The 115,343-nt window shown below is 68.6% G+C and carries 99 protein-coding genes and 1 pseudogene (2 of these 100 running past the window's edge); 48 read left to right on the top strand and 52 right to left on the bottom strand.

All coding sequences use genetic code 11. From position 1 onward, the window contains the following. Both IPN02_18465 and IPN02_18460 read left to right on the top strand, forming a co-directional pair. Positions 1 to 1,100, top strand: partial view of an SCO family protein gene (locus IPN02_18465; GenBank protein ID MBK9298771.1) — the 3' portion only. It extends 43 nt beyond the left edge of the window; the window shows 1,100 of its 1,143 coding nt (coding positions 44-1,143); its start codon lies off the left edge, out of view; it ends in the stop codon at positions 1,098 to 1,100. Positions 1,101 to 1,152: 52 nt separating this feature from the next. Beyond that, the gene (locus IPN02_18460; protein MBK9298770.1) at positions 1,153 to 2,193 is read left to right on the top strand and encodes a cytochrome c oxidase assembly protein; all 1,041 of its coding nucleotides are present in this window, start codon (positions 1,153 to 1,155) and stop codon (positions 2,191 to 2,193) included. A gap of 26 nt (positions 2,194 to 2,219) precedes the next feature. On the opposite strand, the gene IPN02_18455 is transcribed toward IPN02_18460, so the two are convergent. Together IPN02_18455 and IPN02_18450 are read right to left on the bottom strand one after the other, a co-directional pair. After that, positions 2,220 to 3,494: a potassium channel protein gene (locus tag IPN02_18455; protein MBK9298769.1), complete on the bottom strand. Its 1,275-nt coding sequence runs from the start codon at positions 3,492 to 3,494 to the stop codon at positions 2,220 to 2,222. A gap of 15 nt (positions 3,495 to 3,509) precedes the next feature. Next, positions 3,510 to 4,103: a phosphatase PAP2 family protein gene (locus IPN02_18450; GenBank protein MBK9298768.1), complete on the bottom strand. Its 594-nt coding sequence runs from the start codon at positions 4,101 to 4,103 to the stop codon at positions 3,510 to 3,512. 96 nt (positions 4,104 to 4,199) lie between these two features. Here IPN02_18450 and IPN02_18445 point away from each other — a divergent pair, with 96 nt between their 5' ends. Together IPN02_18445 and IPN02_18440 are read left to right on the top strand one after the other, a co-directional pair. Further along, entirely contained in the window at positions 4,200 to 5,525 is a 1,326-nt protein-coding gene (locus IPN02_18445) for a DUF2254 domain-containing protein (GenBank protein MBK9298767.1), read from the top strand. A gap of 93 nt (positions 5,526 to 5,618) precedes the next feature. Continuing rightward, positions 5,619 to 8,303, top strand: a complete 2,685-nt coding sequence (locus tag IPN02_18440; GenBank protein ID MBK9298766.1) for an MMPL family transporter — start codon at positions 5,619 to 5,621, stop codon at positions 8,301 to 8,303. Between the two features lie 77 nt (positions 8,304 to 8,380). Here IPN02_18440 and IPN02_18435 read toward each other — a convergent pair whose 3' ends face one another. After that, entirely contained in the window at positions 8,381 to 8,770 is a 390-nt protein-coding gene (locus IPN02_18435; protein ID MBK9298765.1) for an MmcQ/YjbR family DNA-binding protein, read from the bottom strand. A 31-nt stretch (positions 8,771 to 8,801) separates the two neighbouring features. Here IPN02_18435 and IPN02_18430 point away from each other — a divergent pair, with 31 nt between their 5' ends. The 4 genes from IPN02_18430 to IPN02_18415 all read left to right on the top strand — a co-directional run bounded on the left by IPN02_18430 (position 8,802) and on the right by IPN02_18415 (position 13,483). After that, positions 8,802 to 9,524, top strand: coding sequence for a DUF998 domain-containing protein (locus IPN02_18430; protein ID MBK9298764.1), 723 nt, complete (start codon positions 8,802 to 8,804; stop codon positions 9,522 to 9,524). A 107-nt stretch (positions 9,525 to 9,631) separates the two neighbouring features. Further along, positions 9,632 to 10,576 carry a hypothetical protein gene (locus IPN02_18425; GenBank protein MBK9298763.1) on the top strand — a complete coding sequence of 315 codons (945 nt, stop codon included), beginning with the start codon at positions 9,632 to 9,634 and terminating at the stop codon, positions 10,574 to 10,576. Between the two features lie 97 nt (positions 10,577 to 10,673). Continuing rightward, on the top strand, positions 10,674 to 12,794 hold the full coding sequence (locus tag IPN02_18420) for a sensor histidine kinase (GenBank protein ID MBK9298762.1): 2,121 nt from the start codon (positions 10,674 to 10,676) through the stop codon (positions 12,792 to 12,794). Beyond that, positions 12,791 to 13,483 carry a response regulator transcription factor gene (locus IPN02_18415; protein MBK9298761.1) on the top strand — a complete coding sequence of 231 codons (693 nt, stop codon included), beginning with the start codon at positions 12,791 to 12,793 and terminating at the stop codon, positions 13,481 to 13,483. Before IPN02_18420 ends, IPN02_18415 begins: the two co-directional genes overlap by 4 nt. Before the next feature lie 157 nt (positions 13,484 to 13,640). Here the strand turns inward: IPN02_18415 and IPN02_18410 are convergent, their stop codons facing one another. From IPN02_18410 to IPN02_18395, 4 genes are all read right to left on the bottom strand, one after another. After that, entirely contained in the window at positions 13,641 to 14,375 is a 735-nt protein-coding gene (locus IPN02_18410; GenBank protein ID MBK9298760.1) for an AIM24 family protein, read from the bottom strand. A 152-nt stretch (positions 14,376 to 14,527) separates the two neighbouring features. After that, on the bottom strand, positions 14,528 to 15,598 hold the full coding sequence (locus tag IPN02_18405; protein ID MBK9298759.1) for an acyl-CoA desaturase: 1,071 nt from the start codon (positions 15,596 to 15,598) through the stop codon (positions 14,528 to 14,530). 268 nt (positions 15,599 to 15,866) lie between these two features. Next, entirely contained in the window at positions 15,867 to 19,484 is a 3,618-nt protein-coding gene (locus tag IPN02_18400) for an error-prone DNA polymerase (protein MBK9298758.1), read from the bottom strand. A gap of 105 nt (positions 19,485 to 19,589) precedes the next feature. Then, a complete protein-coding gene (locus IPN02_18395) occupies positions 19,590 to 20,576 on the bottom strand; it encodes a potassium channel protein (GenBank protein MBK9298757.1) in 987 nt (328 codons plus the stop codon). A 170-nt stretch (positions 20,577 to 20,746) separates the two neighbouring features. Here IPN02_18395 and IPN02_18390 point away from each other — a divergent pair, with 170 nt between their 5' ends. The 7 genes from IPN02_18390 (at position 20,747) to IPN02_18360 (ending at position 26,516) form a co-directional block, all read left to right on the top strand. Continuing rightward, entirely contained in the window at positions 20,747 to 22,102 is a 1,356-nt protein-coding gene (locus IPN02_18390) for a TrkH family potassium uptake protein (GenBank protein MBK9298756.1), read from the top strand. A gap of 79 nt (positions 22,103 to 22,181) precedes the next feature. After that, the gene (locus IPN02_18385) at positions 22,182 to 22,820 is read left to right on the top strand and encodes a TrkA family potassium uptake protein (GenBank protein MBK9298755.1); all 639 of its coding nucleotides are present in this window, start codon (positions 22,182 to 22,184) and stop codon (positions 22,818 to 22,820) included. Between the two features lie 54 nt (positions 22,821 to 22,874). Further along, positions 22,875 to 23,609, top strand: coding sequence for a PIG-L family deacetylase (locus IPN02_18380; protein MBK9298754.1), 735 nt, complete (start codon positions 22,875 to 22,877; stop codon positions 23,607 to 23,609). 12 nt (positions 23,610 to 23,621) lie between these two features. Then, on the top strand, positions 23,622 to 24,056 hold the full coding sequence (locus IPN02_18375; GenBank protein ID MBK9298753.1) for a VOC family protein: 435 nt from the start codon (positions 23,622 to 23,624) through the stop codon (positions 24,054 to 24,056). Positions 24,057 to 24,108: 52 nt separating this feature from the next. Then, positions 24,109 to 24,363 carry a GlsB/YeaQ/YmgE family stress response membrane protein gene (locus IPN02_18370; GenBank protein MBK9298752.1) on the top strand — a complete coding sequence of 85 codons (255 nt, stop codon included), beginning with the start codon at positions 24,109 to 24,111 and terminating at the stop codon, positions 24,361 to 24,363. Next, positions 24,360 to 24,764, top strand: a complete 405-nt coding sequence (locus IPN02_18365) for a globin (protein MBK9298751.1) — start codon at positions 24,360 to 24,362, stop codon at positions 24,762 to 24,764. The genes IPN02_18370 and IPN02_18365 overlap by 4 nt, the downstream gene beginning before the upstream one ends. 75 nt (positions 24,765 to 24,839) lie before the next feature. Next, a complete protein-coding gene (locus IPN02_18360; GenBank protein ID MBK9298750.1) occupies positions 24,840 to 26,516 on the top strand; it encodes an AarF/ABC1/UbiB kinase family protein in 1,677 nt (558 codons plus the stop codon). A 165-nt stretch (positions 26,517 to 26,681) separates the two neighbouring features. On the opposite strand, the gene IPN02_18355 is transcribed toward IPN02_18360, so the two are convergent. Together IPN02_18355 and IPN02_18350 are read right to left on the bottom strand one after the other, a co-directional pair. Continuing rightward, a complete protein-coding gene (locus tag IPN02_18355) occupies positions 26,682 to 27,902 on the bottom strand; it encodes an amidohydrolase (GenBank protein MBK9298749.1) in 1,221 nt (406 codons plus the stop codon). 37 nt (positions 27,903 to 27,939) lie between these two features. After that, complete coding sequence (locus IPN02_18350; GenBank protein ID MBK9298748.1) at positions 27,940 to 29,073, bottom strand: glutamate--cysteine ligase; 1,134 nt, start codon at positions 29,071 to 29,073, stop codon at positions 27,940 to 27,942. Positions 29,074 to 29,374: 301 nt separating this feature from the next. Between IPN02_18350 and rarD the strand changes: the two genes are divergently transcribed. Both rarD and IPN02_18340 read left to right on the top strand, forming a co-directional pair. Then, entirely contained in the window at positions 29,375 to 30,322 is a 948-nt protein-coding gene (gene rarD, locus IPN02_18345) for an EamA family transporter RarD (protein ID MBK9298747.1), read from the top strand. After that, entirely contained in the window at positions 30,306 to 32,183 is a 1,878-nt protein-coding gene (locus IPN02_18340) for a M3 family oligoendopeptidase (GenBank protein ID MBK9298746.1), read from the top strand. The genes rarD and IPN02_18340 overlap by 17 nt, the downstream gene beginning before the upstream one ends. A 34-nt stretch (positions 32,184 to 32,217) precedes the next feature. Here the strand turns inward: IPN02_18340 and IPN02_18335 are convergent, their stop codons facing one another. From IPN02_18335 to IPN02_18315, 5 genes are all read right to left on the bottom strand, one after another. Next, positions 32,218 to 32,649 carry a M23 family metallopeptidase gene (locus tag IPN02_18335; protein ID MBK9298745.1) on the bottom strand — a complete coding sequence of 144 codons (432 nt, stop codon included), beginning with the start codon at positions 32,647 to 32,649 and terminating at the stop codon, positions 32,218 to 32,220. A 284-nt stretch (positions 32,650 to 32,933) separates the two neighbouring features. Beyond that, positions 32,934 to 34,331, bottom strand: coding sequence for a HAMP domain-containing histidine kinase (locus tag IPN02_18330; GenBank protein MBK9298744.1), 1,398 nt, complete (start codon positions 34,329 to 34,331; stop codon positions 32,934 to 32,936). 2 nt (positions 34,332 to 34,333) lie between these two features. Next, on the bottom strand, positions 34,334 to 35,056 hold the full coding sequence (locus IPN02_18325) for a response regulator transcription factor (protein MBK9298743.1): 723 nt from the start codon (positions 35,054 to 35,056) through the stop codon (positions 34,334 to 34,336). A 45-nt stretch (positions 35,057 to 35,101) separates the two neighbouring features. Continuing rightward, positions 35,102 to 36,853 carry a DNA polymerase Y family protein gene (locus IPN02_18320; protein ID MBK9298742.1) on the bottom strand — a complete coding sequence of 584 codons (1,752 nt, stop codon included), beginning with the start codon at positions 36,851 to 36,853 and terminating at the stop codon, positions 35,102 to 35,104. Between the two features lie 158 nt (positions 36,854 to 37,011). Further along, a complete protein-coding gene (locus IPN02_18315; protein ID MBK9298741.1) occupies positions 37,012 to 37,872 on the bottom strand; it encodes a hypothetical protein in 861 nt (286 codons plus the stop codon). A 105-nt stretch (positions 37,873 to 37,977) separates the two neighbouring features. On the opposite strand from IPN02_18315, the gene IPN02_18310 reads away from it, so the two are divergent. Further along, positions 37,978 to 39,096 carry an isopenicillin N synthase family oxygenase gene (locus IPN02_18310; protein MBK9298740.1) on the top strand — a complete coding sequence of 373 codons (1,119 nt, stop codon included), beginning with the start codon at positions 37,978 to 37,980 and terminating at the stop codon, positions 39,094 to 39,096. A 30-nt stretch (positions 39,097 to 39,126) separates the two neighbouring features. Here the strand turns inward: IPN02_18310 and IPN02_18305 are convergent, their stop codons facing one another. Beyond that, on the bottom strand, positions 39,127 to 39,957 hold the full coding sequence (locus IPN02_18305; protein ID MBK9298739.1) for an EamA family transporter: 831 nt from the start codon (positions 39,955 to 39,957) through the stop codon (positions 39,127 to 39,129). Between the two features lie 221 nt (positions 39,958 to 40,178). Here IPN02_18305 and IPN02_18300 point away from each other — a divergent pair, with 221 nt between their 5' ends. After that, positions 40,179 to 41,108 carry a flippase-like domain-containing protein gene (locus IPN02_18300; protein MBK9298738.1) on the top strand — a complete coding sequence of 310 codons (930 nt, stop codon included), beginning with the start codon at positions 40,179 to 40,181 and terminating at the stop codon, positions 41,106 to 41,108. A gap of 110 nt (positions 41,109 to 41,218) precedes the next feature. Here the strand turns inward: IPN02_18300 and IPN02_18295 are convergent, their stop codons facing one another. Next, positions 41,219 to 41,809: a class I SAM-dependent methyltransferase gene (locus tag IPN02_18295; protein MBK9298737.1), complete on the bottom strand. Its 591-nt coding sequence runs from the start codon at positions 41,807 to 41,809 to the stop codon at positions 41,219 to 41,221. 237 nt (positions 41,810 to 42,046) lie between these two features. On the opposite strand from IPN02_18295, the gene IPN02_18290 reads away from it, so the two are divergent. Then, complete coding sequence (locus tag IPN02_18290) at positions 42,047 to 42,976, top strand: DUF559 domain-containing protein (GenBank protein ID MBK9298736.1); 930 nt, start codon at positions 42,047 to 42,049, stop codon at positions 42,974 to 42,976. Positions 42,977 to 43,059: 83 nt separating this feature from the next. On the opposite strand, the gene IPN02_18285 is transcribed toward IPN02_18290, so the two are convergent. The 6 genes from IPN02_18285 to IPN02_18260 form a co-directional block, all read right to left on the bottom strand. Further along, entirely contained in the window at positions 43,060 to 45,024 is a 1,965-nt protein-coding gene (locus tag IPN02_18285; GenBank protein ID MBK9298735.1) for a hypothetical protein, read from the bottom strand. 106 nt (positions 45,025 to 45,130) lie between these two features. After that, a complete protein-coding gene (gene smc / locus IPN02_18280; GenBank protein MBK9298734.1) occupies positions 45,131 to 48,604 on the bottom strand; it encodes a chromosome segregation protein SMC in 3,474 nt (1,157 codons plus the stop codon). A gap of 6 nt (positions 48,605 to 48,610) precedes the next feature. Next, positions 48,611 to 49,477 carry a hypothetical protein gene (locus tag IPN02_18275; protein ID MBK9298733.1) on the bottom strand — a complete coding sequence of 289 codons (867 nt, stop codon included), beginning with the start codon at positions 49,475 to 49,477 and terminating at the stop codon, positions 48,611 to 48,613. A 149-nt stretch (positions 49,478 to 49,626) separates the two neighbouring features. After that, positions 49,627 to 50,286, bottom strand: coding sequence for a ribonuclease III (gene rnc, locus IPN02_18270; protein MBK9298732.1), 660 nt, complete (start codon positions 50,284 to 50,286; stop codon positions 49,627 to 49,629). Positions 50,287 to 50,363: 77 nt separating this feature from the next. Next, entirely contained in the window at positions 50,364 to 50,639 is a 276-nt protein-coding gene (locus IPN02_18265; protein MBK9298731.1) for an acyl carrier protein, read from the bottom strand. Between the two features lie 125 nt (positions 50,640 to 50,764). Further along, the gene (locus IPN02_18260) at positions 50,765 to 51,598 is read right to left on the bottom strand and encodes a crotonase/enoyl-CoA hydratase family protein (protein MBK9298730.1); all 834 of its coding nucleotides are present in this window, start codon (positions 51,596 to 51,598) and stop codon (positions 50,765 to 50,767) included. A gap of 180 nt (positions 51,599 to 51,778) precedes the next feature. Here IPN02_18260 and IPN02_18255 point away from each other — a divergent pair, with 180 nt between their 5' ends. Further along, positions 51,779 to 54,271, top strand: a complete 2,493-nt coding sequence (locus IPN02_18255) for a hypothetical protein (protein ID MBK9298729.1) — start codon at positions 51,779 to 51,781, stop codon at positions 54,269 to 54,271. A 375-nt stretch (positions 54,272 to 54,646) separates the two neighbouring features. Here IPN02_18255 and rpmF read toward each other — a convergent pair whose 3' ends face one another. From rpmF to IPN02_18225, 6 genes are all read right to left on the bottom strand, one after another. Beyond that, on the bottom strand, positions 54,647 to 54,826 hold the full coding sequence (gene rpmF / locus IPN02_18250; GenBank protein ID MBK9298728.1) for a 50S ribosomal protein L32: 180 nt from the start codon (positions 54,824 to 54,826) through the stop codon (positions 54,647 to 54,649). Between the two features lie 116 nt (positions 54,827 to 54,942). Then, positions 54,943 to 55,476: a DUF177 domain-containing protein gene (locus IPN02_18245; protein MBK9298727.1), complete on the bottom strand. Its 534-nt coding sequence runs from the start codon at positions 55,474 to 55,476 to the stop codon at positions 54,943 to 54,945. Beyond that, complete coding sequence (locus tag IPN02_18240; GenBank protein MBK9298726.1) at positions 55,460 to 56,185, bottom strand: hypothetical protein; 726 nt, start codon at positions 56,183 to 56,185, stop codon at positions 55,460 to 55,462. Before IPN02_18240 ends, IPN02_18245 begins: the two co-directional genes overlap by 17 nt. Continuing rightward, positions 56,182 to 56,682, bottom strand: coding sequence for a pantetheine-phosphate adenylyltransferase (coaD, locus tag IPN02_18235; protein ID MBK9298725.1), 501 nt, complete (start codon positions 56,680 to 56,682; stop codon positions 56,182 to 56,184). The genes IPN02_18240 and coaD overlap by 4 nt, the downstream gene beginning before the upstream one ends. A 79-nt stretch (positions 56,683 to 56,761) precedes the next feature. After that, positions 56,762 to 57,301, bottom strand: a complete 540-nt coding sequence (gene rsmD / locus IPN02_18230; GenBank protein ID MBK9298724.1) for a 16S rRNA (guanine(966)-N(2))-methyltransferase RsmD — start codon at positions 57,299 to 57,301, stop codon at positions 56,762 to 56,764. Then, the gene (locus IPN02_18225; GenBank protein MBK9298723.1) at positions 57,298 to 58,326 is read right to left on the bottom strand and encodes a 50S ribosomal protein L11 methyltransferase; all 1,029 of its coding nucleotides are present in this window, start codon (positions 58,324 to 58,326) and stop codon (positions 57,298 to 57,300) included. Before IPN02_18225 ends, rsmD begins: the two co-directional genes overlap by 4 nt. 246 nt (positions 58,327 to 58,572) lie before the next feature. On the opposite strand from IPN02_18225, the gene IPN02_18220 reads away from it, so the two are divergent. The 6 genes from IPN02_18220 (at position 58,573) to IPN02_18195 (ending at position 62,328) form a co-directional block, all read left to right on the top strand. Next, positions 58,573 to 58,920 (top strand): hypothetical protein, encoded by a 348-nt coding sequence (locus tag IPN02_18220; protein MBK9298722.1) that lies wholly within the window; start codon positions 58,573 to 58,575, stop codon positions 58,918 to 58,920. Further along, positions 58,917 to 60,002 carry a two pore domain potassium channel family protein gene (locus IPN02_18215; GenBank protein MBK9298721.1) on the top strand — a complete coding sequence of 362 codons (1,086 nt, stop codon included), beginning with the start codon at positions 58,917 to 58,919 and terminating at the stop codon, positions 60,000 to 60,002. The genes IPN02_18220 and IPN02_18215 overlap by 4 nt, the downstream gene beginning before the upstream one ends. 25 nt (positions 60,003 to 60,027) lie before the next feature. Continuing rightward, positions 60,028 to 60,483 carry a hypothetical protein gene (locus IPN02_18210; GenBank protein ID MBK9298720.1) on the top strand — a complete coding sequence of 152 codons (456 nt, stop codon included), beginning with the start codon at positions 60,028 to 60,030 and terminating at the stop codon, positions 60,481 to 60,483. A 96-nt stretch (positions 60,484 to 60,579) separates the two neighbouring features. Continuing rightward, on the top strand, positions 60,580 to 61,629 hold the full coding sequence (gene selD, locus IPN02_18205; GenBank protein ID MBK9298719.1) for a selenide, water dikinase SelD: 1,050 nt from the start codon (positions 60,580 to 60,582) through the stop codon (positions 61,627 to 61,629). 31 nt (positions 61,630 to 61,660) lie between these two features. Then, positions 61,661 to 61,936 (top strand): type II toxin-antitoxin system Phd/YefM family antitoxin, encoded by a 276-nt coding sequence (locus IPN02_18200; protein ID MBK9298718.1) that lies wholly within the window; start codon positions 61,661 to 61,663, stop codon positions 61,934 to 61,936. Beyond that, positions 61,933 to 62,328: a type II toxin-antitoxin system VapC family toxin gene (locus tag IPN02_18195; protein ID MBK9298717.1), complete on the top strand. Its 396-nt coding sequence runs from the start codon at positions 61,933 to 61,935 to the stop codon at positions 62,326 to 62,328. Before IPN02_18200 ends, IPN02_18195 begins: the two co-directional genes overlap by 4 nt. Before the next feature lie 363 nt (positions 62,329 to 62,691). On the opposite strand, the gene IPN02_18190 is transcribed toward IPN02_18195, so the two are convergent. Then, on the bottom strand, positions 62,692 to 63,081 hold the full coding sequence (locus IPN02_18190) for an NERD domain-containing protein (GenBank protein ID MBK9298716.1): 390 nt from the start codon (positions 63,079 to 63,081) through the stop codon (positions 62,692 to 62,694). Between the two features lie 317 nt (positions 63,082 to 63,398). Between IPN02_18190 and IPN02_18185 the strand changes: the two genes are divergently transcribed. After that, positions 63,399 to 63,983 carry a superoxide dismutase gene (locus IPN02_18185; protein ID MBK9298715.1) on the top strand — a complete coding sequence of 195 codons (585 nt, stop codon included), beginning with the start codon at positions 63,399 to 63,401 and terminating at the stop codon, positions 63,981 to 63,983. Between the two features lie 125 nt (positions 63,984 to 64,108). On the opposite strand, the gene IPN02_18180 is transcribed toward IPN02_18185, so the two are convergent. After that, positions 64,109 to 65,725: an alpha-hydroxy-acid oxidizing protein gene (locus IPN02_18180; GenBank protein ID MBK9298714.1), complete on the bottom strand. Its 1,617-nt coding sequence runs from the start codon at positions 65,723 to 65,725 to the stop codon at positions 64,109 to 64,111. Positions 65,726 to 65,853: 128 nt separating this feature from the next. After that, positions 65,854 to 68,115, bottom strand: coding sequence for an ATP-dependent DNA helicase RecG (recG, locus tag IPN02_18175; protein MBK9298713.1), 2,262 nt, complete (start codon positions 68,113 to 68,115; stop codon positions 65,854 to 65,856). Between the two features lie 52 nt (positions 68,116 to 68,167). On the opposite strand from recG, the gene IPN02_18170 reads away from it, so the two are divergent. From IPN02_18170 to IPN02_18150, 5 genes are all read left to right on the top strand, one after another. Further along, on the top strand, positions 68,168 to 68,386 hold the full coding sequence (locus IPN02_18170; GenBank protein MBK9298712.1) for a 50S ribosomal protein L28: 219 nt from the start codon (positions 68,168 to 68,170) through the stop codon (positions 68,384 to 68,386). Between the two features lie 152 nt (positions 68,387 to 68,538). Further along, positions 68,539 to 68,853, top strand: a complete 315-nt coding sequence (locus IPN02_18165) for a hypothetical protein (protein ID MBK9298711.1) — start codon at positions 68,539 to 68,541, stop codon at positions 68,851 to 68,853. Next, positions 68,853 to 70,658 carry a phosphoenolpyruvate carboxykinase (GTP) gene (locus tag IPN02_18160; protein MBK9298710.1) on the top strand — a complete coding sequence of 602 codons (1,806 nt, stop codon included), beginning with the start codon at positions 68,853 to 68,855 and terminating at the stop codon, positions 70,656 to 70,658. Before IPN02_18165 ends, IPN02_18160 begins: the two co-directional genes overlap by 1 nt. 197 nt (positions 70,659 to 70,855) lie before the next feature. Beyond that, entirely contained in the window at positions 70,856 to 71,575 is a 720-nt protein-coding gene (locus IPN02_18155; protein MBK9298709.1) for a hypothetical protein, read from the top strand. Between the two features lie 169 nt (positions 71,576 to 71,744). Further along, the gene (locus IPN02_18150) at positions 71,745 to 72,203 is read left to right on the top strand and encodes an Hsp20/alpha crystallin family protein (protein ID MBK9298708.1); all 459 of its coding nucleotides are present in this window, start codon (positions 71,745 to 71,747) and stop codon (positions 72,201 to 72,203) included. A gap of 32 nt (positions 72,204 to 72,235) precedes the next feature. Here the strand turns inward: IPN02_18150 and IPN02_18145 are convergent, their stop codons facing one another. From IPN02_18145 to IPN02_18120, 6 genes are all read right to left on the bottom strand, one after another. Continuing rightward, entirely contained in the window at positions 72,236 to 73,276 is a 1,041-nt protein-coding gene (locus IPN02_18145) for a TIGR00730 family Rossman fold protein (protein MBK9298707.1), read from the bottom strand. Positions 73,277 to 73,315: 39 nt separating this feature from the next. Next, positions 73,316 to 73,675, bottom strand: a complete 360-nt coding sequence (locus tag IPN02_18140) for a hypothetical protein (GenBank protein MBK9298706.1) — start codon at positions 73,673 to 73,675, stop codon at positions 73,316 to 73,318. After that, complete coding sequence (locus IPN02_18135) at positions 73,672 to 74,472, bottom strand: PIG-L family deacetylase (protein ID MBK9298705.1); 801 nt, start codon at positions 74,470 to 74,472, stop codon at positions 73,672 to 73,674. The genes IPN02_18140 and IPN02_18135 overlap by 4 nt, the downstream gene beginning before the upstream one ends. Before the next feature lie 129 nt (positions 74,473 to 74,601). Further along, positions 74,602 to 75,750 carry a CoA transferase gene (locus IPN02_18130; protein ID MBK9298704.1) on the bottom strand — a complete coding sequence of 383 codons (1,149 nt, stop codon included), beginning with the start codon at positions 75,748 to 75,750 and terminating at the stop codon, positions 74,602 to 74,604. A gap of 32 nt (positions 75,751 to 75,782) precedes the next feature. Further along, positions 75,783 to 77,012 carry a cation:proton antiporter gene (locus tag IPN02_18125; GenBank protein MBK9298703.1) on the bottom strand — a complete coding sequence of 410 codons (1,230 nt, stop codon included), beginning with the start codon at positions 77,010 to 77,012 and terminating at the stop codon, positions 75,783 to 75,785. A 7-nt stretch (positions 77,013 to 77,019) separates the two neighbouring features. Further along, a complete protein-coding gene (locus IPN02_18120; GenBank protein MBK9298702.1) occupies positions 77,020 to 77,502 on the bottom strand; it encodes a cation:proton antiporter regulatory subunit in 483 nt (160 codons plus the stop codon). A 70-nt stretch (positions 77,503 to 77,572) separates the two neighbouring features. On the opposite strand from IPN02_18120, the gene IPN02_18115 reads away from it, so the two are divergent. The 4 genes from IPN02_18115 to IPN02_18100 all read left to right on the top strand — a co-directional run bounded on the left by IPN02_18115 (position 77,573) and on the right by IPN02_18100 (position 84,693). Then, on the top strand, positions 77,573 to 78,208 hold the full coding sequence (locus tag IPN02_18115) for a rhomboid family intramembrane serine protease (GenBank protein MBK9298701.1): 636 nt from the start codon (positions 77,573 to 77,575) through the stop codon (positions 78,206 to 78,208). A gap of 69 nt (positions 78,209 to 78,277) precedes the next feature. Then, positions 78,278 to 79,687, top strand: coding sequence for a wax ester/triacylglycerol synthase family O-acyltransferase (locus IPN02_18110; protein MBK9298700.1), 1,410 nt, complete (start codon positions 78,278 to 78,280; stop codon positions 79,685 to 79,687). A 14-nt stretch (positions 79,688 to 79,701) separates the two neighbouring features. Further along, positions 79,702 to 82,650, top strand: a complete 2,949-nt coding sequence (locus IPN02_18105; GenBank protein MBK9298699.1) for an AMP-binding protein — start codon at positions 79,702 to 79,704, stop codon at positions 82,648 to 82,650. 135 nt (positions 82,651 to 82,785) lie between these two features. Further along, positions 82,786 to 84,693 (top strand): hypothetical protein, encoded by a 1,908-nt coding sequence (locus IPN02_18100; GenBank protein MBK9298698.1) that lies wholly within the window; start codon positions 82,786 to 82,788, stop codon positions 84,691 to 84,693. Between the two features lie 24 nt (positions 84,694 to 84,717). Here the strand turns inward: IPN02_18100 and IPN02_18095 are convergent, their stop codons facing one another. The 3 genes from IPN02_18095 to IPN02_18085 form a co-directional block, all read right to left on the bottom strand. After that, the gene (locus IPN02_18095; GenBank protein ID MBK9298697.1) at positions 84,718 to 85,071 is read right to left on the bottom strand and encodes a hypothetical protein; all 354 of its coding nucleotides are present in this window, start codon (positions 85,069 to 85,071) and stop codon (positions 84,718 to 84,720) included. Positions 85,072 to 85,250: 179 nt separating this feature from the next. After that, positions 85,251 to 85,772: a hypothetical protein gene (locus IPN02_18090; GenBank protein MBK9298696.1), complete on the bottom strand. Its 522-nt coding sequence runs from the start codon at positions 85,770 to 85,772 to the stop codon at positions 85,251 to 85,253. 258 nt (positions 85,773 to 86,030) lie between these two features. Further along, entirely contained in the window at positions 86,031 to 86,390 is a 360-nt protein-coding gene (locus tag IPN02_18085; protein MBK9298695.1) for a hypothetical protein, read from the bottom strand. A gap of 7 nt (positions 86,391 to 86,397) precedes the next feature. On the opposite strand from IPN02_18085, the gene IPN02_18080 reads away from it, so the two are divergent. Next, a complete protein-coding gene (locus tag IPN02_18080) occupies positions 86,398 to 86,634 on the top strand; it encodes a hypothetical protein (protein ID MBK9298694.1) in 237 nt (78 codons plus the stop codon). Positions 86,635 to 86,643: 9 nt separating this feature from the next. Here IPN02_18080 and IPN02_18075 read toward each other — a convergent pair whose 3' ends face one another. From IPN02_18075 to IPN02_18065, 3 genes are read right to left on the bottom strand one after another with little or no spacing between them, the layout of a single operon-like run. Then, positions 86,644 to 88,323 carry a hypothetical protein gene (locus tag IPN02_18075; GenBank protein ID MBK9298693.1) on the bottom strand — a complete coding sequence of 560 codons (1,680 nt, stop codon included), beginning with the start codon at positions 88,321 to 88,323 and terminating at the stop codon, positions 86,644 to 86,646. After that, positions 88,320 to 89,708, bottom strand: a complete 1,389-nt coding sequence (locus IPN02_18070; GenBank protein MBK9298692.1) for an aspartate aminotransferase family protein — start codon at positions 89,706 to 89,708, stop codon at positions 88,320 to 88,322. Before IPN02_18070 ends, IPN02_18075 begins: the two co-directional genes overlap by 4 nt. Before the next feature lie 29 nt (positions 89,709 to 89,737). Then, the gene (locus IPN02_18065) at positions 89,738 to 90,871 is read right to left on the bottom strand and encodes a Gfo/Idh/MocA family oxidoreductase (GenBank protein MBK9298691.1); all 1,134 of its coding nucleotides are present in this window, start codon (positions 90,869 to 90,871) and stop codon (positions 89,738 to 89,740) included. A 21-nt stretch (positions 90,872 to 90,892) separates the two neighbouring features. Between IPN02_18065 and IPN02_18060 the strand changes: the two genes are divergently transcribed. After that, on the top strand, positions 90,893 to 92,038 hold the full coding sequence (locus IPN02_18060) for a galactokinase (GenBank protein ID MBK9298690.1): 1,146 nt from the start codon (positions 90,893 to 90,895) through the stop codon (positions 92,036 to 92,038). A 10-nt stretch (positions 92,039 to 92,048) separates the two neighbouring features. Continuing rightward, positions 92,049 to 92,363, top strand: coding sequence for a hypothetical protein (locus tag IPN02_18055; GenBank protein ID MBK9298689.1), 315 nt, complete (start codon positions 92,049 to 92,051; stop codon positions 92,361 to 92,363). 89 nt (positions 92,364 to 92,452) lie between these two features. On the opposite strand, the gene IPN02_18050 is transcribed toward IPN02_18055, so the two are convergent. Beyond that, positions 92,453 to 93,100: a PH domain-containing protein gene (locus tag IPN02_18050; protein MBK9298688.1), complete on the bottom strand. Its 648-nt coding sequence runs from the start codon at positions 93,098 to 93,100 to the stop codon at positions 92,453 to 92,455. A 122-nt stretch (positions 93,101 to 93,222) separates the two neighbouring features. Between IPN02_18050 and IPN02_18045 the strand changes: the two genes are divergently transcribed. Further along, entirely contained in the window at positions 93,223 to 95,433 is a 2,211-nt protein-coding gene (locus tag IPN02_18045; GenBank protein MBK9298687.1) for an ATP-dependent DNA helicase UvrD2, read from the top strand. Between the two features lie 65 nt (positions 95,434 to 95,498). Here IPN02_18045 and IPN02_18040 read toward each other — a convergent pair whose 3' ends face one another. Beyond that, the gene (locus IPN02_18040) at positions 95,499 to 96,281 is read right to left on the bottom strand and encodes a PaaI family thioesterase (protein ID MBK9298686.1); all 783 of its coding nucleotides are present in this window, start codon (positions 96,279 to 96,281) and stop codon (positions 95,499 to 95,501) included. Positions 96,282 to 96,434: 153 nt separating this feature from the next. After that, positions 96,435 to 97,226, bottom strand: a complete 792-nt coding sequence (gene xth, locus IPN02_18035; protein MBK9298685.1) for an exodeoxyribonuclease III — start codon at positions 97,224 to 97,226, stop codon at positions 96,435 to 96,437. A 152-nt stretch (positions 97,227 to 97,378) separates the two neighbouring features. On the opposite strand from xth, the pseudogene IPN02_18030 reads away from it, so the two are divergent. Continuing rightward, positions 97,379 to 101,257: pseudogene (locus IPN02_18030) on the top strand (multifunctional oxoglutarate decarboxylase/oxoglutarate dehydrogenase thiamine pyrophosphate-binding subunit/dihydrolipoyllysine-residue succinyltransferase subunit). Here the strand turns inward: IPN02_18030 and IPN02_18025 are convergent. Next, entirely contained in the window at positions 101,258 to 101,902 is a 645-nt protein-coding gene (locus IPN02_18025) for an HAD-IA family hydrolase (GenBank protein ID MBK9298684.1), read from the bottom strand. Positions 101,903 to 102,002: 100 nt separating this feature from the next. Between IPN02_18025 and IPN02_18020 the strand changes: the two genes are divergently transcribed. The 3 genes from IPN02_18020 to IPN02_18010 all read left to right on the top strand — a co-directional run bounded on the left by IPN02_18020 (position 102,003) and on the right by IPN02_18010 (position 106,145). After that, positions 102,003 to 103,646 carry a hypothetical protein gene (locus IPN02_18020; GenBank protein ID MBK9298683.1) on the top strand — a complete coding sequence of 548 codons (1,644 nt, stop codon included), beginning with the start codon at positions 102,003 to 102,005 and terminating at the stop codon, positions 103,644 to 103,646. Between the two features lie 139 nt (positions 103,647 to 103,785). Continuing rightward, positions 103,786 to 105,489, top strand: a complete 1,704-nt coding sequence (gene ettA, locus IPN02_18015; protein ID MBK9298682.1) for an energy-dependent translational throttle protein EttA — start codon at positions 103,786 to 103,788, stop codon at positions 105,487 to 105,489. Between the two features lie 197 nt (positions 105,490 to 105,686). Further along, positions 105,687 to 106,145: a CBS domain-containing protein gene (locus tag IPN02_18010; GenBank protein MBK9298681.1), complete on the top strand. Its 459-nt coding sequence runs from the start codon at positions 105,687 to 105,689 to the stop codon at positions 106,143 to 106,145. Positions 106,146 to 106,155: 10 nt separating this feature from the next. Here the strand turns inward: IPN02_18010 and IPN02_18005 are convergent, their stop codons facing one another. Next, on the bottom strand, positions 106,156 to 107,163 hold the full coding sequence (locus IPN02_18005) for a zinc-dependent alcohol dehydrogenase family protein (GenBank protein MBK9298680.1): 1,008 nt from the start codon (positions 107,161 to 107,163) through the stop codon (positions 106,156 to 106,158). A 267-nt stretch (positions 107,164 to 107,430) separates the two neighbouring features. Here IPN02_18005 and IPN02_18000 point away from each other — a divergent pair, with 267 nt between their 5' ends. Together IPN02_18000 and ppsA are read left to right on the top strand one after the other, a co-directional pair. Beyond that, the gene (locus tag IPN02_18000; GenBank protein MBK9298679.1) at positions 107,431 to 107,952 is read left to right on the top strand and encodes a hypothetical protein; all 522 of its coding nucleotides are present in this window, start codon (positions 107,431 to 107,433) and stop codon (positions 107,950 to 107,952) included. A gap of 173 nt (positions 107,953 to 108,125) precedes the next feature. Further along, positions 108,126 to 110,513, top strand: coding sequence for a phosphoenolpyruvate synthase (gene ppsA, locus IPN02_17995; protein MBK9298678.1), 2,388 nt, complete (start codon positions 108,126 to 108,128; stop codon positions 110,511 to 110,513). Between the two features lie 623 nt (positions 110,514 to 111,136). Here the strand turns inward: ppsA and cysC are convergent. Genes cysC through cysD form a run of 3 tightly spaced genes read right to left on the bottom strand, consistent with a single transcriptional unit; the run spans position 111,137 to position 113,935 of the window. Then, positions 111,137 to 111,760: an adenylyl-sulfate kinase gene (cysC, locus tag IPN02_17990; GenBank protein ID MBK9298677.1), complete on the bottom strand. Its 624-nt coding sequence runs from the start codon at positions 111,758 to 111,760 to the stop codon at positions 111,137 to 111,139. A gap of 7 nt (positions 111,761 to 111,767) precedes the next feature. Beyond that, positions 111,768 to 113,030: a sulfate adenylyltransferase subunit CysN gene (gene cysN / locus IPN02_17985; protein MBK9298676.1), complete on the bottom strand. Its 1,263-nt coding sequence runs from the start codon at positions 113,028 to 113,030 to the stop codon at positions 111,768 to 111,770. Continuing rightward, positions 113,030 to 113,935, bottom strand: a complete 906-nt coding sequence (cysD, locus tag IPN02_17980) for a sulfate adenylyltransferase subunit CysD (protein ID MBK9298675.1) — start codon at positions 113,933 to 113,935, stop codon at positions 113,030 to 113,032. The genes cysN and cysD overlap by 1 nt, the downstream gene beginning before the upstream one ends. A 127-nt stretch (positions 113,936 to 114,062) precedes the next feature. On the opposite strand from cysD, the gene trxA reads away from it, so the two are divergent. Then, positions 114,063 to 114,506: a thioredoxin gene (gene trxA / locus IPN02_17975; GenBank protein ID MBK9298674.1), complete on the top strand. Its 444-nt coding sequence runs from the start codon at positions 114,063 to 114,065 to the stop codon at positions 114,504 to 114,506. 73 nt (positions 114,507 to 114,579) lie between these two features. Here trxA and IPN02_17970 read toward each other — a convergent pair whose 3' ends face one another. Then, on the bottom strand, positions 114,580 to 115,343 hold the 3' portion of the coding sequence (locus tag IPN02_17970; protein MBK9298673.1) for a universal stress protein. 100 nt of this gene lie beyond the right edge of the window; only the last 764 of its 864 coding nucleotides appear in the window; the start codon falls outside the window, past its right edge; the stop codon is at positions 114,580 to 114,582.

Here is a 115,343-nt window from a genome sequence, read left to right as displayed (position 1 = left end):
CCGGGCGGCAACGGGTCGTCGTGATCCTGGCGATCGCCGGGCTGCTTCTGGCGGCCGGCTGCGGCTCCGGCGACGAGGTGGCCGCCGGGAACGAACCCGACAGCAAGTACTCCGGGGTCGTGCTCGGCGAGCCGACCAACCGTCCGCAGTTCACCCTGACCGACCTCGACGGCAACCCGTTCGACTTCTACGAGCAGACCGACGGCAAGCTGACCTTCCTGTTCTTCGGCTACACCAACTGCCCGGATGTGTGCCCGGTCCACATGGCCCAGCTGTCGGAAATCCTCGCCCGGCCCGGCATGCCCAGCGCCAAAGTGGTCTTCGTCACCGCCGACCCCACCCGCGACACCCCGAAGGTGATGGAGAAGTTCCTCGGCAACTTCGACCCCGAGTTCATCGGGCTGACCGGCACCGAGGAAGAGATTCGAGCGGCCGAGAAGGCCGCCGGGATTCCCCCAGCCCAGTTCGACACCGAGGACGGCAAACCCGACCCCGACGGTGACTACACCGTGTCTCACGCCGGCCAGGTGTTGGCCTTCGCCCCGGACAACCGGGGCTACACCGTGTACCCGTTCGGCACCCGCACCAGCCAGTACTCCGACGACATCCCCCTTCTGGCGGCGATCAAACCCGTCACCGGGTCGAACCCCGATGGCGGCTCGGCCTCAACCGGCGAGGCCGGTGCCACCTCGACCACCGAGCCGACGACGCAGTGGGGCGGCGCCACCTTGGGCGACCTGACGATCAGCGACGCCCGGGCCCCGGAGCCAACCGGCCCCAACGGCGCGCTGTACTTCACGGTCACCAACGAGGGCGCAGCCGACCGGCTGCTCGGGGCGACGACCCAATCGTCGCCGGACGTGCAGCTTCACGAAACGGTTGAGGATGGCGGCGCCACCTCGATGAAGGAGCTCCCCGACGGCGTGGAGGTGCCCGCCGAGGGCACGGTCCGCCTCGAGCCGGGCGGCACCCATGCGATGTTGATGGACGTCAAGAGGGTGGAGAGCGGCAGCATGATGCCGGTCACCCTCACCTTCGAGAAGGCCGGCGAGCTCAACGTGCTGGTGCCGGTGGTCCCGGTGACCGAGGCGACGCGATGATCGCTCAGCCGACCTGGCGGTCGCCGAGGCGCAGGCCGATTGGTGGCGCGCGATGAGTTGGTGGTGTGCGGCGAGCACCAAGCCATGGACGTGGGCGCCCACCATCTACATCGGTGTCTGGCTGACGATGGTGGCGATTCTCGCCTGGTACTTCGTGGTTGCCCACCGGGCCGCTGCCGCCGGCCGCTACACGACCGCCCGCCGCCAGAAGGTGCTCTTCGTCGCCGGCGTGCTCGTGCTGTGGGCGGCGAGCGACTGGCCGCTGGGCGCTCTGGGCGCCGGCTACCTGGCCTCGGCGCACATGACCCAGTTCGTCCTCTACAGCGTGGTCGCCACACCGCTGATCATGCTGGGCCTCCCCGAGCCGATGTTTGCTGCGATGCTCGCCAAGCTCCGGCTCACCTCGGTCTTCCGGATTCTCGCCTTACCGCTCGTCGCCGCCCTGGTCTTCAACATCACGATGGTGGCCACCCACGCCCCGCCCACCACCGACCTGTTGCGATCCAGCCAGATCGGATCGTTCGTCATGGACATCCTCTGGATCGTCGCCGCCGTCGTGCTGTGGCTGCCCGTGATCAGCCCGGTGAGGTCGCTGCGCATGCGCTCCTACCCCGGGATGATGGGGTACCTGTTCCTCGCTGTCGGCATCGTGGTGATCGTGCCGTCGGCGGCGCTGCTCATCTCGGCCGAACCGATCTACCGCACCTACGAGCTGGCACCGCGGGTAATCACCAAGTGGTCGGCGGTCGAGGACCAGCAGTTTGCCGGCGTCATCATGAAGCTGGGCGCCACCCCGATCGTGTGGGCCACCATCCTGGCCCTGTTCATCCGCTGGACCAACGAGTCCGGGCTGTCGAACAAGTTCGGCCCCAAGTACCGGGGTCGCCTGGTGCACGACGACGGCAGCGTCGAGCCGGAATGGGTCGACGGGCCTTCGTACACCAGCGCCGGTGCACCGCTCGGGGAGCCGGCACTGAGCGGCGCCCGCCCCGGAGACGCCCGACCGGACCGTTCCCCCCTCAACCCGGCCCCGGCCGGGCAACAGCAGTCCGAGCCGAGCTCCGAACCGTTGCCGCCCGAGCGGCTCAACTGAGCAGTCACTTCAACTGAGCGGCCGCCTCAACTGGGTGGCCACCGCTGCGACGCTGAGCCCTGCCCGGCCGGCGTCGCACCCAGCGGCACGAGCCGGTAGCCCACGTCGGCGTCCTCATCGTGACGCATACGCCAACCGGCCAGCTCGGCCAGGCGGCCACGCCCCTCGTCGGGTCCGGTGGCGATCAGCTCGTCGCCGGCAAACAGGCGGACGAAGCCGCGGGGACGGTACAAATAACGGCCGCCCCGCCGGATGGCGAGCACGGAGAACCCCGGTTCGATGTCCAACTGCAACTCGAGCAGCGTGGCCCCGTCGGTGGCCGAGCCGACGGCGATCGGCATGCGCACGACCACCTCGTCGGCGTCGCCGAGCGCGATGGCCACCACCGGATGAAAGTCGATCTCCTCGCGGACGAGCCAGGTCATCTGGTTGGCCTGCTGACCCAGGTCGTCGGACGCCTGGGACAACGCCAGCAGCCCCCGCAGCAGCGAGGGGTCGACACGGTTGGCCCCGGCGCGCAACACCCACAGCTGCAGGTGATCCTTCATCTCCTCCAGGCGCTCGGACAGGTGCAACACCTCGAACGCCAACCCGGCGTCGCGTAGCGCCAACGCCGAGTACGCCAGGCCGACCGCGGCTTCCGAGATGTTCTTCATCTCGACCAGTACGTCGACCGCCCGGTCGAGCTCGCTCAGCGCTCCGGACGCAGCCGGCTCAGGTGGGTCCCAGGTCGGCGCCGACGCCAGCTCATGCAACCGCACCAGGCCGGCGGGCGAGCCGCGCAGAAACAGCACGTCGCCGGGCAACAGGATCTGGTCGCCGCCGATGTCGGTGATCCAGGATCGGTCCCGGCGGATCGCCATCACCCGCATGCCGGTGGCCACCGGCAACTCGAGCGCCGCCAGCGGGCGCCGGGCCATGTGGGAGTTGTCGCGCACCCACACGCGGTGCGACACCTCCTCGGCGTTGGACAGGTCGGCGATCAGCTCGGGGGGGATACCCAGCCGGTGGGTGACGATGCGGGTGATGTCGATCGCAGCGTTGGCGATGCCCTCGATCGCCGAGATCACCTGGAGCACCGAGGCCATCGATTCGGCCTCGGTCGGGCGACGACAGGCGAGGATGCACACCTCACGCATCGACTGCACGAGCTCGTTCATGTGCTGCTCGAGGTGGGCCACCTCGTCGGCCATGCCGGGATCGTTGAAAAACACCGCGGCGTAGGCGAGGTCGATCATCAGCTCGGAGTTGTCCTTGGCCTCGGCCAGCATGGCGCGGAGGCTTCGCGGGCGATCGTCCATAGGCGTCGTGTCAGACTAGTGCTGAGCGGCCGGTGCCGGTTGGGCCCGACCCAGTTCCTTGGCGACGAGGTACTCGTCGACACGCCTGGTCGCCGACCGGCCGACCAGACCGAACGCCACCCCCACCGCAGCACCGGCGACGACATCGGACAGGTGATGGACGCCGAGGATCACCCGACTGGTGGTGACGGTGACCGCCACACCCAACAGCGGGGCCCACTCGCCACCTCGGCCGAGGAAGGTGGCGGCGGCAAACGACGACGCCGCGTGACCGGACGGGAAGCTGGTGGTGCGGAAGTCCCGACCCGAGCGCGCCTGTGCCACCGGGCGTGGCCGACGCACCAGACCCTTGAGCCCGACGTTGACCGCCGCAGACTCCAGTCCGAGGGTGGCGGCCAGGCCGCCTGCCGTCACCCACGCGCTGCCGGGCTCGATGCGCTGGTCGATCGCCAGCCGCAACGCTCCCCAGCCAAACCAGATCGCGGCCCCCTCGCCGGCCCACGATGCGTACGTGGCGGCGAGATCGACCGCCGGCCGCAACCGCCATGGCGCCACCGTGCGCTCACCGAAGCGGTCCACCGAATCGAGCATGTTCGTCACGACCCTCATCCACCCAGCTTGACCGCTGCACCGCCGTTGCCGGCAACCATCGGCCAATGCCAGCTGAGCTGCGGGCGCGCTAGGGACCGCTGACAGACTGGGCCGATGGCGGTGTCGACCAGGAACACGAAGCGCTACCTGTGGATCGGATCGGTCCGCGAGGTGCTGAGCAACAGCCTGTGGTTCGTGCCGTTGTTGCTCATCGTCGGCTACGGCATTCTCGCTCAAGCGATCGTCGCGTTCGACGGGGCCCTTGAGAACTGGGTGCCCTATTCGTTCACCGGCGGGGCGACGAGCGCACAGGACCTGCTGTCGACGATCGCTGCGGCGATCCTGTCGATGAGCACGCTGGTGCTGTCGGTCACCATCGTTGCCTTGCAGCTGGCGTCCCAGCAGTTCTCGCCCCGGGTGATGCGCACGTTCTTCCGCGATCGGGGCACCAAGGTGGCGATCGGCATGCTGTTGGGGACCTTCGTCTACAGCATCCTGGTGCTTCGAGCGGTCGTTCCCCGCTCCGACTCGCTCGACCAGTTTGTGCCCAGCGTGGCCATCTCTGTGGGCTTTGCACTCACCCTGGTGTCGCTCGGCGTGTTCATCTTCTACGTCAACCACGTCGCTCATGCCATCCGCGTGGTTCACATCATCGAGTCGGTGGCGATCGAGACCCGGGCGACCATCGGTCACCTGATCGGTGCCGGCACCGTGCCCGACCCGGCCACCCTGCCGGGCGGTCCACCCGACGTCGTTCTCGGCAACCCGCAGCGCCCTGGCATGGTCACCGGCATCGACAACGCCGGGCTGGTGGCGTTGGCCCGCCAGCACCGCTGCTGCATCGGCGTCGTTCCCTACGTCGGCGATTTCGTGCCCTTTGGTGCCCCGTTGGCCCGGGTTTGGTTCGATCCCGGCCATGAGGACGCCCCGAGTGCCGAGCAGGTCCGGGACCACATCGCCCTCAGCCGCGAGCGCACGATGGGCCAGGACGTCGCCTTCGGGTTTCGTCAGCTGGTCGACATCGCCGAGAAGGCGCTGTCGCCCGGCATCAACGATCCGACCACGGCGGTGCAGGCGCTCGACCAGATTCACGACCTGCTGCGGCGCTTGGCGGTGGCCGAGTACCCGACCGGGTATTACGTCGACGAGCCGGGGGCGCTGCGCGCCATGCGGCCGACGCATCGCTGGGAGGACTACCTCGACCTGGGCCTCACCGAGATCCGCCAGTACGGCGCCGGATCGGTCCAGGTCCAGCGCCGCCTCAGCGCCGTGCTGGCCGATCTCTCGCTCGCCACCGCCGATGCACCGCTCCGGGCGGTGCCTGTCGACGAGCACCGCAAGCTGCTCGACCGTTCGATCATCGCCGGTCTCGCCGATCCCCACGACCGGGCGCTTGCGCTCATCCCCGACGAGCAGGGCCTGGGCGGAGGACCACACTGAGCGCCGCTCGGCACGTCTTCGCGACGCAACTCGTCGTGTCCCGGGTCACACTGCTAGCGTTCGCTGCTGACACGCACGGAGGGACCGCAGCACATGAAAAAACGCATGGACAGGGCATGGCGCTGGCTGGCCGTCAACATGGGCAAGCACGCCCGCTACGTGTCGATCGTCGGGCTGGTGATCACGATCATCATGGGCTTCGGGTTGACCAACCTGGACTTCGCCACCGATCAGGACGCCTACCTGAACAAGAACGAGCAGGTCTACAAGGACAACGTCGAGTACCAGGACCTCTTCGGGGGCCAGGCGATGCTGGGCGCGATCCGCATCGAGGAGGGCACCACGCTGGAGGAGTTCCTCTCCCCCAAGAACCTCAAGATCTTCCAGGAGATCGAGAAGACGCTCGTCGCCAACGACAGCATCGAAGCCGTCGCCACGCCGTACAACACGATGGTGTTGTCGGACACGCTGATCCAGAAGGCAGCGCCAACCGAGGCACAGGTGAAGCAGCTGGCCGACGGCGAGATCACGGCGGCCAACCTTCCCACCCAGGCACTCCCTACTACGTCGATCGCAGGTGTATCGCTCGACACGGCGACTGCGGCAGCGAAGGCCGACGGCGACACGGACGAGGCTGAAGCGCGCGACAAGGACTTCGGGGAAACTGCTACCCGATTGCTCGCCATCCCCGAGGCCGACCGCACCCTCGACAACATCGAGTGGCGAAAGTTCCTGCTCTACGACAACACCGGCGCGGTCCGCGAGTCGCTGCTGCCCTTCTTCCCCAACCCCCAGACCACCCAGATCGTCACCCGTCTCAAGGGCAACATGTCGATCGAGCTCGAGGGCGACGCAGCCGTCTTCACCACCAACACGATCGACAAGGCGGCCGAGAACCTCGACCCCGCCGCCGAGGTCACCGTCATCGGCGCGCCGATCCTGCTGAAGGACATCAACGACTACCTCCGCGGCGGCATCCTCAAGCTGGGCGCCATCGCCGTCGTGGCGATGATCCTCATCCTGCTGCTCCTCTTCGACGTCCGCTGGCGCCTGTTGCCGCTAGGGGTGATCCTCATCGGCGTCACCTGGGCCTTCGGCCTGGCCGGTTACCTGGGCATCCCGCTGTCGCTGGTGACCATCTCGGGCCTCCCGGTCATGTTGGGCATCGGCATCGACTACGCCATCCAGATGCACAGCCGCATCGAGGAGGAGGTGCTCCTCGACCGGGAGGACCATCCGATTCAGGAGGCGGCGGTCAACCTGGGCCCGGCCCTGTTGGTCGTCACCTTCGACGCCATCTTCGCCTTCCTGGCCCTGCGCTTTGCCAAGGTGCCGATGATCCGCGACTTCGGCCTGTTGCTCGCCATCGGCATCGCCGTGATCTGCGTGGTGTCGATCATCGCCCCGTTGGCTGCCCTCGGCATCCGCGAGTACAAGTCGCCCACCAGCTCGGACAAGGACTACTCCGAGGGATGGCTGGGACGTTTCGTCGTCAAGATCGGCAGCCTGCCCTCCAAGCTGGCCGTCCCGTTTGCGATCGGCGCCTTGCTGATCTTCGTCGGTGGGCTCTTGGTGGAGTCGAGCCTGCAGATCCAGGGCGACCCGATCGACTGGGTCAACCAGAGTTCGCCGACGATCAAGAAGATCGACACGATCAAAGAGCAGACCAAGAGTTCCACCGAGCTGGGCATCTACGTCGCCTCCGACAACGTGTTCGATCAGGAGACGGTCGATTTCGTGCACAACTTCGCCTACCAGCAACGGCGTGAGCGCACCTTCGACGTCGATGGCAAGGAGAAGCCGGCGCTGCTGACCGCCTCGAGCATCGTCACCACGATGAGCGGCATCATCAACGTGCCCGGGGCCACCCCCAAGGGTGACATCCCACGGGGTCCCACAGCCGAAGCGGTTCAGGCCGCTTGGCAGGTGGCCCCGCCAAGCCTGCAGAAGTTCACCGCCACACCGCCCGAAGCATCGGACGGCACCTCCAAGAACATGAACCTGATCTTTCGGGTGGGGTACTCGTCGCTCAACGACGGCGAGGCCGTGGTCAAAGACGTGCGGGCCGACGTCCGGAGCGACTCACCCGAGGGCATCAAGGCGGTCCCCTCCGGGCTGGCCGTTGTCGGCGTCGGCCTGCTGGAGAACATCCAGTCCAACCGGATCCTGTTGACCTACATGTCCATCGCCTTCGTCGGCATCTTCCTCGCCGTGCGTCTGCGAAGCGTCGTGCGGTCGGTTCTGTCGCTGGTGCCGGTGATGATCGCCACCGGCATGGCCTCGCTGGTCGCCTTCGCCCTCGGGCTGGAGCTGTCGCCGATGACCGCCGTCGGCGGCCCGCTGATCGTGGCGATCTGTACCGAGTTCACATCGCTGATGCTGTTGCGCTTCGTCGAGGAACGAAAGCGGCACATGGCGCCACAGGAGGCGGCCGACACCGCCGCAGCTCGCACCGGGCGCGCCTTCATCGTCTCCGGGCTCACCGGGGTGGCGGGCGTGGCGGTGATCGCCACGTCGCCGTTGCCACTGCTGCGTGACTTCGGTGCCATCGTCGCACTCAACGTCGTCATCGCATTGGCCGCGGCACTCGTCATCCTGCCACCCATGCTGGTCTGGGCCGACCAGGAGGGCCGCGAGTGGGTCAGCCGCCATCTGGTCAGCGAGGAGGACCTGGCGGTCAGCCGAGGCGGCGGTGGCCGGCATCGCGTCAAGGACACCGGCTCGGTCGATGGTCCCAAGGCGGGCGACGGCGCCACCGACGCTCCCGCCCGAACGTAGGCCCGACAGGCGCCATCCGGTCCCCCATGGAGCTTGAGAGCGTCACCCCGGCGTCGTCCGAGGTGACGTTCTCGCTTTTAGGCGTCGAGTTCGGCCACCAGCTTCTTGGGCGCCACGGTTCGGTAGGCCTCGACGAGCACCCCGGCCACCTCGTCCCAATCGGGGTCGCGGTCGAGGCGCATGCCCAGCCAGCCGCGGTGCCCCACATAGGCGGGAACGTAGAACCGGTCGGGCTGGGTCTCCACCAGTTCGGCCTGGACACCCCGGGGTGCCGGGCACCAGATGCCCAGTTCGCCGTCGCCGTGATGGTCGTCATGAAACATCGCCAGCGTCTTCTTCTGGCGGATGAAGAACGACGGTGCACTGTGGCTGAGACGCTCGCTCACCTCCGGGAGACCGAGGCAGATGTTCCGCACCCCCGCCAGCGCCCGTTCCACCTGCTGCTCGTTGAATCCGTCGTCGCTCATAAGGATCAGTGTCGCGTGATCAACTGGCGCCGTGAAGAAGCCGCCACCCCCCAGTGCCCCTCCACCCGGCGAAAACCCTCGAACCGGGGAGCCGAAACGACTATCACACGGTTGTCCCCACTCCCCGGTTGCGGGCTTTCGGTCCGACCGCCTTGCCGCTCCCGACGACGGGCGGTGGCGACGGCTCGCCCTTGGCGGGATCCTTGGCCCCGCAGCGTTCATCGGAGCCTGGGTCGTCGGCAGCGCCGTGGCGGTCGACTACTCGCCGATCACCGACGCCATCAGCCGCCTGGCCGCCGTCGGCGCCGACACCCGTGTGCTGATGAGCGCCGGGTTTCTCGGGTTTTCGACCGCGTCGATCCCCGCCGCCGGCGCCGTGCGACGGGCGATCCCCGGCAGCGCCTGGGTCGGTGTGGTGGGCACCGGCCTGGCCACCGCCGCCGTCGCCGCCCTCCCGCTCGACCGCAACCCGGTGATCGACGCCGCCCACGCGCTGGCCGCCGGCGCCGGCTACGCCCTGTTCGTCTATGCCGCCGCCGCAGCGGCCAAGCCCCTGTGGGAAGCGGGTCGACGTTCGCTGGCCACCATCTCGATGTGCGTGGCCGTGCTCGCCTCGGCCGCCTTGGTGGCAACGCCGTTCGTCGAGGCCAGCGGCCTCCTGCAGCGCATCGGCCTCACCAGCCTCGATGTGTGGCTGGCGACCATATCGGCGCTGGTGCTGAGCGGGCGGCTGGCCATCGATCCCATCGGTTGATCGGGAAGTCCCGGGACAAACGTCCCGACCGTTCGGGACAGCGGGCCGATGTCCCCGGGACAGCTCGCCGGTCACGATGCTCCTGACATCATTAAAAGGAGGCTTCGATGAACCAGCCCACTTCCACCACGCCCCGACGGCGTCTCCGGCGAGGTTCGGCGATCGCGGCCAGCTTCGCAACGGTCCTCGCATTGGCCGGGTGTTCCTCCAGCTCAAAGTCCGACGAGTCCAAGGACACGACCGCCACAACGGCGGCCAGCGCTGACTCTGGGGGCGCCCCGATCGACAACGCACTGACGATTACGACGCCCGACATGGAATATGACGTGTCCGGGTCGCTGCGCCCCGGCGTCGGGGCAATCACCATGGACAACACCGACGACGTCACTCACATGTTGGCTTTTGCGCAGGTGAAAGACGGCGTCACCACCGACCAGGTCACGGCGGCGCTCGACAAGAGTGAAGAGGAGGCCGGCAAGCTGTTCGTCGACTCCGGCCCCGAAGGTCCGGCCCCGCTCGGCACCCCGGCGCTCGTCGGCCCCGGACAACGCTCGACCGTCACTGCACTCGACCTCAAGCCCGGCACCTACGCCATGATTTGTTTCCTCACCGACGACCAAGGGGAGCCGCACTGGAAGATGGGCATGGTCAAGGAGGTCGAGATCAGCGGCGACACGGCGACCGAGAAGCCTGAGAGCGATGGGACGATCACCCTGAACGACGACGCCATCACCATGCCGGACGACTTCAACGGCAGCGGCACCTTCCTGGTGACCAACACCGGCAAGAATCCCCACGCATTCTCCGTGGCCAAGCTGGACGCGGGCACCAGCCTCGCCACCTTCGCCGGCGCCGTCGGCCAGACGGAGCAGGCGGGCAAGTCGATCGACGTCGATGGTGGCGTGTTGGCCGGCGGGGTCGACGCACTCCTCCCCGGGCAGTCCGCCTACCTCACGCTCGATCTCGAGCCTGGGCATTACGGCTACATCTCACCCGAGGACATGAACAGTCCCGAACTGCCCCCGCAGCACGGTGAGTTCGACGTCGGCTGATCCGGGCTGCCCCGGAACGACGGCCGGGCCGATCCAGGAGATCGGCCTGAGCCGTCCGCGTCGAGCGAAACTCGGCGCGATGCGTCATGCTGAAGTCGTGGGTCCCGACAGCCGGCACCTGGCGTTGCATCGTGAGTGGCTTGGTGCCGGCGCGGTGGTCACGATTGCCTTGGCCGTCAGCGCACTGGTGCTCCTGCGCATCGCCAACCAGGGTCGGCCGGTGGACACCTGGTGGTTAGGAAGCGCGATCATCGCCGTCGGGCTTGGCGCCGTCGGGCTGATCCTCACCGCCAAGGTGCCATCCAACATCATCGGGTGGCTGTTCCTGGCCGGTGGACTGAGCGAGGCGGTAATGGGCCTCGGACGGGAATGGGCGGTCTACGTCGAACTCGGCGGACATCACCTGCCCGGCGCATCGTTGGCCGGGTGGCTGGGTACCTGGCCGTTGGTTCCGGCGATGGTGACGTTCCCGCTGATCCTGTTGTTCTTCCCTGACGGCGCCCTGCCCAGCCCGAGGTGGCGGCCGGTACTGTGGTTGACGCTCATAAGCGCTGGCGGCGGGATCATCCAGGCGGCGACCAGCTACGGGCCCTACACCACCGACATGCCCGGGCTCACCAACCCGATCGGCATCCACTGGGCCGGTCTGGACGTGCTGGGAAGGGCTTCCCAGGCCGGCTACGCAGCCGCCGTCCTGCTGGCCATCGCGTCGCTGGCCGCTCGCCGACGAGGCGCCGATCCCGTGACGAGGCAGCAACTCAAGTGGGTCTCAGCAGCGGGGGTTCTGCTCGCCGTCGAGTTGCTCCTCGAGGTCATCCCCGGGCACGGCCCGCTCGGCTTCACCACCTGGACCGGGCCGCTGACCGTGGTGCTGTTCCTCGGGTCGATCGTGATCGCCGTCCTCCGCTACCGGCTGTGGGACCTGGACCTGCTGATCAGGTGGTCGGTGGTCTACGGCACGCTGACCCTCGTCGTGGCGCTCGCCTACCTGGCTGTGGTCGTCGCCACCGGGGCCATAACCAACCGCCAGGTGTCCTTGGGCCCATCGTTGCTGGCCGCATCGCTCGCCGTGGCGGTCGTGGCGTTGCTTCGAGATCGAGTCCATCATTGGGTGGAGCGGGCCCTGTACGGCGACCGTCAGGACCCGTACCGAGCGCTGACCACCCTGGGTGAGCGGCTGGACGCACCCGGCTCCAGCGATGATGTGCTCACCGAAGTGGTCGACGCGATCGCCCAGTCGTTGCGCCTGAGCTACGTCGCCGTGATCGTGCCGATCGAGGGGTTGGTCGCCGACATCGGCACCCCCGGTGCCCACGTTTACCGGATCCCGCTGGTGTTTCGAACCCACGAGGTGGGTCAGCTGGCCGTCAGTCCGCGAGCCGGTTCTCGCCTCAGCGCATCGCAACGGGGGGTGCTGGCCGACCTGGCCCGTCCGGTGGCCGCCGTGCTTCAGGCGGTGGCGGCCGGACGGGCGCTCGAATCGTCGCGCCTGGACTTGATGACGGCGCGCGAGGCGGAGCGTCGGCGCGTTCGTCGGGATCTCCACGATGGGTTGGGTCCGGCGCTGGCAGCAACACGCATGAAGCTCGACGGTGCGCTGTTGCTGATCGACCGGAATCCGGAGCGGGCCAAGGCGATACTGACCAAGCTGGCTGACGAGGTGGCCGGCACCGTCGACGACGTCAGGCGTCTGGTCGACGATCTTCAGCCGTCCGTGCTGGCTGAGATCGGGCTGGTGGCCGCAGTGACCGAACAGGCACGCGCTTTCACCGGCCCGGTGGAGTCGGGCGGTGCGCTCACAGTCGAGGTGCAGGCTCCCGCCCACCTCCACGGACTCGCCCCCGGTGTCGAGCTCGCCGCCTACCGAATCGCGTGCGAGGCCTTGGCAAACGTGGCCCGTCACGCCCATGCCAGCCGCTGTCGGGTCACGCTGGGCGGCGGCGATGACCTGCGGTTGCGGGTGGACGACAACGGGGTCGGCATCGGCTCCGATGCTCGCGTCGGGCTGGGCACGATTTCGATGGAGGAGCGGGCGGCCGAGCTGGGAGGCACCTGTCGCATCGGCGCCTCGCCGCTGGGAGGAACTCAGGTGGCGGTGAGCATTCCGAGCCGCCCCGTCCCAGCGCATGGGTCCAACCCGACACCGCCACCTCAGGCGACAACATCAACTCCCTCGAGCGCTCCCCAGCCTCGACTCGACGAAGCCACGAACCGATGAGCGAACAACCGATGAGCCCCGAACCTGTGACCGCTGAACCGCTGGACCGAGATGTGATTCGGGTGCTGATCGCCGATGATCACCCGATGTTCCGAGATGGCCTCCGCGTGGTGTTGTCCACCGAGCCCACCCTGGAGGTGGTGGGCGAGGCCGCAGATGGACCAGAGGTGGTTGAGCTCGCCGAGAAGCTTCAGCCCGATGTCATCGTGATGGACCTCAACCTTCCGTCGCTGAACGGTATCGAGGCCACCCGTCAGGTGGTCGCAGCCAACCCGCACATCGCCGTGCTGGTGCTCACCATGTTCGATGACGACGACAGCGTCTTCTCCGCCCTGCGCGCCGGAGCGCGGGGCTACCTCCTCAAGGGCGCCGGCCACGAGGACGTCGTGGCAGCCATCCGGGCGGTCGTCGCCGGCGCAGCCATCTTCGGTCCAGCGATCGCGCGCAGGATTCAGCGCTATTTCACCGTCCCCCAACGGGTCGCTCCGTTTCCACAGCTGACCGACCGCGAGCGTGAGGTGCTGGAACTCGTCGCCCGGGGCCAAAGCAACCCGGACATCGCCCAGACCCTCTACATCTCCGAGAAGACGGTCCGCAACCACGTGTCGAACCTGTTCACCAAGCTTCAGGTGGCCGATCGGGCCCACGCGATCGTGCGCGCCCGGTCGGCAGGGCTCGGCGGGGCCTGAACTCTCGAGCCGGTACCGAAGCCCTCGAACCGGCCCGAAAACTCGAAGTGGGGAGTGCAAACGACCGCCTGGCGGTCGTTTGCACTCCCCACTTCGGACGTTTTCGTCCGCGTTGCTCCGGGCTGGTTGCCCCGGGCTGGTCGTAGGCTGGGTACCGCTAGCCGCCCAGACCCCCGAGGAAGCCTCCGCCGCCGCCGCCGCTGCCTCCGGCCGCCGCCGGACCACCGAGTGCACCCTCGGACGGCTGGACGAGCACGAACCCTTGGCCGGCGAAGGCCATCTGGAACGTCTCCCCGGTGCCGCCCCGCAGCATCGATTTCATGCCGCCGGTGTCGGTCTTGATGTTCATCTGCACCCCGGCACTCCACAGCACGACCGCCTGAGCATCACCGAAGGTGGCCTGCTGGGTGACGTCGAGCATCACCGGCGGGCCGTCGGTGGTGACCGCGACGTATCCGGTGCCCCGCAGCACCACGTTGTAGAGCCCACCGGCCTGCATGCCTGCCATGCCGCTGCCGACCCGCTGGATGTCCCACTCGATCGAGTCCGAGAAGGCCAACACGTTGCGTCCGTTGACCGACACCATGTCGTTCTCGAGGTACATGATGATGATGTCGGTGGCCTGGTCGGCGATGAACACCTCACCCGAGCCCGTGACCTTCATCACGTTGACGCCCTCGCCGGTGACCGCCTTCTTGAGCATCTTCGTCATGCCGCCGGAGCCGGTGTTCTCGAAGCGGGCGTCGCCCTGGTAGGCGACCATCGAGCCCATGCGGGCGTTGACCGGGCCGTAGGCCAGGTTGATCTTGAGCAGCTTCTTGTTCTGGTGGACGAACTGGTCGGTCGCCTCCGCCTCGGAGAATGTGGTCAGTTCGTTGCAGTGGATAGGCATAGGTGTTCCCCCTCGTCGCGGTGCCTCTAGACCGTACCGAACGCACCGCCCATGTCCACGCGTTTCTGCGCCGCTTCCTTCGATTCCCGTTGCCGCCGGGGGCCCCGGCGCCGTCGGCACACGTAAGACGGCATACGTCCGACCGTCGAGCGCTACTCCGACGCGACGAGAGATTCGGGCCGGCGGGTCAGCTTCGCCACCTCGTCGGCCCGGGCCATCGTGGTGTCGACCATCGACTCCAACCCCTCGCGAGCGGCGCTGTCACGATCGACGATCACCTCTCGGCCGTCGGTTAACAGGTGGGTGGCGTTCTCCTGCGATGCGGCGACGACCCCGGCAGCCTTGACCAGATGGTGACGGAACATGCCGACGTCGAAGGCACCGTCGCGCACCCGGGCGTTCTCCATCGCCTTGGCGTTGGGAACCTTCACCGAGTGCACCACCCCCACCAGGCTCAGCGCCCGCAGCACGTAGTAGCTGACGTCGTACTCCCACCAGTAGAAGCCCTGCCGGGCCGAGGCCGGGTAGTGATGGTGGTTGTTGTGCCAGCCCTCGCCCATCGTCAGGGCGGCGATGATCGCCGAGTTGCGGCTGGTGTCGTTGGTGACGAAGCGACGACGCCCCATGACGTGGGCCAGCGAGTTGACCAGAAACGTGGCGTGCCACAACAGGACGGTCGAGACGAAGAAGCCGAGCACCAGGCCCGACCAGCCGCCGACGAGGACGCAGAACACGGCCAGGGTGAGCGGACCGATCCAGTCCTTCTCGTTGATGAAGCGGATCTCCGGGTATTTGGCAAAGTCGGAGATCACCTCGGTCGGCGTCGGCGAGGACTTCTCCGAGAGAATCCAGCCCATGTGGCTCCACCAGAAGCCCTTGATCGGCGAGTGCAGGTCACGGTCGGTGTCGGAGAAGCGGTGGTGCAGCCGATGGTTGCCCGCCCACCACAGCGGGCCCTTCTGCATCGCCATCGAGCCACCGAAGGCCAAGATGAACTGAAACACCCTCCCGGTTTTGTAACTGCGGTGGGCGAAATAGCGGTGGTAGCCGGCGGTGATGAAGAACATGCGCACCGTGTAGGTGCCGATCGCCAGGACGACGGCGGTGGTGCTGATGCCAGTGAAGATCAGGGCCAGCGGCGTCAGGTGGACGAGAAAGAACGGGATGGACGATCTCACCTGGACGCGCTCGTCAGGAAGTCGGCCATGGGTGGCGATGGTCACGGGGGCCTCGGCAGGTTGGGGCGGGTTCGCCGGAGCACTACGGCGGGACAGCGCAGGAGCGGGGGATTGCTGAACAGAGCGGTGGTTGCTGAACAGGTGAGGATACCACCAGCATCAGGCGATTTGCGTTGGACAGCCGTCACATAACGGCGGAACACCAATGTTCCCATGCCGTCTTCGATCAGCGCCGTCACCACTTCATGGATGGTGGTGCCGTTTGGGTGCACGATCGTTCGCCGAAACCCGGGCCGTCCGAAGCTTGCGCCGTTCATCGAAAGTCACGAGACCTCAGCCCGCCGCGGCTGCCGCTGCCGCCGCGCCGCTGAGGCCCTCGGCCTGCGTCCGCTCCGACGGGCACCGGCAGGGGGTCGAAGCGTTCGGCGGCCACCGCCACCACGTCGTCAACCGTGCGCTCCAGACGGCCGGTCACCACCAGGGCAGGTGCGTCGCGGGCCAGGCGCCGGTACCGCACCCAGCAGCCCGGCGAGCACACGACGTTGACCAGCCCGGTTTCGTCCTCCAGGTTCAAAAAGATCGTCCCGCCGGCGGTCTGGGGCCGCTGGCGATGGGTGACGATGCCACCGACCGACACCTTGGTGCCGTCCGGCGACGACAACAGCGCCTGAGCGGTCGAGATGCCGAGAGCGTCGAGGCGGTGGCGGACAAACCGGGTGGGGTGCCCATCGGCCGACACGCCGGTGGCCCACAGGTCGGCCTGTGCCTCCTCCCACTCGGCCATGCCCGGCAACCGAGGCGCCTCGGCGCCGGTGACGATGCCCTCCAACCGGTCGGGCGAGCCCTGGGCGGCCGCCCCCACCGACCACAGCGCCGCCCGCCGCCCCAACGGTTGTCCGCTGCGATGGGGATCGGCGAAGCCCCCGAGCGCTCCCGCGGTGGCCAGCGCTTCGAGCTGTTGGCGGCTCAGCCCCGCCCGGCGGGCCAGGTCCTCCACCGAGGCGTAGGGCCGTTCGGCGACCACTTGAGCGGCGGCATCCTCACCCAGGTGGCGCACGCTGGCCAGCCCCAACCGCACCCGGGGCTGGGGCCGATCGCGGTTCCAGCGGTAGCGACGATCGGGCGGCGGCGCCCCACCCCCGTCGACCAAACCGGTCCCGGCGGCGCCGTCGATGTCGGGACCGATGTCGGGACCGATGTCGATGTCAATGTCGATGTCAGGGACATGGGGGATCAACCGGCTGCCGGAGGTGCCCCCTGGCCACCACAGCGTGCTCATGACCCCCGAGGTGGCCACGTCGGGGGCATCGACCTCCACCCGGTGGCGCCGGGCGTCCTGCACCAGCGAGTGGGGCGACCAGAAGCCCATCGGCTGGGCATCGAGCAGCCCGGCCAGAAACGCCGCCGGTTCGTGGTACTTCAACCAGGCGGAGGCGTACACCAGGTAGGCAAAGCTCACCGAGTGGCTCTCGGGGAAGCCGTAGTTGGAGAAGGCGGCCAGCTTCGACCACAGCTCCTCACGGGTGGCTTCGTCCAGCCCGTTGGCGGCGGTGCCCTCATCGAAGCGGCGGGCCAGGACGGCCATGGCCTTGGCCGACCGCTTGGACGCCATCGCCTGGCGCAACTGGTCGGCCTCGGTCGGGGTGAAGCCGGCCACGTCGATCGCCAGCTGCATCAGCTGCTCCTGAAACAGCGGCACGCCCAGGGTCTTCTTCAGTGCCGGCTCGCACAGCGGGTGCAGGTAGGTCACCGGCTCCTCCCCCCGGCGGCGTCGCAGGTAGGGGTGCACCGAGCCGCCCTGGATCGGGCCGGGCCGGATCAGCGCCACCTCGACGACCAGGTCGAAGAAGCAGCGGGGCTGCAGCCGGGGCAGGGTGGCCATCTGGGCCCGGGACTCCACCTGGAACACCCCGACCGAGTCGCCCTGGCACAACATGTCATAGACGTCGTCGTCCTGGGGCAGGGCCGCCAGGTCGATCGTCTCGCCCCGGGTGGCCGTGATGTGGTCGACCGTGGCGTGCAGGGCGGTCAGCATGCCCAGCCCCAGAAGGTCGAACTTCACCAGCCCGGCCGCCGCGCAGTCGTCCTTGTCCCACTGCAGCACCGAGCGGTTCTCCATGCGGCCCCACTCGGTGGGGCACACCTCGACCACCGGCCGGTCGCACATCACCATGCCGCCCGAGTGGATGCCCAGGTGCCGGGGCGCGCCCTGCAGCTGCCCGGCCAGGTCGATGACCGCGTCCGGGGCGCTGATGCCCTCGGGACGACCCTCCCCCGGCTTGGGCAACGGCCCCCACCGGCCCAGCTCCTTGGCCCAGGCGTCCTGTTGGCCCACCGAGTAGCCCAGCGCCTTGGCCGCGTCGCGCAGCGCCGAGCGGCCACGGTAGGTGATCACGTTGGCCACCTGGGCGGCGTGGCTGCGGCCGTGGCGCTCGTAGACGTACTGGATCACCTCCTCCCGGCGACCCGACTCGATGTCGAGGTCGATGTCGGGCGGCCCGTCGCGCTCGGGCGACAGGAAGCGCTCGAACAGCAGCCCCAGGCGCACGGCGTCGGCCTTGGTGACCCCGAGGGCGAAGCAGGCCGCCGAGTTGGCCGCCGAGCCCCGGCCCTGGCAGTAGATGTCGTTGCGGCGACAGAACGCGACGATGTCCCACACGACGAGGAAGTAGCCGGGAAACCCCAGCTGCTCGATCACCCCCAGCTCGTGGTCGATCTGGGCCCAGGCCCCCGGCGCGGTCTCGGCCCGGCGTGTGCCGTAGCGCACGACGGCACCGTCCTCGACCAGGCTTCGCAGGTAGGCCATCTCGCTGACCGGGGTGCCGTCGGGGCCGGGCGGGCACGGGTACGGCGGCAGCGACGGTGCGACCAACGACAAGTCGAACGCGCACTCCCGGCCCAGCGCCGACGCGGCCTGCACCACCCCGGGATAGCGGGCGAAGCGGGCGAGCTGCTCGGCCCCCGAGCGCAGGTGGGCGCCACCGTTGGCGGGCAGAAAGCCGTCGCTGTGATCCAGGCTGGAGCGGGCGCGGATCGCCGCCATCGCCCCGGCCAGGCGGCGGGCGGCCGGGGTGGCGTAGTGGACGTTGTTGGTCGCCAACGGCCGCACCCCCGCCGAGGCGGCCAGGCGCACCAGGGCATCGTTGCGGGCCGAGTCAAGCGGGTCGCCGTGATCCCACAGCTCGGCGAACACCGAGTCGGACCCGAACGCCGCTGTGAGCGCCCGCAGCTCCCGGGCGGCCGCCCGCGGCCCGTCGGCGACCAGCGCCGCCGGCACGGTGCCCTTACGGCACCCGGTGAGGGCGGCCCAGTGCCCGCGGGCCCGTCCGGCCGCCTCGGCCAACTCGGCAAAGCTCAGCCGTGGCCGGCCCTTCTCCCCCGCCATCTGGGCGGTCGACAGCAGCGTGCCCAGCCGGGCGTATCCCTCGGGGTCGCGTGCCAGGATCACCAGGTGGCGGGCCGCCGGGTCGTGGCTGGTGCCCTCACCGGCGCGCGGTTCGGCCGCCCCGATCGACACCTCGGCGCCGAACACGGTGGGCAGCCCGGCCTCCCGGGCCGCCTCGGCGAAGCGCACCACGCCGTAGAAGCCGTTGTGGTCGGTCAGCGCCAGCGCGTCCAACTCGAGCGCCACCGCCTCGTCGACCAGCTCCTCCGGCGAGGATGCCCCGTCGAGAAAGCTGAAGTGCGAGTGGGCGTGCAGCTCGGCATATGCGGTACCGGGGCGGCGCCTGCCAGCGCCCCCCGGACGCGGGCGACCCCGGACTCCCCCACGTTGACGAGGCTCGTGATCGTCGCCTCGCGTCGCTGGTTTGTCCGGGTCGACACCGGGTGGGGAGGGACCCCGTTGCGTGGCGCGGCCGGGCGATCCAGAGACCGCCGAAAGCTGGGCTTCCAGCTCCGACCACGACTTCGCCGGGTTTCTCCATCCCACGGAGCCACCTTATCGAACGCCTGTTCGTTTTCAAGCGGCGAAGGTCGCCACCGGCCGTCACGCCCCAAGCTGCATCAGACCGCTGCGCCCGCGGGCCGCCGCCGATCAGGGCGCTACGAAGACGATGAGGGACTGCAGCTCCTCCTGGGTGCCGATGGCGATGATCACCTCGCCCTTGGAGATCACCTCGTCGGGCGAGGGGTTGGTCTCGAAGCTGCCGTCGCGGCGACGCAACGCCAGCACCAACGCGCCGGTTTCGTCGCGCAGGTGGGTGTCGCGCAGCGTCTTGCCGACGAGCGGCGACCCCTCAACCACCGCCACCTCCTCCAAGCGAAATTCGAGCGACTTTTCGTGCATGACGACGTCGACGAACTCGGCCACGTGGGGGTGTAGCACGAAGGCCGCCATGCGCACGCCGCCGATGCTCTGCGGGTTGACCACCCGATCAGCGCCGGCCCGCATCAGCTTCTCGCCGCTGTCCCGGCTGCGGGCGCGGCTCACGATGAACAGGTCGGGGTTGAGCGACCGGGCGCTGAGGGTGATGAAGGAATTTTCGGCGTCGCCATCGACCGCCGCCACCAACGCCGCAGCGCGGTCGATGCCGGCCTTGCGCAGCACCTCGTCGGTCGTGGCGTCGCCGATCACCACGCGATGCTCGACACCGTTCACCTTGTCGGGGTCGATCTCGACGATCACCAGTTCCTGTTTGGTCTCGGCGATCTCCTCGGCGATGGCATGGCCGACAAGGCCCCAACCGCACACGATCACGTGGCCGCTCACCGAAGCGATCGACTGGTTCATACGTCGTCTCCCTAGCAACTCGTTGACTCGGCCTTCGATGACACCCTCGACGATCACGCTGAAGGCGTACAGCGCTGAGGAGACCCCCACCAGGATCAGCACGACGGTAAAGGCGACACCCAGCCGCGACAGCGGCTCCACCTCGCCGAAGCCCACCGTCGACACCGTCATGACCGTCATATACACCGCGTCGAGCGGGCTGAAGCCCAGGAACAGGTAGCCGACGATGCCGAACGCCAACACGCCGAACAGGGCGATCATCGCTCCCGCCAGACGCCGCCCTTGCCCCATCGCCCGACACACTACGGGCGGATCCGCTCCGGTACGCGAAGTGTGCCGCTCTCGCGTCGTGAGGAGCGCGAGAGCGGCACACTTCGCGGTGCTCCCACTTGGTCAGCATGCGTTTGCGCCGTTCGCACCCGGCACCTCTCGGCCGGGCCGACAGCCTCTACGCTGTTGGGGTGGCCGACCGATCGTTGCTCTGGGACGGCCCGCTGAGGCGTTGGCACCCCACACAGGTGGTCGTCGTCGGGTTCATCGCCGTCATCCTCACCGGCGCAGCCTTGTTGCACCTGCCGATAGCCACAGACGGGGTCGAACACAGCTTCCTCGATCGGCTCTTTACCGCAACCTCGGCGGGCACCGTTACCGGCCTTCAGGTGGTCGACACCGCCACCGGCTGGACCCATTTCGGGCAGGCCGTGATCATGGTGCTCGCCCAGATCGGCGGGTTCGGGCTGATGGCGTTCTCGTCGGTGGTCGCCGTCGCACTGGCCGGCAAGCTGGAACTGCGCCACCGCCTGGCCACCCAGGCCGAGGTGAACCTCGCCGGCGGAGCCGACTTCAAGGCGGTGATCCTCGGGGTGTTCCGCTGGTCGATGGGCATCGAGGCGACGGTGGCGGTGGCGCTGTTCGGCGGCTTCGTCATCATCCACGGCGAGCCGCTGGGACGGGCGGCATGGCTGGGGCTGTTCCATGCGGTCACCTCGTTCAACAACGCCGGGTTCGCCCTGTTCAGTGACAACCTGGCCGGCTTCGTCGACGATCCGTGGACCTCCGGGGTGATCGCCACGTCGATCGTGCTCGGCGGCATCGGCTTCCCGGTGTTGATGGAGCTGCGTCGCCTCTACCGCCGCCCCCGACGCTGGTCGCTGCACACCAAGATCACCCTCGTCGCCACAGCGCTGCTCATCGCCGGCGGAGCGCTGGCCGTGCTCGTCATCGAGTGGTCCAACCCGAACACCCTCGGGCCGATGGGCATCGCCGACAAGGCGATCGCCGGTCTCTTCCAGGGCATTACCCCCCGCACCGCCGGATTCAACACGATCGACTACGGCGCCATGCGCGAGTCGTCGATCGTGGTCACCATCGTGTTGATGTTCATCGGCGGGGGCAGTGCCTCCACCGCAAGCGGCATCAAGGTGACCACCTTCGCCGTCCTGGCGTGGGTGATCTGGGCCGAGCTGCGCGGTGACCGTGAGGTCGACTCGTTCCGTCGGCGCATCCCCGCGTTCGCCCAGCGCCAGGCGATCACCGTGGCGCTCAGCGGGGTGGCGCTCGTCACCGTCTCTACGATGGCGCTGGTGACCTTCGACCGCATTCCCCTCGGCGACGGCCTGTTCGAGGCCACCAGCGCGTTCGGCACCGTCGGGTTGACCACCGGGATCACCCCCACCCTGAGCGCTGGCTCCCGGGTGGTGCTGATCGTCATGATGTTCGTCGGGCGCGTCGGGCCCGCCACCCTGGGCGCCGCCCTGGTGTTGCGGGAACACACCCGCCGCTACCGCTATCCCGAGGAGCGACCCCTCATTGGCTGAGACCGTCCCGTCCCATCCCACGTCCCCCGCCTTCGCCGGCCCATCCAGAAGCGCCGAGCGCCTGCGCCGCAGCGACACGGTGCTGGTCATCGGCCTGGGCCGGTTTGGATCGGCACTCGCCACCTCGCTCGAGGACATGGGCCACGACGTGCTCGGCGTCGACCTCGACCCCGGGTTGGTCGCCGACCATGCCAGCGAGCTCAGCCAGGTGATGGAGGCGGACACCACCCGGCTGGACACGCTGCGCCAGATCGGCGCCGAGGACGTTGGCGCAGCCGTCGTGGCGATCGGCACCGACATCGAGGCCTCGATCCTGACCACCGCCGCTCTCGTCGACCTCGGGGTCACGCCGATCTGGGCCAAGGCGCTCACCGAACCGCACGCCCGCATCCTCGAGCGGATCGGCGCCAGCGAGGTGGTGTTCCCCGAGCGCGACATGGGCGTGCGGGTGGCACACCAGGTGACCGGGCGCATGATCGACTGGTTCCAGCTCGACGACGGCTTTGCGCTGGTCGAGACGAGGGCGCCGGCGTCCATGATCGGCAAGACGTTGCAGGAGAGCCAGGCCCGGCGCCTCTTCGGCGTCACCGTCGTCAGCATCAAGCCGGTGGGTTCCGCCTTCACCTACGCCACCGCCGACACGGTGATCGGCAGGGGCGACGTGCTGCTGGTCGCCGCCGACACGAAGGCGGCCGAGGAGTTCACCAAGCAACGGTGACCATCGTCTGACATGCTCGCTCCCAGAGACGACCGGCCCGACGAGGAGGCACACATGGCGACCGACGACACCGAGAACGGTCCGCAGCTTGACCCTTTGCCCGAGGACTGGGACCGGGCGCTGGCCATCGTGGCCCACCCCGACGACATGGAATACGGCGCCGCCGCGGCCGTCGCCCGCTGGACCGCAGCGGGCAAGACGGTCGCCTACGTGCTCGTCACCAAGGGCGAGGCCGGCATCTCCACGATGGCACCCGAGGAGTGCGCTCCGCTTCGGATGGAGGAGCAGCGCCGCAGCTGCGCCGCCGTCGGCGTGACCGACCTGTCGTTCCTCGACCATCCCGATGGCCTGGTCGAGGCCAACCTGGAGCTGCGGGCCGACCTTGCCGAAGCGATCCGGGCCCATCGGCCCGAGGTGATCCTGTCGATCAACTTCCGGGAGAGCTTTGGGCTACCCGGCTGGAACCACGCCGACCACCGCCACGTCGGGGTGGCCGTGCTCGACGCGGTGCGCGACGCCGCCAACCCGTGGCTGTTCGGCGATCGGGGCCGGCCATGGGAGGGTGTGCGCTTCGCTGCATTCGGCGGCTCACCCCAGGCCACCCACTGGGTCGACACCACCGCCACCCATGCCGCCGGCATGGCCTCGCTGGCCGAACATCGCGCCTACCTCGAGCACGTCGACGAGGCCCCCGGCGCTACCGAGGACTGGCTGACCCAGCGGGCCGTCGATCAGGGCGCCCTCTTCGGCGTCGGCCACGCCACCGTGTTCGAATTGGTGCCCCTCTAGGCTGGGCCGTCAATGACCACCACCTTGGGCCAGATCAACCTGTTCGTCGCCGACATGACCGCCACGGTGGCGTTCTACCGACTTCTCGAGCTCGATGTGGCCGACCCGTACGACTGGCCGGAGGGCTCCGGCGCGCAACACGTCGACGTGCACTTCGGGGGCGACTTCTACATCGCCTTCGACAACCACGCAATGGCCCGGATCTGGAACCCGCAGTTCGACCCGGACCGCGGCGGCGGCAACGCCGTCATCGGCCTCATGGTCGCCGGGCGGGCCGACGTCGACCGCCTGTACGACAGGGCCCGGGCGGCCGGGTACGAGGTTGGGGTGGCGCCCTACGACGCGTTCTTCGGGTCCCGCTACGCCATCGTCTTCGACCCGGACGGCAACCAGGTGGGCATCAAGTCGCCCATCGAGGCCGACCGGAAATACGTCCCAGAGCTCTGAGGGTCGCCTGCGGTGATGCCGCGGCCGACGCCCGCGTGGCACATTGGGGGCCATGGGACTTCTCAGTTGGATCATCTTCGGCCTGATCGCCGGTGCCATCGCCAGGCTGCTCGTGCCCTCGGGGAGGGGCGGACGCGACCTGGGTTGCATCGGCACGGTGTTGCTGGGCGTGATCGGCTCGCTGATCGGCGGAACGGTGGCCAGCCTCATCGACGGCGAAGGCATCGACTTTGCCGCCAGCGGGCTGATCGGCTCGGTGCTGGGTGCGTGCGGACTGCTCGTCCTCGTCCGGGTGCTCAGCCGATGAGCCTCGACATCGGGTCGGGCGCCCCTCCCGCACCGCTCTACGAGCGGGTCGGAGGTCACGACTTCTTCGAGCGGCTGGTCGACGAGTTTTACGACCGGGTCGAGGCGGACGCAGAGCTGCTGTCGCACTACCCCGACGTCGACGACCTTCAGGGCGCCCGCGACCGGCTGCGCATGTTTCTCGAGCAGTTCTGGGGCGGGCCCACCACCTACGCCGAGCAGCGCGGCCACCCCCGCCTGCGCATGCGCCATGCGCCGTACCGGATCGACGTCACGGCCCGCAACCAGTGGCTGGCCGCAATGGCCGGCGCCATCGACGTGCTCGAGGTGGCCGAGCCCGAGCGCGGCGAGCTGATCGCCTACTTCGCGTCGGCCGCCGACCACCTGGTCAACGCCCGCTAAGCCGTTGCTGGAGGGCACCCGGGCGCCACTGCGAACGATGGTTTGAGCCACGACCTCCGTCGGTACGATCTCGACATGCCCCACCCAGCCCCCGAGCACGCCGCCGGCCGGTCCAGCTCGCCCGTCGCCCCGACCCCGAGCGATGCATCAGCCCTCAGCGATGCCTCCACGTCGCACGATGACGCAGGCCCAAGCGACACCGATGCTGCGATGATCGACACGATCATCCCGTCGACGCCCAGGTCGGCCGCACGCGCCGTCACCGCCGACGAGTTGGCGGCCGCCGATGCGGTGGCCCTTGAGACGCCCTACCTGTTCGGCCGACGGCAGCCGGACACCACCCGGGCCGAGCGGGGCCGCCGCGCGGTGACGATGAGCGCGGTGGTCGCCCACCGCTTCGGGCCGGTCATGACCCACAGCATGCGCCACCGGCGTCTCAGCACCGACGACTGGGTGCCGGCGCTCCGCAGGACGTTCGAGGATCTGGGCACAACGTTCCTCAAGTTCGGCCAGCTGGTCGGCTCGGCGCCCGGCATTTTCGGCGACGACGTGGCCGACGAGTTCCGCAGCTGCCTCGACACCGGACCGCCGGTGCCCTTCGACGAGGTGAAGCGCCTCATCGAGGACGAACTGGGTCGCTCCTTGGAGGACGCCTACGCCCACTTCGACCCCAACCCGATCGGCCGGGCCTCGATCGCCGTCGTTCACCGGGCAACCACTCACGACGGGGCCGAGGTGGCGGTCAAGGTGCTGCGGCCCGACGTTGAGCGGCGGGTCGCCGTCGACCTCGACCTGTTGCAGCCGCTGCTCGCCAAGGTGGTCGAGGCCACCGGCGAACAGGCCGCCGTGTCGATGCTCCAGCAGTTCGACGGGTTTCGTCAGCAGCTGGGCGAGGAGCTCGACCTGCGCAACGAGGCCCGGGCCATGGTCCACTTCTACCGCCTGCTCGGCCTGGTCGACCTGCCCAAGGTGACCGTGCCCGAGGTGTACCCGGAGCTGTCCAACCGGGGCGTGCTCACGATGGAGTTCATCGAGGGCGTGCCGGTGGACGACCTGGCGACGATCGACGGCTACGGCGCCGACGCGCCGATCGTCGTCCAGCAGGTGGTGCAGGCCTTCCTTTTGACCGCCCTTCGCTGGGGCACCTTTCACGGCGATGTGCACGCCGGCAACCTGTTGTTCCGCCCCGACGGCCGCATCGGGGTGATCGACTGGGGCATCGTCGGCCGGCTGGACGCCGACACCCACCTGTTGTTCAGGAGGATGATCGAGGCTGCGCTGGGCGACGACACCGCCTGGGCCGACATCGCGGCGATCTTCATGCGCCACTACGGCGAAGCGATCGAGGCCGCCCTCAACCTGGACGACGACGGGCTGATCGCGTTCATCAAGATGATGATCCAGCCGGTGCTGACCGCCCCGTTCGGTCAGGTCAGCCTGGCCGACATGATGCTGGCGCCCCAGCGGGCGGTTGCGGCCGCATCGGGGATCGATGCCGACGACACGTCGCCATTGACCAGGCTTCGACGCCTCAACGAACAGCGCAAGGCTCGCAAGCTGGTCGTCACCCAGGGTGCGGTGGCGACCGACTTCGACCGGGCGACCTTCCTGTTGTCCAAGCAGCTGATGTATTTCGAGCGCTACGGCAAGATGTACATGAGCGACGTGTCCCTGTTTGAGGATCGTGAGTTCTTTACCGCTGCCCTCGCCGCCGACCCCGCCGTCCGTGGCCACGGCCAACCGGTCGAGTAGGCGAGGGCGCTCCGGCTCCCCCCCGCCCCCCGGCCCCCCCCCGTGGTCCGCGGCACCCCCCCCACCACCTAGCTGTCTCCCGCGGCCCCCCCCCGCCCCCCCCCCCCCCCCCCACACCGAGCTCCGCCTGCCCCGCGCCTTGGTCCCGGCCTGCCGTCAATCTCCTCAGGCGAGACGGTCGCGCTCGGCCAGCGCAGCGGTCACGAGCAGCCGCACCCCGATCTCGATCGAGCGCTCGTCGACGTCGAAGCCGCTCGAGTGGATGTCGGGGCGGGGCACCCCGCTGGCCGGATCGAACGTGCCCAAACGGGCATAGGACGCCGGCACCTGCCGGGCATACCAGGCGAACGAGTCGCCGCCCCTGCTGTGCTCGGCCCGGACGGTGCACGCCTCTCCAACAACCGCATGGGCGGCAAGCTCGAGCGAGTCGGTCGGCCCGAGCGCGTTGATCGACGGCGGAACGCCGGTGCGGTAGGCGACCTCGAAGGTTGCCCCGGTGGGCTCGACCACGTCGCGTATCGCCTGTTCGACCAACCCGGCCGCCTTCTCCCAGCAATCGACGTCGGGGGTACGCACGGTTGCCGTCGCGGTCGCCTGAGTCGGGATGACGTTCGGCGCATCGCCACCATGGGTCGACCCGAACACGACCGACAGCTCGGCGGGTGCCGCCAGCTTGGCCACCCGCTCGGGCACCTCGGTGAGCACCCGGCCGAGCACGGCGAGCAGGTTGACGGTCAATTCGGGCCTGGCGGTGTGACCGCCTGGCCCCGAGATGGTGATGCGGGCCATGTCGGCCGCCGAGGTGATGGCGCCGGCTCGCAGGGCCACCTGGCCGATGTCGATCTTCGGGTCGCAGTGAACGCCGAGCATCGAGCCCACACCTCGCAGCGCTCCGGAGTCGATCACCTCCAGCGCCCCGCCGGGCAAGGCCTCCTCGGCCGGTTCGAAGACGAACCGGAAGCGACCGGGCTCGCCCTGGTCTACCGCTTGGGCCAGCGCCAGCGCCGCCCCGAGCACGACCGTGGTGTGGACGTCGTGACCGCAGGCATGGGCGATGCCCGGCCGGGTCGAGCGGTAGGCCACATCCTTGTCGTCCTCCATCGCCAGCGCGTCGAGGTCGGCACGCAGGGCGACGATCGGCTGGTCGCCCTCGCCGGCGACGAAAGGCGATGGGGCGCCGGTACCCAGGTCGCAGGCCAGGCCGGTGCTGTCGGGCAACGGGGCGGGCCTCAACCCGGCCACCGCCAGGCGATCGATCACCGCTGCGGTGGTCTCCAGCTCGGCCCACGACACCTCCGGATGGGCGTGCAGCCGGCGCCGGAAGGCGATCAGCTCGTCGCGATGGGCATCGAGAAAGTGCTCGAGCCAGGGATACACCGGTCCCATCAGGGGCTCGCCCGGCAAAGCTGGGGCCACACCGGCCTCAGACGAGCGGGGCATCGGTCGACAGTTCCTTCTGGAGGGCGGTGGTCACATCGACCAGGCTGCCCCCTGCGGCGACGATCCGTCGCTGTCGTTCGGCCGAGTTGCCGGTGCGCACCAGGTCGCGCAGCGTCAACAGCTCATCGGCGCATCCCAGCCGGGCCGCCGTGTCGCCGAGCAGGTCGACCAGCTCGTCGACCAGGTCCCTGGCGGGTCGGCGGTTGCCGCGGTCGTCAACGATCAGCTCGGTATCGAGGCCGTAGCGGGCGGCCAGCCATTTGTTCTGGCGCACGACCCACTCGCGCACGCCCGGCAGCGGCTCGCCGCGATCGATCTGGCCGTCCATCCACGCCACCAGGCACTGGGCAAGGGCGGCCACGCCGGTGATCTCGGTCATCGTCGGCATGCCGTCGCACATGCGCAGCTCCACCGTGCCGAAATCGGGGTGGGGGCGGATGTCCCACCACACCTCGCGCACCGACTCGATCGCCTCGGCCCGGATCAGCGCATCGAGAAACTCCTCGAATTCGCTCCACGAGTGCAGCTGCGGCGGCAGCCCGGCGGTGGGCAACCCCTCAAAGATTTTGGTTCGGGCCGACGCCAGGCCGGTGTCCTGACCGTCCCAGTAGGGCGAGGACGCCGACAGCGCAAGAAACAGCGGCAAAAACGTGGTCAGCGAGTTGACCGTGGCGATGCACTTCTCCCCCGAGCGGACCCCGACGTGGAAGTGGATGCCGTTGATCGCCAGGCGCCTCACCGGCCACTGCATGTCGTCAACCAGCTGGTGGTAGCGCTCCGACGGGCTGATCTGCAGCTCGCGGTACGAGCTGAACGGATGGGTGCCCGAGCACAACAGCCCCACCCCACGCTGAAAGGCCGCGCCGCGCAGCTCGTCGATGCCGGCCTCGAGATCGCTGCGGGCCCCGGCAACCGTGTCGCACACGCCGGTGATCACCTCGACGGTCGACTCGAACAGCTCGTGCTTCAGCGCCGGATGCTCGGCGCCGTCAGCGCTGATGTCGGCCAGCGTGTCGGTGGCCGCCGACGTCAGGGCGCGGGTCTCCCGATCGACCAGGCTCAGCTCCACCTCCACCCCGAGCGAGGCGGTTGGCGACGATCGGAACTCGATCGTCATCGGATGATCCGAGCTGCACGCGCGGTGTTCATCGACCCATCGTAGGGGCACCGACCACCGGTCGAGGTGAAGGGCGGCTCATCGTCGTTCCGACCGGCTGCGCACAGCCGTCGCTCGCTGCGCCCGGTGGCCCCCCGCAGTCGATGCCGTTCGAAGCGACGGGTAGCGTACGCGCGTGGTGAGCGATCGGGAGGCCGTGCAACCGGGTGAGGGGACCGATCCACAATCGGGCCCCGCCATCGCTGACCACGAAGCCGCCCAATACCGCATCGGGGTGATCGGCGGCGTCGGCGCCTACACGATGTGGGGTCTGTTCCCGCTGTTCTTCCACCTGCTGGAGCCCACCTCCCCGCTGGAGATCATCGGTCACCGCGTCATCTGGACGGCGGTGTTGATGGTCGGCGTGCTGTCGCTCGGCGCCGGCTGGACGTGGGCTCGCCCGTTGCTGGCCGATCGCCGCCGGACGTGGTCGGTGGTCGCAGCCGGGTTTCTGCTGTCGGCCAACTGGCTGATCTACGTGTGGGCGGTGACCAACGACCGGGTGATCGACGCCTCGCTGGGCTACTTCATCAACCCGCTGGTCACCGTGTTGCTGGGGGTGGTGATCCTGGGCGAACACCTGCGCCGCCTTCAGTGGGCCGCGGTGGCGGCGGGCGCGGTCTCGGTGCTCGTGCTCGTGCTGGGGTACGGGGCGGTGCCGTGGGTCAGCCTGGGGCTGGCCGCCAGCTTCGGCACCTACGGACTGCTCAAGAAGCAGGTGGGCCTCGGACCGGTCGAGGCGCTGACCGCCGAGACCTTCGCCGTGGCGCCCGTGGCGCTGGTCGGCATGGGCTGGGCACTGCTGGCCGGCGAGCTGGACTTCCCCGGCGCCCCGGTGTCGATGAAGCTGTTGCTGCTCGCCGCCGGTGCGGTGACCGCCGCCCCGCTGCTGGCCTTCGGCGTGGCGACGATGCGGATCCCGCTGTCGGTCATCGGGCTGTTGCAGTACCTCACCCCGGTGATCCAGTTCATCCTCGGCGTGTTCGTGTTTCACGAGGATGTGCCCCCGGCGCGGCTGGTGGGCTTCGTCTGCGTCTGGGTGGCGCTCGCGCTGCTCAGCGCCGACGGGCTCCGCCAGGGGCGCCGTCAGGCGGGCGTCCGCAAGGCCGCCCGCCAGGCCGTTGCCCGTGCCGACGCAAGCGGCGCGGTCGCGGCCCTCCCGCTGGTCGCCGACGCCGGTAGCGTGGGCGGGGATGACACCACCACCTGAGAGCACTGCGACCGACACCACCGACGCTGCTACCACCGGCGATCCGGCCGCCGCCGATCCCAAGGCCGCCGACCTCACCGCAGCGAACGTTGCCTGGCAGCTCGATGGCCTGCTCGACGGGTCGTCGACCGATGAGCTGATGGATCGGGCAGCGACCCTGGCCGACGAGATCGCCGAAGCCCGCGGCACGATCGATACGCTGGATGCCGCAGGGATGGCGGCGCTCATGGGCACGATCGGCGAGCTGCACGACCTGCTGGGCCGGGCCGGCTCCTACGTCGGCCTGCGCCTGGCCGAGAACTCCCTCGACCCCGAGCGCGGCGCAGCGATGGCCAAGCTGTCCGAGGCCGCCACCGAACTGTCGACCAAGCTGGTGTTCTTCGACCTGGAGTGGGCGGCGGTGCCCGACGAGCGCGCTGAGGCGCTGCTCGCCGACCCGGCCCTCGACTTCTGCGCCCACCACCTGCGCACCTTGCGCCGCTACCGGAACCACCTGCTGAGCGAGGCCGAGGAGCAGGTGCTGACCGAGACGTCGGTGTCCGGCGCACCCGCCTGGGTGCGGCTCTTCGACGAGCAGACCTCGGCGATCGAGGTGGCCATGCCCGAGTCGGCCCCCGGCGGGGATCGCGCGGCGTCGCTCGAGGAGGGGTTGTCGCTGCTGCAGCACCCCGACCGCCGGGTGCGCGCAGATGCGGCCGGGTCGGTCTCGACCGCCCTGCAGCCCGGCCTTCGCACCCGGGCCTACATCTACAACACCCTGCTGCTCGACAAGTCGGTGCAGGACCGCCTGCGCTCGTACCCGAGCTGGTTGTCGAGCCGCAACCTGGCCAACGAGGCCTCCGACGAGTCGGTGCACGCGTTGATCGATGCGGTCGTCGCCCGCTACGACCTGCCCCAGCGCTGGTACCGGTTGAAGGCGCAGGTGCTCGGCGTCGAGCGGCTGGCCGACTACGACCGTTCGGCCAGCGTGGCCGACGCCGACCGACAGGTGGGCTGGGCGGAGGCCTCGTCGCTGGTCGTCGACGCGTACGACAGCTTCTCGCCCGAGCTGGCCGACATCGTGCGCGAGTTCATCGACGGCAACTGGATCGACGCCCCGGTACGCCCCGGCAAACGCCCGGGCGCCTTTTGCGCCTACACGGTGCCGGGCCATCATCCCTACCTGCTGCTGAACTGGACCGGCTCGGACCGCGACGTGCTGACGCTTGCCCACGAGCTCGGACATGGAATCCATGCCTATCTGGCCCGCCCGCAGGGCATCTTCGGCCAGGACACGCCGCTGACGATGGCCGAAACCGCCTCGGTGTTCGGCGAAGCGGTCACCAACCAGGCCCTGCTCGCCCAGCTGGACGACCCCGGCGAACGCTTCGCCCTGCTCGCCTCCACGCTGGAGGACTCGATCGCCACCGTGTTTCGCCAGGTGGCGATGAGCCGCTTCGAGTCGGCCTGCCACGCCCATCGTCGTGACGTCGGCGAGCTGTCCGTCAAGGATTTCGGCGACCACTGGGCGGCCTCCCAAACCGAGATGCTCGGCGACTCGATCGAGCTCACCGACGGCTATCGCGACTGGTGGAGCTACGTGCCCCACTTCATCGCCACCCCGGGCTACGTCTACGCCTACGCGTTCGGTCAGCTGCTGGCGCTCTCGGTGTATGCCCGATACCAGAGCGAGGGCGAGGGCTTCGTGCCCAGCTACCTCAACATGTTGGCCGCCGGCGGGTCGACGAGCCCTGAGGCGTTGGCGGCGATGGTCGACTGCGACCTGACCGACCCAGGGTTCTGGGATGCCGGCCTCGACATCGTCGCCGGTCAGCTCGATGCCGCCGAGGCCGCAGCGCGGGCGGCGGGCCGCCTGTCCTAGCCGGACACCCGATTGCGACCGGGTCGCCCGAGGGCTAGCGCCAGCCCTTGGGCGGGCTGACCACCACCCCGGTTCGGCCCTCGGCGTTGCGGAGTCGGGGGTACGGGTTGATCGCCGCAGCTGCGGGTCCGGTGGGATGCAGCTCGAAGTGCAGGTGCGGATACGCCTCGTGGGCGTTGCCGGTGCTGCCCACCGTGCCCACCTGCTTGCCCGCCCAGACCCGCGTGCCCGCCTTGATGCCGGACGCATAAGCGTTCAGGTGGCAATACAGGTAGTAGTTGCCGTCGTCGCCGGCGAGCCCCAATGAATAGCCGCAGCTGGCGGAGGATTTAACGCTGGTGATCCGGCCCGACTCGACGGCGACCACCCGCTGACCCCGCTTGGCCATGACGTCGATGCCCTGGTGACGCCGCGTGCCGCCGCCTCGCGAAGCGCCGAAGTCGTTCCCGTATTGAACCGGTCCCACCACCGGAAAGCGATCGAGCTGACCGGCGCCGACGCTGCTCCCGCCCGGAGAGCTTGGGGCGACCACGCAACCCGTTGCGCCAAGTGCCGCCATCGCGACGAATCCAGCGGCGATCGACCGCAGTCGGGGGGAGAGCTTCATGGGGGTCGACGAACGACGGCTATGGACACCCGTCCACACACGGAACCGATCGTTACCTCATCGTCATAATTTTCATTATAAAGACACTCGACCGCAACACAACTGCTGAAGCGTCACAGCTCCCCGGAACAGGTGCCTCAGCCTCAGTGATCGTCGGTGGCGACGACCGGCAGGGTGACCACAAAGCGGGCCCCACCGAGCTCACTGTCGTCCAGCTCCAGCGTGCCGCCATGGCGGGCAACGATCCGGCTCGCCAGCGGCAGGCCCAACCCCGCCCCACCATGGTCGCGGCTTCGGGCCTCCTCCATGCGGCCGAACCGCTCGAAGACGAGGTCGCGTTGGTCCGGGGGAACGCCGGGTCCGTCGTCCTCGACGACCATGCGGGCCCGTTCGCCGTCGCTCGACACCGACACCCGAACCACCTCCGATGCATGGCGGCCGGCGTTCTCCACCAGGTTGCGCACCACGCTGGCCAGCTGGCCGGCGTCGCCATGCACCCGCGCGGCGCTCAGCCCGGAGAGGTCCAACCGACGACCCTTCAGGTGATCGAGTTGCTCGAGCACGAGCTCGTCGAGATCGACCTCGGTGTCCGGCACCGGCCCGAAGGCCCCCTCCTCCAGGCGGGCGAGGGTAAACAGGTCGCTCACCAGCCGATCGAGCCGCTCACCCTGGGCCAGGACGGTGGCACCGACCGAGTTCCAGTCGGCGGTGGCGGGGTAGGCCAGCGCAGTTTCGACCTGGGCCCGGATGGCCGCCACCGGGCTGCGCAGTTCGTGGCCGGCGTCGGACACGAACTGTCGCTCGCGCCGCGAGCTGGCCTCCAACCGATCCAGCATCGCATTCATCGTCCGAGCCAGGTGCGCTACCTCGTCGTCGGTGGGCGGCACGGGTACCCGCTCGTCGAGGGTGCGCGACGTGATCTCCGCCACCCGCCGACGCAGCGCCGCCACCGGTTCCAGGCTGCGGCCGGTCATCACCCACGACCCCATCCCCACAGCGAGGACAAACGTCGGCACGACAACCCACAGCGCCGTGCGCACCACCGCCACGCTTCGGTTGACGTCGCTCAGGCTGGTCGCCACCTGAACGGTGAGCTTGCCCCGCTCGACGATCACCTTGTCGGACGACACGAGGTACTCGTCCGAGTCGACATCACCGGGAAGCAGCCTGCCCAGGATGGGGTAGTCCACCGGTGGCTCGTCGCCGTCGGTCGCCACCAGCCCTGCCGGGGTCGCGGGCTCGTAGGCGACCGCCGCCAGGGTGTCGCTGGGAACGGCGCCCAGCTCGAGACGGGTCACCGTCGGAAGTGGACCGAAGTCGTTGGCCTGCTCGATCTTGTCGATCATGGCGTTCGGGTTCTTCTTGATCGGGGTGTAGGTCGCCTCGAGCGCGGCGCTGTTTCGCACCTCGACCTGGTTGACCAACGCCTGCCGCAGCCAGGCCATCGTCAGCCACGACAGCGTCAGCAGCGCCACCGCCGAGGCGACGGTGACCGCAAAGGTCAGCCGTCCCCGCACCGACAGCCGCGACCACCAGGCCACCGCTAGGCCCCGGCGGTATCGCTGTCGGCGTCGGGCTTGGTGCCCCGATCGGCCGGAGCCTCGCCGAGCACATAGCCCGAGCCCCGGACCGTGCGCAGGTCTTCCCGGCCGAAGGGGCGGTCGATCTTGCGTCGGAGGTACCCGACGTACACCTCGACCACGTTGGGGTCGCCGGCGAAATCCTGGCCCCACACCTGCTCGAGTAGTTCCCGCTTGGAGACCGTTTCGCCGGCACGACGCATCAGCACCTCCAACAACCCGTACTCGCGGGGCGAGAGCGCGATATCGGTCCCGTCGCGCCGCACCTTGCGGCCGACCGGGTCCAGCTCAAGCCCACCGACCATCACCGGGGCCAAGGCACCCTCGGAGACCCGGCGGGTCAGGGCCCGCAGGCGAGCGATCAGCACGACGTAGCTGAACGGCTTGCGAAGGAAGTCGTCCGCCCCGGTATCGAGTGCCTCCGCCTCGTCGTACTCCCCCTCCTTGGCCGTCAGCATGAGGATCGGCGTCCACACGCCCGCCTCCCGAAGCGACCGGCACACCTGGAAGCCGTTCATACCCGGGAGAAGAATGTCCAACACGATGGCGTCATAGGTCGCCGAGCGGGCCCGCTCGTAGCCGTCCTTGCCGTCGTGAGTGACGTCGACGTCGAAGCCCTCCTCCCTCAATCCCCGGGCAACCGCTGCCGCCAGCTCGACTTCGTCCTCGACCACCAGTATTCGCACCACACCATTGTGACGTGCGGGGGCCTCGAAGTTGCTAGTTGGATCTCAGTCGTAGGTTGCCTCGATGCCCCAGCCCCCGGCTTCGAGGGCGTAGAGGCGGGCCACGCCGTCGGCGGTCACCGCCTGGATGCGCGCCCGACGACGGCCCTCGGTGGCATCCCACCACCGCTCGTCGACGGGCCATGGCCCCGCCCAGGCCGTGATCGCCACCCGCGCCCCACCCACATCGACCGCCTGGGGCGGCGCGCTCAGCCCACCCCGGCCGCTCACCCCGACCAGCCGACCCTCGGCGTCGATCAGCTGGGTCGGCAGCGGCGGATCGTGGATCACCGCCGGCGCGGGCGCCGGCAGCCGGCCCGGCCATGGATGAGCCCGCCCGGCGGTAGCCGCCGAGGGACCCGTCGCACCGCCACCGACGGGTGAGCGCGCTCCGCCACCGCCTCCGCCAGAGCGGACTCCGCCACCGGCGGGTGCGTTCCCACCGTCGAGGCGGGTGTCGTAGGGAACGAGCACCACGCCCTCCCCTGGCGCCCGGCCCCCCGCCGCCTCCAACACGAGCACGGCGTCGGCGCCGAGCAACCCCTCGACCCGGGCGAGTGCACGCCGCGCCCGCTCGGCGGCGGAGTCGCGCCCACCCCAAAACCCCAGCTGCCGACCCGTGGCCGCCACCACGCGGTCGGGCACCAGCTCGAGGCGCACCACGCCGCCTTGGAGGCGTTCGGCCAGCGGCACCCGGTGGGCCGGGCTCCCGCCGGCCCCGCGCCCCGACAGCCACCCCTCAAGCTGCCAGCGCAACCGTTGGGCCACCCCGGTGGCGCTGAGCACCCCCTCGTGGCGCCAGCAGCGCTCGATGCGTTCGCCATGCTCGGTCTCGGCGATCACCACCACCGACTCACAGGCCAGACCCCGGCGGGTGAGCGCACTGTGGAACTCCTCGGCCAGCCCCCGAACGACGAACGCCGCCGCGTCCACCCGGTCGGCGGGCGGATCGAGCTCGCGGATCGCACGGAGATCCGCCGGCGGGGCCACCGCTTCGGTCGGCACATCGTCGTCGCCCCAGGCCAGTCGCCAGGCATCGAGGCCGGCGGCCCCGAAGCGCCCCGCCACGTCGGCCGGGTCGAGGGCGGCGAAGGCCCCCAGGGTGCGCAGGCCCAGGCGCTCGAGCAGGTCGACCAACTCCTCCCGGCGAGCGTCATCCGCCCGCAGTTGAGCGACCGGCAGATCGGCCAGAAACGCCGGGGTGGCGCCGGCACGGACGATCAGCGGACCATCGACGGCACGACGGGCCGCCGTACGGGCGGCGAACGCCCCCTCGGCCACGCCCACCCTGATCTCCGGGCCGTCATCGAACGCGCCGTTCCCAGCCGCAGCCGCTGCGCTTCCCTCAGGATCGGCAGGCTCCCCCACGGTCGCCGTCAGGGCGAGGTCGAGCACCCGGGCGACCAGCGCCTCGTCGCCGCCGAGGTGCCGCGCCGGCGGACCGGCGGGAAACGACGCCCGGCCCGGGCGGTGCAGCTCCACCCGGGGGGTCACCGCATCAAGCGCCCGAACCACCGGCTCGAAGGCCCGGGCCTCGCGGGCCGGATCGCGGTCCAGCAATCGCACCTCGGGGCACCGGGTCTGGGCTTCTCGACGACGGAGCCCGACCGCCACCCCGTCGCGACGCGCCGCCCGGTTGGCCGCCACCACCCGGTTGCCCGACAGCACCACCGCCGGCTGGTCGTGCGGCACGCCCCAGGCCACCACCGGCCAGTCGGGGCACCACAGGGCGAGCACCCGCTCCGGCCCGGTCCTCACCGGTCACCCATCGGCCGGCGGTCTCGGTTCATGCCAACATGCGCCCACGCCGGACCGCCACGCACCCCGCACACACCCGCGCAGACCCACCACGCACCCCGCGCCTGCGTTCGTCCGATACGGCACACGCCGCCCGGGGTCGCACGCCATCGGCCACGTCACATGCCACCCGTACCGGTGGGACGCAACGGCACCACCTCGGCGGATCGGCCCGGTCGATCGGCATCGAACTCGCCCGCCTCGACGCGGCGGACCCGTCCCTGGTCGTCGGGCAGCCACAGCACCCCCCGTCCACCCGCCGACGCCCGCCGACGCCCGCCGACGGCCACCTCGATCAGCCGTCCGTCGAGGTGGCCCCATCCCTGGCCCAGCCCGCCCCAGCGAAGCGCCCGTGCCTGCAATGACAGCTCGGCGTCTGCCCATCGGTCGTCCAGCGAGGCGTTGGGTCGCCGCGCTCGACCGGCGCCCGGGCGTGCGAAGCCGGGCTGTACCCGGACCAGGACGCTGCCCCGTTCCCGGGCCCTGGCCCGCAACCGCCGGACGGCCGTGGGCGACAACCCCACCTCGGGGCCGACGAGCACCACATCGGCGGCGTCGACCACGGCCGCCATCACCTCGGTGACCATCACCCCGGTGGCAGGCGATCGGTCACCCACCCGCACCACAACCGACCGCTCGGCGACCACCCCCAGCGCCAAGGCCATCTCCCAGTTGAACTCGTCCATACCCACCGCCACCACCCACGACCCCGCCTTGCTGGCCTCGACCGCCAACAGGGCGGCCAGCGACACGGCACCGCAGGGCCCGCCGACCGAAACGGTCGACCCGCGCGCCACCCCGCCGCCGGGCAGCAGTTCGGCCAAAGCGGCCACCACCGGCAGCTTCTGTTGGGACGCCAAGCTGACCGGAGCCAAGCTGGCCGACAGCTGACGCACCCGGGCGCGCCGCTCGGTCGGGTCGTCGATCCGGGTTGCCAACGCCGGGAGCGACAGGTTGTGAGGTGATACGGCTGCGGACATCACCCCAGCATCGAACACTCGTTCGATGCTGTCAATGTCCGCAGTCAACCCGCACCACGCCGAGCAACGCTGCACCAGACTGCCGCTGTGGACGAACCCCCGCTGATCGACCTCTCGCCGCTGCTCGACGACCAGGCGCTCCCAATCGACGACCGGACAGCCGGACACCGCTCGCCCGTCCGGCAAGGCGCCCCGACCACCTCCCAGCTCCGGGTCGCCGAGGCGCTGGACGTGGCCTGTCGCACCCAGGGGTTCTTTCGTGTCACCGGTCACGGCATCGACCCGGCCCTGTTCGCCGATCTGGACCGACTGGCCCGCCGGTTCTTCGCCCAGAGCGACCAAACCAAGGCCGAGATCGCCATGGCCATGGCAGGGCCCGCTTGGAGGGGCTGGTTTCCCGTCGGTGCCGAGCTGACCTCGGGACGGCCCGACCATAAGGAGGGGATCTACTTCGGCACCGAACTACCCAACGACGATCCCCGGGTGCGGGCGGGCACCCCGCTGCATGGCCCCAACCTGTTCCCCGACGAGCCGGCCGGGCTGGGCACCGCCGTATTGGCTTACCTCGACGCCGCCACCCGGGTGGGCCACGCCATCATGTCCGGCCTGGCCATCGCCTTGGGGTTGCCGCGCGGCTGGTTCGCCGATGATTTGACCGCCGACCCCACCGTGCTGTTTCGGATCTTTCACTACCCACCCGAGGTGGAGGCACCCGAGGGCGGCCCACACCTCACCACCCCGCGTGCGCCCGCCTGGGGCGTGGCCGAACATACCGATTACGGCCTACTGACCCTGCTCGCCCAGGACGATCGGGGCGGCCTGGAGGTTCGGGTGGACGGCCGCTGGCTGCCGGTTCCCGCCGAACCCAGCGTCCTGGTGTGCAACCTGGGCGACATGCTCGAAGCGCTCACCGCCGGGCGTTACCGCTCTACCCCCCACCGGGTGCGCAACACAAGCGGCGCAGGGCGGCTGTCGTTCCCACTGTTCTTCGACCCCGGCTGGGACGCCCGGGTGCGGCCGCTGCCCCTCGACAGCTTGACGGCACCGTCAGACCCCAGCGACCCGCACCGTCCGACGGTCAGTTCCGACTCGGTCGCAACCCCCTCGATACAGCAACGGTGGGACCGGACCGACCCCGCGGCCTGGACCGGCACCTACGGCGAGTACCTCACCGCCAAGGTGTCCCGGGTGTTTCCCGAACTGTTCGCGTCGCTCGAGGGTTGAGCGGAGCGGGCGAGACCCGCGTCGGACCGCTCAGGACCCGGCGAGGATCAAGAGTGCACCGACGATGGCGGCTGCGACGGCGGCGGCATGCTTGGGCGTCACCGACTCACCGAGAAACACCGAACCACCGAGGACGCCGAAGGCCGTCGACGTCTCGCGCAGCCCAGACACCAGGCCGAGCGGGCTGGTGCGGGACGCGATCAGCACCAGCAGATACGCCGTGACCCCCGCGCAGCCGGCCATGCCCAGGCGCCACGGCTGGGCCCGCATCGTGTCGACCATCGACCGGCGACCCCTCACCCGCAGCACCACCACGCTCAACAGCGCCGTCTGCAGCACGAACAGTGCGGCGATGTAGCGCAGTGCATCGTCGCCGGCACGAACCCCGGCGCCGTCGCTCAGGGTGTAGGAGGCGATGAACAGGCCGGTGAACACGGCCCAGCGATACCCGGCCAGGCTGCCCCGCCGCATCATCGACATCAGCCCCCCGGACACGAGCGCCACGCCGACGATGCCCAGCGGCGAGATGGCGTCACCCAGCAGGGTCACCCCGCCGATGGTGACCAGCAGTGGGGCGGTGCCCCGGGCCACCGGGTAGGCGACCGCCAGGTCGGTGAGCTCGTAGGCCCGCGACAGCGCCAGGACGTAGCCGACGTGGATGCCCACCGACAGCGCCAGCCACCCGAGCGCCTCGGCCGGCGGCGGACCCAGCACGACCAACACGGGCAGGCTGACCAGGCCGCCGACTCCCATGATGGCCCAGGCGGCCAGCAACCGGTCATCGCTGTCCTTCATCGCAAGGTTCCAGGCGGCGTGCAACATGGCGGCAACCAGCACCATGACGAATGTGGCGACGCTCACGAGCGCCAACCCGTGCGGCGCTCGAACATCAGGCGGCGGTTGCCGCCGACCAGGGCGTTGATCGGTCGCTGACGCCTGGGCACGGTCGACAGGCTTGCCCTCTTCGGTACGGGGTCGCAACACCGGCGAGCGACGACGCCCAGTTTGCCAGTGGTGTCCAGCCGGTGTCGGTGCCCCAGATTGTGGTGCCCACGGCTGCTGGCGGTACCACCCTGGTGGGCGTGCCCACCCCCAGGCTCCGGCGTTTACCCCGCTGGTCGATGCCGGTCCTCGGCGCTGCGATCGCAGCCCTGGCGATCGCCTTCGTCGTGCGATCGCTCGGGCAAGACTGGGACCGGATCTCCGAGGCGTTCTCCGACATGGCGATCGTGCCCGCTGTGCTTGCGCTGGTCATCGCCGTCGCAGCGATGAGTGCGATCGGCGCCTTGTGGGGCGTTGTGCTGACCGAACGGGGTGCGCCCACACCGCCAAGCACCGCCCTGCGCTGGTACTTCGTCGGCGAGCTGGGCAAGTACATCCCGGGCGGAATCTGGCCGGTCCTGGGCCGCAGCGAGTTGGCCCGCCGCTCCGGCGCGCAGGCGAGCGCGGCCTATGCCTCGACGATCGTCTCCCTGCTCTATCTGTACGGCGCCGCCGTGCTGACGGTGGCGGGCGTAGCCCCGTGGCTGGACAACCTGCCGCTATGGAGCCGCGTCATCCTCATCGCCGGCGGGGTGGCGGTCATCGGCGCCCTCCACCCCACGATCGGTGCCTGGGTGTTCGCCCGTCTGGCGGCCATTTCCGGGCGGCCACTCGACATCCCGTCGCCGCCCTGGGGCCGAGCGGTCGTTACCGTGATCGCCTACGTACCCGCATGGCTCCTGATCGGGACGGTCAGTTGGGCACTCGGGGTGGGGTTGGGCTTCGACGTCGCGCCGGTCGCCCTTGTCGGCGCCACCGTCGCCGCATGGCTGGCCGGGTTTCTCGCCATCCCGGTTCCCGGGGGAGCCGGCGTTCGCGAGGCGGTGTTCGTGTTGTTGTGCGGGCTCCCCCGGGCCGAGGCGGCGGCGATCGCAGTTGCGGCGCGCGTCGTCTTCGTCGGGGTGGACGTGGCCGGCTTCGCCGTCTCGGCCCCGTTGCTGCGGTGGCTGCGGGCCTCCACCGGCGAGTAGTCCCAGCGGGGACCCGCCAGAGCGACCCCATCAACGATCGCGTCACGTGAAGGTTCGGCAACCGCCATCAGCCACGGCGTCACCCGCCGGCCTGTCGCTGAGGCGCTCCCTCAACGAGGCTCGGAAACCGCCATCAGCCACGGCGTCACCCGCCGAACGGTGACCGACCCGAAATGCGGCTCAAGCGCCAACCGCAGCCGACGCGGCGTGAATCGCTGGAGGTGCTCCACGTCGTTGCCCCAGCGGGCCACGTTCTTGCCTCGCGCCAAGTTCCCGAATCGAAAGAACGGCTCGTGGGGCACGGTGACGATGCAGCGGCCCTTGGTGATCCGGGCCAACTCCTCGACTGCCGGCTGAACGGTCGGCAGGTGCTCGAGCACCTCCTGGCAGACGACGGTATCGATCGACGCATCAGGAAAGGGCAACAGCCCGATGTCCCCGACCGCCGCCCCCAGGCCGGGCACTGCTGCGACCGCCAGAGCCAGTTTGGCGAAACGAAACTCGACTCCGATCGGCGTCACCCCCTCGGGGATCACCCGGGCCAGGGCCAGGCCTTCGCCGGTACCGATATCGGCCAGCCGGCCCGGGTCGGGCCCGATCGCCTGGCCCACTTGCACCAACAGGCAGCCGATCAGCCACCGAACGAGCGGGTTGGAGGTGGTGTACTTCTGCTCATCCTGGCCGGCTGCTTCGAGGTCCACTCCGGCCGCCAAGCCGATGCTTCGTGGTGCGATGCCGCGACCTTAACCGAGCGGTCTCGGCCAATCCGGCGGCACCCGCACCCCGCACCCGCACCCGCACCCGCACCCGCACCCTGGCGAACTCTGCCGCTATCGCGCGCTCTACGACGCGTTAGCGGCAGAGTTCGGCCCGATGACTCACCAACCGGGTCGGGATCCCCGGAGACGGCACGACCGGCGCCTGCTTATGGTCCAACGATGGCGGACGAGTCCGAGGTGACGAGATTGGCCGGCGAGCAGCATGGGCTGGTCACCCGGGATCAGCTGCGTGGCCTGGGTTTCAGCCCGGGCATGCTGCGGTACCGGCTCATGACCGGCCGGTGGACGCCGTTGGGTCGCAACGTCGTCGCGATCGGACCGCCGCCGCAGGACCTGGTCGGCCGGTCGAGGGTGGCGAGCCTGGCGGTGCCCCAGGCTGCCCTCAGCCATAGGACGGCAGCGCTCCTTCACGATCTGCCCGGGATGTGGTCAGCGAGATCGGAACATCGGCGGCTTCTCACCTTGCCGATTGACATCTCGACAACCGGGGGTTCCAGCGGACCCCTGGCGGGCGAAATCGTTGTTCACCGCCGAGCAACCAAGCCGCGCTCGCTCTACCTGCACGGTATGCGCGTGACCACGGTGACCCAGACGCTGGTCGACTTGGCCGCGGTGCTCGACGGTGCGCAACTCGACCGGGTGGTCGACATGACACTGGCCCAGAACGGAAGTTCGCTTGAGGCCCTGGAACAACTCCTGGCGGGCATGCCCTCCCGGGGCGCCACCGGCCGAGCAGCATTGGGGCGCATCATGGCCGCCCGGCATCGACCGGGTGGATCTGCGAGCGCACTGGAACGGCTCTTCTGGGAGGGCATCAAGTCGTCCGGGATGGTGCTGCCCGAACGCCAGGTGCCGATGCCGTGGGGTGCCACGGTCGATCTTCTCTGGGTGGCGGAGCGGCTGATCGGCGAACTCGACAGCCGCTCGTGGCACGAACGACAGCGTGACCGGGAGAACGATGCCCGCCGGGACGCCGCCGCGCTCAGCCATGGGTACGCCACTTTTCGGATGACCTGGGAGATGGTGGCCGACGAGCTTGACGTCACGCTGCGCAAGCTCGCCCAAGCCATCGTGCAGCGGAGCGCATGAGCTTCCTACAACGGGCGGCGTCGGCGGTGAGCCGGTGTCGGCGATTGCGTCCGTCTGCCGGAGCATCCGGGTCGATCTCTCGACTACCCGTCGCCGGTCGGTGTCATCGGAGCATCAACGGGCAGGTCGACGGCAAACACGGTCATCTCGCGGCCGACGACCAGCTCACAACGTCCGCCCAGCTCGGCGACGGCGGCCTCGACCGCCGCCAACCCGTAGCCGCCCCGTCCCAGGCCCGGCTCCGGATCTGTCTCGGCGAGGGTGTCGGTGCGATTGGTCAACCTCAGCTGTGCGCTCCCCCGGTTGACGGTGACCTCGACGGTGGGGTGCCGATCGCTGGAGTGGGCCAGCACGTTGCCGAGGCCCTGGTTGAGCGCCAGCAATAGGGCCTGGCCGGAGGCCTCACCGAGCGTGTTCGCCGCCGGAGCCAAGTCATCCTCCGAGCGGACATCCAGCCTGGCCTCCAGCCCGAACACCCGGTAGCCGTGCACGCACTCAGCCAGCATCTCGGTCAGGTCGCTGGCGAACTCCACCGTCCCTTGGGCGAGGGCCTGCTCCAGCTTCGTGCGGGCGTCGCCCAGGACCGCCAAAGCAGCGTCATGATCGAGGTCGGGATGCTGCTGGAGGTGCAGCAACGACTGGGCCACGTAGTCGTGGCTGGCGCGCGCCGCCCATTCGGCACCCCGTGCCCTTCCCCGTCGGGCAGCCGACTCGACCTGATGGCGTCGGGCGAGATCGTTCTGGCGCTGCGCCTCCCATATGCCGGAGAGAAACAGGTGGAGGGACTGAGGAAGCCCCCAGGAGTACCCGAGGATGAGGGCGGCGTAGGCCGGCCGCTCGGTTCGGGCCAGGTTGCGCCACTCGTACCAGCCGCCGACAGCCGTGCTGATCAGCTGCCCCCACGCCAGATCCCTGGAGGACGCCGCCAAGGCCGACGATTGCAGCTGCACCTGATCGCGCACCGAGGTGTCGAACCCGGGCGTGGCCGCGCCGCGGTGCAACTCGGCGGAGATCACGCCGCCCAGCAGGCCGCTCAGCAGCGTGCGGCCGCGGGTCGCCGCTGTACCGACCCCGGTAAGCATCGGCCCCCGGTCGAGGATCCCCCAACCGGCCAAAGTAAACAACAGGCCGGTGGACGCGGCCGCCCGCGCCGGAGAGATGAGCCCTCGACGAACGCCCTCCACGCTGGCCAGGACGCACCACGCAAAGCTGGAGGTGTAGGCCACACCGGCGACGCGCCGCATCCGGATCCTCAACTCCCGGCGGGCCGCCCGATCATCCCAGGACGGCACGGGCCCTGCCCGTAGCTCCCGCGTGAGCTGCAGGTGTCGGGATCGTTCCTCCAGCCGCCGGCACCGTTCCAACACCAGCGATCGGGGCTCGGCCACCAACACCGCTTCCAGCGCTTCGAGTTCGTCGATCGCCGGACCGAGGGCCTCCCGCATCGAGGCGGCGGCAGCCTCGGATCCGGCGGCATCACGCCGTTCGGCGGCGACCCGATCGAACATGGCGTTGGCGTGTGCCCCCGAGTCGCCGAGCAGTCGGGCGGTGACCGTCAGGAACCCGATCGAGAGGTGGATGCCCACCGCGAAGGCGCGAAACGCTGGATCCCGAACCGCTCTCCAGACCAAGGGGAACTGGGACACCGACGCAGTGAGTGGAGCGTGGCGCCCCCCGGCGAGGGCGACGGCGGGCGCCACCCACACGCCGCCGCCGTAGAACCAGTTGATCTCACTGCCCTCTCGATCGGAAGGGAGGTGGGGCAGGCTCAGCTGCGCGAGCGCCGTCAGGACCGGCGACAGCCGACGGACCCGCCACAGCGCCGCCTCCCGACCGGAGCGCAGTGCCAGATCGTCGTGCAGCCATTGCACCACCACCAGACCAACCGCCAGGTGGGCTCGGGGCCGGCGCCGGTAACGTCGGTCGAGCAGCACCGAAGCAGCGCAGGTCAGCGCCAGCGTGCCCCGGGCCAGCGCAATCCCCGTTCGCATCTTGTCGTACACGACAGGAAGCGAATCCCGCAGGTTGAGCTGGTCGGCGGGGGCCACCCCCCCCGGCCCCCCCCCCCCCCCCCCCCCGCCCCCCCCCCCCCCGGCGGCCCCCCCGCCGCCCCGCCGTCGGAAGGCGTAGGACAACGACCGCCGCTCCAACGCGTTAGCTCGCGGAACGTTTCTCGGAGAGCACCTTGGACGATCCACCCGGTTCCATCGTGACGCCATAGAGCACGTCGGCCGCCTCCATCGTGCGCTTCTGGTGGCTGACGATGATCAGCTGGGCCGCATCGCGGAACTCGGCGATCAGGTCGAGGAACCGCAACAGGTTGACGTCGTCGAGTGCGGCCTCGACCTCGTCCATCACGTAGAAGGGCGAAGGCCGGCTGCGGAACACGGCGAACAGGTAGGCCAGCGCGGTCAGCGAGCGCTCGCCGCCCGACAACAGCGACAGCTTGCGCACGTTCTTGCCGGACGGGCGGGCCTTCAGCTCGATGCCGGTGTTCAGCAGGTCGTGGGGATCGGTGAGCGACAGCGATCCCTCGCCGCCGGGGAACAGGGTGGAGAACAGCGCCTCGAAGTGCCCGGCCACGTCTGCATAGGCGGCGGCGAACACCGACACGATCTCGTCGTCGACCGCCTTGATGATCTTGGACAGCTCCCGGCGCGACGAGCGCACGTCTTCCAACTGGGCGCCGAGAAACTCGTGGCGCTCGGACAGCTCGGCGAACTCGGCCACCGCCAGCGGGTTGATCGGGCCCATCAGCCGCAGCTCGCGCTCGAGCACCCGCAGCTGCTCGGCGCCGCTGATCCCCTCGGGCAGCTCGGGCGCGGGGGCGGCCTCGGCCACCTCCGGCTCCACGTCCAGTTCGGTTCGGGCCTGTTCGGTCAGCGTCTCGAGGCGCAGGCGCAGCTCCGCATCGGCCACCTCGGCCTGGTGGCGGCGTTCGCCCAGCTCGTTCAGCGAGCGTTCGGTGGAGCTTCGCTCGGAGCGCAAGCGCTCGAGCTCGCCGGTCACCGCCCGGGCCTGCTCGCTCTGTTGGCGCCGGGCCTCGCGCACGCCGACCAGGTCGGTCTCGACGACCGCCAGCCGCTTGGCGACGAACACGGCCAGGCGTTCGGTCGCCTCGGCCCGTGCGTCCAGCTCGACGCGACGCTCGGCGGCGGCCTCCGCCTCGGCGCGGTTGCGCTCCAGTCGGTCGCGCACCGACACTCGACGGTCGGTCAGCATGCGGCGACGCTCCTCCACCCCCGCCGCCCGCACTTCCAGCTCGCGGCGCAGCGCAGCGGTGGCGCCGGCCCGTTCGTCCAGCCGGGCCCGGGCCTCGCCCATCGCCCGCTCGCGTTCGGCCAGGTGGGCCTCCTCGGCCTCCAGCGCAGGCAGCGCCCGTTCCAGCTCGAGTCGCCGGGCGGCGTCGGCCTGCGAGCGTTCGGCGAGCTCGGCCGCCTCCGCGTCGAGGCGTACCAGTTCGGCGTCGGCCTCGCTTGCGGCTGCGGTGGCCCGCTCGGCCTCGCGCTCGGCCGACGTGCGGGCAGCCTTGGCCCGGTCGCGGGCCCGCTCGGCGTCGCGCAGCACAGCGTCGGCCTCCGACGCCGAGGTCCTGGCGGCGACCAGCGCCGCCTTGGCCTGCTCGTCGACCGCCTGGGTCCGCTCGGCGTGCCCTTCGGCCTCTTCGAGCGCAGCACCGGTCGCTTCGGTGGTCGAGGTGCCGATCCGCCAGCCGGAGACGCCGAAGCGGTCGCCGTCGCGGGTGACGACCACCCGGCCGGGGTGCGCGAGTGCCACGTCGGCGGCGACGCGCCAACCGCCGTCGACGCACACGGCCCCGCCGAGCAGGGCGTCCAACAGAGCGTCCACGCCTCGACCTGCGGCTTGGGAGCCGGCCCGCACGTGGGAGCGCACCGACGACGTGGTGGCGATCACCGAATCATGGTCGCCACCGGGCGCCGCACCGAGGGCGAGCACCGCACCGGCGCCACCGTCCGCGCTGAGGGCGTCGAGCGCTCGGCGGGCCGCTGCGGGGTCGGCCATCACCACCGACGAGAGCGAGTCGCCGGCGGCGGCCTCGAAGGCGGCCTCCCATCCGGCGTCCACCTCGATGACGTCGAGCAGCGTGCCGATGTAGCCCTCCACCTGGGCGATGCGCTCGGCCCCGGCCCGGCTGCGGGCGGCATCGAGAGCCTGAGCCAGAGCCTTGGAACGGGCCGTCCACCCGGCGCGCTCGTTGGCGGCGTCGCGGGCGGCCTCGTCGGCCTTGGCCAGCGCGCTGCGAGCGGCGTCCCGATCGGCCTCGGCGGCGACAACCGCGGCGTCGTGGTCGGCCTCGCCCAGCGCCAGCTGGGCCTCGGCGGTGGCGATCTCCTCGGCGAGGCGCAATCGTCGTTGGGTCAACTGCTCGCGCCGGCTGGTCAGCCGCTGCGCATCGCGCTCCTGGGCGTCGATGGCGCGGCCCAACGCGGCCAACTCACCGCGCACTCCGGCGGCGTCGCCGCTCGGCTTGGGCACCCCATCACCCCAGGTGGCCTCGAAGTCGGCTCGGGCGACCGACAGCGCCTGCTCAGCGCGGCGCCACTCGTCGTCGGCATCCTCCAACGCGTGGGTGGCGGTATCGACGCCGGCGATGTCCAGGTCGAGCTGGGCGCCCTCGGCCTCGAGCGCAGCGATCACGCCCTCGTCGATGAACGACTCGCGCTCACGTTCCAGGTTGCGGCGACGCTCGGCCAGCAATGCGCCCTGGCCGCGCGCCCGCTCGCGCAGCGCCTCGTAGCGGGTCAACCAGCCGGAGTGGTCGGCCTCGCCCGAGGCGGCCAGTTCGGCTTCGGCGGCGACCACCCGGGCGTCGAGGTCGGCCAGGGCGGCCCGCAACCGCTGATCCTCGGTGCGCATGGCAGCACCGTCGGCGGCCCGCTCGGCCAGCTGGCGGCGCAACCCGGCCAGGCGCTTGCCCAGCAGGTGGATGCGCAGCGCCGACAGCTCGGCGGTGAGGTCGCCGTGACGCCGGGCCGCTTCGGCCTGACGCTCCAGCGGTCGCAGCTGACGGCGAACCTCGCGCAGCAGGTCGCTCACCCGGGTGAGGTTGGCCTCGGTCGAGGCCAACCGGCGCTCGGCCCGTTCCTTGCGGCGACGGTGCTTGAGGATCCCGGCCGCCTCCTCGATGATCGCCCGGCGATCCTCGGCCTTGGCGTTGAGCACCGCATCGATCTGGCCCTGGCTGATGATGACGTGTTGTTGGCGGCCCACGCCGCTGTCCGACAGCAGATCCTGGATGTCGAGCAGGCGACAGGTGGCGCCGTTGATCGAGTATTCGCTGTCGCCGGAGCGAAACAGCACCCGCTTGATCGTCACCTCGGCGAACTCGATCGGCAACATGCCCGCCGAGTTGTCGATCGTGAGCGACACCTCGGCCCGGCCCAGCGCCGAGCGGTTGTCCGCACCGGCGAAGATCACATCGTCCATCTTGGCCGAGCGCACCGCCGACGGCGCTTGGGCACCGAGCACCCAGCCGATGGCATCGACCACGTTGGACTTGCCCGAACCGTTGGGTCCGACCACGACGGTGACGCCGGGCTCCATCACCAGGGTGGTCGAGTCAGCGAAGGACTTGAACCCTTTCAGTTGCAGGCTCTTGAGGAACACCGGTGCTTAGACCTGGGTCTGCTCGCAATAGAACGTCCAGCCGTGGCCGTAGCGGCGCTTCACCACCGGTCCGCGGGCCCTCGGGCTCATCAGGCCGTCCTTGCGGTACACCGCCAGGTACTCGCCGTAGCCGCCGGTCTTGCCGGACAGGTCCTCGAACGGCGGATCGTCGACGGCGGTGCCGCCGTACTTGATCGCATCGTGCATCGTCTCGACGACCGCCCGGTACAGGCGGCGGACCTCCTGGGCCGACAGCGACGCCGGGTTCCGGTCGAAGCGCAGGCCGGAGGTGAACAGGATCTCGTCGGAGTAGATCGGTCCGATCCCGACGAGGAACGTCTGGTCCATCAGGATCGACTTCAGCTTGCCGCTGCGGCGCAGCAGCGCATCGCCGAACGACACCCACGACACCGGGGTCGCCACGACGTCCATGCCCAGCGCGGTGGCGTCGGGCAGGGTGGTGAGGTCCTCCTGGGCCAGCAACCGCACCTCGCAGGTCTTCTCCGGATCGTTGAGCCGGATCGGTTTGCCCTGCGTGAACGAGATCACCAGATCGGACTCGGGCTCGGGCCGGGGCGGCGACGAGTCGGTCTTGCGGGACTTCGACTTGGCCTTCTCCGGAATGTCCTTGCGCAGCCACGAGCCGGCGCCAAGGCGGATCGTCATCGCCTGACCGCCGGCCAAGCGGAAGACGAGGTAGGGCCCGAGCCGTTCGACGTTGGACACCTTGATGCCTTCGGTGCCTTCGGTCAGCTCCTTCTCGGTGGTCTCCACCAGCAGCTTGGGCCGGTGGACGGCGATCGAGGCGATCTTCTTGCCGCCCGCCTCACGCTCGAGATCTCGCCGGATCACTTCGTACTCGGGTAATTCCATGGGCTCTCCGTTCATCGCTGTTGCCCTGGGAGGATGCTCGTGCCCCGTCAGCGGGGGCTGCTTGCCCTGGGATGGAAGGTGTTGATCTGTCGGCTGGCGTTCTGGGTGCTGATACTCGCGGTACTGGGCGTCTCGCGCCACCGCAACCACTACTCCGGTGTCTCCAGGGCCCCGAGTGCGAGGCCGGCCGCTGCCTGTTCTGACTGTCGTTTCGAGTGCCCCGTGCCGGGCCCGAAGCGCCTGTCGCTGACCTCGACCGTAGTACTGAACTGCTTGCGGTGGTCGGGGCCGGAGGATTCGGTGTGGTAGCGAGGCTCGCCGAGACCTCGCGCCGCCGCCAACTCCTGCAGGTGGGATTTGGGATCGGCCAGCCCCAGGCGTTGGTCGAAGACCGGCTCCAGGAGGCCTGTCACCACCCGGCGTGCCGCCTCGAACCCACCGTCGAGGTACACCGCTCCGATCAGGGCTTCGGTGGCATCGGCGAGGATCGAGGCCTTGTCCCGTCCCCCGCTGGTGTCCTCGCCCCGCCCGAGCCGCAGCGCCGATCCCACGTCGATCCGTCGGGCCGCTTCGGCCAGCGTCGTCTCGTCGACCAGCTCGGCCCGGGCACGGGCCAGGCGACCCTCGGCCTGTTCGCTGCGGCGCCGATACAGCGCATCGGTGATGACCAACCCGAGCACCGAGTCGCCGAGAAACTCCAGGCGTTCGTTCGACTCGGCCAGCTGCTCCTCGGCGAACGCCGAGCGGTGCACCAGAGCCAGACGAAGCAGCTGAACGTTGGCAAAGTCGTGGCCCAGCCGCTGGGCCAAGGCTCGGGCTGCGCCCTTTTGATCACGATTCGGTCGACGGCTGCCCACGGTGCGGGATCGCTGCGCGATGGCGGCGCTCAGGATCCCATCCGAGCCATGACGTAGTCGACGGCATCGCGCACGGTGAGCAGGTCGACCAGGTCCTCGTCGTCGAAGAGCACCGCGCAGGAACGCTCGGCCAGCTCGTCCTCGAGCACCTCGACCAACTCGACGAGGGCGAGGCTGTCGGTGTGAAGGTCCTCGGCGAAGCGGTCATCCTCGCCGATCGCGTCGACATCGGACTCCATGATGTCGGCCAGCTGCTCCTTGACGAGTTGCAGCACTGCGTCACGGTCGAGCGACTGGCGTTCCATGTGTGTCTCGGCGGGCACCGCTGCCTCCATCTGGTCGACAGGCTGGTCGGTGACGAGCCCGTGGTGACGAGTACCTGTGAACGGCCCGCCGGGTAAACGGGCCCTTCATCGGAGGGGCGACCTTACTACCGTTGGCCGTCACCGGTTTCGACCGGGCCCAGACCGGGCTGGCCTGGCTCCCGAGTCGGAGGCACTGCGGCTCCACTCCTGCCAGCCCCGGCGACAAATCGGGCGGCCCCCTCGAGGGTCTCGCCGCTGTGCAGCGTCGCCAACCCCAGCCGGGTCTCGTTGGCCAGCGCATCGTCGAGGCCGAGGCCCCACTGCTCGTAGCTGGAACGCCGATCGTTGCGCAGGCACTGCTGCGGAAACTCGGCGATCGACGCCGCCAGCTCGAGCGCGGCGTCGAGCGCCGATCCCGGCGCGCACGTGCGGTTGGCCAGGCCCCACTCCCCCGCCTCCACCCCGGAGATCCCCCGGCCGGTGAGGATCATGTCCGACGCCCGGCTCTGGCCGATCAGACGAGGCAACCGCACCGTGCCGCCATCGACCAGGGGCACCCCGAAGCGGCGGCAGTACACGCCGAAGGTGGCGTCGGTGGCCGCCACCCGCAGGTCACACCACAGCGCCAGTTCGAGCCCGCCGGCGACGGCGAAGCCCTCGACTGCGGCGATCACGGGCTTGTCGAGCAGCAGCCGCGTGCAGCCGAGCGGCGCCGGTGCGTCGGGGTCGTCGGACACCCGGTTGCCGTCGCCCGTGCCGATCGCATGCAGGTCGGCCCCGGCGCAGAAGTTGCCGCCGGCACCGGTCAACACGGCCACGTCGAGGCCTCCGTCAGCATCGAAGGCGACAAACGCCCGGTGCAATTCGTCGGCGGTCGTGCGGTCGACGGCGTTGCGGCGCTTCGGGCGGTCGATGGTGACCACCAGGGTCCGGCCGGTGGTCTCTGTGGCTATGCCCATGGCGTCCACAGTGTCACGGTTCTCTGGGTCACGGTTCTCTGGGTCACGGTTCTCTGAGTCACGGTTCTCTGGGTCACGGCGCCGCGGCGCCGCCTTCCGATCTACCATCGGCCTGGCACCCGCCGGCTCGTGACGCAGCATGGACGGTGGGAGTGGGGCGCTGAGCATCGGGGAGTTCACGTGGTCAACAGCAACCGTCGGTTCTTTTTGGCCGGGTCGGCCGGACTGGCCGGGGCGCTGGCCATGACGTCGTGCACCACCGAGAGCAACAGCGCCTCCGGCGATCCGCTGCCCGATGTGTGCAACGACGGCGCAGGCTGTGCATCCATGCCGACACCGGGAGCGGCACCCGGCGACGACGGGCTGATCGACGAGGCGGTCTACCAGCGGCGCGTCGACGAGTACCTGGCCTTCGCCACCACCGAGTTCGACGCCGGCAACGCCACCGGGGTCGCGGGCCACCTCATCCGGGCTCGACGCGATCCCGACTACCGCTGGAACGTCGAGGCGGTCACCGTCGACTCGCTTGCGGACACCTGGACCAAGATCGACGGATGGGAGGACACCCGCGACTTCGACCTCATGTATCTGCTGTGGCTCCTCCGGCTCGGCACCGACGGCGGGGACTCGTCCAAGGCTCCACCCTCCAACACTGCATCAGCGAATGCTGCATCGTTCAACGCCGGGATGACCACGCTCGCCCCGGACGTCATCGAGGCGATCGAGCAGCGGCTGGTCGACAACCGCTATCGCTATGACGACCCCAACCCGAACAGCCGGGTGGACAACCTCTGGTACTGGTCGGAAAACCACATCATCATCGGGCTGGTCATCGAGTACCTGGCCGGCCGGCACCTGTCGGAGGAGACCTTCACGATCACCGGCCTGGCCGGCGCCGAGCACTCCGAGCGCGCCAAGCCTGGGATTCTCAAGTGGATCGACGAACGGGCCCGGTTCGGCTTCTTCGAGTGGCACTCCAACGTGTACATGCTGAAGAACATCACCCCGCTGGTCACGCTGATCGAGCTGGGCGGGGACGAGGAGCTCGCCGTTGCAGCCGCCATGGCATTGGACCTGTGCCTCGTCGACCTGGCCGCCCACACCCACGCCGGCAGCTACACCGCACCGCGGGGTCGCACCTATAAGAAGGACAAGATGACCTCGCGGGACGAGGCCACGTTCGGCGTGTCCAAGTTCCTCTTCGACGACACCGACTTCGGCTTTCAGAATCACACCGACACCGGCACCACCTACCTGTGCGCCGCCACCTCCTACCGTCCGCCCCGGGCCGTCGTCGACATGGCGGTCGCCGAGGCACCCGGGGTCGTGCGCGAGCGGCACGGCATCTTCGTCGACGACGCCGCCCCGGTGACCACAAACCCCGAGGCGCCCTTCGGCTACGACTTCGACGATGCGGCCAACCTGTCGTGCTGGTGGAGCCTGGGAGCTGTGGGCACCTGGCAGGTGGCCGGCATCGGCGTGGCCCAAGCCGAGCGTTACAACCTGTTCGAGGTGCCCCTGCACGAACAGGTGAAGGCGCTGGTCGACCTCAACGGTGGCGACATCGATCGGATACGTCCCTGGCTCCAACAGAACCACAACATCGTCAACTTCGGTTTCCTGTCCGAGGCCAACACCTATGCGTGGCGAGGCGACGACGTGTCGCTCGCCTCGGTGCAGGACCACCGCTTCGGGGCGATGAGGGACCAGGCTCACAGCTGGCAGGCCGCCATCGATGCCGACGCGCTTGTCTTCACCAACCATCCGGTAACCGACCGGGACGAGAGCACCGACTGGGACGACGATGGCCGGCCCGGCTACTGGACCGGCGAGGCGTCGATGCCCCGATCGGCCCAATACGAGCGAGCGGCGATCCACATCTACCAACCGGCGTGGGACGAGGGCACCGACGAGCTGTTGTGGACCGTGTTCGGCTACCAGCCCCTCACCCACGCGTTCGTACCCCAGGACCGCTTCGACGAGGTGACTGGAAAGGAGTCGATCCTGGCTTCCCAGCCGACGGTCGACCGAAGCGGCGACGGCTTCATCGTCGGCTACGACTCAACGTCTGCCGGGCCTCTCGGGTTCGGCTCGACCGCACCCTTCACCGTCGGAGGCACTGAGGTGTCGCTGGCCGACTACCCGCCCACGAGTCGGCGTTCGGCACGGTCGACCACCTGGACACCACGCACGAGTTTGCCACCGACTCGGCCACGTTGGGCCTCAACTTCGACGCGCGGACGCGCACCGTCGGCCTCAAGTAGGTCGTCAGCGCGGCGCCGACCACCGGCGCAGCCCGGGTTACGCCAAGAACGCCGCCATTGCACCCACAATGGCGGCGAGCGCGCCTACCAACGATACGACGATCACCACTATCCGGTTCTGAAACTGCCGGAGCCCGGCCTCGAAGCTGACCCGAAGCTCGGCGATCGCGTTCTCCATCGACGCCATGTCACCGCTGTGCCCCTGTTGCATCGACGCCATGTCACTGCGGAGGTTCTTCTCCATCGACGCCATATCGCCACGGATACCCATCTCCATCGACGCCATGTCGCCACGAATCCGTTGCTCCGCAGCGGCCCATTCGAGGCGCAGCTTGAGGGTCAGGGTCTCGCTCTGAGCATCGAGATCGCTTTTGGTGGCGACATCCGCCCAGCCGACCGGTGGAAGTAGCTCCATCATGGTGGCAGCGTGCTCCCTTCCCAGGACCGAGTTGGCTCGTTCCTGCAAAGCGTAGCGGTCCTCATTGGTGATCGTCATCGGGCGTCTCCCGTCGTCAGCCGAACCTCACGAAGAGGCCTCCGGAGCCTCCGACCGGGCAACGCGATCGATATCAACACGACAAAGCGTTGCAACGCGGTCAACGGTACCGACGCCCTGTGACAGCCAGGATGTAGATGCGCGGCCCGACCGACTGCCCGCAAGTACTCACAAGCGCAAACTAGATCTGGGTGCTCACCGGGCCAGCCAGCTCGGTGGCCGGGCCGAACAACCTCGGCCGAGCATCACACTCCCGCCGCTGATGCAGGCGGGCCGGGCCGAACAGGTTCAGCTGACTTCAATCGCCTGACGACCGTGGTACCAACCACAGTTGGAGCACACCGTGTGGGGCCGCTTTGGGGTGTTGCAGCGATCGCACAGCGAGCGAGGGGCCGATTCGAGACGCCAGTTGGACGCCCGACGGGTACGGCTCTTCGCCTTGGAGGTCTTGCGCTTGGGAACAGCCATGGGAACACCTTCAGTCGGGGGCGCCGGGCACCATTGCGGGGGTGCGGGCTACGGCCAGCCGACAACGTTACCGTCCCGCCGTCCCGCCGTGCACCTCGGCGGCCCAAACGCCCGGTTCACTCGTCGGGGTGGAGCTCCGAGAGGGCCGCCCACCGGGGGTCGGGTGGAGGTGCTTCGCCGTCGGCGTCCTCGTCCTCGACCGTGACCGGGTAGGCCTCCGGGTCTGGGCCCATGCAGTCGTCGCTGCACAGCGGTGCCATCGGCAACGCGAGCACCACGGCGGCCCGCACCGCCTCGGTGAGGTCGATGCGGTCGTCCTCGATCGCCAGCTCGCCATCGAGGGGCATCGTCCGCGCCACCTCATCGATGTCGCCGATCGCCATCCCCGAGACCGGCTCGAGGCAGCGACGGCACTCGCCCTCCCATGGGGCCTCGGCCTCGCCGGTGATCACCACGGCGTCCGAGAGGGCCTCCAGGCGCAGGGCAACCGTGGCTTCGGCCCCGTCGGCCAGCCGGGTGCCCAACACCTCCGCACCGTCGAGCGCCACCGCCCCCTCAACCTCGTCGACGTTGCCGACCCGCCGCCGCAGCTCGGCGACCGGCACCAGCAGCGGCCCATGGGCGGGGCGGCCGCTACTGCTGCGACTCACGTTCGGCATCCATGGCGTCCTGGTCGAAGAACAGTGCCTCCGACAGCGAGTCCTCTTCCTGAGGCGCCAGCTGCGCCTCTGCCAGGGAGGTGGCCGACAACTTCTGGCGTCCGGCGCCCACCGCTCGGGTGATGCGCTCCAGCACGATCTCAAAGCTGGCCAGCTTCTGGTCGCAGTAGTCCTCGACCTCGTGGTGCATGCGCCGGGCTTCGGCCTCGGCGTCCTCGGTCACCTTGCGAGCATGCTGCTCGGCCGCCTTCACCACCTCGGTGCGCTGCACCATGTGGGCCACCCTCGCCTTGGCGTCGGAGATGATCTCCTCACCGTCCCGCCGGGTCTTGGCGAGAAACTCGTCGCGCTCCTTCAACAGCCATCGGGCGGCGCGCAGCTCGTCGGGCAGGCGGGCCACGCCGTCGTCGAGCAGCTCGAGGATCTCGTCTTTGTTGATGCGCACCGACGCCGACATCGGCAGGCCGGGAGCGGCCTCGATCAGGTCGACCACCCGGCGCAGCAGCTGCTCGGTGCGGGGCATCGTGTAGCCCGCCGTATCGAGCGGCTCCTCGGCGAAGTCGACGCTCAGGTCGTCGGCCGGCGCGTCGTCGAGGTAGTCGCTCGCCGTGTACTGCCGGTGCTCACCCGAGGCCAGGGGGCGGGTGTCGTAGGCATCGTCGTCCTGGTAGCCCTCGTCAAAGCTCACGCCGTCGTTCATGTGTGAATCTCCTCGTTCGATTCGGTGAATCGTTGGTGCAAGGCGTCCGCCACCGCCGGGGGGACCATCCCCGAGATCTCGCCGCCGAAGCGGGCGATCTCGCGGATCAGCTTGGAGGCCAGAAACGAATGCGAACTGGCCGACGGGATGAACAAGGTATCCACCCCGGAAATCGTGGTGTTGGTCTGGGCCATCTGCAGTTCGGACTCGAAGTCCGACACCGCCCGCAGGCCCTTGACGATGAAGCTGGCCTCCACCTCCTTGGCCAGATCAACCACCAGGCTGGAGAAGCTGGTCACCTCGACGTTGTCCAGATGGGCGAGGCTGGCCGCGATCAGCCTGCTTCGCTCGGCCAGGTCGAACAGCCCCGACCGCTTCTGGGGGTTGTGCAGGGTGGCGACCACCACCCGGTCGAAGAGGCGGGAGGCGGTTTCGACGATCTCCACGTGTCCGTTGTGGATGGGATCGAACGAGCCGGGATAGAGCACCGTGGTCACACGGCGATCGTAGCTGCGCGGGCCACCCCTTCGGGCGCCGCCTGGGACCGAACGTGCGAGGGGACCTCGCGCTCGGTGATCAGATGGCCGCGCCGGAGGGCTGATCGCTGCTCAGCACGGTGACCCAGGTGCCGCCGTAGCGTCGGGACCGCTGCCGCTTCCAGCCCTCGGGCGGTTCCGTCTCGACATCGCGTTCCACGACGGCCCACTCCACCGGCAGCGCGAGCCACAGCCGGTCCCATCCGTCCCAGCGATACGGCGGGTCGAGCAGCGCCACGTCCCAGCGCCGCTCGGTGGATGCCAGGTACGCGAGGGCGTCGCCCCGCACCACCTCGGCCCGCTCGGCCAGCCCGACCGTCGCCAGGTTGGCCTTGATCACCCGCACCGCCCTGGGGTCACGTTCGAGAAAGGTCACCGACTCGGCCCCTCGCGACAGGGCCTCGATGCCCAGGGCACCACTGCCGGCGAACACGTCGATCAGCGTGGCGTCCTGCACTAGGCCCAACGAGCCCAGCGAGTTGAACGTCGCCTCGCGCACCCGGTCACCGGTGGGCCGGGTGGCCGTCCCCGGCGGTGCCTCCAGGCGACGGCCGGCTGCGCTGCCCGCAACCACCCTCATCGAGGCGTCCTCGGGTCGACGTCATCGGCTTCCGGATCGGGCGCGGGTTGGAGCTCCAACGCCAGGGCGGCCCAACTGACCGACGGGTCGGTTTCGGAGGGTTCGATGCGACAGTCGACGCGACGATGGGCGCCCAGTGCCTGCATCAGTCGGGGCACCTGGGACTCCAGGACGCCTGCGGCGATGACGAGGCCGCCGGTCCCGGCGAGCGCCCGCAGGGACGGGGCTACCGCCTCCAGCTCGCCGATCAACATGTTGGCGGCGACCACACGCGGTTCGTGCTGCGCAGGACCCGTTCGAACGCCTGCCAATGCCGTTGCGTCGGTCCCGGCCCACCGCACCCGGTCGGCGACCCGGTTGCGAAAGGCGTTGGTCAGGCCAACGTTCTCACCTCGGGGGTCGAGCTCGACCAGATCCACCCGAGCGGCTCCCAACAGCGCTGCTCCGATGCCGAGGATCCCTGAGCCGCTGCCCACGTCGACGACCGGCATCTTGTCGATCGGCAGGTCGGCGAGCAGCTCGAGGGCCATGCGGGTGCTCTGGTGCGACCCGGAGCCAAACGTGGCGCCGGGGTCGATCACCAGGTCGATCGTCTCGGCATCGGGGATCGCCTCCAGCCACGGCGGCCGCACGGCAAACGGTCCGGCCCGCCACACGCTGGCGTAATCACGCCAGGCGTCGAGTCCCTGGTCGTGGGCCACCGACGAGGTGCCCACGACGTCGGCGCCGTTGCGGCACAGCTCGGCGCCCAGCGTCTCCAGAAGTTCGGGAGCGGGCGGATCCACCCAGCTGATCACCCAGCGAACACCTTCGTCAGCTGTATCCCGTTCCTCCACCCCGTCGGGCGGCGGCACTGCGCCTGCGGCGCCACCCCACACCACGGCGGCGAGAACCTCGGCAGTCTCGTCGTCGGGCACCGCGATCGTCAGCTGGACGGCGGAGGGCGGTGCTTCGGCCGCAGAGGGCCGCCGTTCGGGGGGCATCTCGCTCGGCCAAGGGGCGGCGGCTGCTCCCGTTTCGGTCATCTGCCCATCGTCCCAAAGTCGCCGACCGGTCGCAGCATCGGCCTCGGGCCGCTCTCACGCTCAGCCGTCGATCGACAGGCGGTTCCCCAAGCCCGGCCCACCCGACTCATTTCCCAGCGGGGGCCGGCCGCACATGGCGGGGCGGGCGCCCCGGTGCCCCCTACCCACCCCCTGCAGGCCGCCAGGTGGCAGGATCATCCCATGGCATTCGGGCAGGCAGCCGGTCCACCGGCGGGTGGACGGCAGATGAGGGACCTGGAAGCGCTGATCGAGGCGGCGGGTCACAGCGATTTTCGCGACGCCCGGGGCCCGCTGGGGCTGACGCAGCGGCAGGCGAACGGCAAGTTCACCCGCGACGAGGCCGAGGCGCTGATCGGCCTGCTCGAGGCCCAGGCGGAGGGCCACGACGGACCGTTCGCGCCACCTCCGGATGACGAAGGAGCATCAGCGACACCCTCTGCCCCGCCCGAGCCCCGCCGGATCTCGCACGAGGAGCGCCAGAACGCCGAGGCGGGTTTGCGCCTTCGCGACGTGCCCGACGAGGTGCTGGCCGCCGAACTGCAACGACGCGGCTGGGCGGTCATCGGCCCGTGATCGCCCACGCGGTGATGGTGATCGTCGGCACGATCATGGTGGTCGTCGCGGTCGCCGACCTGGTCAACACCCTGGTCACCACGTCCAGCTCGCGTTCCAGCCACGTCAACATGTGGCCTTCGAGGATCGTCGCCCGGCATGCCTTCCTCGGGCTGCGCAGCATCGTCGCCCGCATCGGCGAGCACCGACCGGCCCGCGAGCGGCTGCTGGCCACATTCGGGCCGCTGCTGTTGCTGATCCTGCTGACGATGTGGGTGACGTTGCAGGTGGTCGGCTTCGGTCTGATCTGGGCCGGGATGCGGGGCATCAAGGGCACCACCTCGGTGTTCGGCCACGTCTACTACTCCGGCGTCTCGTTCTTCACGATCGGGTTCGGCGACGTGGTTCCCACCGACGTCCTGCCCCGCGCCGGGGTGCTCGTCGAGGGACTGCTGGGGGTGGTGACGACCGCCTTGGTCATCGCCTACCTGCCCATGCTGTACGCCGCCTACGCCACCCGCGAACGCCCGCTGAGCACGCTCGACGATGGTTCCGCCGGTCCGGTCACCCCGAACAGCCTCCTGTTCGCGTGGTCGCCGGATGCCAACCCCCAGTTGATCGACGCCAAGTTCGCCGACTGGGAAAGCTGGGCGGTCGACATCGCCGCATCTCACGGTGCCAGCCCGATGTTGCGCTTTTTTCGCAGCTACGACCGTCAGCACAACTGGCTGACCGCCCTGAAGCTGCTGACCGAAGCGGCGATGCGAGCCCAGCTGATCGTCGGCGCATCCAACGGCTCGTCGTTCTGGTTTCTTCGGAGGGCGGACATGATCTATCAGCTGATGGCCCACGGGACGGACCTGGATCCCTGGACCGAGGCGGTGCGGCCGACCGGCGAGCAGCACGAGCGCGACGTTCGCCAGATGTACGACCAGCTGTCCGCCCACGGCTTCGAGCTGGTGCCCTTCGAGGTGGCGCTCACCGAAGTGGCCAACATCCGCAACATGTACCGGCCGACGATGGCGTACCTCGACCACTGGCTGCTGTGCCCGGACGAGTTCTGGCCGCCGCAGACCGTCATCCAGCGGGTGCCCCCGGCCTGATCGTGGTGTGCGTCAGGATGTTCCAGTGAATTCGACATCACCTCAGGCCCACGACGAGCAGCAGGATCGGCTCGACGCCACCGCTGCGGCGGCCACCGTGACCGGTTTGGTGATGGTCTATGACGCTGACGGTGGGGTGCGCGGCGAGCTGTCCTATGTTTGGGGCAAGCTTCGGCGCACCGCCCATTGTTCGTTGTGCTCGATCACCCACGGTCTGACCCGTGAACGCCGGTCGTGGACCAACTGGCGGGACGGGGTGCCCGTGCCGGTCACGGTGCTGCACCGCAACGAGCGCGACCCCGACGTCGAGGCGTTGTCGGGCGATCGCACCCCGTGTGTGCTCGCGCACGTCGACGGAGAACTCATCTACCTGCTCGGACCCGGGGAGCTGGATGCCTGCGACGGCGACCTCGACGTGTTCGAGCGGGTGCTTGCCGGCGCGCTCGACCGGTCCAACCTGGCGTTGGCCGACGCCTCCTGAGCCAAGCCGCTTGGGGGGCCACTTGCACTCGGCCCCGGTGGGTCACCGCCTGTACCCTCGGCCCATGCCCCGCCCGCCCGTCACGACTGCCGCCCGATGAGCGACGCCGAGACCAACCGCCTCACCCGTTTCAGCCACGGCGCCGGTTGAGGCTGCAAGCTCGCCCCCGGCGAGCTGGCGCAGGTGCTGCGCCCGATGCAGACCGCAACTCCGCCCGAGCTGCTGGTGGGAACCGCCACCGGCGACGACGCCGCAGTGTGGCGCCTCGACAACGAGCGAGCGCTCGTGTCGACCGCCGACTTCATCACACCCGTCGTCGACGATGCCCGCACCTGGGGCCGGGTGGCCGCCGCCAACGCTGTCTCCGACGTCTACGCGATGGGCGGACGTCCCCTGTTCGCCCTCAACCTGGTCGGCTGGAACACCGAAGCGCTGCCCATAGAACAGCTCCAGGATTTGCTCGCCGGCGCCAACGACATCGCCCAGGCCGGATCCTTCGTCATCGTCGGCGGCCACACGATCGATGACCCCGAGCCCAAGTTTGGGCTGTCGGTCACCGGCGAGGTGCACCCCGACCGGATCATGACCAATGCCGGGCTGCGTCCGGGCCAGGACATCATCCTCACCAAGCCGCTGGGCATCGGCGTGATCACCACCGCTATCAAGGCCGACACCGCACCGCAGGCGTCGGTCGACGCCGCCGTGGCGTCGATGACCCGCCTCAACGACGTGGCCTCGCAGGTGGCGCTCACCGCCGGAGCCACCGGCTGCACCGATGTCACCGGCTTCGGGCTTCTGGGCCACCTCGGCCGCATGGCCCTCGAGTCCAAGGTCACCGTCGTCATCGAGACCACCGCCGTCGGCTACCTCGATGGAGCGGTCGAGTTGGCGCGTGAGGGCATCATGCCCGGTGGCAGCCGCCGCAACCTGGCCTGGGCCAAGGGGCTGCTCGACCCGGGCGGCGCCGACGAGCTCACCCAGCTGCTGCTCGCCGACGCGCAGACCTCCGGCGGGCTGGTGTTCGGCGTCAACCCGGCCGCTACCCAGGACGTACTAGCCCGACTGGCCGAATCTGGCCACACCGCCGCCCGCATCGGCACCACCAACGAGCCAGCCCCGGAGGGCCACAGCATCGCCCTGCGGTAGCGGGAAAGGTCGTAGTGCTACAATGTGCGTCATGGAACAGGTCGGCGTCAGAGAACTCCGTCAAAACCTCAGCGTGTACCTGCGCCAGATCCAGGATGACCAGCGGCCGCTCGAGGTAACCGACCGAGGTCGTCCCGTGGCGGTGCTGACGCCGTTGAGCCCGGCGGCTGACGAGTATGCGGCGCTCCAAGCTGCCGGGCGTCTCCGCCCCGCAGCGGCGAGTTGGTCGACGTATTCGATGCACACCAACGAGATCACGACCGAGGGCTCGGACGCACTCGAAGCCCTTCGGGAGGAACGTCTGTGAGGGTGGCGTACCTCGACGCTTCGGCCGTCGTGAAGCTGGTCATCCCCGAGGCCGAAAGCGCCCAACTGCTTGAGTTCGTGCGTGGGCTGGACCGGGCGATCAGCAGCGAACTCACGGTGATCGAGGTCGGTCGTGCTGCCGCCCGAGCGGACGGTAGTGCGGGGCTGAGCCGAGCCGCAGAGGTGTGCCGCCGTCTCGATCTTCAGCCGATCGATTCGCACATCATCGACCGCGCCCGACAGCTCAAGCCAGCGACAGTGCGCTCGCTCGACGCGATTCACCTGGCCAGCGCATTGGAGCCAAGGGTCGCTCCGTTGCTGGTCGCCTACGAGACCCGGCTGCTACAAGCTGCCAGCGACCACCAACTGGTCGTCGCATCTCCGGGCCGCTGAGCCGACTCTCGGATTCATCCGAGACGAACGAGTGTGGAACCTCCGACGGGTAGCGCACTCTATGGTTCACCCTCCTGACCACTTGGTTGCACCCCTCCGTCGACCAGCGCAGCGCCAATGGTCCCACCGACGACAGCCAGCGCCTGCGAGGGCGCAGGTTGCGACGGCCATGCCGTCGCCGACCAGGTGGTCGTGCCAACCACCAGCCCGTACGGCTCCAGCCTGGGCGCCTCATTCCACAGCCCGTCCAATAACATCCGCTGCTCGCTCGACGAAGAGCAGGCCCGTTGCGACGTCTACGAGAACACCTGGCTGCCGGCTCATACAAGCTCAACTGACCGACCACCTGCGTGGCCCCAGCGCCTAACGCAATTCGGCGAGGGAGAACCACACCAGCGACTGGATGAACGGCGGGCCCACCTTGGCGTTGTGGGGCCAGTTGCGCTTGATCAGGCTGGCCAGCTGCTTGACCTTGCGGGAGTTGACCGCAGCCTGGTTGGTGAACGACCGACGGCTACCGTCGGGGCGCTGTTGCACCCAGGTGCCCTGATCGCCGTTGACCTTGCCCGCCCACGACTTGATCTCGATCAGGTAGACGCCCTTGGGCGTGATGACCAGCGAGTCCACCTCGGCGATCGCACCGCCGTTGGTGAACTCGAAGTTGGTCCAACCGCGGTAGGGGTCCTGGTCGGGAAGCAGGGCGCGGAGAACCTCCTGTGCGTCAGCCTCCCACTCGAACTGCGAGGGGCTCACCTGGTTCCACCGCTTCGACGTGCCGTCCACGATCCTCCCCGGCCGACCCTAGCGAGCTGTTGATGGTTCAGTGAAGCGACTGAGCCGAACTCGCGGCCGTGCTCCAGACGACCGAACCGGCGCCTCCACCACGGCCACGGCGCGGTCGGGTGATTGACCCCAATCGAATACGGGACCATCATCGGACCTACCACCGCCACCACGGCGGCATCACCCACACCCAACCGGTCACCAGCTGACGGAGCAGCCTCGATACTGGGGTTTGCGATCACGGTTGGGCGGGCAGGTACTTAACAGTCAATGAAAGGACCGCCATCATGGCCATCGAACTACCTCCTCTCCCCTTCGCCCCGGACGCCTTGGAGAGCAAGGGACTGTCGAAAGAGACGATCGAGTACCACTACGGCAAGCACCATCAGGCCTACGTCACCAACCTCAACGGGATGATCGAGGGCACCGACAAGGCGGACCTGCCGCTTGAGCAGATCATCATGGAGGCCGACGGCGGCATGTTCAACAACGCCGCCCAGGTGTGGAACCACACCTTCTACTGGAACTGCCTGTCGCCCTCCGGCGGCGGCGAGCCGTCCGGCGAGCTCGGTGACGCCATCAACTCGGCGTTCGGTTCCTTCGACACGTTCGCCGACGAGTTCGCCACCGCCGCCAAGACCCAGTTCGGATCCGGTTGGGCCTGGCTGGTCGACGACGGCGGGCTGAAGGTGGAGAAGACGGCCAACGCCGACCTTCCCCTGAAGCACGGGGCGAAGGCGCTCCTCACCATCGACGTGTGGGAGCACGCCTACTACATCGACTACCGCAACGCCCGCCCCGACTACATCTCCAACTTCATGGCCAACCTGGTCAACTGGGACTTCGTCGCCCAGAACCTGGCCGCCAGCTGAGCAGCCCGGTTTGCGGCCCGGCCATCGGCCGGACCACGACCGTGAGGTGGCGTCGCCATCGGCCCTTCGGGGTCGGGGCGGCGCCTCATCTCATTTTGCCCGCCGATCACCGCCGTCGTCGCTGTTTACCGGTCAACTCCTCCATAGGCGATCCCGGCCAGATGGGACAGATCCCGGTCGAAGGTGGTGAGGTCATCGAGGGTCAGGTCGGACAGTCGCTCGTGGCCACACGCTCGCGCCAGGGCTGCGATCAACTCGGTGGAGGCGAGAAGGAACCGCTTGAGTCGCTGTGCCGCCTCGTCCACCGGCAAGCGCTCCCGGAGCTTTGGATTTTGGGTGGTGATCCCCACCGGGCAGTTCCCCGTGTGGCATGCCCGCATCCCCAGGCACCCGATCGCCTGCATCGGTGAGTTGGCCATGGCGACAGCATCGGCGCCCAGCGCCAGCGCCTTGGCCACGTCCCACGGGGTTCGCAACCCGCCGGTGATGATCAGCGTGACCCCGTCGGCGCCGGAGTGGTCGAGATGCCGTCTCGCTCGGGCCAACGCCGGGATCGTGGGTACCGAAATGTTGTCCCGGAACAGCTTGGGCGCAGCGCCGGTGCCGCCACCGCGGCCGTCCAGGATCACGTAGTCCACGCCCAACGCCAATGCAGCGTCCAGGTCGGCCTCGATGTGTTGGGCCGACATCTTGACGCCAACCGGAATGCCGCCCGACCGGTCCCGAACGCTCGCCAACAGATCGGCCTTGCCGGCGGTGGTGGCCAGGTCGCCGGTGAACGTGGCGGGCGACACCGCTGCGGTTCCTTCGGGCAACCCGCGGATCTCGGCGATGCGACCGCGCACCTTGATGCCGGGAAGATGACCACCGGTGCCGGTCTTGGCACCCTGGCCGAGCTTCAGGTGAAACGCAGCCACCTTCTCGACCTCGGCCAGGTCCCAGCCGAATCGTCCAGAACCCAACTCGTAGAGGTAGCGCTCGTTGGCGTCGTTCTCTTCGGGCAACATGCCGCCTTCGCCCGAGCAGATCGCCGTGCCGGCCAGTTGCGCACCCGTCGCCAGGGCCACTTTGGCCTCTTCGGAGAGCGCCCCGAAGCTCATGTCGGAGACGAACATCGGCAACTCCAGATGGAGCGGCTTGGCCGCCGACGGGCCGATCACAACCGAGGAATCGACCGTCACGTCGTCGAGCAGCGGCGACCGGGCCAACTGAGCGGTCACAAACTGAATGTCGTCCCAGCTCGGAAGCTCGGCGCGGGGGACGCCCATCGCCGCCACCGGGCCATGGGGGCCAACCCGGTCGAGGCCGTTCGCCGCCAGCTGAGCGATCAATCCGACGGTGGGTTCTTCGGCACCACCGTGAAGGTCGGCGTAGACGCCCTGATAGGCCTCGCGGTCGTAGCGCTGCGGGTGTTGGCGGCTGTAGTCGGCGATCTCGTCGGCGTCGACAAACAAGCCACCGTCTTCGACCCAGGCTGCGAACTTCTGGAGACGCTGGGTGTCGTCGTAGGCCGACACCCCGGTGGCCACCCGGTAGTCCCAGCCGTGAACCCCACACACGATGTCGTCGCCGACGATCGTTGCGTCGCCCATCAAGGCGCCCCGGTGCAGGCAACGTCCGTACAGCACCGTCGGCTCGTCATCGATGCGGACGGCGACGAGATCAACGTCCCCCACCAAATAGTGCTGCGGCACCCGATCGCTCAGGTTGTCCCAGTCGTCGAGCCGACGTGAAGTGGTCATCGAGCGCAAACCATGCCATACCGAGCGATCACCCGCTGCCCTGCCGATGAAGTCGCTGGTTTCCGGCTCGAGGTCGGCGACGTCACAGGTCGCCACCGGCACACGCTCTGACGCAGGCCACCGGGGGCTCAGCCCTTCATCAGGTAGCCGACCTCGTCCTGGCCAAGGATCAGGTCGACCTCGTCGGCCAGGCCACCCAGGTTGGCGAGGCCATCGGCTTCGGTGAGCAGTTCGGTCGCCACGTTGCGGGCCCGCACCACCCACTCGCGATCGCGGCGCAGCGATGCCAGGCGCAGGTCGTTGCGGCCCTTCTGGCGCTCCCCCATCAGCGTGCCCTCGCCCCGCAGCTCCAGGTCCACCTCGGCCAACTCGAACCCGTCGGTGCTCTTCACCATCGCCTTGATGCGCTCCTCACCGTCGTCGGACGGCTCGGCCGCCACCAGCCAACACGACGACTTGGCGGCACCGCGACCCACCCGACCGCGCAACTGGTGCAGCTGGGCAATGCCGAAACGGTCGGCATCGAGAATGACCATCACGGTGGCGTTGGGGACGTCGACGCCCACCTCGATCACCGTGGTGGCCACCAGCACGTCCAGCTCGCCCGCCCGGAACGCCGCCATGGTGACGTCTCCCTCGTCGGCGGGAATGCGGCCGTGCAACAGCCCCAGCCGCAGACCCTTCAGCCGGTCGTTGGCCAACTCCTCGAGCGTCTCCTCCGCCGAAGCCACCTCGAGCTTCTCGGACTCCCCGACCAGCGGGCACACCACGTAGGCCTGACGCCCGGCGGCCACCTCGTCACGCACCGTCTGCCACACCGCCTCCACGTCCAACGGCGTCTGAGCCCAGCGGGTGACGATCGGGGTGCGGCCGGGCGGCAGCTCGTCCAGCGTCGACACGTCGAGATCGCCGTACACGGTCATCGCCGCCGTGCGGGGAATGGGCGTGGCGGTCATCACGAGCAGGTCGGGCTGGCTGTCGCCCTCCCCCACCTCGGCCAGCGCCGCCCGCTGATCGACGCCGAAACGGTGCTGCTCGTCGACGACCGCCACGCCCAGGCTGGCAAAGTCCACCCCCTCGGAGATCAACGAATGGGTGCCGATGACCAGGTCGATCTCGCCGGAGGCCAACTGGGCGAGCACGGTGCGGCGCTGCGGCGCCGACAGCCGGTTGGTCAACAGGGCCACGTGCAATGGCCGCTCGCCGAGCAGCGTGTCGGGTGCGGGCACGACGAACCCATCCAACAGCTCGGCGATGCCCCGGTGGTGCTGTTCGGCCAGCACCTCGGTGGGCGCCATCAGCGCCCCCTGGTGACCGCCCTGCACCGCAGCGAGCAGCGCGGCAACCGCCACCAGGGTCTTGCCGGCGCCCACGTCGCCCTGCAACAGGCGGTGCATGGCCGAGCGGCGCTCCAGGTCGGCGAGGATCTCGTCGATCGCCCGGGTCTGGGCGTCGGTGAGCGGAAACGGCAGCGACGCGAGGAAGGCATCGACCAACCCAGGCGAGACCGCCCGGTCGGCCCGCTCCCCCAGTGCGTGGACCACGCCGGTGACGGTTCGCTCCCGCTCGGCCTTGGCTGCCACCAGGGCCAGCTGCACCCGCAACAGCTCGTCGAACACCAGCCGGGAACGCGCCTTGATCATGTGGCCCATCGATTCGGGCGCGTGGATCGTGGCCATCGCATCCTGGCGATCGATCAGGTCGAGTGCGTCGAGCACCCGGCGAGGCACCGGGTCGGCCAGGCCCCGGGGCGCAATGCGGCGCAACGCCTCGGCCACCCAGTCGGCCAGCTCCCAGGTGCTCAGCTTGGCCTTCTCGGATTGGGAATAGATGGCCAGGATCTTCCCGGTGCGGTCGCCGACCAGGTCGACGACCGGGTTGGTCAGCTGCCGGGTCCCGCGGAACTCGTCCACCTTGCCGTAGAACACCGCCTTGGTGCCGGTGGGCAGCTGGCGCTCCCGCCAGGCCTGGTTGAAGAACGTCACCTTCATCGAGCCGCTGCCGTCGGTCACCCTGGCCTCGACCAGCGCCCGGCCGCCCCGCACCCGGCGCCCTGAGATCCGCTCCACCTCGCCGAGAAACATGCCCTCCTCCCCCGGTTTCAGGTCGGCGATGCGCGCCTCGCGGGTGCGGTCGACGTAGCGACGGGGGTAGTGGAACAGCAGGTCGAGCACCGAGTCGATGCCGAGCATGGCCAGTCCATCACGCTTTTTGCCACCCACGCCGCGCAGCTTGTCGACGGCGAGGGCGTCGAGATCCCGCAGGGACAGCGGCGTTGACGTCGTCACCCTCCCATGCTGACAGCTCGCTGGGATGCCGGACCTCACCGTCCGTTCATCGGGTCGCGTTGCGTCGGGTGGCCGTGGACCGGGTACCCTTGTCAGTCGCATTACACGCGCCCTTCGATGAGGCGGTGTCTCCCCCACAGCGAAGGATCGTTCCATGGCCAGCGTTTGCGAACTCTGCAACAAGAAGCCCAGCTTCGGCATGTCGGTGTCGCACTCCCATCGCCGCACCCGCCGCCGCTGGAACCCGAACATCCAACGGGTTCGAGCCGTCGTCAACGGTTCCACCAAGCGCATCGACGTCTGCACCGGCTGCCTCAAGGCCGGCAAGGTCACCAAGCCGCCGGCCCGCAACTGGCAGCCAGAGTCCGCCTGAGCGTCGCCGCTGCACCAAGCGATGCGAACTGTGTTTCGTCCGCTTGTGAAAACCTCGCGTTGTAGGCTTGACTGGGCACAGCCCGATGATTCACGCGTCGCGTTGACGTGTGGCCGGTTTGGCCAACATTCGGAACCGAACGGAGCGTCCACGTGCAGGGTGTGATCAAGAGCTACGACCCCCTCACCGGCGACGGCACGGTGATCAGCGACACCACGCTTGGCGAATACGAGCTGTCCACGGATGCGTTGGACGGCTCGATCTTCCGCATGCTGCGCCCCGGCCAGCGTGTGATCTTCGAGCTGGCCGCCGGCACCGACGTGGACGAGCAGCCGGCTCAGGTGGCCACCACGGTTCGGCTCGGATCTGAAATCGACATGGGTACACCGGGGTTCCCGGACTCGGAAAACCTTCCGGGCCCGGCCCCTGAGGCGCGCAGCGCCACACGACAAGGAGACCTGATCTGATGGCTGGAACCACGAACAACCAGAAGCTCATCGACTGGGTCGAACAATGGCGGGAGATCCTCCAGCCCGACGCCGTCGAGTGGTGTGACGGCTCCGAGGAGGAGTACGACCGCCTCGCCCAGTTGTTGGTTGACGAGGGCGTCTTCACCAGGCTGAACGAGGCCAAGCGCCCCAACAGCTACCTTGCCCTGTCCGACCCTGACGACGTCGCCCGGGTGGAGGACCGCACCTTCATCGCCAGCGAAAAGGAGATCGACGCCGGTCCCACCAACCACTGGCGCGAGCCCTCCGAGCTGAAGGCCGAGATGCTCGAGCTGTACCGGGGCGCCATGCGTGGTCGCACCATGTACGTGGTGCCGTTCTCGATGGGCCCGCTCGGCTCCCCCATCGCCCACATCGGCGTGGAGCTGACCGACTCGGCCTACGTGGCCACCAACATGGCAATCATGACCCGCATGGGCCAGGGCGCACTCGACGTGCTCGGCGAGGACGGCGAGTTTGTGCCCGCCCTGCACTCGGTGGGCTACCCGCTCGTCGACGCCGACGGCAAGGAGCGCCCCGACGTCACCTGGCCGTGCAACGAGACCAAGTACATCAGCCACTTCCCCGAAACCAAGGAGATCTGGTCCTACGGTTCCGGTTACGGCGGCAACGCCCTGCTGGGCAAGAAGTGCTTTGCGCTGCGCATCGCCTCGACGATGGGCCGCGATCAGGGCTGGATGGCCGAGCACATGCTGATCCTCGGGCTCACCTCGCCCGAGGGTGAGAAGACCTACATCGCTGCGGCCTTCCCGTCGGCGTGCGGCAAGACCAACATGGCGATGCTCGTCCCCACCCTGCCCGGGTGGACGGTGGAGACCATCGGCGACGACATCGCATGGATGAAGTTCGACGACGAGGGCCGCCTGCGGGCGATCAACCCCGAGGCGGGCTTCTTCGGCGTGGCGCCGGGAACCTCCGACGAGTCCAATTTCAACGCCATGCAGTCGCTGGCCAAGAACTCGATCTTCACCAACGTGGCCCTCACCGACGACGGCGACGTGTGGTGGGAGGACATGACCGACGAACCGCCCGCTCACCTGATCGATTGGAAGGGCAACGACTGGACCCCCGAGTCGGACACCAACGCCGCCCATCCCAACGCCCGCTTCACCTCGCCGGCATCGCAGACGCCTTCGATCTCCGCTGACTGGGAAAACCCGGAGGGTGTGCCAATCTCGGCCATTCTCTTCGGCGGCCGCCGCGCCACCAACGTACCCCTGGTGACCCAAAGCTTCGATTGGCAGCACGGCGTGTTCCTCGGCTCGATCATGAGCTCGGAAAAGACCGCAGCGGCGGCCGGCAAGGTGGGCGACGTCCGCTTCGACCCCTTCGCCATGTTGCCCTTCATGGGCTACAACGTGGGCGACTACTTCAACCACTGGCTCGAGATCGGCAAGGCGACCGACGCCGACAAGCTGCCCAAGCTGTTCTGGGTCAACTGGTTCCGCAAGGACGACGACGGTTCGTTCATGTGGCCCGGTTTCGGCGAGAACTCCCGGGTGCTCAAGTGGGTCGTCGAGCGCCTCAACGGCACCGCTGACGCCGAGGAGACCGCCATCGGCAACATCCCCACGACCGACTCGCTCGACCTCAGCCACCTCGACCTCGACGACGAGACGATGGCCAAGATCCTCGATGTCGACAACGAGTCATGGCGCGACGAGGTTGAGCTGATCCGTGGTCACTACGAGTTCATCGGTGAGCGCCTGCCCCAGCAGATGGCCGACGAGCTGTCCGACCTGGAGAAGCGCCTGGCGCAGTGAGCTCGCTCACCTGAGAGCGAGTGGCGCTACGGCGCCACCCACGAGTTCGAAACGAACCGGGCCCCCTGCGCCCGGGTCGTTTCGCGTCAGAGCACCTTGAGGCCATTTCTTCAGGCCCCCCTCCCAACTAGGTTGGATTCCGTTCGCTCAAACCGGACGAGCCCGTCTCGGGGCGCCCGGTGACAAGAAGGGGACCGATGGCATCTCTCAACACACTGATCGAACACCTGGGCGAGGCCAACCCGCGCATGCACCTTGCCGAAATGGCGCCCGAGGGTTCGATCCCGCAGATCAATGCTCGTCTCCATCCGTCTGGGCAGGTGCTTCCCGCGACCGACGAGACAGAGATCGGCCGCTACTGCTTCAGCGGGGGGATTCTGTCGGCCGCCTCGCAAAGCAGCGGCCAGTTGATGCGGCTCCTTCCGGCGGAGGAGTCTCAGGACGTTCAGCTCATTCCGTTCATCTCGGGTGATGGCATCCTGGTCGTCACCGACCGTCGCCTGCTCGGCCAGATGAACGGGGAGAGCCCGCTGAGCGACAGGATCGACGACGGCGGTGATGGTCACCTGTACTTCTCGATGGGCTACGAGGACGTCGATTCAATTTCGATCAGCCAGGAGACCACGAAGGTCGGAGCGCTCAAGGAGCGGCGCGTCAACGTGCAGGGCCTCGAGATCCTCGGTGCCCTCGGGGTCGAGGTTTTTGCCACCATGACGTTGAGTCGGGACGATGTCACCACGTCCACGCTCAGGTCCGGTCGCCCGTTCTTCGATCAGGTCGTCCACGCCGCGGCGACGTACCGAATGGACCTCGACCCAACCCTCGCCGATCGCTATCAGCTCAACCGCGTCCTCGACGGCGCCTACGAGATGGAGGATGACGAGTTGGTCGCCGACCTGATCGTCGATCGGCAGTAGCTCGAAACGACCACCGAGGTCCCGGCTGCAACTGCGGTTCCTGTGCATTTGTATCATCCGTCACAAATCCACAGAACCATCAAACCTGATGCCCAAACACTCAACTTTGGTGCCATACTGACAATCGTCAGTTCACCGATACCGCCCAACACTTGAGGAGGCGCACATCATGCTCACCACATGGGATCCATTCCGAGACGTCGAGCGACTGTTCGAGGTCGACCCCCGAAGCCGCTCGATCCCCGCACCCTTCGACGCCGTTCGCACCGCCGACGAGGTGGTGCTCACCTACGACCTGCCCGGTTTCCGGGCCGACGACGTCGATGTCACCGTCGAGAACCACGTGCTCACGCTGACCGCCAGCCGCACGCAGGCCGAGCTGCCCGAGGGAGCCCAACGCCTGGTGGCGGAGCGTCGCTTCGGCACGGTCCGCCGTCAGGTCACGCTGTCGGACACCTTGGATGGCCAGAACGTCAGCGCCCACTTCGATAACGGCGTGCTCGAACTGCGCATTCCGGTCTCGGAAAAGGCCCTGGCCGTGAAGGTGCCGATCGGTGTCGGCGCGACCAGCATCGACGCCGAGTCCTCGTCGACGAGCGATGAGCCCGCCGGCGCCGCTTCCAACTGATCGCTTGATCGGTTCGCCGACCGAGCAGTCGATCAGACCAGCTCACCCAGTCGCTGCACCATCAGGTGCAACCGACCGTGAGCAGCATTGTTGAACCGAAGCCGCAGTCGTGGCAGGTCGGGGACGTCACCGTCTGCCACCTCCACCGCTGCGGCTTCGGCGCGTTCGATGCTGCCGCTGGTCAACAGGTCGCCGAACTCGCCGTTGAGGGTGGCAATCGCCTCGTCGGAGATGTCGATGTTGAGTCGGATGTAGAGCCGGTTGCCCACATGACGGATCGAGTGGAACACCCGGTAAAAGTTGCGCACGTAGGCGACCGCATCGCCCGGGTCGGAGGTGATGTACACCATGTCGAGGTCGACCGGTGAAATCAGCCCGGCATCGAGCAGCTCCACCTCCACGTAGTGGCGCCAGCTGCGCCAGTAGGCATCCCCCGGCGGCTCGAAGAGCACCACCGGCGAGGGCGGCGCCTTGCCGGTCTGCATCAGCGTCAGCAGCTCCATCGTCTCGTCCAAGGTGCCGAACCCGCCAGGGAAAACGACGTAACCCGATGACTCCTTGGTCAAGGTGAGCTTGCGACTGAAGAAGTAGCGAAAGTTGATGTTCTTGCCGTCGAACAGCGCTGCGTGCTGGGAGCCGCCCGGCTCGAAGGGCAACACGATCGACACCCCAAAGCTGGCTTCCGGACCCGCTCCCTCGACGACGGCGGTCATGATGCCCGGTCCTCCACCGGTCATCACCATCCACCCCGCATCGGCCAGGTGACGACCCACCTCACGCGCCATCCGGTAGGCCTCGGTGTCCTCGGCGGTGCGGGCGGAGCCGAACACCGCACACTTGGGCACGTCGGCATAGGGGGCAAACACCGTGAATGCGTTGCGCAGTTCCTTGAGCGCCGAGTTGATGATCTTGACGTCGCCCCGATCGGTGCGCTCCCGACCCATGCGAAGGACCGAGGTGAGCATTTCCAGGTACAGATCCTGGTTGTCGTCCAGGCCCGCCTGTTCGACCAGCGCTTCGATCGCCTGGTCGAGTTCGGTGACACCGGTACGGGAGCGGGGGCGGCGGACCATCGGCACAGCATGCCAGGCGCTCATCCCCCCTGCCGCCGCTTATGCCAGCAGCAGTGCCCGGATCGCCAGCCCCATCAAGAACAGGCTGCCCCACCCGTAGAGCAGGTAGGCGTAGGCCCGCAGCTGGTTGCGGTAGCCGTAGAGGATCCCGACGGTGATGAGGGCGACGAACCCGTAGAAGATGTGGAAGTCGTTGCCAGGCGCCCGGCCGCCGGCCAGGTTGGCGACCCCGAGCGCCACCTGAATGAAGATCGTCACCTCGGCGGCGATGATGAACCACCACAGAGCCCGCACCCGCAGGGCGGCCCATTGGTGTGCACCCAGCGACCACACCCCGGCGATGGCGTTGGCGAAGATCACCACCCACGCAAAGTTGGCGTGGATCGACGACACGCTCACAGCAGGTGATCGATCATCGGCGACCCCGCCGAGCGGGGGTCGGCCGGGTCGACGAACCACTCATGGCCGAAGGCCATGACGAAGATCTCCTCGGGCATCTTGAGAAACCAGGAATCCGCGGCGATCTGACTGCTGTGGGCCACCATCGCCCGCCGCTTGGCGTCAATCACAGATGAGACGTCGATCCCATGGGTGATGAGCGACTCGGGGCTGCCCATGTCCTCGTCCATCTTGGGAGGGTCGCCGTCCATCGGCTTCTCAAGCTGGGCAACGATCTCTGCGGCACCCGCCATCTGCTCGCGGATCTTGTCCCGGTTCATCGTGGCCCACACCACGCTGGGCACCTCGGCCAGCTCGGCGGCACGGGTGCCGACGTTGTGCACGGCGATGTGGTCGGGATGGCCGTAGCCGCCGTGATCGTCGTAGATGGTGAACACGTCGGCCCGCTCCTCAGCCAGGATCGCCGCCACCCACTCGGCGGCCTCATCGACGTCGGCCTGAGCGAAGCAGGCCGGGTGGTCGTTGGTGTCCTCCCCGGCCATCCCGCTGTCGTGGTAGCCGAGGAACTCCACCCGGTGGACGCCGAGGATGGCCGCTGCCGCCTGTGTCTCGGCTCGGCGGTGGGCACCCAGTTCCTCGGGCGTCTCGGCGGCGCCGGGCACGGTGAAGCCCAGCTCCCCGTCGGTTGCGACGATGAGCACCACCCGGTGACCGGCGGCCGACGCCAGGGCCATCGTGCCCCCGGTGGCGATCGCTTCGTCGTCAGGATGGGCATGAAAACACACGAGGGTCGACACGGCGGCGCAGGTTACCGCCCTGCGCCCGGTTTAACGTTCTGCTCACCGGATCGGTTCGACTCAAATGTGTCTTGGAGCCGCCCCAGTGGCCCGGAGACACATTTGAGCCAGCCCCAAACCACTTCGGGCTCAGGCGACGGCGCCGCCCGCTCGCAGCTCGGCTACCTTGGCGGTGTCGGCGCCCAACCATTCGGCGAGCACCTCGTCGGTGTGCTGGCCCGCGTGGGGCGGCGGGCGCCGGATCTTGCCCGGCGTCCGGCTGAAACGCGGAGACGGCGCCGGCTGGGTGACGCCGGCCACCTCGGTGAACGTGCCCCGGGCAACGTTGTGGGGATGCTCGGCGGCCTCGGACATCGTCAGCACGGGGGCGAAGCACACGTCGGTGCCCTCCATGATCTCCATCCACTCGGCCCGGGTCTTGGCGGCGAACACGCCCCGCAGCTTGTCCTTCAGCTCGGCCCAGGCGGTCTGGTCCATCTGGTGGGGCAGGTCCTCGCCCTCCAGGCCGGTGAGGCGCAACAGCTCGGCGTAGAACTGCGGCTCGATCGACCCGATCGACACCCACTTGTCATCCGCGGTGCGGTAGGTGTCGTAGAAGTGGGCGGCGGTGTCCAACATGTTGGTGCCCCGCTCGTCGGTCCAGATGCCCATCGCCTGGAACGACCAGATCATCGTCATCAAGCTGGCGGTGCCGTCGACCATGGCCGCGTCCACCACCTGGCCCTCACCCGAGCGGCCCGTCTCGAGCAGCGCCGCGCACAGCCCGAGCGCCATCAGCATGCCGCCACCGCCGAAGTCGCCGACCAGGTTGATCGGCGGGGTTGGGGCCTCCCCCGCCCGACCCAGGTGCGCCAGGGCGCCGGCGAGGGCGATGTAGTTGATGTCGTGACCGGCCATCGGGGCGTAAGGCCCGTCCTGGCCCCAGCCGGTCATGCGTCCGTAGACCAGCTTGGGGTTGCGGGCCAGCGCCTCGTCCGGGCCGATGCCCAACCGCTCGGCGACACCTGGGCGGAACCCCTCGAGGAAAGCGTCCGCAGTCTCGATCAGCTGAAGCACCACCTCGACCCCCTCCGGTGACTTCAGGTCGACCCCGACCGAGCGGCGACCGCGTGTCAGCAGATCGCCCGGCGGCAGCTCGGGGCTGCCGCCCGAGACGTTGCCGGCCCGATCGATGCGCACGATGTCGGCGCCCATGTCGGCCAGCATCATGGCCGCAAAGGGCGCCGGGCCGATACCGGCGATCTCGACGATCTTGATTCCGTTCAGAGGTCCACTCATCGCCACATGCTCACCGGCGGTTGACCGGCCGGTCAAGGTGTGACGGCGCCCTCGCGGTCGCGACGTTGGTTCAACAGTTCCTTCATGCTGGCCAGGCTGGGGATCGGCGGGTTGAACTTGGCCAGCAGTGGGCCGAGCACGGCCAGGATCAGCACGTAGGCGGCGGCGGTCGGGGGCAGCGCCGGATCGACGGCGGTGCCGGCGGCCAGGCCGGCGATCACGATCGAGAACTCACCCCGGGCGACCAGCTCCATCCCCGCCCGATCGCGCCCCTTGGGGCCCACGCCAAGCTGACCGGCGGCGAAGCGACCGGTCGAGATCTTGGTGATCGTCGTGACGACGGCGAGGACCGCTGCGGTCACCAGCACCGGCGGCAGGTCGCTCGGATCGATGCGCAGGCTGAACAGCACGAAGAACAGGGCGGCGAACAGGTCACGCAGCGGCACGAGCATTCGCTCGGCCCGGGCCCGCACCTCGCCCGACAGGGCGATGCCCACCAGAAACGCGCCGATCGCCGAGGACACCTGCACCTGCTCGACCAGGCCGCCGACGACCAGGATGACCCCCATCACGCTCAACAGCAGCGCCTCGTCCGATCGCGACGCCATCACCTTGCTGATCGGACCGCCGAAGCGGATCGCCATCACCAGGGCCAGCGTCGTGACCGACAGCGCCACCCCAACCGAGACCGCACCGGACAGCAGCGACCCGCCCACCAACAACACGCCCAGCACCGGCAGGTAGGCGGCGACCACCAGGTCCTCGAACACGAGCACGGCCAGCACCGCCGGGGTCTCCCGGTTGGCCATGCGATCCAGGTCCGACAGCAGCTTGGACACCACCCCCGATGACGAGATGTAGGTGATGCCGGCCAGCATCAGACCGCCGACGGGCCCCCAGCCGAGCAACATGCCGGCTGCGAAGCCGGGGGTGAAGTTGAGGGCGACGTCAACGAAGCCTGCCCGCCAGCCGTTCTTCAGCCCGTCGGTCAGCTCGGCGCCGGTGTATTCCAGCCCGAGGACGAACAGCAACAACAGCACGCCGATCTCCGACGCCAGGTCGATGAAGTCCTCGGCGAAGTTCAGCTCGATCAGCCCGCCCGTCCCGAAGATCAACCCGGCGGCCAGGTAGGCGGGGATCGGGCTGATGCCGATGCGATACGACAGCCGTGCGAGGAGCCCCAGGCCGATGAGGAGGACACCCAGCTCGATGAACGCTCGGGCGACGTCGGCTCCTGCCGACGCAAGAAGGATCTGGTTCACTGAAACATCAGCTGCTCAGGCGTGCTGCGAGCACCTCGAGGCCGTCGGGCATGCCGATGGCGAAGACGGTGTCACCCACCTCGAAGTGATCCTCCGGGCCGGGCGACGGCGACGGCTCACCGTTTCGGATGATCGCCACGATCGACACGCCGGTCACCGAGCGCACATCGGCCGCTCCCACGGTGATCCCGGCCCAGGGGGCGCCCGGCTCGACCGTGAGCCAGTCGAGCGTGATGCCGGCCACCTGGGTACGCAACCGGGCCGCCTCCTCGGACAGGCGACTACCGCCGAGCAGTTCGGCGAGGTCTCGGGCCTCGTGTTCCTCGAGGTGTACCTGCGCCCGGCAGGCATCGGGGTCGTCCTTGTCGTAGATGGCGAAGTCCCGACGGCCGCTGCGGTGGACCACCACCCCCAGTTGATCGCCGTTGTCGGTGGTGAGGTCGAACCGCGCACCGACGCCCGGAAGTTCGCTTTCAGTAACCCGTCCCATCGGCGACACGATAGGCCGTCGAGTGGCGGGCGGGCCCTTCGGCGGGTACCGGCCTGCCACACTGGGCCCGATGGCGACCGACCCCTCCTCGATCACCCCTGCAGGGTCCGCTGCCGAAGGTGGGCCGCTCGCTGAGGTGCCCACCTGGCTGCGTCCCGTCGCACCCGTCGTCGTCATGCTCGCCATCATGTGGGTCGTCGAGGTCATCGACATCCCCCTTCGTGGCCGCCTCGACCGCTTCGGGGTGCACCCGCGCGAGCTGGCCGGCCTTCCCGGCATCGTCTTCGCCCCGTTCCTCCACGCCGGCTTCGGCCATCTCATCGCCAACACGCTGCCCTTTCTCGTGCTCGGCGCTGTCGTCGCCTACGCAGGACTGCGTCAGTTCATCCTGGTCACCGCCATCGTCATGGCGGGCAGCGGGCTGGGCATGTGGCTCTTCGGCACGTCCAACTCGGTGCAGATCGGCGCCAGCGGCCTGGTGTTCGGCTACCTCACCTACCTGCTCACCCGGGGGTTCATCGCCCAGAAGTTGTCGTGGATTCTGGGCGCCCTGGTGATCGGCCTGTTCTACGGCTCGCTCCTGTGGGGGCTGATCCCCCGCCATGGCGTGTCCTTCAGCGGGCACCTGTTCGGTGCCATCAGCGGTGTCGCCGCCGCATGGATCCTGCATCGCAGCGGCGCCGACCCGGTCGACGATCTTCCGTGACTCCGCTGCGGCTTCTCACCCTATGCTGAGGCGATTGGCCTGAGGGGGCCGCCACCTTTGGGGGAAACGATGACGACGACCGAACGCCTGAGCCCGCTGGATGCCTCGTTTCTGCACCTGGAGAACGAGTTTGCCCACATGCACATCGGAAGCACCTCGATCTTCGAGGGGCCTCCACCCCCGTTCGAGCAGGTACGGGCGCTGCTCGAATCAAAGCTGGACGACATCCCCAGGTATCGCCAGATCGCCCGATTCGTGCCCTTCGACCTGGGCCGTCCGGTGTGGGTGGACGATGCACACTTCAACGTGGACTATCACGTGCGCCACACCGCGCTGCCGTCTCCCGGTGGCGACGAACAGCTGCGCCTGCTCGTCGCCCGGCTGATGTCCCAGCAGCTCGACCGGGCCCGTCCGCTGTGGGAGATCTGGATCGTCGAGGGCCTCGATGACGACCGGTGGGCGCTGGTCTCCAAGGTGCACCACGCCATGGTCGATGGCGTGTCCGGCGCCGAACTGCTGGCCACGATGTTGGACGTCTCGCCTGACGTGGTCGAGCCCATACCGTCGGCCTGGTCGCCCCGCCCGGCACCGGGCAACGTGGAGCTGGCGACCGAGGCCGTCGCCGACCTGGTGCGCAGCCCCTATGAGCAGGTGCGGGCCTTACGAGCTGCCACCCGGGTACCCCGACAGGCACTCGACCATCTGAAAGAGATCGGGGCCGGGCTCAGCTCGCTGACCGGCGTCCTCTCGGCGACACCGGAGAGCAGCCTGAACGGGCCGATCGGCCCACACCGCCGCTACGTGTGGACCTCGGTGTCGGTCGACGACATCAAGAAGGTTCGGGGAGCGCTGGGGGGATCGTTCAACGACGTGGTGCTCGCCACGGTCACCCGCGGCTTTCGCGCGCTGCTGCGGTCGCGAGGCGAGTCGACCGACCGGGTGGTGCGCACCCTCGTACCGGTGTCGATCCGACCACGGGACGATGGCGAAATGGCGACCGGCGACGGCACGATGGAGAACAAGGTGTCCGCGATGTTCGCCGAGCTCCCGGTGATGCTGGAGGACCCCGGGGAGACACTGTCAGCGATGTCGGCCCAGATGTCGGACCTGAAGGACTCCAAGCAGGCGGTGGCCGGCGAGGCACTCACCTCGATGGCCGGTTTCACCCCGCCGATGGTGCTCGCCCTCAGCGAACGGGTGGTCGCCCGGGGCGCCCAACGCAACGTCAACACGGTGACGACCAACGTGCCCGGGCCCCAGCTGCCGCTGTACTCGGTGGGCCGCAGGATGGTGGCGGTGTACCCGTATGTCCCGCTCGCCGGGCAGGTACGCGTCGGCGTCGCCATGTTCAGCTACGACGGCACGGTGTACTTCGGCATCACCGGCGATTTCGACAGCTGCGAGGACCTCGAGGTGCTGAGCGATGGCATCGAGGCCGGCATGGAGGATCTGTTGTTCCTGGCCCGTCAGCGCGCCTGAACCAGAATATGGCGATGGAGCTGTCGCCCACGTTTCTCATCGAGACTGCCAACCGGCTCGGAGCGGCGGCCCAGAACGTGATGGAGGTGGCCCGGTTCGGCGGTCTGGAGACCGATGAGGAGCCCTCGCCCTTCGAAGTGACCTGCGAGCAGCGTAACTACCGGCTCCGTCGCTACTTCCCCGCTCTGGCGCCCAACACCAAGGCCCGGCGCTTGGCCCGGCCGCCGGTGGTCCTGGTGCCGCCCCTGATGTTGTCGGCCGACGTCTACGACGTCGCTCCCGGGATCAGCGCCGTGGCCCACCTTGCTGCGGCCGGTGTCGACCCGTGGGTGGTCGACTTCGGCGCACCCGAAAAGGAGGAGGGCGGGCTGGAGCGAACCCTCACCGACCACGTCCTGGCGGTCAGCGATGCCGTGGACCGGGTGCGGGAGGTCACGGGTCGGGATGTGCACCTCGGCGGCTACAGCCAGGGCGGCATGTTCTGCTACCAGGCTGCGGCCTATCGCCGCAGCGCCGGGCTGACCTCGGTGGTGACCTTCGGCAGCCCCGCCGATACGAGCGGCATGATTCCCTTCGGTATCCCCGAGGAGGTGGCCGGACGCGTGCTCGGCCTGTTGGCCGACAACCTGCAGTTCTGGGGTTTGCCATCCTGGGCGTCCAGCCTCGGCTTCAAGCTGATGGACCCACTCAAGTCGTTACGGTCCCGGATCGACTTTGTCACCCAGCTGCACGACCGGGAGGCGCTCCTGCCCCGGGAGCGGCAACGGCGCTTTCTCATGGGCGACGGTTGGGTGGCCTGGCCCGCCCCGGCGCTGGCCGACTTCATGCGTCAGTTCGTGGAGCACAACCGGATGTTGCAGGGCGGCTTCGTGATCGAGGACCGCACGGTCACCCTGGCGGACATCTCGGTGCCGGTGCTGACCTTCATCGGCGAGGTTGACGAGATCGCCCCGACCGCCGCCGTGCGGGCGGTGCACAAGGCCGCTCCTCGGGCCGAGATCTACGAGACGTCGATGCGGGCCGGTCACTTCGGACTGGTGGTGGGCAGCAAGGCCGCCACCGTCACTTGGCCGACGGTGGCGGCGTGGGCTCTCTGGCGGGACGGCCACGGGGAGCAGCCGGGCAACGTCGCTCCGGCCGGCGACGGCGTCCAGTCACAAACAGATGCGGTGCCCTCCTCCGAACGGGCCGCGTTCAACCTGAACCTGGCGACAACCGTGGGCCTGAACATGGCCCGCACGGCGGTCGGCACCGTCGTCGACACCGGTAAGACCGTGCAGAGCCTGGGGAGCCAGGCGATCGGCCAGCTCCCCAGGCTGGCTCGCCTGGAGCAGGTCGACCACAACACCCGCATTTCGATGGGCACGCTGCTCGATGAGCAGGCCTCCCGCCACGGCGACGACCCCTTCTTCCTGTTCGAGGGCCGCAGCCACACCTACGGCGACGCCAAGGTCCGCATCGACAACGTGGTGCGGGGGCTGATCTCGGTTGGGGTGCGCCAAGGTGAACACGTGGGGGTACTCATGGGCACCCGTCCGTCCGGCCTCGCCGCGGTGGCGGCCCTCAGTCGACTGGGGGCCATCGCCGTCATGTTGCGCCCCGGCCCCGACATCGCCCGCGAGGTGCGCCTCGGCGAGGTGGACCGCATCGTCGCCGACCCCGAGAACGGGGCACTGGCCGCGGCCGCCACCTCGGTGCCCGTCTTCGTGTTGGGGGGCGGCGGTGACGAACGAGACCTCGGCCCGACGGTCACCGACATGGAGCGGATCGACCCCGACGCAGTGCGAATCCCGGCCTGGTACCTGGCCAACCCGGGACGGGCCGAGGATCTGGCGTTCATCCTGTTCACCGGCGGGGGCGACAAGATCCGAATCAACCACATCACCAACCGGCGCTGGGCGCTGTCGGCGTTCGGCACCGCCTCGGCCGCCGCGCTGTCGTCTCGGGACACGGTGTACAGCGTCACGCCGATCCACCACCCCAGCGGCCTGCTGACCAGCATCGGCGGGGCGGTGGCCGGTGGCTCCCGGCTGGCGCTGGCCACCCACTTCGATCCGGCCACGTTCTGGGACGAGGTTCGGCGCTACGGCGTGACCATCGTGTCCTACACCTGGACGTTGGTTCGCGACCTGGTCGAGGCGCCGCCCGATCCCGCCGAGCGACACCATCCCGTGCGGATGTTCATCGGCTCCGGCATGCCCGCCGGGCTGTGGAAGCAGGTCATGGATCGCTTCGCTCCGGCCACCGTGCTGGAGTTCTACGCCTCCACCGAGGGCTCTGCGGTGTTGGTCAACCTCAACGGCCGCAAGGTCGGTGCCAAGGGGCGGCCGCTGCCGGGCAGTGCCGAGGTCCGTCTGGCCCGCTACGACGTCCTCGGCGAGCGCCTGGTCGAGGGGCCCGACGGGTTTGCCGTCGAGTGCGACGTCGGCGAGACCGGGGTCCTCCTGGCCCAAGCTCGTCGAGCCAGCGGCATCATGGCCGTGACTCCGCTTCGGGGCCTCTTCCGCCGCAATGATTCGTGGATCGCCACCGACGACCTGTTTCACAGGGATGAGGACGGTGATTTCTGGTTGGACGATCACGTCCCGGCGGTGATCCACACCGCACAGGGTCCGGTGCCGTCGGTGCCGATCGAGGACGCCCTCGGCCAGCTCGATGAGGTGTCGCTGGCCGCCGCCTACGGTGTCATTGCGGACCGGGTGGGGGCCGACGCCGACGCGGAGGTGGCCGTCGCCGCAGTCACCCTGTCCGGCGATCACGAGCTCGATGCGGCCAAGCTCTCAAATGCGCTCAGCTGCCTCCCGCTCACCGAGCGGCCTTCCATCGTCCATGTGGTCGACGACATCGAGCGCACCGCCTGGTTCCGGCTCCGTAAGTTCGCCCTGCGCCAGGCCGGGCTGCCCAGTGGCGGCGTGCAGCTCCATCTCGATCACACGACCGGCAGGTACTCGGCGAGCCGCTGAGTCGCTTCGTGGGCAGGGCGATGACCTCGAGGAACGGCCTGAAGAACCCCCGTCGTTCCGTCCTGGTCTGCCAGATCACTCGATCCATAGCGAGCGATCTCCGGCTAGGTTTCTCCACGACATGAAGTGGGGCCAATGACGCGAGACGACGGCTCCGGCCTCGAGGGCGCAAGGTTCGCTCGCCTTGGCGCACGCCTCCGGTACCGGATGGACAACCTGTTGTCCCGCGGGGTCTGGGCGGTGCTGTTGTGGCTTGGGGCCGCAACCGCCGTCGTGGTCCTCATCAGTTCGCTGCTGCTGACCGTTTTTGGACTCACCTTCGCCGACAGCGAGAGCACCAGTTGGGTCGAGGACCTCTGGCAGAGCCTGCTGCGAACGCTCGACACCGGCACGATGGCCGCCGATACGGGTTGGGGCCCGAGGGCCTTGGCGCTGATCGTCACGCTGGCGGGCATCCTCCTCGCCGGCACGCTGATCGGCCTCATCGCCAGCGGCGTGGAACAGCGGGTTCAGCAGATGCAACGCGGCAAGAGCACCGTCGTCGAATCGGGTCACATCGTCATCCTGGGCACGTCGTCGCGGCTGCCCAAGCTGATCGAGCAGCTGGCCATCGCCGGCCGGGACCGTGCCCGCAACGTCATCGTGGTGCTGGCCGACTGCGAGCCCCGGGAGCTGCGCGAGGCGGTGGGAACAAACCGGGCCCGCCTTCACGGCAGCCACCTCGTCATTCGGTCGGGGCTGACCGACCGTGTCTCGGACCTGTCGATGGTTCGGGTGCGGGAGGCACGCGCCGTGATCGTGGTGGCCGAGGACGACGCCGAAAACGACACCGACGTGGTCAAGGCGGTGCTTGCCGTCGGCTCGGCCGCCGGGGGATTCGGCCGTAAGCCGATCATCGCCGAGCTGAGGGAGGTGGCGATGGCCGAACGTCTCGCCCGCGCCTGCGGCGATTCGGTTCATCCCATCGTGACGACGGTGGCCATCGCCCGTCTCACCTCCTTCATGCTCCGGGACCCCGGTATGGCTGATGTGGTCGACGAGCTGATGGACGCCAGCGGGGGTGGCATCGACCTCATCGATGCGTCCGATGTCGTGGGGCTGCCGTTCGGGGAGATCGTGCGTCGCTTCCACGGGATGCGTCCGATCGGTTTGATCGGCGACGACGGCACCGTCCGGCTGAACCCCGACGGTGCGTCAGTTCCGGTTCGCGGCGACCGCCTGGTGACGATTCGCGATCACGAGGCCCCACCGACGGCGGCAACAGAGCCGTTCGCCGCCGAGGTGCAGCCGCAACGATCGGGCCAGGTTGGACCCGCCGACCAGCGGCCCGAGGAGCACCTGGTGGTCGTCGGGTGGAACGCTCTGGGGGCGACGCTGGTCGCCTCGGTCGCCGAGGTCAGCTCCCCCGGCTCGTCGGCCGAGATCGTGTACGACCCCGACCTCTTCGACGCAGACGAGATCGAGGTGCCGACCTCGACCGAGCTGAGCATCGCCCTGACGCCCAGCCCTCGTCTCTCGTGGGAGCTCAGCGACGTCGAGGCTGCGAAGGCGACCTCCTTTGTGCTCCTCGGCTATGTCCGCGGGCTGAGCGCCGGGGAGGCGGACAGCCGGACGCTGCTGGCGCTCATGCTGCTGCGCAAGCGGCTGGCGGACCTCCGCGGGCCCACACCCAGGGTCATCGTGGAGCTGCGCGACGCCGACAACGTCGATCTGGCCCGTCAGGCGGGCGCCGACGAGTACATCGTGAGCGACGCCATCGCAGGCCGCTTCATGGCCCAGTTGGCCGAACAGCCGGAGCGCCGTCTGGTTTTTCTTGCGCTCTACGCCTCGGCCGGCCCGTCGCTGCGGCTCGTCACGGCCGAGGACCTCGCTCTGGTGGGCACGGTCAGCTTCGGTGACGTGGTGACAGCAGCCCAGGCGGCCGGGATGCTGGCGATCGGCTGGCGGCGGGCATCGACGGAGAATGCAACCGCAACCCTCAGCCCGACGGTGTCGACCATGGTCGATCTCGCCCCAGCCGATCAGATCATCGTCGTCGCCTGAACCGGTGCTGCGGCTCGGGGCGGCTCAGCCAGCAAGTGCCAGCGCGGTCAGCACCACCAAACGCTCGCCCGCATCGTCGGCCCTGCCGATGACAAACAGTGTCGAGGTGCCGTTGGAGTAGGCGGTCTCCAGCACCGGTGCGTCCGGCTCGGGAAGGTCCAATCGGTCGGAACGCTCGGTCAGGCCGGCTGCGTGCCCGCTGCGCCACGCCAGGTGCTGCTTCCAGTTGACCCCGGGCGGCAGGTACTCCACACGCGAGTCGACAAATTCCAGGTCTTGCTCAGCAAGCCGACTGGACAACCGGTCGTCGAGGACTCGCTCGACCGGACCATCGTACGCCTCGGCCCCGGGGCTGGTCTCGATATCGGCCCATGCCACGGTCGAATCGGACGAACATGCGCCGAGAAGCCCGAGACCGCACATCAGCAGCACCGCCAGGCCCCTCGGCGCCTGTTTCCGAGACCCCGTACGGATCCAATTCTGGCGTAGTGCGCGCATGAGGGCGACGCTACCCGCCGGTCCCAAAGGGGACATGGCGGACGTCGCCCTCTGGGTGGTTATGCCTCAGCGGCCTCAAACGCCTGGTCCAGTGCACCCTCGGCATCACCGACACCAGTCGACGCGACCACGCTCTCTGCGTTCGTCAGCAGACCCTCGACGTCGATGCCCTGAGGGTTGACCGCGACGATGACAAGTCCGGCGGCGCCACGCTCGAGCAGATCCCCCATCTTACGGACCTCGTCCTTGGGGATGTTCTTCCAGAAGTGGCCCGCCAGGCCACCGACGCCTGCCCAGACCGCCCCCGTCGCAACGACCGGGCCGAGAAACACGATCCCCAACGGTGCGGAGATGACCGTCAGCGCACCGCCGAGTACACCGGTACCCCAGGCAGCATGCTTGGCACTCGTGTTGTGCCGGTCGATGCTCAGCGTCCCGTCGGCCTCCTTCTGGACGACCGCGACCGCGAGGTGATCGATCTGGCCTGCGTGCTTCACCCCGTGAATGGTGTCGAAATCCTGCTCGGCCAGCGCTTTGCTGGCGTAGGTCGCTACGGCGACGGTGACGGGCTTGTCGGACATGATGAGAATCCTCTCGGTGGTTGGATGCCGAGGACGGAAGCCTGGACACCAGGTTTCCCTCCTCAGATGGCATGACGGGCACCGAAGGTCTCGATGGACCGCCACGAAGCACGATACGTACGAGCCCGGTGCGGGTCGTCACCCGTACTGGCTGATTGGGACGTTGATGCCAATGCCAACCTGCCGTGATGCCACGTCGTGATCGGGCTCCAGATGCGTCGGTCGGAATGGTTCGATCGTGACCTGAAGGGTTCTGGATCACCCCATCTGGGCGATGCCGCCTCCGAGGCGCATTTGTAGGTTCGAGCCGAGTATCTGCCCCCCTCTGTCAAGGAGCTTCATGCGCAACGTCGCCACCGCCATCCTCATCGCCACCCTGGCCGCCACCGGGCTCGGGGCGTGCTCGAGCGACTCGACCTCGACTTCGGCCTCGACCGACCGGTCGTCCGTGTCCACCTCCAAGTCCAGTGATGGTTTCTCGATCTCGACTCCGGCCGGCGAGGTTTCGGTGTCGCTCAGCGGCGACCTGCCGCCTGGATGGCCATCGGACTTTCCACTGCCGAAAAAGACCGACCCCGCCGGTTCGGGCTCCCTGGGCGGCTCCTCCTCGGGGACCATGGTCGGCGTGTTTTCGACGAAGGAGTCCGGCAGCGACGCGCTCGACTTCTACGCCGGTGATTCCTCGCTGGACCCGTCCTCCAAGAAGAGCGCCGGCGGCAGCTCGAACTTCCTGGGATCGGTGGATCTCGGAGGCTCATACCCCGGCTCGGTCACCGTCGGCGAGATCAGCGGAACCACCTACATCGTCGCCATTCTCAACTCGGATGGTGCGGGAAGTTCGACGACCACCACCAAGGGCTGAGCCGACGAGCTACGAGGAGCTCAACAGGTTCCAGACCGGCCCCAGGGCCTCGAAGGTGGCTTCGAAGGCCCGCTGATGACCGTCGTACACCGCACGAGTCTCCGGGTTGGACGACAGGACCGGCTCTGGTGAAGCGGACTCCGCCGGAGCCGCGCTTCGGTCCGAAACCTGAGCCAACGCCCGCAGCGCCGCCGCTCGGGCGACCGCCACCGACGGGTCGGCGACGACGCGCACCGGACGGTTGACCACATCGGCGATCACTTGAGGCCAACCCGCCACTTCGGCACCCCCGCCGGTGAGGCGCAGCTCGACGATGGTCTCGCCGATAAACGCCTCGACGTGGCGGAGCAACCAGGCCAGGTTGTGACCAACGCCCTCGAATGTCGCCCGGATCAACTGCGACCGCGTGGTGGCCAGCGATACGCCGACCAATCCGCCCCGGGCGGTGTCGCTGCCGGCCGGTGCCATCGAGCCGGCCAACCACGGCAGGCACAGCACTCCCCCGGCGCCGGGCTCGGTCGAGGCCAGCGCAACCTCGGCCTCTGCAAACTGGCCCGCCGCACCGGCACCGGCACCATCGAGCAGGGCCAGGAACGCCTCGGGCACCCGGCCACCCAGCCCGTTCTCGGCCATCACCAGGTAGCCGCCGTCGGGCGCGGGCATGGAGAGGATCTCGTGATCGAGGTCCTCGGCCTTGCCAGGTGCCGAGGTCACCAACACTGCGGTGGTGCCGATAGCCAACCCGGCGATCACACCGGTTTGCGGTGCGCCATCATCGAGGTCGACAGCGTCATCGCTGTCGACACCGAGGCGGGCGGCATCGCCGTGATCGGCGTCAAGCTGGGTGCCATCACGTTGGGCGGCGGCTCCGGTCGCGAGCGCTGCGGCTGCGGTGTCGTTGATCCCGGTGGCCACGGTCGAGCGGGCGGCCACACCGAGCCGGGCGGCAACCTCCGGGGTCACCTCGCCCACCGGCCGGTCGGGTGCGACCAGCTCGGGCAGCCGTGCCGGATCGATGCCGGAGGCGGCGAGCAGTTCGGGGTCGTAGCGCAGCGCAGCGGTGGTGGCGTTCGCAGTATCGGGCTGCGAAGCGTCGCCGGCCGCCCATGCGGCGGCGCTGCGGTTGTCACACAGCTGGGTGGTGAACATGGTGTGGCGGGTGGCGGTCACCCGGCCGGTCAGGCGTGCGGTGACGTAGTCCATCACCTCAACGAAACGGGAGTCGCCGTGGGGATCCTCGGCGATGAGGTGCAACACGTGGCCCAAGCTCAGCCCGCCACCGATCGGGGGAATGCCGTGGCGCTCCACCCACAGCTCGAAGTTCCCCGGTGTGGCGAGCAGCCGGCGGCAGGCGTCGGTGCCCCGCCGGTCCCCCCACATCACCACCGGCCCGGTCGGGGCGCCGTCGGCGCGCACCGGCACCGTCGATGAGTACTGACTGGCCACCCCGATCGCCACCGTCGGCGCAGGGCCCGCAGGCGCCGGAGCGACCTCGGCGACGCACGCTGCGACGCCCTCGAGCACCGCTTCCCAGATCTGCTCGGGGTCCTGCTCGCAGACCGGTGGCCGCTCGTCGCTCGCCAGCGATCGCTGCTGGTGGGCCAGCAGCGATCCGTCTGCTGAGACGGCCACCACCTTGACGTTGGTGGAACCGACATCAACCCCGATGGCCAGGGACGGCCGGGTCACGAGACCGGGGGGACGCCCTGCTGCTCGTCCATCATGTTGGCCATGATGTCGCGGATGAACTCGTCAACGTCGCTGGTCATGCCACCGGGGATGCCGCCGTAGATCGCGGCGCTGTCGGGTTCGCCGTCCTTGTGCTCCTTGGCGTACTCCACCGCCTCGGCCAGGTCGGCGGCGAACGCCTCGGCCACGCCCTCCTGGGTCTGGGGCCGTGTGACCGCCATGTGGATGGCGTTGGGGTACTGCTGGCCGTTGAAGCGCCAGCCCCGCAGCTTCATGCAGTCGTTGACGTGGTAGATGTCGAACTCGTCGGAGGTGAAGCTGAACAGGAACGTGGGGTCGCCCATGATCCTCAGCTCGGGGTGCGAGCGCACCGCTGCGATCATCTTGTCGGCCGTCCCGAAGATCTCCTTGGCGTACTTCAGGTAGCCCTCGCGCCCCAGCTTCACCATCGACGCCCAGGTGGCGGCCAGCAGGCCACCGCTGCGCGACCCGTCCATCGACGGCGAGCAGTACTTTCCACCGGTCCACTCGGTCTCGTAGAAGTACTGGCCCCGCCGCAGCGCCGTGTCGCGGAAGGTCACCACCGAAGAGCCCTTCAGCCCGTAGCCGTACTTGTGGGTGTCCGAGCTCATCGACGTCACGCCCGGCAGGCGGTAGTCGAACACCTCGAACGGGTAGCCCAGATCCTGACCGAACGGCAGGATGAACCCACCCAGGCAGCCGTCGACGTGCAGGCCGATGCCGCGCTCGACCGCCAACTCGGACATCTCGCCGATCGGGTCGATCGTGCCGTAGCCGTAGTTGCAGGCCGAACCGATGATCGCCACGGTGTTCTCGTCGATCTGGGCGCGCAGCGCATCCATGTCGGCCTTGGTGCTCACCGGGTCGATCGGCACGGTGCGGTCCTCGAGACCGAACAGCTGAGCCGCCTTGCCAAAGGCCGGGTGCGCCGTCTCGGCCTTCACGATGTTGGGGTTGGTGATGCCACGCGCCCGACCGGCCTCCCGGTACGCCAGGATCGCGTGGGCGATCGACGCGGTGCCACCCGAGGTGACGATGCCAACGGGCGTGCCGTCGGTGACCGCCTCGGCGTGAAACAGGTCGAGGGTCATCGCGATGATCTCGCCCTCGAAGCGGGTGGCCGACGGGCAGATATCGCGCTGCAGCGCATTCACGTGGGCGAACAGGCCGAACGCCTCGTTGAGAAACTCGTAGTGGTCGTGGTCGCCGCAGTACATCGTGCCCGACACCTTGCCGTCCTCCCAGAAGGAGTCCTCCTCGGTGGCCAAGGTGCGCAACTCATCGATGATCTCGCCCGGATCGCGACCCTGCTCGGGCAGCGTGCGGTTGACGGGGAATCGATCGGCGTATGGGTAGGCGCTCATGGGTGGGACCGTAGCTGAGCGCTCGCGGTTCAGCCCATGCAGGGCACTTCGACCGCCCCGCCACCGGCAGCGATCGACGCGTAGGCGGAGTCGGCGATGACGTGGGCGCGCAGTGCGTGTTCAAACCCGGGGTCGAGCCGTGGCGATTCCCCGCCGAGGGCAGCGAGAAACTTGGTCTCGGCGCTGCGGGTGTCGACCCCCCGCTCGTCCAACCACGCCGTCAGCTCGGCACCCGCCAGCGAGATCGTCGCTGCATCGGCCTCGGGGCCGGTGAAGTTCACCGGGCCGTCGAAGTCGTCGAGCACCTCGATCATCGCCCGTTCACAGAAGATCTCCAGGTGGCGCTGGGACGGCCGGCTGAGCACCTGGTGCCAGACCGACGTCAGTGACACCGTCCCACCGGCGGCGAGGCGGAAGGTGGCCGCCACCGAGTCCTCGATGCCATCCACCCCGGCGATGTGGGTGTCGAGCGCCGAGACGGATCGCACCGGACCGAACAGCCACTCGATCAGGTCCAGATCGTGGATCGAATGCTCCAACAGCACGCCCGAGCCGGCCCTGGCCCGGTCGGTCCTCCAGCTGGACCCGTACATGCCCTGGTTTGGCAGAAACTGATCGTCTCGAAACACCACCGAGATCACGGCCCCCACGCCCTCCGGCGATCCGGCCTCGCCCGGCGACAGGGCCCCGGCGAGCAGCTCGCGCACGGCCAGCATCGCCGGTGACGAACGCAGCACCAGCCCGACCATCGTCGGACGGTCGTAACCCTCGACCAGCGCAGAGACCGCCCGGGCGTCATTCACATCCACCCCAAGCGGCTTCTCGCAAAAGACCGCGCGGCCGGCCTCGACGCAGCGGGCGACCAACTGGCGGTGCTCGCTGGTCCAGGTGCACACGAACACGGCGTCGGCGACGACGACCTCGCCGGGGTCGTTCACCGCCGTACCTCCGAAATCCTCGGCGAAACGCTCAGCTCGCTTTGGGTCGGTGTCGTAGATCGGACCCATCCGATAGGGCAGCGGGCTCTGTTCCAGCTGAAACCCGTGCAGCATGGCGATCAGTCCCGCCCCGTAGAAGCCGATCGCTGGTCCTTCGCCCTTGATGTCCGACCTCCCCGCTGGTGAACGATCCGAAGCTACTGCGGTCGAGCAGCGCGAGGGCATGGGTGACTAAGTTGCTCGGCCATGGGCGGTGCCGACGCAGGGGGCCACGACAACACGGCGAACGGGGACAACACGGCGAACGGGGACAACACGGCGACCGGGGACAACACGGCGACCGCTGTCCACGCAGCGGGCTCACCCGACACGGTCGTCGCCTGGGCACCCGGGCGGGTCAACCTGATCGGCGACCACACCGATTACGCCGGAGGGCTGGTGCTGCCGATGGCCATCGACCTGGGCACCACCGTGAGGTTCGACCGCGGTGGAACCCACCTGCGGCTGCGGTCCGGCCGTCGCCGACCCCTCTCGCTCGACCTCCCCGTCGCCGGATCTGTCGCTCGGTCCCTGAGCGACCTCGAGCCGTCGTGGGGTCGCTTCGTCGCTGCGGCGGCGATCGAGGTGGGCGCCACCATCGGCGGCGACGGCGAGATCAGCACCACGTTGCCGGTCGGGGCAGGGCTGTCGTCGTCTGCCTCCCTCGAGCTGGCGGTCGCCCTGGCCCTGGGCTTCGACGGGTCCCCGCTCGAGTTGGCCCGGCTCGGCCAGCGGGCCGAGCACGCAGCCTCCGGTGTGCCGTGCGGAATCATGGACCAGCTGGCGATCGCTGCCGGCACGACAGGACACGCACTGCTCATCGACTGCGCCACCGAGCGGTACCAGCCGGTGGTCATCCCCGACACGGTCGAGGTGTGGGTGCTGCACTCCGGGGTGAAGCGCCGGCTGGCCGACTCGGCCTACGCCGAACGCCGGGCGGCCACCGAGGCCGCCGCCGAGGTGGTGGGCCCGCTGGCCCAGGCGAACCTTGACGACATCGAGTCGATCCCCGATCCGGTGCTGAGGCGACGCGCCCGCCACGTGCGTAGCGAGTGCGACCGGGTGCAACGCTTCGCCGCCGCGCTCGCCACGGACGATCCGACGACCGCCGGCGAGCTGATGGAGGCCAGCCACGCCTCACTGCGCGACGATTTCGAGGTCTCGGTGTCCCAGCTCGACGAATTGGTCGTCGCGCTGTCCGCCCGACCGGAGGTCTTCGGGGCCCGGCTGACCGGCGCCGGCTTCGGTGGATGCGTCGTGGCACTCGCCCGCCCGGGCAGCAACCTCTCCGGGGTCGGGTCGGCCGCCTGGCTGGTGCGGGCCTCCGACGGCGCCCGGCGGATCACCGGGTAGCGTCGGGGTGGTGCACGACCCTGTTCGCCCGCCCAAAGTGATCACCTGCGTGGACTGTGGGTTCGAGGCCCACCTGTTGTTCGATCCCACCGACCCGGCGGCCTCCGACCCCGACGGCGACTCGGCGCCGTCGACCTCGGCCTCGGCCAACCTCGATCCATGGGACTCCGACGACCTGGCCGCCGTCCCCTCAGGCGACTCGTTCGACGGTGAGCCCGACGAGATCAGCGACGGCATCGCGTTGATCTACCGCTGCAGCGGCTGCGGCGACCGCTGGGACCTGGTCTGGTCACCAGACCTGGCCGCTGGGCCCGACGGCGCCTAACCCTCAGGTTGCCGTCCCAGGGTCCCCATGAGAACTGCCCAACGTGGACGCTTCGCTGTTCGCCACCCCGGTCCGGGCGGTTGCCCCACTCACGCCAACAAGCGGGCCTTCTGATCGTCGAACTCCTCGTCGGTCAGCCGACCTCGCTCGTGGAGTTCGGCCAGCTTCTCCAGCTGTTCGGCCACACTCAGCGGACCGGTGTGGACGGTGGTCCCACCGTGGGCCCGCGCCCCCTCGGCCGCCTCCCTGCCAATGCGGTCGTACTTGCGGTTCTCGTTCTCTTCCATCTGGGCGTAGATCTCATGTTGCACCGCCGGCGGGTCACGGATGTCCTGGAAGAACTCCTTGCCCGTCTCCCCGCCGGACTCGATCGCCAGGTCGCCGGCGCCGAGTAGCCGTTCAAACAGGGTCTGTTGGAAGAACACCGTGTTGATCCGCTCCAGCGGGATCTCGACGCCCGAGGCGACGAGCACGCCCGACCGGTAGATGCATCGGTCGGTGGTCAACACAAAATTGGTGGTGCGCCACAAGACGAAGCGGCGCAGGAACCACCCCAAAGCGACCAGCACCAGTAACCCGAGAACGACCTGGATCGGACGGTCCCACGAAAGTGCAGCGAAGCCGATGACGATGCCGCCGACCAGGACGACCGTGGGCCCAAACAGGTACTTCCAGTGCGGATAAAGGTCGAGCACGATCTCTTCATGGGGCTGCAACAGCTTGGATGGATAGGCCACGTTCGCTCCGAGAGTTCCCCATCACGATATCTGCAGACACCGGACGAACGATGGACGCTGGTCGAGTGCGGGCGGAACCCGCCACGGCTTGGGTGTCACGCCCGGCCGGTACGATCGCCCGGGTGAGCGACGCGTCCAACGAGCCGGCGGCCCTGGTTGCCGGGCTGAACCCCGAGCAGCGCGAGGCGGCAACCCACGAGGCCCACCACCTGCGGATCCTGGCGGGAGCCGGGTCGGGCAAGACCCGGGTGCTCACCCGTCGCATCGCCTATCAATCGGCAACCGGGACGATCGATCCCCGTGCGGTGCTGGCGGTGACCTTCACCCGGAAGGCGGCCTCCGAGCTGCGCAGCCGGCTGGGTCAGCTCGGCCTGCGAGACGGGGTGCAGGCAGGCACCTTCCACTCGATCGCCTGGGCACAGCTGCGCCAGCGCTGGGCCGAACGGGGCATCACTCCGCCCGAGCTGGTCACTTCCAAGCTGGGTATGATCCGCAGCGTCAGCGGTGAGCGCTCCCGCACGGCGCTGCTCGATCTGATGGGCGAGATCGAGTGGGCCAACGCCCGCTGCGTCGATCCGGAGGAGTATCCGTCGGCGGCCACGGCGGCCCGACGGGACCCGCCCTATGACCCGCAACGGGTGGCGGAGCTGATGGCGGCCTACGTCAATCACAAGCGTCGCCAGCGGGTGGTCGACTTTGATGACCTGCTGCGCCTGGCCGCCCGCGATCTGCGCGCCGACCCGGTGTACGCCTCCGGCCGCCAGTGGATGAACCGGTTCCTCTTTGTCGACGAGTTTCAGGACGTCAACCCCCGCCAGTTCCAGTTGCTGTCCGCCTGGATGGGCGAGGGCGCGCACCTCACGGTCGTCGGCGACCCCCACCAGGCCATCTACGCCTGGAACGGCGCCGATGCGGGCTACCTGGTCGAGATGGATCGCTACTTCGACGATGCCGCCACGGTCACGCTCACCCGCAACTACCGCTCGTCGCCTCAGATCATCACCGTCGCCAACGCCGTGCTGAGCGACGGTAGCGACCAGCGGGGGGCGGCGTTGGTGCCCACCCGCCCCGACGGCGCCATCCCCACCGTCTCGGTGCACCCGGACGAGATCCAGGAGGCCCGCCAGATCGCCCGGGAGCTACGCGCTGCCCATCGTCCCGGCCGCCGCTGGGCCGACCTGGCCGTGCTCGTCCGCACCAATGCCCAGCTCACCCCGCTCACCCAGGCTTTGAGCTCCGCCGACATCCCCCATCGCACCCGGGGTGGCGGCGGGCTGCTCGACCAACCCGAGGTGAGCGACGCGCTGCGCAGCTTGCGTCGGGCGCGAGAGGTAGGCACCTGGATCGGCGATCTGGCCCGGGAGCTGCGCGAGTTGCGCCCCCAGATCGAGCGAGCCGATCGGGCTCTGGATCCCGAATCCGAAGACGCCGACGACGATGCCGGCTTCGACGAGTCCGACGAGTCCGACGAGTTCGACGAGTTCGACGGCGCCGAGGATCTCTCACCTCGCGACCGACCTGCCGGCGAACGGGCGCTGGGCGACTGGACCCCCGATGAACGGGTCCCCGAAACCCCCCGGCCGAGGTCGGGTCGCATCGCTCCCGAACACCTCACCGCCGAGCGTCTCGCCAACCTGGACGAGCTGGTGCGGCTGGGCCGTGAGTATCTCGACCTCGATCCTGCCGGCACTCCCAACGGGTTTGGTGCCTGGCTCCGCTCCAGCCTGGCCGACGCCGGCGGCGCCGACTCCGATGCGGTCGAGCTGTCCACCTTCCACGCCGCCAAAGGCCTCGAGTGGCCCGTGGTTCACTTGGCCGGGGTGGAGAAGGGGCTGATCCCGATCCACTTCGCCGAGACCCAGGCCGAGCTGGCCGAGGAAACCCGCCTGTTCTATGTGGCGATCACCCGGGCCGAGGAGGAGCTGGTGATCCACCGGGCCGAGAAGCGCACCACCGGCACCCGGGAGATGCGTCGCAAGCCCTCGGCCTTCCTCGAACCGGTCGAGGAGGCGCTCGACTTCCTCAACGGCGTCGAGCATCGGCGGCCCCGTCGGGCACCCACCAGCGGACAGGGTCGGCCGGCGCCGTCGACCAAGGCCGGGCTCACCGGGACCGACGTCGAGCTGTTTGCCACACTCCGCACCTGGCGCCTCGATCAGTCCCGGGCCGCCAAGAAGCCGGCGTTTGTCATCCTCACCGACGACGTGCTGACCCGCCTGGCCAGCGAGCGCCCCCTCACCCGGACCCAACTGCTCGATATCCGCGGTATCGGCCCCACCAAGGCCGACCTGTTCGGTGACGCGCTACTCAAGTTGATCGCCGACGCCCCCTGACGGGTGCGAAGTCCTCCGATGCCTCGGAGCTACCCCACGTTCGGTTCGGTTCGGTTCGGTTCGGTTCAGTTCTGTTCGGCGTCGGCGCGGTCGTTGAGCAACTGCTTGAACTTCCCGGGCTGCATCGAGATAAACAGCCCTTCGCACTCCGCCGTCAGCCGCTCGTCGTCGTGAATGGTGCCCCGCACCCAGATCTTGCGGTCCACCCGATCGTGAATCCACGCTCGCATGGTCAGCTCGGTGTGCAGGGGTGTCGGCGAGCGGTAGTCGATGTGCAGGTAGGCGGTCATCCCCTGCGCGCCCGACAGACCCTGGGTCGAGCCGAGCAGCTCGTCAAACACCGCCGCCACGTACCCGCCGTGCACGTTGCCCGGAGGGCCCTCGTAGGCCGAACCAAAGGTGACCGACCCGGTGACCTCATCGTCGTGCAGGTGCAGGCTCATCGGCGGCGACAGCGGATTGGCCAGACCGATGAAGGGGCTGTGATCGAAGGTGGCGTACATCTCCGCTGCGAGTGCCTGAACCTCCGGGTTGTCGGCCGTCAGGCGCCCGGCGTTGGCCAGCTCGGCGAACCCCTCGTAGACGCGGCCCTTCGGATGTGCGGCCAGCACCTCGGCGATCTTCGCCAGGTCGTCGGCCATTGCGTCAAGGGCCTCGGCATCGGTGCTCGTTGACGTCAGGCCCTCGATGATGCTCCTCACCTCGGCCGCCACTCGGCGAAACGCCGTGCGCTGCGGTGTGATCTCCAGCTGCTCGAGGCGCTGGATTCGGCTCACCACGTCGGAGGCCGGAAATCGCTCGCTCCGTACCTGGTCGGTTTCGCTCCTGGCCTCGTCAACCTCGCCCATCGTTCCCCTCGCTTCTGTGGTCCACCCGCTCACCAGCCTCGACCCTTCGGCCGAACTCTGCCGCTTCCGCGTTCCCTGGCGCGCGATAGCGGCAGAGTTCGCTGTTCTGGCGAGAACCTAGCGCCGTCCGCAAGCAGCTCGGCGGTCCAATCGCTACACGTCGTAGTAGGCGAGCACCGGTGCGTGGTCGGACGGCTTGGTGCCCTTGCGGGCGTTGCGGTCGATCAGGTCAGAGACGGCGGCGTCGGCCAGCGGCGGCGTGGCCAGCAAATAGTCGATACGCATGCCCTTGCGCTTGTGGAAGTTGCCGCCCCGATAGTCCCACCAGCTGAAGAGGTCGTCGGCGTCGCCGTAGCGCTCGCGAAAGGTATCCCGCAGCCCGACGTCGGTGATCGCTGCCATGGCTTCGCGCTCGGGCACGCTGACGTGGGTTGAGTTCTCGTCGAACACGTCAACGTCCCACACGTCGGCGCTGCTGGGCGCGATGTTCCAGTCGCCACCGATCACGAAGCGGTCCCCCTCGGTCACGCGCTGGGCCAGGTCGTTGCGCAGGCGGGCCAGCCAGTCCAGCTTGAAGCGGTAGTGGTCGTTGGAGACCTCGCGACCGTTGGGCACGTAGACGCACGCGCATCGAAGCGGGCCACACGTGGCCCAGATCAGGCGGGCCTCGGCGGGGTGGTCCCAGCCCTCGGGCTCGTCCGAATAGAACCCGCTGTGAACCTCATCGAGGCCCACCTTGGACATGATCGCCACACCGTTCCAGCGGCCCTCGCCGAAGTGGGCCGATTCGTAGCCCATCGCCGAGAAGGTGAGGTGGGGAAACTTGTCGTCGGCCAGCTTGGTCTCCTGCATCATCAGCACGTCGGGCTGCACCTCCGCCACCCATTCCTCGACCCGCGGCAGGCGGGCATTGAGCGAGTTGACGTTCCAGGTGGCGACCAGCACAGAGGCTCCTTACGAGCGGATGGGAGTGGGAATCGGTGGGTGGATTCGGTAGGCGCTCGCGCAGCGCTAGGGCGACCCACCGTAGCGGCGACCTGAGCGGCCGAATCGACCGGCCCCCGTTCGTGTGTCCGACCTTTGTAGGCTCGCCGGTGATGAGTACCTCACCTGAAGATCTCCTGGGCCCGAACAGCTGGTTGGTGGACGAGTACCGCGAGGCTTACGAGGCCGACCCCAGCTCGGTCTCCGAGCAGTGGCGCAACTACTTCTCCAACGGTGCGGCCACCGCCGGGGACGGCAACGGCGCACGCGCTGCCACTTCCACCACGTCCTCCAGCGACACGCCGTCCAGTGGCACAACCTCCGCGAACAAGCCGTCCGGTCAGAAGGCTGAGCAGACCTCAGCCGCACCGGCGACGGCCAAGGTCTCCGCCTCCGCCGAGCCGACGTCCGCCGCAACGGCAAACGCCAAGGCCTCCGCCCCCGCCGAGCCGACGTCCGCCGCAACGGCAAACGCCAAGGCCTCCGCCCCCGCCAAGTCGACGACCGGCGCGCCGGCCAAGGCCAAGGCCGACGCACCGGCAACGTCGGAGTCCGGCGTCGAGCCGAGCGATCAGCCGACGTCGGAGACCAAGCCGATCCGTGGCATCGGTGCAGCGATCGCCGACAACATGGAGATGTCGCTCACCGTGCCGACGGCCACATCGGTGCGCGACCTGCCCGCCAAGCTGCTCGAGGTCAATCGAGGTGTGATCAACGGTCACCTCGGCCGCACCCGGGGTCGCAAGGTGAGCTTCACCCACATCATCGGCTACGCCATCGTGCGAGCGATCGCCGATCACCACCCCGACATGGCGGTCAGCTTCGATCGCGACGAGGACGGAAAGCCCCAGCTCACCCGGCATTCCAGCATCGGGATCGGCCTGGCCATCGACGTCGAGCGCCGTGGCGAACGAACGCTGATGGTGCCGGTGATCAAGGGCGCCGAGTCGATGAACTTCAGGGAGTTCGTCGATGCCTACAACGACCTGGTCAAGCGGACGATGGACAACACGTTGCAGCTGGAGGACCTTCAGGGCGCTTTGGTCAGCCTGACCAACCCCGGCACGATCGGCACGGTGTTGTCCGTACCTCGCTTGATGTCGGGCCAGGCGGTCATCGTCGGCGTCGGCAAGCTGGGGTATTCCGCCGCCTACCAGGGTGCCGACGAGGAAACGATTGCCAAGCTGGGCATCTCCAAGGTGCTGACGCTGACCTCCACCTATGACCACCGGGTGATCCAGGGGGCCGAGTCGGGCTCGTTCCTCAAGACGATCGAGTCGCTGCTGCTCGGCGACGAGGACTTTTATCAGCGCATCTTTGCCGACATCGGCGTGCCGTACGTGTCGGTGGAATGGCGCCAGGACACCAACCCGGCCGACCACATCGGTGGCCTGATCCAAAAACAGATGAGCATCGCCATGCTCGTCAACATGTACCGCAGCCGCGGCCACCTGATCGCCGAGCTCGACCCCCTGTCGGCCAAGACCCCGGAGATCCACGAGGAGCTCGATCCGGTTACCTACGGCCTGACGATCTGGGACCTCGACCGGAAGTTCCAGACCGGTCCGGGCAGCATCTACAACAGCGTCGGCGGCGAGGAGTCCATGCCGCTGAAGGAGATCCTGCGGGTGCTCCGGGACGCCTACTGCCGCACGATCGGCGTCGAGTTCATGCACATGCAGGAGGTGGAGGAGAAGCGCTGGATCCAGGAGCAGATGGAGAGCCGCGAGCCCTTCAGTCTGTCCGGCGACGAGCAGATCCACATCCTCGACCTGCTCAACAAGGCCGACGCGCTCGAGCAGTTCCTCGGCACCAAGTTCCTCGGACAGAAGCGTTTCGGACTTGAGGGCGCCGAGTCGACCATCCCCATCCTGGATGAGCTGCTCACGCTGGCCTCCGCCAACCACATGGACTCGGCCGTGTTGGGCATGGCCCACCGCGGGCGCCTCAACGTGCTGGTCAACATCGTCGGCAAGCGCTACCAGGACCTGTTCGGCGAGTTTGAGCAGCTGATCGATGAGGACGCCGTGCAGGGCTCCGGCGACGTGAAGTACCACCTGGGTCAACGAGGTCAGTTCAAGTCGGTTGCCGGCAACGTGATCGACCTGGAGCTCGCGGCCAACCCGTCGCATCTGGAGGCGGTGGACCCGGTGGTGCTCGGAATCGCCCGGGCGAAGATGGACCAGATCCCCAAGAACGTCGAGAACCGCTATCCCGTGCTGCCCATCCTGGTGCACGGCGATGCCGCTTTCGCCGGTCAGGGCGTGGTGGCCGAGACGCTCAACCTGTCCAGCATCAAGGGTTACAAGGCGGGCGGCACCATCCACCTGGTGATCAACAACCAGCTGGGCTTCACCACCCCGCCCGAGTCGGCGCGCAGCTCCGAGTACCCGACCGACGTGGCCAAGATGGTGCAGGCGCCGATCTTCCACGTGAACGGAAACGACCCCGAGGCCTGCGTGCGGGTGGCCCGGCTCGCCTATGAGTACCGGCGGGCGTTCGGCAAGGACGTTGTGATCGATATGGTGTGCTACCGCCGCCACGGTCACAACGAAGGCGACGACCCCAGCTACACCCAGCCGCTGATGTACCAGCGGATCGACAGCATGGCGCCCGTGCGCGAGTTGTACAGCGATTCGCTGGTTGGGCGTGGCCACATCAGCCTGGAGCAGGCCGAGAAGGCAGCCAACGCCTACCACGCGGAGCTGACCAACGCGCTGGAGTCCACGCGGGAGGCCAAGCCGTCCGACCCCCGTCGGGTTCCGGCGCCGCCAAAGCCGCCAGGCGTCATCGGCCCGGTGTCCACCGGGGTGGCCTCCGACGAGCTCGACCGCATCTTCGAGGCGCTCAATACCGTGCCCGACGGCTTCACGGTACATCCAAAGCTGGCCAAGCAGTTCGAGACACGGCGGAAGCTGTTCGAGTCGGGCGAGGTTGACTGGTCGCTGGGTGAGGCCCTTGCGTTCGGTTCGCTGCTCGCCGAGGGCACCCCGGTGCGTCTCGCCGGCCAGGATAGCCGTCGCGGCACGTTCTCCCAACGCCATGCGGCGCTCGTCGACTTCCATACCGGCGACGATTACCTGCCCCTCAGCGCGCTCACCACCGACAGCTCCGAGCTGTGGATCTACGACTCGTTGCTGTCCGAGTACGCAGCGTTGGGCTTCGAGTATGGCTACTCGGTGGAGAACAAGGATGCGCTCGTCATGTGGGAGGCGCAGTTCGGCGACTTCGTCAACGGCGCCTCGATCATCATCGACCAGTACCTGGTGGCCGCCGAGGACAAGTGGAAGCAGACCTCCGACCTGGTGCTGCTGCTACCCCACGGATACGAAGGCCAGGGCCCCGAGCACAGCTCGGCCCGCATCGAACGGTTCCTCATCCTGGCCGCCGAGGACAACATCCAGCTGTGCAACGCCACGACGGCAGCGCAGTACTTCCACTTGTTGCGCCGTCAGATCCACCGGGACGGCAACAAGCCGCTGATCATCTTTACGCCGAAGAGTGGCCTGCGGGCCAAGAGCTACAGGTCACCGGTGGACGATTTCGTGTCGGGTCACTTCCGCGAGCTGATCCCCGACGAGTCCGGCCTCGACCCCGAGTCGGTCACCCGGTTGGTGCTGGCTTCGGGCAAGGTCGCCCACGATGCGATCGAAAAGCGCGACGAGCTGGGCGTGCCGATGGCGGTCGCCCGGGTTGAGCAGCTGTTCCCGTGGCCCTACATGGCGATTCATGAGGAGATGGAGCGCTACCCCAACTGCCACGAGATCGTGTGGTTGCAGGAAGAGCCCGAAAACATGGGCCCCTGGAACGGGATCAAGGGCCGGCTCTACGAGGCGTTCGAGAACCGGGACGTCGAGATCCGGCGGGTCAGCCGGGTGGCGTCGGGCAGCCCGGCGACCGGGTCGGCGCTCATCCACCGCCAGGAGCAGCAGGAGATCCTGCGGAAATCGTTCGGCGATCTCCCCGAAAAGGACCGCTGGGACTTCAACTGATCACGGCCTGCGGGGCCTGGCATCCAATGCCGAGTGCAGCTCGGCAAGTGCTGCGTGCGGATCGCCGACCTTGATCGTGGTCATGCCCATCTCCCGGGCCGGTTTGAGGTTCACCCCGAGGTCGTCGAGAAACACCACCTGCGACGGGTGCACGGCCAGCGCCTCGAGGGCTACCCGGTAGAACGCGTCCTCGGGCTTACGCATCTTCAGGACTGCCGACTCGACCACTGCGTCGACCGCAGCGAGTAATTCGTCGAGCCCCGTGGGCAGCATGCCGGCAAGCTCATCGAAGGGCACGGCGTTGTTGGTGAGGAACGCCGTGCCGTACCCGGCGTCGACCAGCCGGTACACCTCGGCGGCCATCTCGGGCCGCACCTCGCCGACGAGCATCTCCAAGATGGCGTGACCGTCCACTTCGCCCCCGGCCGCCAGCGCTTCGGCCTCGAATTCCCGGACGAAGCCCTCGTCATCCAACTGGCCACGCTCCAGCTTGGCCCACGAGTTGCCGTCATGGTTGTCCATGTTCAGCCGGCGAATAAATCCGTCGGGCAACCCCTGTTGCGCCTCGTAGTGCGCAAACGCTTCGAACGGGCTGGTGAGCACCACCCCGCCCAGGTCGAAGACCACCGCCTCGATCGGCGACAACTGAGGGCGGACCGAGGCGGAAGGTGAGGCCATCGCTCGATGCTAGGCAATCGGCCCGATCCCCACGGCAAGGACGCAAAGCTGCTTGACTGGTGGGGTCATGACCCTTTCACATGTGGTCGTTGACGGTTCCAACATCGCAACCGAAGGGCGAACCAAACCCAGTCTGAAACAACTCGATGAAGCAATTGAGCAGTTCGGTGCCAAACATCCCGAGACCGACATCACGGTCATCGTGGATGCGACATTTGGGCATCGGATCTCCAGCACGGAGAAGGATGACTATGAAGCACGCGTGCTTGATGGGTCCATCGTTGCTCCCCCCGCCGGCGTCGTCGGCCGTGGGGACGCATTCATTCTCCAAGTGGCCGAGAAGGCCAACGCTGCAGTGTTCTCCAACGACTCCTTCCAGGAGTTCCACGGTGAGCACACTTGGCTTTTCGAGGAAGATCGGCTGTGGGGCGGCAAGCCCGTCACCGGAGTGGGGTGGGTATTTGTCGCCCGCACCCCGGTGCGAGGTTCTGTCAGTAGGAAAGCCGTCAAAGAGGCCAAAACCGATTCCAAGTCCACCTCAAGATCGCCCAAGAAGGCCGCATCGCCTTCCAAACGGGGCGCTCCATCCAAGAATGCGGGTGCGGGCGGATCCAAACCCAAGGTGGGCGACTCCAAGCCCGCCGCATCCAAGTCGCCCGCAACCGGGTCTCGAAGCCGAGGTCCGAAACAGGCCGATCGCTCCTCGGGCAGGTCGTCCACCGACGACGCCAAGAGCAGTCGGTCGGGATCTTCGAGCGCATCAACCAAGCGTCGATCCTCCACGCCCGATCCGGTCAACTCGCCGGGTGACTTCCTCAGCTTCGTCGGGGAGCACCAGCCCGGCGACACCGTCACCGGCACAGTCGTCGAGTTCTCCTCGCACGGCGCGTATTTGCTGGTCGGCAGCACCAAGACCTACCTGCCATTGAAGGCGCTGGGCGATCCGCCCCCCAACCGAGCCCGCGACTTCATGTCGATGGGTGAGGAGCTCACCCTGGTGGTCGAGGGCTACGACCCGCCGCTGCGAAGCGTCGACCTGCGCTTGCCCGACGGGCAGACCCTGGCGCCAAGTTCCGGCTCCGATCAGGACCCTTCTGCCCCGGCCGAGCACACGGAGGCCGAGCAGGCGCCCGCCGAGGCACCCGAGCAGAAGCCCGCAGCCAAAGCATCCGCCAGGAAGGCACCAGCAAAGAAGGCCGCCACGAAGGCACCGGCAAAGAAGGCCGCCGCCAAGGCACCAGCCAAGAAGACGGTAGCCAAAGCACCGGCCAAAAAGGCCGCCGCCAAAGCACCAGCCAAAAAGGCCGCCGCCAAAGCACCAGCCAAAAAGGCCGCCGCCAAAGCACCAGCCAAAAAGGCCGCCGCCAAAGCACCAGCCAAAAAGGCCGCCGCCAAAGCACCGACCAAAAAGGCCGCCGCCAAAGCACCGACCAAACGGGCTCCGGCCAAGGCACCGGCCAAACGGGCTCCGGCCCAGGCAACCGCCAAAAAGGCCCCAGCGAAGCGGCCGCCGGCCAAGGCACCGGCCAAGCGGGCTCCGGCCCAGGCAACCGCCAAAAAGGCCCCAGCGAAGCGGCCGCCGACCAAGGCACCCGCCAAGGCCGCTCCCGCTCGGAAGGCACCGGCGAAGCAACCTGCAACCGGCGGTGAGGGTCCGGTCAAGTCGGAACACGCCAAGCGGACCGCTGCCACCAGGAACAACCTCGAGTAGCTGCGTCCTGCACGGCGCACGAACACCACGCAGTACCCGAGTACGGAGTCTTGGCGATGGCTGTACCATCGACGGTTCGCTCGATCCCCAATCCTCCGTTCCCCGCCTTCTCCCCCACTACCGCTTCGCTGGAGCATGCATGTCGGCTCAGTTCATCTTCACCATGTACAAGGTCGGGCGGGTGGTGCCCCCGGACCGCGAGGTACTCAAGGACATCTCGCTGTCGTTCTATCCGGGCGCCAAGATCGGCGTGATCGGGCCCAACGGTTCCGGGAAGTCGACGCTGCTGCGCATCATGGCCGGGCTCGACGATGGCTACACCGGCGAAGCACGCCTCAGCCCAGGGTTCACCGTCGGCATGCTCGAGCAGGAGCCGAAGCTGGACGAGGCCAAGGACGTCACCGGCAACGTGATGGACGGCGTTGCCGGCACCGCCAAGCTGCTGACCGATTACGACGAGCTGATGGCCGGCTGGGCCGATCCCGATGCCGATTACGAGGCGCTGGGCACCCAACAGGCCGAGCTGGAGGCCAAGATCGAGGCCGCCGGCGCCTGGGACCTGAAGCGCACGGTCGACATCGCCATGGATGCGCTGCGGCTCCCGCCCGGCGATGCCGACGTCGCCTCCCTCTCCGGGGGTGAGAAGCGGCGCGTGGCGCTGTGCCGGCTGTTGTTGCAGCGGCCCGACCTGTTGCTGCTCGACGAGCCGACCAACCACCTCGACGCCGAGTCGGTCGCCTGGATCGAGCGGTTCCTCTCCGACTACGAGGGCACGGTCGTCGCCATCACCCACGACCGCTACTTCCTCGACAACGTCGCCAGCTGGATACTCGAGCTGGATCACGGCAAGGGCATGCCCTTCGAGGGCAACTACTCGGGTTGGCTCGAACAGAAGCAGGCCCGCATGGCCAAGGAGGAGAAGCACGCCTCCACCCGCCAGCGCACCCTGGAGCGTGAGCTGGAGTGGGTCCGCATGGCCCCCAAGGCCCGGCAGGCCAAAAGCAAGGCCCGCTTGGCCGCCTACGACCAGTTGCTCGCCGAGCAGCAGTCGGCCAAGGGCGGCAGCGACGGGCTGGAGATCTACATTCCGCCGGGCGATCGGCTTGGCGACCAGGTGATCGAGGTGGACCACCTGTCCAAGGGCTTCGGCGACAAGCTGTTGATCGACGACCTCTCGTTCTCCCTGCCCAAGGCGGGCATCGTCGGCGTGATCGGACCCAACGGCGCCGGTAAGACGACGCTGTTCCGCATGCTGGTCGACGCTGCCGATCAGGCGAGCAACAACCCCGAGACCCAGCCCGACTCGGGCGAGATCCGCGTCGGTTCGACGGTGCAGTTGGCCCACGTCGATCAGCACCGCGACCACCTCGACGGCGAACGCACCGTCTACGAGGAGATCACCGACGGCGACGAAACGATCAAGCTGGGCACCAGGGAGATGAACGGGCGCGCCTACTGCGCCAGCTTCAACTTCCGCGGTGCCGACCAGCAGAAGTTGGTGGGCCAGCTCTCCGGTGGCGAGCGCAACCGGGTGCACCTGGCCAAGCTGTTGCGCACCGGCGGCAACGTGTTGCTGCTCGACGAGCCGACCAACGACCTGGACGTCGACACCCTGCGGGCCCTCGAGGGTGGCCTGGAGAACTTCCCCGGCTGCGCCGTGGTCATCTCCCACGACCGTTGGTTTCTCGACCGTATCGCCACCCACGTGCTGGCCTTCGAGGGCAACAGCCAGGTGCGCTGGTTCGAGGGCAACTTCACCGACTACGAGACCATGCGGCGCAAGGAACTGGGCGCCGAGGCCTCCCAGCCACACCGGATCAAGTACAAGCCCCTCACCCGCTGACGGAGCGTGCCTCGGCCGCCTGTGTAAACCCATCATTGGCCCACGGGGGTGGAGGAACATCGGCCAAACGGGTGACATCGGGTCGGTCCGCGGATTGCGATCCCCACACCCGGTCGAGGTGATCGCAGTGACCCCTTGGTATCGTCGCGACGGTCGGTAACAATCGACTCACCAGCGGTACCACCAGGGGGAAGCACATGAGAGTTTCTGAGGCAGTTCGGCGAGAGGTCGTCACGGTCGCACCCGACGCAACCATCGTTCAGGCGGCGGAGACCATGGAGTCGACCGGCGTCGGCGCGATGGCCGTGGTCGACGACGGGGCATTGGTGGGCATCGTGACCGATCGCGACATCGTCTGCCGCGGGATCGCCCGAAAAGTGCCGCTCGACGGTCGGATCGATTCGCTGATGAGCACCCCGGTGCATTCGGTCGCTGCCGATTCCGACCTGCACGATGCCTCCGCCATGTTCCGCCAGCACGCCGTCCGTCGCCTGGCGGTGGTCGACGGCACCGGCATCGTCGGGGTGATCACCGTCGACGATCTACTCATCAACGTGAGTTCCCACCTGGCCGACATCTGTCAACCGGTGACGGCCGAGGCGATCTTCGGCCATCGGGACGCCCCCGCCCCGGCAGTACCTCCCTCGACTTCCTGAGTCGACGAACTCAGCTTCCGCCCACCGACACTACGGCGGCGCCGGTGAGCCGGTCGGCGGCCACGTCGCGAAGCGCCTCGTCCACGCGTTCGAACCCGTAGGTGGTGACGGTGGGACGCAGTGGGACGGACTCCGCCAGGGCCAGCAGCGCCTCGCCATCGGCCCGGGTGTTGGCGGTGACGCTGCGCATCTGGCGCTCCTGAAACAGCTCGGCGTCGTAGTTCATGGCCGGGATGTCGCTGAGGTGGATGCCGGCGATCGCCAGGGTGCCGCCCCGGTCGAGAGCGCGCATCGCCACCGGCACCAGGTGCCCCACCGGCGCAAACAGAATGGCCGAGTCCAGCGGCACGTCCGGCTCGGCATCGCTGTCGCCCGCAGCGGTGGCGCCCAGCTCCAGGGCCAGCCGACGGGCCTCGGGCGCCCGGGTAAACACGTGCACTTCGGCGTCGCGGGCCAGGGCCATCTGGGCGACCAGGTGAGCCGACGCCCCGAATCCATAGATGCCAAGTCGCCCACCGTCGGGCAGCTCGGCACGCTGCAGCGCCCGGTACCCGATAATGCCCGAGCACAACAGTGGCCCGGCCGAAGCGTCATCGAAGCCGTCGGGCAACGCGTAGGCGAACGCCTCGTCCACGGTGGTGAGCTCGGCGAAGCCGCCATCGGCATCCCAACCGGTGAACCTCGGTGTCAGGCACAGGTTTTCATCACCCCGCCGACAGAAGCGGCACACTCCGCAGGTGTGGCGCAGCCAGGCGATGCCCACTCGCTGGCCAACCTCGAAGCGATTGGTGGCCGCACCCCGGGCCACCACCACACCCACCACCTCGTGACCAGGGACAGTCGAGGAGCGATGGGGCACCAGGTCACCCTCGGCCAGGTGCAGGTCGGTGCGACACACGCCGCAGTAGGTCACCTGCACCAGTATCTCGTTGGCCTCCGGTTTGGGATCGGGTCGCTCCCCCAACACCAGGGGGCCTCGCTCGATCGGTCCCGGTCGTTCGACGCTCCATGCCTTCATAATCCTGCCCCCATCGCCCAGCCCTCATTGGGGCCGCGGTGCCGGTCCTGCTGCACCGGATCACGTGTTCAGGGTAGGGCCAAGGTCCTTGGGGGTCGAGGGACACCGCTCGCGTCGGTCGCCCCCGGCCGTTGCGCCATGGGCAGGCACAGCCGCTTCTGGAGAACGCCCGTCACACCCACGATCCCATCCTCTACCGTGGGGGACGAGGGGCGGGATGTTTGGCATCTCCACCCTCTCGTCAGCCCACCACAGCGAAAGGGACCCATGAGCAACGAACCCACAACCTCAGGATCAAGCGACGTCGAGGTGGCTCTTGCACAGCTACTCAAGCAGGCCGAGCAGGCTCGTACCACCCTCCTCGACACCGATGGTTCCTCCGAAGCCGAGGCCTCCTACCTGGCGGATGCTGCGCAGGCGCTGTCCACCATGGAGTTGGAGTTGACCTTCGCTCGAGCGACGCTGGCCGCCGAGCGGGCCGATACCAAACCCGACCTGGAGTCGACCCTCACCGATGCTGCCGATGCGGCCCGACGATGGATCGACGACGCCGGCGTACAGGCACAACTGGGCCGTATGGAGCTGCAGGATCGCGTGAGCGCTATCAGCCAGTACCTCGACCGGGCGCGGGCCGAGGTCATCCGGGCGGGCGAGCGGGTCTCGGACGTCGTCGGAACCGAACTGGGCGACGTGCGCTCTGCAACCCTCAGCTCGATCGACGGCATTCGCGATGTGATCGTCGATGCCGGACGCTCCATCCGGGCCGCCGGCGAGTCGCTGCAGGAGTAACGCACTGGGGACGTCGAAGAGCGTGCCCACCATGACCCTCCCGCGCCTCAGAGAGCGTGGACGAGCAGGGTGCGACATCGACGACCAGTTGTGTTGTTTGTCATGAACAGGTTCGAAAACCCGAGGAGCGATCACATGCATCAAAGCAACCCCGCCCGACGAGAGCCCTGCCGATGAACGACACTCGGTGGATCATCCCCCTCGAGCAGCTCACCATCGACGATGTCGGCAAGGCCGGCGGTAAGAACGCCTCGCTGGGCGAGATGATCAAACACCTCGGATCGGCCGGCGTGCGGGTGCCAGGCGGTTTTGCCGTCACCTCGGCCGCCTACTGGCATCTCGTCGACGATCAGGGCTTACGGCCGGCGATCGCTGCCGTCGGTGCCGGGCTCGAGAAGCACCCCGACTCGCTGCGCTCCGTCGGCGCCACCGTTCGCGAGGCATTCCGCTCGGCCCGGGTGAGCGACGCTCTGGCCGACGAGCTGCGAGCGGCCTACGAAGCACTCTGTGACCGGGTCGGCCAAAGCGACGTGCCCGTCGCGGTGCGTTCGTCGGCGACGGCGGAGGACCTTCCCGAGGCGAGCTTCGCCGGCCAGCAGGAGAGCTTCCTGAACGTTCGGGGGGCCGATGCGGTGATCGAGGCCTATCACCGCTGCGTCGTGTCGCTGTTTGGCGACAGGGCGATCGCCTACAGGGTCGAGAACGGCTTTGGCCATCTCGACGTGGCCCTCTCGGTCGGAATCCAGCAGATGGTGGCATCCGATACCGGCTCCGCCGGGGTGATCTTCACCATCGATCCGGAGAACGGGTTTCCCCACCACGTGCTCATCGATGCCGCCTGGGGGTTGGGAGAGGCGGTCGTGTCCGGCGTGGTCGACTCCGACCGCTACCGGGTGTTCAAGGCGTTTCTCGACGACGAGCGACTGGTGCCGATCGTCGAACGGTCGCTGGGCCGCAAGCGCCTCAAGATCGTCAACAGCACCGACGAGAGCGGCGACGGGCCCACGATGACGGTGGACACCACCAACGCAGAACGCAATCAGCTGGTGCTCGACGATCCCGATCTGCTGACGCTGGCCCGCTGGGCTGTCATCATCGAGAACCACTACGGCCGCCCGATGGACATCGAGTGGGCGAAAGACGGCGTCACCGGCGAGCTGTTCATCGTGCAGGCCAGGCCCGAGACGGTGCAGGCCCGCCAAAGCGGCGCCATCCTCACCAGCTACGAGGTCTCGAACCACGGCCCGCAGTTGGTCGAAGGTCTGTCGGTCGGCAGCGGCGCAGCCACCGGCGAGGTGTGTCGCCTCGACTCACCCGACGAGGGCGACCGGTTTGTATCGGGATCGATCCTGGTGGCCGATGCCACCGACCCCGACTGGGTTCCGGTGATGCAGCGGGCCGCAGCGGTGGTCACCAACCGCGGTGGACGCACCTCCCATGCTGCGATCGTCAGCCGCGAGCTGGGCGTTCCCGCAGTGGTCGGCACCGTCGATGCCACCTCCACCCTGGCCGAGGGACAACGGGTCACCGTGTCGTGCGCCGGCGGCGACGTGGGGCGGGTCTTCGACGGCCCCGCCAAGATCACCACGCACGAGCTGGCGCTCGACGACCTGCCGGCCACCCGCACCAACCTGATGGTCAACCTGGCCAACCCCGGCGCGGCGCTGAAGTGGTGGCGGCTACCGGCGGCCGGTATCGGCCTGGCCCGCATGGAGTTCATCATCGGCGAGCACATCAGGGCCCACCCCATGGCCCTGGCCCACCCCGACCGCATCGAGGATGTGGCCGTCCGCCGGGCGATCGATGAGCTCACCGGCCACCACTCCAGCCCGGCCGAGTATTTCGTCGACCGGTTGGCCTCCGGGATCGCCGCACTGGCGGCCACCTGGGCCGACCGTCCCGTGATCGTGCGCATGAGCGATTTCAAGACCAACGAGTATGCAGGGCTGCTGGGTGGCAGGCAGTTCGAGCCGACCGAGGACAACCCCATGTTGGGATGGCGAGGCGCCTCCCGCTACGACCACCCCGGGTATCGCGATGGGTTTGCGTTGGAGTGCCAGGCCGTCGCCCGGGTGAGAAACGAGATCGGGTTCGACAACGTGATCGTGATGATCCCCTTCTGTCGCACCCCGGAGGAGGCCGATCGGGTCTTGCAGGTCATGGCCGAGGAGGGGCTGGCGCGCGGTGACAACGGTTTGAAGGTGTACGTGATGGCCGAGATTCCCTCGAACGTCATCAGGGCCGCCGAATTTGCCGAGCGCTTCGACGGGTTCTCCATCGGTTCCAACGACCTCACACAACTCACCCTGGGCGTCGACCGGGACTCCGCCGAGCTGGCGGCGCACTTCGGCGCCGACGACCCGGCGGTGCTCGCCCTCATCCGACAGCTGATCGATGCGGCCCACGCTGCCGACAGGCCTGTCGGGTTCTGCGGTCAGGCTCCCAGCAACGACCCGGAGTACGCCCGCCTGTTGGTCGAGGCGGGCATCGACTCGGTGTCGGTCACCCCGGATGCCTTCTTCGACGTCAACCGTCGGATCGCCGAGGCCGAAGCCGGGTAGTCACACGCAGGCAGGTTGACGCGGTCAGGATGAGATGATGCTCGACGATTCCGTCCCAGCCCAGTTCGCCGCCGGCCCCGGCTAGCTGAACACCGGGTCGGTGGGGTTGCCCCGCGCACAGCGATGACCGCGGTGCGACGGGCCCAGGATGCGTGGGAGGCCGGCCGTTGCGACCCGGTGAGCTTCGATGACGACGTCGACCGCTCGCGCCGAGCGTTCGCCCGCCTGGCGGGCTGAGACGTTGGCAACGTGGCGCTCGTCGGCCAGGTGTCGACCGCAACCGGCCTGGGGGCGTCCTGCCTGCCCGACGGCCGACCGCCGCCCGGCCCCCCCCCCCCCCCCCCCCGGCCCCCCCGCCCCGCCCAACCTACGTCGGGCTTCATGACCGTGGCCCCGTCGGCGGATTGGATGGTGCCCCGTCACTCCGGTTGGTATGCGGGCGACGACCCGTGGCAGTCGATTTACGGGCCGCCGTTGCGCCTGGCCATGGACGCCCGCCGCTTCAACGTCTCACCGCCGAGGTGGTGCGATCCCTCGGGCGGTGAGTGCGTGCCCAGCCAGAGCGCGACCGCGCGCCGGTCGTGTCTCCCTCGCAGAAGCGAGGTGCGCCGACGCCCGAACGGTCAGCCGAGCAGCGCGATGATCGCGTCGGCCTGCTCGTCCAGCGTGGACGCCATCTCGGAGGAGGCGCCGCTGGTCGCCAACGATGCGGCGGCCCCGCCGACGACCAGCTCGGGCTGCAGCGGCTCCTCGTAGGGGTCATCGATGCCGGTGAAGTTGGAGATCTCCCCGGCGCGGGCCTTGGCGTAGAGCCCCTTGGGGTCCCGGGCCTCGCATTCGGCCAGCGGCGTCGCCACCCAGACCTCACGGAAGGGCACGCCGGCCAGTTCGGCTCGGGCCCGCACGGCGTCGCGGCCCGATCGGTACGGCGAGATCAACGGCACCAGCACCACCTGGGCCGCCTCGGCCATCAGCAGGGCCACCTCGCCCACCCGGCGGATGTTTTCCCGTCGGTCGACCTCGGAAAACCCGAGGTCGGCGCACAACCCGTGGCGCACGTTGTCCCCATCGAGGATGAACGACGGACGCCCGGAGACGACGAGGCGCCGTTCCACCTCGACCGCCAGGGTCGACTTGCCCGACCCGGACAGCCCGGTCAGCCACACGACGGCACCCCGGTGGCCGAGCGCTTCCGCCCGGGCATCGGCATCGATCTGGCCGGCGTGCCAGGTGACGTCATCGGTCACGGCGCACTCAAACCTGCTGGGCTTCGCCCAGCACCATGCCGGCGCCGACGGTGGCGTTGGTGTCCTCGTCGACCAGGATGAACGAGCCGGTGGTGCGGTTACGGCGGTACTCGTCGACAAACAGCGGAGCGGTGGTTCGCAGGGTCACCCGCCCGATCTCGTTGGTGGTCAGGCCACTGGCGGTCTCATCCCGGTGCAGTGTGTTGATGTCCAAGCGGTATTTCACGTCGCGAACCTTGGCCCGTGCGGTGCGGGTCGTGTGCTTGATCGAGTACATCGCACCCTCCCTCAACGTGGACGTGTCCGCCATCCAGGCGATCATCGCATCGATGTCCTGGGTCACCCGAGGCTGGTTGGCCGGCCGGCAGATCATGTCGCCCCGGCTGACGTCCAGCTCGTCGCTCAGGCGGATCGTCACCGACATCGGGTTGAACGCCTCGTCGACCGGCCCGTCGGCGGTGTCGATCGAGGCGATCGTCGTCGTCAGGCCGGAGGGCAACACCACCACGTCGTCGCCGGGCTTGAAGACGCCGCCGGCCACCGTGCCCGCATAGCCCCGATAATCGTGAAACTCGGTGGACTGCGGGCGGATCACGTACTGCACCGGGAAGCGGGCATCGATCAGGTTGCGATCCGACGCGATGTGCACCTCCTCCAGGTGGTGCAGCAGCGAGGTTCCCTCGTACCACGGCGTGTTGGTGCTGCGGCTGACGATGTTGTCGCCGTGCAGGGCCGACACCGGGATGAACGTCAGGTCGCCGATGTCCAACTTCGCCGCAAAGGAACGAAACTCGTCCTTGAGGCGTTCGAAGACCAACTGGTCGTAGTCGACCAGGTCCATCTTGTTGACCGCCAGCACCAGGTGAGGGATGCCGAGCAGCGACGCCAGGAAGGCGTGACGCCGGCTCTGTTCGAGCACGCCCTTACGGGCATCCAACAGGATGATGGCCACGTCGGCGGTGGACGCCCCGGTGACCATGTTGCGGGTGTACTGAATGTGGCCGGGGGTGTCGGCGATGATGAACTTGCGGTTTGGCGTGGCGAAGTAGCGGTAGGCCACGTCGATCGTGATGCCCTGCTCACGCTCGGCCCGCAGGCCGTCGGTCAGTAGCGCCAGGTTGGTGTACTCGGTGCCCATCTGCACCGAGGTGGCCTCCACCGACGCCAGCTGATCCTCAAAGATCGTCTTCGTGTCGAACAACAGGCGACCGATCAGGGTCGACTTGCCGTCGTCGACGCTGCCGGCCGTCGCCAAGCGCAGGATTTCCATTAGAAGTACCCCAACTTTTTTCGATCCTCCATGGCCGCTTCGGAGGCCCGGTCATCGGCACGGGTGGCCCCACGCTCGGTCACCCGGGCGGCCGCCACCTCGGCGACGATCTCGGCGTTGGTCGCCGCCGGCGACTCAACTGCGCCCGTGCAGCTCATGTCCCCCACCGTCCGGTAGCGCACAATGCGGGTCTCGATCACTTCGTCGTCGCCCGGCTGAACGTGGGGGCCAACCGACAGCCACATGCCGTCGCGGAGGAACACCTCGCGTCGATGGGCGTAATAGATGTTGGGCAAAGCGACCTCGTCGGCCTCGATGTACTGCCAGATGTCGAGCTCGGTCCAGTTGCTCAGCGGGAACACCCGGAAGTGCTCGCCGGGCCGGTAGCGCGGGTTGTACAGGCTCCACAGCTCGGGACGCTGGTTCTTGGGATCCCACTGACCGAAGTCGTCGCGATGGCTGAACACCCGCTCCTTGGCACGGGCCTTCTCCTCGTCGCGGCGCCCACCACCGAACAGCGCGTCGAAACGGTACTTCTCGATCGCTTCGAGCAGCGGCAGGGTCTGCAGCTGGTTGCGGCTGGCGCCCCTGCCGGTCTGCTCGGTCAGCTTGCCCTCGTCGATCGCCTGCTGCACCGATGCCACCTCCAGCCGCACCCCGGTGCGCTCAACCGTCTCGTCCCGAAAGGTGAGGACCTCGGGAAAGTTGTGGCCGGTGTCGATATGGAGCAGCGGGAACGGCGGCTTGGCCGGATAAAACGCCTTCACCGCCAGGTGCAACATGACCGCAGAGTCCTTGCCGCCCGAGAACAGCATGGCTGGACGCTCGAACTCAGCGGCCACCTCGCGGATGATGTGGATCGCCTCGGCTTCCAGGCTGCGCAGATGAGAGAGCTCGTACGACATGTTCGGTGAATGATAGGAGCCGCACCCCAGAACACTCCCAACGGCGTCCGGCCGGGGTCGACCACCGGCCTGCCGGTGCGGTAGGAAACAGGGAACCGGCGACCCAGCCGTGACCAGGAGGACCTTGATGACCAGCACCGTGCTCACCTGCACGAGTTGTCAGACCAAAAATCGCGTGCCCGATGCCACGGCGGGGCGACCCCGCTGCGCATCCTGTCAGGCCGAACTCCCCTGGCTGGTCGACGTCGATGCCGCCGGGTTCGATGAGGCGATCGCCACGTCCTCGCTGCCGATCGTTGTCGACCTGTGGGCGCCCTGGTGTGGGCCGTGTCGCATGGTGGCCCCCGAGCTTGAGCTGCTGGCGGCCGAGCGGGCCGGCAAGCTGCGGGTCGTCAAGGTCAACGTCGACGAGGCGCCGGCGGTGTCGGCCCGGCTGGGAGTGCAGGGCATCCCAACCATGTTGCTCTTCGTCGGCGGCGCCGAGGTAGGGCGTCAGGTCGGTGCGCTGCCGGGCGCAGCGCTGCGCAGCTGGATCGACCAGACGCTCGCCGGACATACGACGCCTCGGTGACTTGACCTGAACTGACCGCTGCGGCGGGCCAAGCCATGCCCGGCGCGGACATGCCCGACATCGCCGAGGACGCTTAGGAGATGACGACGACCGAGCAAGGCGCCAGGTGCGCCACCCTGCGAGCAACCGAACCCAGCATCAGGCCCTTGAAGCCACCCAGGCCCCGTGACCCGACGACGACCAGGTCGGCGTCATCGATTGCGTCCAGCAGGGCGTGGCCTGGATTGCCGCGCTGGGTCGCCCCGGTGAGCGTCACCCCGTCGGGCACGTCGGCGGCGGACAGCCACTCGTTCAGGGCCGCTTCGGCGTCGCGTTCCAACACTGCGGGATTCGGCAGCGCCATCATCAGGTCCCCGCCGAGCAGCATGGGCTCCTCCCAGCAGTACACCGCCCGCACCGACGCACCGCGCAGACCGGCCTCGGCCAGCGCCCAGCTCATCGCCCGCTGCGCTGGCTCCGACCCGTCGATCCCCACGAGGATCTCCGATCTCTCCGCATCATCGGCGGTCGCGGTGACCGGGCCTTCGGCCGGAGGCACCACCATGACCGGTCCGGACGCATGGCGCACGCACTTCGAGGCGACCGACCCCAACACGGCATGGCGCACCCGCGCACCATCGCTGCGTCCGACGACCAACAGGTCCGCATCCTCGGCCGCAGCGATCAGCAGGTTGGCCGGTGCACCCTGGGTCACCTCCACCTCGGCGGACAGGTCACGGTAGGGCTGCTCGGTCATCAGCTCGCCCACGATGCCCGCCACCCGCTCGGCCGTTTCAGCCTCGACGGCGGACGCAGTGGTCAACATCCGCTCCTCGGTCGACATGGGCGGGTAGGACC

This window comes from Candidatus Microthrix subdominans (assembly GCA_016719385.1).
In the GTDB taxonomy this organism is placed as follows: Bacteria; Actinomycetota; Acidimicrobiia; order Acidimicrobiales; family Microtrichaceae; genus Microthrix; species Microthrix subdominans.
This window is presented reverse-complemented; position numbering and strand designations above follow the sequence as displayed.

What these genes read in the sequence shown, in the direction of transcription:
- IPN02_18225 (MBK9298723.1), bottom strand. Translation starts at nt 58,326, where the DNA reads ATGACCGAAACGGGAGCAGCCGCCGCCCCTTGGCCGAGCGAGATGCCC.
- IPN02_18265 (MBK9298731.1), bottom strand. Translation starts at nt 50,639, where the DNA reads ATGGAACGCCAGTCGCTCGACCGTGACGCAGTGCTGCAACTCGTCAAG.
- IPN02_18085 (MBK9298695.1), bottom strand. Translation starts at nt 86,390, where the DNA reads ATGGTCCCCGAGGAGGAGCCGCCCAGGGAGCCCGAACCGGCGGGGTCG.
- IPN02_18200 (MBK9298718.1), top strand. Translation starts at nt 61,661, where the DNA reads ATGGAACAGGTCGGCGTCAGAGAACTCCGTCAAAACCTCAGCGTGTAC.
- IPN02_18160 (MBK9298710.1), top strand. Translation starts at nt 68,853, where the DNA reads ATGGCTGGAACCACGAACAACCAGAAGCTCATCGACTGGGTCGAACAA.
- IPN02_18060 (MBK9298690.1), top strand. Translation starts at nt 90,893, where the DNA reads ATGGGCGGTGCCGACGCAGGGGGCCACGACAACACGGCGAACGGGGAC.
- IPN02_18370 (MBK9298752.1), top strand. Translation starts at nt 24,109, where the DNA reads ATGGGACTTCTCAGTTGGATCATCTTCGGCCTGATCGCCGGTGCCATC.
- IPN02_18260 (MBK9298730.1), bottom strand. Translation starts at nt 51,598, where the DNA reads ATGGGCATAGCCACAGAGACCACCGGCCGGACCCTGGTGGTCACCATC.
- IPN02_18340 (MBK9298746.1), top strand. Translation starts at nt 30,306, where the DNA reads ATGACACCACCACCTGAGAGCACTGCGACCGACACCACCGACGCTGCT.
- IPN02_18455 (MBK9298769.1), bottom strand. Translation starts at nt 3,494, where the DNA reads ATGGACGATCGCCCGCGAAGCCTCCGCGCCATGCTGGCCGAGGCCAAG.
- IPN02_18425 (MBK9298763.1), top strand. Translation starts at nt 9,632, where the DNA reads ATGAACCAGCCCACTTCCACCACGCCCCGACGGCGTCTCCGGCGAGGT.
- IPN02_18355 (MBK9298749.1), bottom strand. Translation starts at nt 27,902, where the DNA reads ATGGGACCGGTGTATCCCTGGCTCGAGCACTTTCTCGATGCCCATCGC.
- IPN02_18170 (MBK9298712.1), top strand. Translation starts at nt 68,168, where the DNA reads ATGGCCAGCGTTTGCGAACTCTGCAACAAGAAGCCCAGCTTCGGCATG.
- IPN02_18005 (MBK9298680.1), bottom strand. Translation starts at nt 107,163, where the DNA reads ATGAAGGCATGGAGCGTCGAACGACCGGGACCGATCGAGCGAGGCCCC.
- IPN02_18185 (MBK9298715.1), top strand. Translation starts at nt 63,399, where the DNA reads ATGGCCATCGAACTACCTCCTCTCCCCTTCGCCCCGGACGCCTTGGAG.
- IPN02_18115 (MBK9298701.1), top strand. Translation starts at nt 77,573, where the DNA reads ATGGCGACCGACCCCTCCTCGATCACCCCTGCAGGGTCCGCTGCCGAA.
- IPN02_18040 (MBK9298686.1), bottom strand. Translation starts at nt 96,281, where the DNA reads ATGGGCGAGGTTGACGAGGCCAGGAGCGAAACCGACCAGGTACGGAGC.
- IPN02_18010 (MBK9298681.1), top strand. Translation starts at nt 105,687, where the DNA reads ATGAGAGTTTCTGAGGCAGTTCGGCGAGAGGTCGTCACGGTCGCACCC.
- IPN02_18130 (MBK9298704.1), bottom strand. Translation starts at nt 75,750, where the DNA reads ATGAGTGGACCTCTGAACGGAATCAAGATCGTCGAGATCGCCGGTATC.
- IPN02_18240 (MBK9298726.1), bottom strand. Translation starts at nt 56,185, where the DNA reads ATGAACGACGGCGTGAGCTTTGACGAGGGCTACCAGGACGACGATGCC.
- ettA (MBK9298682.1), top strand. Translation starts at nt 103,786, where the DNA reads ATGTCGGCTCAGTTCATCTTCACCATGTACAAGGTCGGGCGGGTGGTG.
- rpmF (MBK9298728.1), bottom strand. Translation starts at nt 54,826, where the DNA reads ATGGCTGTTCCCAAGCGCAAGACCTCCAAGGCGAAGAGCCGTACCCGT.
- IPN02_18065 (MBK9298691.1), bottom strand. Translation starts at nt 90,871, where the DNA reads ATGCCCTCGCGCTGCTCGACCGCAGTAGCTTCGGATCGTTCACCAGCG.
- IPN02_18450 (MBK9298768.1), bottom strand. Translation starts at nt 4,103, where the DNA reads ATGAGGGTCGTGACGAACATGCTCGATTCGGTGGACCGCTTCGGTGAG.
- IPN02_18315 (MBK9298741.1), bottom strand. Translation starts at nt 37,872, where the DNA reads ATGTCCGCAGCCGTATCACCTCACAACCTGTCGCTCCCGGCGTTGGCA.
- IPN02_18360 (MBK9298750.1), top strand. Translation starts at nt 24,840, where the DNA reads ATGCCCCACCCAGCCCCCGAGCACGCCGCCGGCCGGTCCAGCTCGCCC.
- IPN02_18410 (MBK9298760.1), bottom strand. Translation starts at nt 14,375, where the DNA reads ATGCCTATCCACTGCAACGAACTGACCACATTCTCCGAGGCGGAGGCG.
- IPN02_18100 (MBK9298698.1), top strand. Translation starts at nt 82,786, where the DNA reads ATGACGCGAGACGACGGCTCCGGCCTCGAGGGCGCAAGGTTCGCTCGC.
- IPN02_18375 (MBK9298753.1), top strand. Translation starts at nt 23,622, where the DNA reads ATGACCACCACCTTGGGCCAGATCAACCTGTTCGTCGCCGACATGACC.
- IPN02_18020 (MBK9298683.1), top strand. Translation starts at nt 102,003, where the DNA reads ATGACCCTTTCACATGTGGTCGTTGACGGTTCCAACATCGCAACCGAA.
- IPN02_18435 (MBK9298765.1), bottom strand. Translation starts at nt 8,770, where the DNA reads ATGAGCGACGACGGATTCAACGAGCAGCAGGTGGAACGGGCGCTGGCG.
- trxA (MBK9298674.1), top strand. Translation starts at nt 114,063, where the DNA reads ATGACCAGCACCGTGCTCACCTGCACGAGTTGTCAGACCAAAAATCGC.
- ppsA (MBK9298678.1), top strand. Translation starts at nt 108,126, where the DNA reads ATGAACGACACTCGGTGGATCATCCCCCTCGAGCAGCTCACCATCGAC.
- IPN02_18350 (MBK9298748.1), bottom strand. Translation starts at nt 29,073, where the DNA reads ATGACGATCGAGTTCCGATCGTCGCCAACCGCCTCGCTCGGGGTGGAG.
- cysD (MBK9298675.1), bottom strand. Translation starts at nt 113,935, where the DNA reads ATGTCGTACGAGCTCTCTCATCTGCGCAGCCTGGAAGCCGAGGCGATC.
- IPN02_18460 (MBK9298770.1), top strand. Translation starts at nt 1,153, where the DNA reads ATGAGTTGGTGGTGTGCGGCGAGCACCAAGCCATGGACGTGGGCGCCC.
- IPN02_18145 (MBK9298707.1), bottom strand. Translation starts at nt 73,276, where the DNA reads ATGGTCCGCCGCCCCCGCTCCCGTACCGGTGTCACCGAACTCGACCAG.
- recG (MBK9298713.1), bottom strand. Translation starts at nt 68,115, where the DNA reads ATGCGACTGACAAGGGTACCCGGTCCACGGCCACCCGACGCAACGCGA.
- IPN02_18395 (MBK9298757.1), bottom strand. Translation starts at nt 20,576, where the DNA reads ATGGGGCAAGGGCGGCGTCTGGCGGGAGCGATGATCGCCCTGTTCGGC.
- rsmD (MBK9298724.1), bottom strand. Translation starts at nt 57,301, where the DNA reads ATGAGGGTGGTTGCGGGCAGCGCAGCCGGCCGTCGCCTGGAGGCACCG.
- cysN (MBK9298676.1), bottom strand. Translation starts at nt 113,030, where the DNA reads ATGGAAATCCTGCGCTTGGCGACGGCCGGCAGCGTCGACGACGGCAAG.
- IPN02_18220 (MBK9298722.1), top strand. Translation starts at nt 58,573, where the DNA reads ATGAGGGACCTGGAAGCGCTGATCGAGGCGGCGGGTCACAGCGATTTT.
- IPN02_18110 (MBK9298700.1), top strand. Translation starts at nt 78,278, where the DNA reads ATGACGACGACCGAACGCCTGAGCCCGCTGGATGCCTCGTTTCTGCAC.
- IPN02_18000 (MBK9298679.1), top strand. Translation starts at nt 107,431, where the DNA reads ATGAGCAACGAACCCACAACCTCAGGATCAAGCGACGTCGAGGTGGCT.
- IPN02_18440 (MBK9298766.1), top strand. Translation starts at nt 5,619, where the DNA reads ATGAAAAAACGCATGGACAGGGCATGGCGCTGGCTGGCCGTCAACATG.
- IPN02_18150 (MBK9298708.1), top strand. Translation starts at nt 71,745, where the DNA reads ATGCTCACCACATGGGATCCATTCCGAGACGTCGAGCGACTGTTCGAG.
- IPN02_18155 (MBK9298709.1), top strand. Translation starts at nt 70,856, where the DNA reads ATGGCATCTCTCAACACACTGATCGAACACCTGGGCGAGGCCAACCCG.
- rarD (MBK9298747.1), top strand. Translation starts at nt 29,375, where the DNA reads ATGTGGGGTCTGTTCCCGCTGTTCTTCCACCTGCTGGAGCCCACCTCC.
- IPN02_18180 (MBK9298714.1), bottom strand. Translation starts at nt 65,725, where the DNA reads ATGACCACTTCACGTCGGCTCGACGACTGGGACAACCTGAGCGATCGG.
- IPN02_18090 (MBK9298696.1), bottom strand. Translation starts at nt 85,772, where the DNA reads ATGTCCGACAAGCCCGTCACCGTCGCCGTAGCGACCTACGCCAGCAAA.
- IPN02_18415 (MBK9298761.1), top strand. Translation starts at nt 12,791, where the DNA reads ATGAGCGAACAACCGATGAGCCCCGAACCTGTGACCGCTGAACCGCTG.
- IPN02_18070 (MBK9298692.1), bottom strand. Translation starts at nt 89,708, where the DNA reads ATGAGCGCCTACCCATACGCCGATCGATTCCCCGTCAACCGCACGCTG.
- IPN02_18380 (MBK9298754.1), top strand. Translation starts at nt 22,875, where the DNA reads ATGGCGACCGACGACACCGAGAACGGTCCGCAGCTTGACCCTTTGCCC.
- IPN02_18290 (MBK9298736.1), top strand. Translation starts at nt 42,047, where the DNA reads ATGGCGGACGAGTCCGAGGTGACGAGATTGGCCGGCGAGCAGCATGGG.
- IPN02_18120 (MBK9298702.1), bottom strand. Translation starts at nt 77,502, where the DNA reads ATGGGACGGGTTACTGAAAGCGAACTTCCGGGCGTCGGTGCGCGGTTC.
- IPN02_18275 (MBK9298733.1), bottom strand. Translation starts at nt 49,477, where the DNA reads ATGGAATTACCCGAGTACGAAGTGATCCGGCGAGATCTCGAGCGTGAG.
- IPN02_18365 (MBK9298751.1), top strand. Translation starts at nt 24,360, where the DNA reads ATGAGCCTCGACATCGGGTCGGGCGCCCCTCCCGCACCGCTCTACGAG.
- IPN02_18445 (MBK9298767.1), top strand. Translation starts at nt 4,200, where the DNA reads ATGGCGGTGTCGACCAGGAACACGAAGCGCTACCTGTGGATCGGATCG.
- IPN02_18105 (MBK9298699.1), top strand. Translation starts at nt 79,702, where the DNA reads ATGGAGCTGTCGCCCACGTTTCTCATCGAGACTGCCAACCGGCTCGGA.